Consider the following 115,343-nt stretch of genomic DNA (forward strand, 5'->3'; position numbering starts at 1 on the left):
GATGCCCTTCGGCCGGCCGGTGGTCCCGGAGCTGAACAGCACCCACAGCGGATGGTCGAAGGGCACCGCGTCCACCACGGGATCCACCGGCGCGGCGACGAGGTCGTGATGCGCGAGCAGCGTGGGCCCGGCGTTGGTGTCGCGGTCGAATCCGGGGCCGTCGGCGGATTCGACGACGACCACCGCCGTGAGGTCGGTGAGCGCGGCGATCAGCTCGACGCCGTGCGAGCGTTTGTCGATCCACTTGCCGTTGTACTGGTACCCGTTGCCCAGGTACAGGACTCGCGGCGTGAGCTGACCGACGCGGGCGGCGGCACCGTCGGGCGCGTAGTCGGCACCACACCCGGACCAGACGGCTCCGATGGAGGCGGTGGCGAGGAACGCGACCATGGCCTCGGCGACGTCGGGGAGGTAGGCCGCGACCACGTCACCGCGTCCGACCCCGGCACCGCGTAACGCCTGCGCGACGGCGCCGATCTGTCCGGGCAGGTCCGCCCAGGTGATCTCGGTCCGCCCACCGCGTTCGTCGATACCCACGATCGCAGCCCGCGCGGGGTCGGCGTGCGTCCGCGCGTGCCGCAGGATCTGGTCGACGTAGTTCAGCTCGACACCCGGGAACCACTGTGCGCCCGGCATCGTCGCGTCGGGCAGGACGGCGTCGTCCCCCTCGGCGAGCGCGGTGACGGCAACACCGTCGAGGTCGAAGAAGTCCCACAGTGCCCGCCAGAAACGAGCGGGATGGGTCACCGACCACCGCCACAGGACGTCGTAGTCGGCGGTGGGGTCGGCGGACTGTCCGGCGCCGACCTCGATCGGCAACCCGGCGACGAAGCGGTCCATCGCACTGCCGGTGATCGAACTGGTCATCTACAGCCCGAGTATCTCGGTCGCATCCGCACGCATCTGCACCTTGCGGACCTTACCGGTGACGGTCATCGGGAACTCGTCGGTGACGTGGACGTACCGCGGGATCTTGTGTTTGGCGATGACCCCGGCGGCGAACGCGCGCACCGACTCCGGATCGAAGTCGACGACGCCCTCGCGCAATCGGACCCACGCCATCAGTTCCTCGCCGTACTTCTCGTCCGGCACACCGATCACCTGGGCGTCGAGGATGTCGGGGTGGGTGTAGAGGAACTCCTCGATCTCGCGGGGATAGATGTTCTCCCCGCCTCGGATCACCATGTCCTTGATGCGGCCGGTGATCTGCACGTACCCGTCGGCGTCCATCGTCGCCAGGTCGCCGGTGTGCATCCAGCCGTCGTCGCCGAGCACCTCGGCGGTCTTCTCGGGCTCGTCCCAGTAGCCGGTCATCACGCTGTACCCGCGCGTGCACAACTCGCCGGTCACCCCACGCTCGACGGTCGCGTCGTCACCGTCGACGACCTTGATCTCCAGGTGCGGTCCGACCCGACCGACCGTCCCGACACGGCGTTCGAGGGTGTCGTCGACGCGGGTCTGCGTCGACACCGGCGAGGTCTCGGTCATGCCGTAACAGATGGACACCTCGGTCATGTGCATGCGATCGACGACCTGGCGCATCACCTCGGCCGGGCACGGCGAACCCGCCATGATACCGGTCCGCAGGCTCGAGAGGTCGAACTCGTCGCTGCTTGCATGGTCCAGCTCCGCAGGCTCCGTGTCCGACAGCAAGGCCAGTTCGGCGATGAACATCGTCGGAACGCCGTACAGGCTGGTGCATCGGTGTTCGGCGACCGCACGCAGCGTGGCGACCGGGTCGAACGCGGGCGCCGGGATGACGATGGTCGCGCCGTGGCAGGTGGCCGCGAGGTTGCCCATCACCATGCCGAAGCAGTGATAGAACGGCACCGGGATGCAGATCCGGTCGGCGTCGGTGTAGGAGCACAGCACGCCGACGAAGTAGCCGTTGTTGCAGATGTTGCGGTGCGACAGGGTCGCCCCCTTGGGGAAACCGGTTGTGCCCGAGGTGTACTGGATGTTGATCGGGTCATCCGGGGAGAGCCCCGCGGCCACCTGCGCGACGGCCGCCAGGTCGTCGTCGGTCGGGTCGCCGGTCAGCTCCGCCCACTCCTCGTCACCGAAGACGACGACGTCGCGCAGGGTCGAGCAGTTCGGCCGCGCCGCGGCCAGCATCGACGGGTAGTCGGAGTCACGGAATTCCGGCGACGCCAACACCATCGACACCCGACCGTGGTCGAGAGCGAACTCGAGTTCCCGTTGACGATACGACGGATTCAGGTTGACCAGGATCGCCCCGATCTCCGCGGCCGCGTACTGGGTGACGACCCACTCCCAGCGGTTCGGCGACCAGAGCCCGACGCGGTCACCGGGCCGCAGGCCGCGGCGCAGCAGACCTGCGGCGACCGCGAGAACCTCGGCCCGGAGTTCTCGGTAGGTCCACTGCCGACCCGACGCGCAGTCGATCAGGGCGTCGTTGTCGGGTACCCGCGCCGCGGTCTGCGCCAGCGACCGACCGATCGTGGTCTCGAGCAGCGGTGGGGTGCTCTCGCCGCGGTCGTAGGAGAGCAGTCGTGCAGTGGTGTCGTCCATCGGTCCGTCACATCCCGTCCGGCTATGTCGCCGCGTCGTTTGGTTAAGGGCCATTAACCGACGCCAGGGTAGGCCCAGAAATCGGACGTTGTCCACACCACACTTGCAGGGTCGAGTGATCGCCGTCACGTGGTTGGTACGGTTGGGTCACCGACACAACCCTCCGGTCCTCCCACCACCCCCGGGAACCGACCGGATCCATATCGAAGGCCCAGGTGACCCCCTATGACCCTCACTTCTGACCGTCGCAACGACGACGTCAGCCACTCCGGCTCCACCGAAGCGTCCGACCCGCAGACGTTCTCCCTCGAGAACCGCTACACCCGCGACGACGGCACGATCTACCTCAGCGGCATCCAGGCGCTGGTCCGCATGGTCCGTGACCGCGCCCGACTCGACCGCCGCAGCGGACTCCGCACCGCCTCGTTCATCTCCGGCTACGAGGGTTCACCGCTGGCCGGCTACGACCTCGAGATCGCCCGGCGCACGAAACACCTCGCACCGTTCGACATCACCCATCGGCCCGCGCTCAACGAGGAACTCGCCGCGACCTCGGTGATGGGCTCGCAGGTGGCCGCGCGCGTCGGACACCTCGCGGCCGACGCCGACGGGCAGATGCGCGACGGCGTCGTCGGCTACTGGTACGGCAAGGCCCCGGGTCTGGATCGCGCGTCGGATGCCCTGCGCCACGCCAACCTCATCGGCACCCACCACCGCGGCGGCGCCGTCGCGCTCGTCGGCGACGATCCCGGCGCGAAGAGCTCCACCGTCCCGTGCGCGTCGGAAATGGCACTGGCCGATCTCTACATGCCGATCCTGTATCCGGCCGACTCCCAGGACATCCTCGACATGGGCATCCACGCGGCCATGATGTCGCGCGTGTCGGGCCTGTGGACGTCGATGAAGATCTCTGCGCACGTCGCCGACGGCGCGTCGACCGCGATCGTGTCCCCCGACCGGATCGTCCCGGTCTACGGCGACCTCGGGGACAGCCCGCACATCCCCAGCGGGAAACTGTTGGGCGCCAACCTGATGGAGCTGGAGCAGAACCAGCTCACCATCCGCAAACCACGGGCCGAGGAATATGCACGACTCAACCGGTTGAACCGGATCGTCGCCCGGACCGGCGACGACCGCATCGGCATCGTCGCCGCGGGCAAAACCTACCTCGACGTCCGCGAGGCCCTGCGTCTGATCGGAATCGGCGACGACGAACTGGGTGCGCTCGGCATCCGGATCCTCAAGCTGGGCATGGTCTATCCGTTCGAGCGTCAGATCCTCGACGAGTTCGTGAGCGGACTCGACGAGGTCATCGTCGTCGAGGAGAAGCGCGACTTCATCGAGACCATGATGCGCGACATGCTGTTCCGCCGACCCGATGCACCGGCGATCGTCGGCAAGACGAACGAGGACTCCTCGACGCTGTTCTCCCGGTTCGGTGAACTCGACATCGACGCGGTCACCCGTGGTCTCGCCGGGCGCCTCGCCCGCCACCACGCCGTGCCCGCCGCCACCGACTGGCTGGACCGGATGAGCCGCCGTCGCACCCGCATCGAACTCCCCCTGGCGGTGCGCAGCCCGTACTTCTGCTCCGGCTGTCCGCACAACAGTTCCACCAAGGTCGCCGACGACACCCTCGTCGGCGCCGGGATCGGTTGTCACGCCATGGTGTTGCTGATGGATCCCGCGCAGGTCGGCGACGTGACCGGTGTGACGCAGATGGGCGGCGAGGGCGCGCAGTGGCTCGGGATGGCGCCGTTTCTCACCGAGAAGCACTTCGTGCAGAACGTCGGCGACGGCACCTTCATGCACTCGGCCTCTCTCGCACTGCGGTACGCGGTCGCCTCCGGCGAGAACATCACCTACAAGCTGCTGTTCAACGGCACGGTCGCGATGACGGGCGGCCAGGACGCCGTCGGTGGTCGTGGGTTGGTCGACCTGACATCGTTGTTGTTGGCCGAGGGCGTGTCCCGGGTGGTCGTGACCACCGACGATCCCGTGCGCACCCGGTCGCTGGGCCTGCCCGGCGGGGTGTCGGTGCGCCACCGGGACGACACCCTCGACGTACAGACCGAACTCGCGGCCGTCCCCGGCGTCACCGTCCTGGTCCACGACCAGTTCTGTGCGGCCGAGAAGCGGCGCAAACGCAAGCGCGGCGCGTATCCCGTTCCCACGCAGCGGGTGATGATCAACGAACGCATCTGCGAGGGATGCGGTGACTGCGGCGAGAAGTCCAACTGCCTGTCGGTGCACCCGGTGTCCACCGAGTTCGGCCGCAAGACGCGGATCGACCAGAGTTCGTGCAACCTCGATTTCTCCTGCCTCAAGGGCGATTGTCCGTCGTTCGTGACGGTCACCCCGGGGACCGGCACGAAGGTCCGCCGCGTGGTCGCCGACATCGGCGCCGACTCCATCGCCGAACCGGCGCACCGTCGGGGCACGGCGAACGGGTTCAGCCTGCGCGTCACCGGGATCGGGGGCACCGGCGTCGTGACGGTCTCGCAGGTGATCGCCACCGCGGCGGTCCTCGACGGGAACGACGCGCGCACGGTCGACATGACCGGTCTGGCCCAGAAGGGCGGGGCCGTGGTCAGCGACGTCAAGGTGGCGCCGGCTCGGACGGGCGCCGGTGGGGTCGAGCAGGCGGCGAAGATCGCGGCCGGTCAATGCGACCTCTATCTCTCGTGTGACCCGCTGGTGGGCGCCGATCCGGTGAACCTCAAGGTGGCCGGTCCGGACAAGACCACCGCGGTCGTGTCGACCAGCGCCATCCCCACCGGGGCCATGGTGGTCGACACCTCGGTCGGTTTCCCGTCGCAGGAGCAGATCCACGACGCCGTCGACCATGCGACCCAGCGGACGGTCTACCTGGATCCGGCGGCGTTGTCGACCAACCTGTTCGGCGACGAGCAGTACGCGAACATGCTCATGGTCGGTGCGGCGTATCAGACCGGCGCACTGGCGATCTCGGCCGACGCGCTCGAGCGCGCCATCGACCTCAACGGCGTCGCCGTGGCAGCGAACCTACAGGCGTTCCGCCGTGGTCGTCAGGTGATCGCCGACGCCGGTGCGGTCGAAGACGCGATCGCGGCCGTCCATCCGACGGTCGCGGCCGCCGAGCCGTCGGCGATCGCGAAGTCGATGATCGCACCCCTCGGCACGCTCGACGGCGAGGTGCGGGCGGTGCTGCTGCGTCGCGTCGACGAGCTCATCGCCTATCAGGATCAGCGGTACGCGTCGCGCTACGTCGACGATGTCGCCGCGGTGCACGTGGCCGAGAAGCGGCTCGGCTCGACGGGTCTGACCATGGCGACCGCGCAGTACCTGTTCAAGCTCATGGCCTACAAGGACGAATACGAGGTGGCCCGCCTCACCGCCGACAACCGGTTCGCCGCCGAGGTCGCCGACCAGTTCGGTGACGACGCGTCGGTCGCGATCCGCCTGCACCCGCCGGCGCTGCGGGCGATGGGGATGAAGAACAAGATCTCCCTGGGCGAGTGGGTCACCCCCGGGATGGCGGGGTTGGCGCGAATGAAGCGTCTGCGCGGAACGCGTCTCGACCCGTTCGGCCGGGCGGAGGTCCGTCGGACCGAACGGGCGCTGATCGTCGAGTACCGCGCGCTGCTCGCCGCGTTGGTCACGGCTCTGCGCTCGGGAGCGCTGGGCGCCGATCGGCTCGACGCCGCGGTCGCGGTCGCCGAACTCCCCGACATGGTGCGCGGCTACGAGGGCATCAAGATGGCCAACGTCGAGAAGTACCGGGAGGAGCTGCGACGGCAGCGATCAGAATTGGGGATCTGACGGGCGCCCTGCGCAGATCGGTCCGGGTAGCGTCACGCTCATGTCGAACACGCGTGAGAACAGTCCATCCCCGGAGGTCGCCGACGGGGTGAGCGACGAGGCACTGAGTGGATTGCGGCGCTGGAACATCGGGCTCACGGTGCTGCATGCGGCGCAGGCCGTGGTGGTCCTCGTGCTCGGCGGCGGATTCGCGATCACGGTGACGTCGTCGTTCCCGACGGGTCCGCCGGGCGCTGCCACCCCCGGGCCCTCGGATCTGTTCGATGTCTCCATCTCGCTCGCGATAGCGGTGTTCCTGTTCCTCGCCGCTGCTGATCACCTGCTGACGGCATCGGTGTTCCGCGGGGTGTACGAGGCGGATCTACGTCGCGGCATCAACCGCTTCCGGTGGATCGAGTACTCCGTGAGCGCCTCGATCATGATCGTGCTCATCGGCTTCTACTTCGGGGTCACCAGCATCTCCTCGGTGGTGGCCGTGATCGGCGCCAATGTCGCGATGATCCTCTTCGGATGGCTGCAGGAACGGGCGAATCCGCCCGGCCGGACCGAGACCACCATGCTGCCCTTCTGGTTCGGAACCGTCGCCGGGTCCGCGCCGTGGATCGTCATCGTGATCAATTTCGTCGGCGCGGGCAGCCGGGTTCCGTCTTTCGTCATCGGGATCTTCGTGTCGCTGCTGATCTTCTTCTCCACGTTCGCGGTGAACCAGTGGCTGCAATACCGCGAGATCGGCCCGTGGAAGAGCTACGCCTTCGGCGAGAAGACCTATCTGGTTCTCAGTCTCGTCGCCAAATCACTGCTGGCGTGGCAGATTTTCGGCGGCTCGCTCGCGTCCTGACGGGGCCCGGTTCCGCCAGATGACCGTCTGACACACCTGCTATATTTCTGACACTGATGCTAAATTAGCTGCCATGCCGACGTCAGCGGCGTCCGACCAGGGCGACACCTTCATCCGGGAAAAGCGCCGACAACAGCTGATCGACGCGACCATCGCGGTGATCGCCGAGGACGGGGTGGCGCGCGCCACGTTCGTCGCGATCGCGGCGCGCGCCGGGGTGAGTCGCGGCGTCATCAACTACCACTTCGCCGATCGGCGGGCGTTGCTCGACGCCGTGGTCGCGCACATCTACTCGCTGGGCCGAGACATGGTCGAGCAGCCGGTCGAGGCATCGACCACCGCGGCCGAGGCGATCAGCGCGATGATCGTCGGCAGCATCGGTTTCTACGACGCCCACATCCGCGAGATGACGGCGTTGTCGTCGATCTTCCGCTCCGGCGACGCCGACGCCTCGACCCGTGATGCCCGCGCCGAACACACCACCGAACTGGCGAAACTGACCGCGGTCTTCCTGCGCGGCCAGGAATCCGGCGAGTTCCGAGCTTTCGACACCGAAATCATGGCGACCGCGCTGCGCGCCACCCTCGACGCCACCATCGGCCGGATCGCCGCCGGCTCCGACGCCGGCATCCTCGCCCGTGAGATCGACGACTTGTTCGGCGCCGCAACCCGATCGGAGCAACAATGAAGAGAACTCTCTGCGCCTTCGCCGTCCTCGCGTTGCTCGCAACCGCGGGCTGTACCGCCACGCGGGACGACTCCGCACCGGTGGACGCGCCGCTGACCGTCTCGACCACCAGCGGCGTGCTGCACGGCAAGGCCGGACCGAACACCCGACAGTTCCTGGGGATCCGTTATGCCGCGGCCCCCACAGGCGACAAACGGTGGACGTTGCCGCAGGCGGTCGACGACCCGAACAGCGACGTCGACGCGTCAGCCCCCGGCGCACAGTGCGAACAGACGCCCACACCCGGCGCGTCGGCCCCCGCACCGAGCGAGGACTGCCTGTTCGTCAACGTGACAACTCCTCGCACAGCAGCCCCGGAGGCGCGGCTTCCGGTGATGGTCTGGTGGCACGGGGGTGGATACACCACCGACTCCGGCGCCGAATACGACCCGCAGCGTCTCGCCGACGCCGGCAACGTGATGGTCGTGACGGTGAACTACCGTCTCGGCATCTTCGGTTACCTCGCCCTGCCGGGTCTCGACGGCGGAGGAAATTTCGGCTTCGCCGATCAACTCGAGTCGTTGCGCTGGGTGCAGCGAAACGCAGCCGCGTTCGGCGGAGATCCCGACAACGTCACGGTGTTCGGCCAGTCCGCGGGGGCGATGTCCACGTGTGCCGCGCTCACCTCGCCCGCCGCACGCGGGTTGATCGACAAGGCGATCGTGTCGTCGGGATCGTGTGCCCTGGTGTTCCCCACCAATGCGCTCTATCCGGGCGTACCCGCGCAGCGCCCCTACGCGTCTGTCGCACAGGCGACGTCGACCGGCTCCGACGCGGCACGCGCACTCCGATGTGACGGCGACGCCGCGGCAGAGTGCCTGCGTCGACTGCCGCCGTCGGCCCTTCTCACGCAGAACGAGAACTTCAGCAACACTCTCGCCTACGGGACTCCCCTGCTCCCACGGGATCCGCGCGAGGCGGTCGCCACCGGTGCGACCCTTCGCATCCCGATGATCTCCGGCGGGAACCGGGATGAGAACTCCGCCTTTGTGGCGGGCGCGTTGGCGGTGAACCCGAGCGCGTTCACCGCGCAGGGGTACGACGGCGACCTCCGGGCCGCCTACGGCGAGCGCGCAGGCGACGTGGCGCAACGGTATCCCCTGTCGCGATACGCGTCGGCCGGTGCTGCGCTGGCCAGAACGTTCACCGATGCCGGATGGGCATGTCCGACGGTGCGATCGGCTCGCCAGTACGCCGAACACACCAAGGTCTACAGCTACGAGTTCTCCGACGACACGGGGCCGAATGTGAGCGGCGGGTCGTCACCTCAGGTCCCGAAGGCGGCGTTTCACGCGAACGACCTCCCCTACGTCTTCGACCTGCAGGGACGGGACCTCGTGCCGAGCGGGCCACAGGCGGAGCTGTCGAAGCAGATGATCGGGTACTGGTCGTCATTCGCCCACACCGGGACACCGTCGGCCGCCGGCGCCCCGGTGTGGCCGGCAACGACACCCGACCGTGCTCCCGTGCTCGGGTTCACGTCGTCGGGGATGCGCCTCGTCGATCAGGCCGCCGACCATCAATGCGCATTCTGGGACACCGTCACACTGCCTTGACCAGCAGATCATCACCAATTTCGACCTGACGGGAATCGACACCGCCTGATGATAGTTGTGCTATACATCTAATCGGTCGACAACGATTTCTCGAGGGGACGTGTGATGAAGACATTCACAGGATGGTGGCGCAAGAAATACAGCTCGATGCCACCCGCGTTGCAGATGATCGGCCTGCAGCTCTGGCTGCCGGTGTTCTTCATGATCGCCTTCTGCTTCTGCTACCTGGGCGCTTTCCACTCCCCGCAGATCCACGACGCCCCGGTCGCGGTGGTCAACTCCCCGGCGGCCTCGACGTTCACCGATCAGTTCTCGAAGGCGTCACCGGGGATGTTCGACTTCCGGCTCTACCAGACCGCCGACGAGGCCACCGAGGCCGTGCGCGACGGTAGCGCCGCCGCATCGCTCTCCCTCCCCTCTCAGGCGGGCGGCAAGCCGGTGGTCACCATCGCGAGCGCGCACCAGTTCCAGGCGGCGTCGTTGATGAAGAGCGCCTTCACCCAGACCTTTGCGCAGAGCGGTACGGCGGTGCAGATCAACGACATCGCGCCGCTACCGAAGAACGATTCCTACGGGATGGGCGCGATGTACCTCATGCTGTCGTGGTGCATCGGCGGATACATGGTGGCCATGTTCATCGGCATGATGGGCGCTCCGCTCAGCCACAAGACCCGCGTCGCCATCCTGGCAGGCGGCGCTCTCGTCGCCGCGGTGCTCACCAACGTGTTGGCGAGCCCGGTCATCGGCGTCTATCCCGCCGAGCACCTGCCGGCGATGATCGGACTCTCGTTCCTGTGGGTCCTCGCGATCGGACTCGCCGTGAACGGCCTCTCGTACTTCTTCGGACGGTTCGTGACCGCGATCGCCTTGTTGATGTTCGTGTTCCTGTCGATCCCGTCCTCGGGCGCGGCGTACCCGACATGGATGGTCCCGCGCATCTTCGGTGACCTGAATCCCCTTGTGGTCGGCCACGGCATCACCGAGATGATCAAGCGAGTCCTCTACGGCGTCGGCGAACCGTACTGGCAGCCGTTCCTGCTGATGGGTGGGTACGCCCTGCTGGGCATCGTCACGATGATCGTGGGCAAGCGGTGGCGCGAGAGCAAGGAGTTCGACCGCATCCTCGCGGGCAAGACCACGATGATGGCCGCCGCCCAGGGCGCGATGATGCGCAAGGGGATGGCCGATCGCGAGCGCATCCTCACCGCGCATGGTCTCGACTCCGACGCCAATCCCATCGAAGAGGCCGACGACGCCGATTCCGACCGCGGAACCGACGCCGCCGACGGAACGCCCTCGGAGAGAGGCGATCAACGACAGCTGGTCGGAACCGGGGCGTCCGCGTCGGGCAACCGTCCCGACTACCACTACACGGTCGAGGACATGGAGACGTCGTTCTCCGGCGACCCACTGTTCAACGGCAACGGTCTCGGTGGAGGGTTCGCCGAGGAGGAGCGCGAGTACGAGATGCGCGAGTCGATGCATCTGCCGAAGCACCAGGCGCCGCGCTAGGCCGTTCGCGACGGACATCGTCCGACTGGAGAGGGTTCGAGGGCATATTGCCCTCGGCGACGCTCCAGTCGGACGATTTCCGTTGGCTCTGATAGGTTCGCCGGTCCCTGGTGCCGTCGGCGACCACGCTGCTCGGGCTCGTCCGCCACATCACCTTTGCCGAGCGGGTGTGGTTCGACCAGGACATCAGCGGACGCTCCCGGGAGGAGATCGGGTTGCCGGAGTCGGTCGAGGACTCCTGGGTGCTCGCGCCCGAGGACACCATCGCCTCGATCCAGGCCGCGCACCGGCAGGCCTGCGACGAATCACGCCGGGTGGCAGCCACATTGGACCTCGACACCAAGGTGCGCGTGCGGACACCGCATCCGCTGTGGACGACTTATCTGCATCTGCTGCGGGAGCTGGCCCAGCACTGCGGGCACGCCGAGATCCTGCGCGAGCAGATACTCGCCGCGCGCTGAGGGATACCGACGACAACGGCCCCGCCAGAAGGCGGGGCCGTTGCGGGAGAACTGTGGGCTTACAGGCCCTTGTAGATCTCGCGAGCGAGGTCGGCGGTCTCGGACGGCGTCTTGCCGACCTTGACGCCTGCGGCCTCGAGCGCGTCCTTCTTGGCCTGGGCGGTACCCGAGCTGCCGGACACGATCGCGCCGGCGTGGCCCATGGTCTTGCCCTCCGGCGCGGTGAAGCCCGCGACGTAGCCGACGACGGGCTTGGTGACGTTGGCCTTGATGTAGTCTGCGGCACGCTCCTCGGCGTCGCCACCGATCTCGCCGATCATCACGATGACCTTGGTGTCGGGATCCTTCTCGAACGCCTCGATGGCGTCGATGTGGGTGGTCCCGATGACCGGGTCACCGCCGATGCCGATGGCGGTCGAGAAGCCGATGTCGCGCAGCTCGTACATCATCTGGTAGGTCAGGGTGCCCGACTTCGAGACCAGACCGATCTCACCCTTGCCCGCGATGTTGGCGGGCGTGATGCCCACCAGCGACTCGCCGGGGGTGATGATGCCGGGGCAGTTGGGCCCGATGATCCGGGTCTTCTCGCCCTTGGACTTGTTGTAGGCCCAGGCGTACGCGCTGTCCTGCACCGGGATGCCCTCGGTGATGACGACCAGCAGCGGGATCTCCGCGTCGATCGCCTCGATGATGGCGTCCTTGGCGAACTTCGGCGGCACGAACGCGATGGAGACATCCGCGCCGGTCTTCTCGATGGCCTCGGAGACGGTCTCGAAGACCGGCAGCTCGACGCCGCCGTCATGGCTGACCGTGGTGCCTGCCTTACGGGCGTTGACGCCACCGACGACCTGGGTACCGGCCTTGAGCATCAGCGCGGTGTGCTTGGTGCCCTCGCCGCCGGTGATGCCCTGGACGATGACCTTGGAGTCCTTGTTCAGAAAAATCGACATGCGTTCAGCTCCTACTTGCTCGCCAGTTCGGCGGCCTTGTCGGCGCCGGAGTCCATGGTCTCGGCGAGCGTCACCAGCGGGTGGTTGGCGTCGGCGAGGATCGCGCGGCCTTCGTCGACCTTGTTGCCGTCGAGTCGCACCACGAGGGGCTTGTTCGCATCGTCGCCGAGCTTCTTCAGCGCGCCGACGATGCCGTTGGCGACCGCGTCACACGAGGTGATGCCACCGAAGACGTTGACGAAGACACTCTTGACCTGCTCGTCGCCCAGGATGACGTCGAGACCGGCGGCCATGACCTCGGCCGACGCGCCGCCACCGATGTCGAGGAAGTTGGCGGGCTTGACGCCGCCGTGCTTCTCGCCGGCGTACGCGACGACGTCGAGGGTCGACATGACCAGCCCGGCGCCGTTGCCGATGATGCCGACCTGTCCGTCGAGCTTGACGTAGTTGAGGTCGTTCTCCTTGGCCTTCTGCTCCAGGGGATCGGTCGCGTCCTTGTCCTCGAACTCGGCGTGACCCTCCTGGCGGAAGTCGGCGTTCGCGTCGAGGGTGACCTTGCCGTCGAGCGCGAGGATCTGGTCGTCGGGGGTACGAACCAGCGGGTTCACCTCGACGAGGAGGGCGTCTTCGTTGATGAAGACCTCCCACAGCTTCTGGATGGTGTTGGCCGCGGCGTCGAGGACCTCGGCGGGCAGCTTGCCTGCCTCGGCGATCTCGCGCGCGAAGGCGAGGTCGACACCCTTGACGGCGTCGACGGGGATGCGGGCGAGCGCGTCCGGGTTCTCCTCGGCGGTCACCTCGATCTCGACGCCACCCTCGACCGAGCACATGGCGAGGTAGGTGCGGTTGGTGCGGTCGAGCAGGAAGGAGATGTAGTACTCCTCCGCGATGTCGCTGGCCTCGGCGACGAGAAGCTTCTTGACGACGTGGCCCTTGATGTCGAGTCCGAGGATCGACTCGGCGTTGGCGGTGGCCTCCGCGACGTCCTTGGAGTACTTGACGCCGCCGGCCTTGCCGCGGCCGCCGACCTTGACCTGAGCCTTGACCATCACCGGCTTGCCGATTTCCTCGGCGATCTGTGTTGCCCCGGCAACCGTGTCGGTAACACGGCCGGCCGATGTGGGAACTTCGTGCTTGGCGAAGAGTTCCTTCGCCTGGTATTCGAAGAGATCCATTCAGCTCACCATCTCGTAGGTTTGCCCGCGGTGTCGTATGTTTCTCGCACGGGCCACATCGGACTTTAACGCTGGTCACAACGGCCACCGAAAGCACACCCGGTGCATGTGCCCCAGATCACTGACGGCCTGCACGCGGAGACCGCCCGAGTGTTCGTTCTGGGATGGGAACCACTGACCGTTTTGTCTGTGATCCAGCTCACAATGCCACATTGATGTTCGCGCGCGGTTGCACACGCTGCAATCATTTCGTTACCGTCGCCAGGGCAGTCGGTCACGGCTACATCACACGCAGCGGATCGTTGATCGACGGGCTCTGCATGTAGCCGGTGGCGATTTCCACCACCAGCCCACGTCAGGCGCATGAACACGGCCGTGACGTGAGTCGAATCGGAAGGTGCATCTCTTGGCAGTACGCGGGAATTCGAGCGCGGCCCCGGCCGCGTTCGACGCAGCGGAGATCACCTCGATCATTCCCATCGACTGGGATTTCGCCGAGTGGAACGACGCGCCCGTCGATGCACCGCACGATCCGACCCCCACGCGCAGCACCCCTCGCCGCGCCCCGTTGCCTGCCGAGGTCACGCAGGACATCCTCATCGCCGAGCACGAGTTCGACGAGACCGCGCACGAACACCCCTTCGCAGTTCGCGGCGCCGAGTTCGACGACTTCGACCTGGTCCCCGGACCGTCACGCGCACCTCGCAAGTCCGGCGGTCGTCACCGCATCGCCGCTCCGCCGCACGCCCTCAAGGGACGCGCCGCACTTCTGGCCGTCGCCGCAGGCGCCGCTGTGGTCGCCGCCACGGGCCAGTTGCAGTCCGGGTCGGCCACCGACACCAATCAGGCCGCCGAGCCCGCCACCGACGCCGTCAGCCCCGCTGCCGCGGTCGGTCCGGTCGCGCCCTCGGCCGGCGACGCCGGAGTCGTCGAGTCCGCTCCCCCGGCAGACATGCGCAACTTCACCGACCAGCTGCAGGCCGGAGACAAGCTGGCCCGCGACGCCGCGGCCGCCGACGCCGCGTCACGCAAGCCGCTGTTCGCCTCCCCGGTGAACATGGGCGCTTATCAGTTCACCTCCTGCTTCTGCAGCCGTTGGGGCACGTTCCACGGCGGCATCGACTTTGCCGCTCCCCTGGGCACCCCGATCCACGCTGCGACCGACGGCGAGGTCGTCGAGGCGGGCCCCGCGTCCGGCTTCGGCAACTGGATCCAGATCCGCGCCGCCGACGGCACCATCACGATGTACGGCCACATGGCCTCGAGCGGCGTGCTCGTCAGCAAGGGCCAGAAGGTCACCGCAGGCGATCCGATCGGCCTGGTGGGGAACGAGGGGTTCTCCACCGGACCGCACGTGCACGTCGAGGTCTGGAAGAACGGGACGACCAAGATCGACCCGATGCCGTGGTTCGCCGAGCACGGCGTGCGGCTCTCCGCCTACACCGGCTGACCGCCTTCCCGCGCTAGAGCTTCTCGATCGGCAGGCCGCCCAGCGACATCAGGGTGATCCGTCCGCCACTGCCGAAGTCGAACGTCACGCGCTCGGTCGCGCCGGACCCCTCCTTCGCCACCACCTTGCCCATCCCGTACTTGGCGTGGTTGACCCGATCCCCCACCGCCACCGACACCTGATTGTTGCGTCCGCGGGTGGGGCTGGCCGAGTACGAGCTGCGCCCGCGCTGCGACTCGCCACCACCGTCGTCCGACCGGTACGAACCGGCGCCGAAGAATCCACCCGAACTGCCGAACGACCGCTCGCGGCGACGCGGCTCGGTGCGCCGCCAGTCGATGAGGTGCTGTGGGATCTCCTGCAGGAAACGCGATTCCGGGTTCGACACCGGCTGTCCCCACGCCGAGCGGACCATCGACCGAGTGAGGTACAGCCGCTTGCGTGCGCGCGTGATGCCCACGTAGGCGAGTCGTCGTTCCTCGCTGAGCTCCTGTGGATCCCCCAGAGACCGCAGATGCGGGAACTGGCCGTCCTCCCAGCCGGTGACGAACACGACCGGGAACTCGAGTCCCTTCGCGGTGTGCAGCGTCATCATGGTCACCAGACCGGCGGTGCTGTCGGGGACCTGATCGGCGTCGGCGACGAGCGACACCCGCTCGAGGAACGCCGCGAGCGACCCCGGTTCGGGCAGGCCGTCCTCGGGATCGGGTCGGTCCTCGTCCGGAATTCCTGCAGCGTCGGCGCTGAATTCCCGTGCCACCGAGATCAACTCGTTGACGTTGTCCAGCCGCGCGCCGTCCTGCGGGTCGCTCGATCCCTCGAGTTCGTCGCGGTAACCCGACCGATGCGCGATGGCCTCGACCAGCTCGCCGATGTCGGCCGCCTCGTTTCCGGCGTCGACGGAGGCGACGTCGGAATCGGGGCCGTCCGAGGCGCCGAAGACGGTGAGGAAGTCCGCGCGCAGGTTCTCGATGAGGTCGATGAACCCGGCGATCTGCTTGTTGGCCCGCGTCTGCAGCAGCGGCACCTTGCCCGCCGCGGCGTCGAGGAGCGACTCGTAGAAGCTGAGGCCGGAATTCTCCGAATGCACTGCGACACAGGCCTGTGCGCGGTCTCCGATACCTCGCCGCGGCGTGTTCAGGATGCGTCTTAGGCTCACCGTGTCGTCCGGGTTGGCGACCACGCGCAGGTACGCGACGATGTCGCGGACCTCCTTGCGCTCGTAGAAGCGCACACCGCCGACCACCTTGTAGGCGATGCCGAGCCGGATGAAGATCTCCTCGAGGGATCGTGATCCGGTGTTGGTCCGATAGAACACGGCGACGTCGGAATAGTTGAACTCGCCGGTGTCGCTGAGGGAATCGATCTCCCCGGCGATGAACGACGCCTCCTCGTGCTCGTTGTCGGCGACGTATCCGACGATGAGCTCACCGTCGCCGGCGTCGGTCCACAGCTTCTTCTCGCGTCGGTTTGTGTTGCGGGAGATGACCGCGTTCGCCGCCGACAGGATCGTCTGGGTGGACCGGTAGTTCTGTTCCAGCAGTACGGTTTCGGTGTTCGGGAAGTCGCGCTCGAACTCCTCGATGTTGCGGATGGTTGCGCCACGGAACGCGTAGATCGACTGGTCGGCGTCACCGACGACGCACAGCTCCGACGGGCTGACGCCGCCCTCGCCGGTGCCCACCAGCTCGCGCACGAGGACGTACTGGGCGTGGTTCGTGTCCTGGTACTCGTCGACCAGGACGTGGCGGAACCGGCGACGGTAGTACTCCGCGATCTCGGGATGGGCCTGCAACAGCGCCACGGTCTCGCCGATGAGGTCGTCGAAGTCGAAGGCGTTGGCCGCACCGAGACGACGCTGGTACTGGGTGTAGATGTCGGCGAGCGTGGTCGAGGTGTCGTCGTCGGCCTCGGACGCCTGGGCCATCGCCACCTCGGGGGTGATCAGCTCGTTCTTCAGGTTCGAGATGTGGATACCCGCGCCGCGGGGGCTGAACTTCTTCGGGTCGAGGTCGAGATCCCGGACGATCATGGCCAGCAGGCGTTTCGAGTCGTCGGCGTCGTAGATGGAGAAGTTCGAGTTGCGACTGGCGATGAGGCCGGCCTGAGCGCGCAGGATGCGCACACAGGTCGAGTGGAACGTCGACACCCACATCCGGTTCGCGCGTGGCCCCACCAGGTCGATGACGCGTTCGCGCATCTCGGCGGCGGCCTTGTTGGTGAACGTGATGGCGAGCACCTCGCCGGGCGAGACATCGCGCTGCGCCAGCAAGTAGGCGATCCGACGGGTCAGCACGGCGGTCTTGCCGGAACCGGCGCCCGCGACGATCAGCAACGGACCGCCGGTGTGCATGACCGCTCGGCGCTGCGGTGGGTTCAGCCCGTCGAGCAGTTCCTGGGCGCGGGCGCTGATCTGCTCGCTCCCGGCATCACCGGACGAGCCGGGACGGTGGGCGATCGGCAGCGCGGTCTGGTCCGCGGAGGTGGGGGTTTTCATCGGTGTTCGACGTTACTCCGGTCCTCGGACACCGACCTGCGCGCTCCGCGCGTCGTTCTCCCCGGGTACGATTTGCCGCGATCCGCCGGTCGGGGTTCCGGTGGACCCGTCGCGGGGGCAGGAGCACATGAGGACCATCGACCACAGGTACGTCAGGCCGGTCGCGTTCACCGCCGCCGCTGTCGTCGCGCTGGTCGTGGTCGTCGTCGTCATCGTGCTGCCGAATCGCACCTCGGGATCGGCCGAGGCCGGCGAGGCATTCGTCGCCACCCGAGCGCTGGATCGGGCGACGGGGCCGTTCGCGGTGGCGAACGCGGTCTCCTACAGCGGGACCGTGACCGCCGGAGAACTGCGGATCGGTCTCGACGGGTTGGCCGTCTCGGCCGCCGGAGACGCCGCGGGCACGATCCGCGTCGACGACACGACAGCCGATTACCGCCAGGTGGGGTCGTCGGCCATCGCCCGCGGCGGCGAGAAGTTCTGGCGCGGGGTGCTCGGCGACACTGTCACGTCGGTCCCGAGATCGACGGACTGGGCGCATCTGGACCTCACCCGCTTCCCCGATCTCGCCACCCTGCTGACCCCCGCACGACTCGCCGCCGCGGTGAGCGGTGACCAGCGCGGCGCACCGGTCGGCACCGAGGCCACCCCGGACGCCCGATCGACCGCGCTCACCGACCCGGCGGTGCGTCGGACGTCGGCCACCACCCTGGTCAGCGGCGAGGCCACCGTCACCACCGACGACGCGGGAACCGCACTGGTCGCGGTCCGCGGTCGGATCGGTGTCGTGGCCGACGGGACGACGCAGACGCCGGTCGTCGCCGATGTCCGCGTCACCGCCCGCGACGCGACGGCCGCGGATGCGCTCTACCGCGACCTCTCGGCGCAATCGGGTGAGCTCGCCCGGTCGATCGCGCCGGGGACCACGTTGTCTTTGTCTCGCAGCACCGCACGTCCGGCCCCCGGCGCCTGCACACCACCCACCTGCGACGCCGACGTCTCGATCGTGGCGACCACCAGCGACCCGATCGGGTCACTGACCATCGTCGCGACCGCGACAGTCGGTTTCGAGTCGCGCGGGCGGGCGGTCGGGCGACCATGCGTCCGGACCGTCACCCTCGGGCGCACCGGCACCGCGCGGTTCCGCTGTTCGGTGACCGCGCTGCCACGTCCGAACGGCCCGTTCGCAGTCCGCGGGAAGTTCGCCGCGACAGTGTTCGCCGAGACCCCGCCCGCGACGATCACCGGCCGGGTGAGCGCCGGGCGCGCGATGTCGACCGCGCCGGCCACCGGGACATTCCGCCGGGCCGGGGTCAAGACCGACGCCGCGGCGGCCCGGTACGGGACCCAGATCACCGGCCTATCCTCGACCGTCGTGTACGAGGTCGGTGATCAGGCGTTCGACGGCCGCGCCGACGACGGGGTGCTGCTGGTGACACGGGGACCGGGCTACTCCGAGCACCTGGACTCCGGTGGAGCGCTCGAATCGACGTGGCCCGGCTACCGACAGCTGCTGACCCAGGCGCGAGCGCAGAAGGCCGCGGCCGGATCGACTCCCGTGCGCTGGGTGTTCGCCGAGAAGGACGCGGCGGCGGCGACCACCGCCGCGCTGAGCGCGAACGAGATCACCGGCATCGAGGTCGTGACCGTCCCCGCCGAGGCCTGACGCCCGGCCGCCGGGGGTCCGAACAAGACGGGCTCAGAACAACAACGCGGGCTCAGAACAAGGCGGGGTCGAACACCTGGCCCACCTGGCCGGCCGCGACGTGCAGCGCGAGCCCGGCGGTCAGCGGTCGGACGACGATGTCGGTGCCCGTGCCCGACGCCTGGACCCAGAGCGGGTGCAGGCCGGCGCGCACGGGGGCGGTGACCGGCGCCCCGGTGCCGACGCTGATCTCGACGGTGCCGTCGGACGTCGCGCAGTACGGGATCTGCACCGTCCACCGCCAACCGATGAGCGGGCCGTCGAGCGGCAGGGCGGTGCGCGCGGTGATCTCCGGGCGGTCGCACGCACCCGAGCCACCCGCGAATGACCGGGTGCGGGTCACCGCGCCGGGCGTCATGGTGCCCGTGGGGCTGAGCACCTGCAGACGGTCGGTCCAGTCGCCGAACTGCGGACGGTCCGGCAGCCGCGCGAAGACCCGGCTGATCAGGTTGTTCGGGTAGGCCACCGGGAGCAACACCTCCAGTGGCACCGCCTGGTCGAACATCGGGGTGTCGGCGTTCGCGGCCAGCGCAGAGCGCGCATTGGCCAGGTACGACGCCGTCGGCCCCTCGTGCCAGCGATCGGTGAACGCGACCGTGGAGACCACCGCGCTCACGGTCACCGCGACCATGGCGGTCGCGACCCCGACCCGCACCGGGCGCCGGTCGAACAGGGCTCGAGTGCGCTCCCGGTCGCGCACGGGCGCCGAGATGACGAGCGCGGCCGCGAGCGCGAGGACCACCGCGGCGTCGGGGAGGTAGCGGAGGGTCTGTGAGAGCTCGAGGGCGGTGTCGGCGCTGCTGCGGTTCCAGCTGACCAGGGCCTGCGCGAGCACCACGTATCCGACCGCCACCACGACGACGGCGCCCGCGCCGCGCCGCGCCCACAGCGCCGCACCGATGAGTCCGACGGCGACGATCCAGCCGAGGATCATCCATCCGGCCGCGGCAACCGCGAACGGCGGACTGGGGATCCACCGATCCCAGTTCCACGGCCCACCCACGATCCCGGGCACGACGCCGCTGTCGATGGCGCGCCACGTCAGTCGGGCCGCCTGCCCGAGGGAGTGTTCGCCCGCTCCCGGTCGGGCCACGACCCCGAAGACGACGGCCCACACCGCCGTCACCCCGAGCAACGCACACCACAGCGCTCTACCGCGGCGGAGCACCACGGGCAGAGCGCACGTGGGCTCGTCGGGCCGGCGGGCGAGCTGGGTGAGTCGGACGCAGAGGATCGCCGCGGCGAACGCGATCGGCAGGATCAGCGCCGACTTCTCGAAGAAGGCCAACGCGACGGCGCAGATGATCGCGGAGCGGATGACGATGGTGCGCGGGCGGGTCACCGGGTGGGCATCGTCGAGCGGACCGCGACACAGGAGGACCGCGTCGGCCACGACCCACGCCATGGCCGCCTGCAGCGGCAGTGTGTTCAGCCCCGACGCCCACCATGCGAAGGACGGCACGGTCAGCGGGGTGAACAGGTAGAACGCCAACGCCGCCACCGTCGCGACTCTCGCTCCCGCGACCACGAGCAGCATCCGCGCAACAGCCAGCGAGGCGATGAGTTGGCCGACGAGCAGTGTCGCTGCGGCCACCGGCCAGCTCAGCGGTGCGAGGACGGTGGCGATGCCGGCGACCGCGAACGCCGCCGGCATGAAATGGCCGTCGTGATTGTGCCCGAGGAACGCCCATGACCCGATGGGGTCGGAACCCGCCCGACCGATGAGGACGAGGTCGTCCCAGTAGAAGTCGCCGCGGGCGGCCACCCAGGTCCGGAGTGCGAGCTGGGCGACGATCAGGACCGCCACCGCGACGCCGATCCTGCGACGTCGTGACCACTCCGCGGGGCCGGCGGCGTCAGTGTCGGAGACGTCGGTGCCGGGAGCCGACCGCAGGAGTGCGGTGGAAAGCGCCATGGCCCAGTAGTACCAGTTCGCGCGCACGAATCGACACTCTGATCGGCGTGTAACGCAGGTCATGGCAAGATCGGCCGGGTGGAGCACCCCGACGCCGATCAGCCGATCGACCTGAGCCAGTACAACCTGTCGTCCGAGGTCGACGACCTGCCGGAGGAGATCGACGATCTCCGCAGCGAGATCGATCGGCTCGACGCGATCATCCTGGGGGCCATCAAACGGCGCACCGCGGTGTCGAAGAAGGTCGGTCGCACGCGGATGGCCTCGGGCGGACCTCGCCTGGTCCACAGCCGCGAGATGAAGGTGTTGCAGCGGTTCTCCGAACTCGGCCAGGAGGGGCACACCCTCGCGATGCTCCTGCTGCGACTGGGCCGCGGACCGCTCGGACGATGACCCCGGCGGACGACGCGCGCACACCGCGCCGCGAGAACGTCGTGTTCATCCACTGGCACGACCTCGGCAGGCACCTGGCCTGTTACGGGGCGCAGGGCGTCACGAGTCCGCACCTCGATGCGCTCGCCGCGCACGGCATCCGACTCACCGACGCCCACGCAGCGGCACCACTGTGCTCGCCGGCGCGCGGCGCATTGTTCAGCGGCCGATACCCGCACTCGAATGGTCTGGTCGGTCTGGCCCACCACGGTTTCGAGTACCACGACGACGTGCGCACACTGCCGCAGATCCTGACCGAGTCCGGCTGGCAGACGTCGCTGTTCGGGATGCAGCACGAGAGCAGCGACCCGTATCGGCTCGGGTATGAAGAGTTCGACGTCTCGGACTCGCTGTGCGACTACGTCGTCGAGCAATCGCAACGGTGGTTGCGTGATCGCACCGACGACCGCCCGTTCCTGCTGACCGCGGGCTTCTTCGAGACCCACCGGCCCTACCCGGCGTCGGACTACCCACCGGACGACCCGGAATCGGTGACCGTCCCCGGTTTCCTGCCCGACGCCTGGCCGGTGCGCGAGGACATCGCCGGACTCCAGGGATCCATCACCAAGGCCGACGCCGCGGTCGGACGTCTGCTCGCCACGGTGAACGAACTCGGACTCGACGACTCGACCTGGATCGTGTTCATCACCGACCACGGGGTCGCCTTCCCGCGAGCCAAATCCACGCTCTACCAAGAAGGTACTGGCGTCGCCTGCATCATCCGGCCGCCCTCGGGACGTGGTGTCGCGGCGCGGGAGTACGACGATCTGTTCAGCGGCGTCGACGTCACCCCGACGATCCTCGACCTGCTGGGGCTCGATGTACCCGAGGCGATGGAGGGGTTCTCGCACGCCGACGAACTCGTCGCCGCCGACGCCGCGCCGGTGCGCGCGGAGTTGTTCACCGAGAAGACCTATCACGACAGTTTCGACCCGATCCGGGCCGTCCGGACCACCCGCTACAGCTACATCGAGAACTACGCCCGCCGACCCGCGTTGAGCCTGCCGCTCGACATCCTGGACAGTCCCTCGGCGCGCGCGCTGGACGGTTCGCAGGACTTCCCGCGGGCCGAGCGGGAACTGTACGACCTGGACACCGATCCGTACGAGCGGACGAACCTCGCCGAGGACGCCGCGTACGCCGATGTGGTCGCCGATCTGTCGGATCGGTTGCACCGGTGGCGCAGCGACACCGGCGATGAACTACCCGCCGAGGAGGTCGGCAACCAGATCGCCCACGACTTCATGGCGCGCCATCACCAGCAGTTGCGAACCGAGGCCGCGCGCCAGGACCAGAGGTCGCTGCCCTCACGCCGCCCCCGAGGCGAACAACGAGAACTGCGCGAGCACAGCACCGACAACTGACCCTGCCGACTGTGTGGAAACGGGACATCGAGTGTGCTCGACACCCGACGCGACATCACCCCGACAACAACGCACACTCGATGACACGGTTCCGCACCGTCGGCGTCGTCAAGTCCACCACCACCTGAGCCGAAAGCCGCCGACGGTGCCGAAAGCACACATCGAGTGTGCGCCGCTTGCACCGCATCTCACGCCAAGCGGTCAGCACACTCGATGGGCGCTTTCGACACAGTCAGCACGCGGGGTTCCGCCCGCGATCCCACGGCGCTATCGACACAGTCAGCCCGTCAGGTGCCGACTGTGTGGAAACGGGACATCGAGTGTGCTCACCACCCGACGCGACCTCACCCCGAAACAACGCACACTCGATGACACGGTTCCGCACCGTCGGCGTCATCAAGCCGACCACCACCTGAGCCGAAAGCCGCCGACCGTGCCGAAAGCACGCATCGAGTGTGCGCCGCTTGCACCGCATCTCACGCCACGCTCCGAGCACACTCGATGGCGCTTTCGTCACAGTCAGCACGCGGGGTTCCGCCCGCGATCCCACGGCGCTTTCCACACAGTCAGCCCGTGGGTTGAGCCGCTTGGGTCAGCTCGATCGGGCCACCGTGCGGAAACCTGTGTTCCCTGACGATGATTCGATTGTGTTGTGGGAACGTGCTGACACCCGGTAGCGCGAGCAGTACGAGTCGTCGCACAGGTACGACCCGCCCCGCAGCACGCGGGACGCCCCGCGGTCGGGGCCGGTCGGGTCGAGGCGCGGCGAGTGCCGGTAGTACCGCGGGTCGTAGCGGTCGGCACACCATTCCCACACGTTGCCGACCGTCTGCCACAGTCCGAACCCGTTGGGCGCGAACGATCGGACCGACGTCGTCGGGACCACCCCGACACCGGTCCCCTGCTCCGCCGGAAAAGCCGCACCCCACACCTCGGGCGCGTAGATGGCACACCGTCGGGCGCCGGAGACATCGACGAGCTCGTCGCCCCACGGGAACCGAGCCCCGTGCAGACCTCCGCGTGCGGCGTACTCCCACTGCGCCTCACTCGGCAACGACCGCCCCGCCCATTCGCAGTACGCCTGCGCGTCGACGAACGACACGTGGACCACCGGATGGTCGACGCGTGTCGCGGTGTCGGAGGCGGGTCCCTCCGGATGCGCCCAGTCCGCACCGCGCATTTCCACCCACCACGGCGCGGTGGGGGCCCGTCCGACCACGGTCGAGTCGTCGGCCACGAGGGCACCGAACACCGCTGAGGTCCCCGCTCGTTCGGCGGACGTGCGATATCCGGTGGCGTCGACAAAGACAGCGAAATCATTTGTGGTCACCGTGGTTTCGTCGATGACGAAACCGCTCACCTCGACGGTATGCAGCGGCAACTCACCATCGGCGCGCAGACCGTCGCCGTGTGCGTCGCCCATGACGAACGTGCCGCCGGCGATGGGTCGCTGGTCGATCGCGTGGCAATGCCGCCTGTCCACCGTGTGGCCGGTCCGCGCACCGACATCGTCGGGCGGAGACGCACCACGTCCGGGCATGCAACACTCGTCGCTCATCGCGGGGTCAGTTCCGGGTCAGCGGATAGCCGTTGGTCTCGGCGTCGGCCCGATACCGCGCCACCCACTCCGCCGATCGCCCGTCGCCCTGGCGGGTGAGCGGTGGAGGCGGCGCCAGATCGGGATCGAGGCCCAGCGCGGTGAGCACCGATGCGGTCGTCGATCGCGGCTCTCGCACCAGCTCGTCGAACTCCACGCGGATCGGGTCTATCGCCTCCTCGCGGAACCAGCGATCCCAGGCCTGTTGCTGCGCAGCGAGTTCGGCGGCGAGATGGGCGATCGCGCCGGCGTGATACTGCGCGGCCTCGTCGCGGCCGGCACCCGCGGTCACCGTCGGTCCGCCACCGGAGGGGTCGTCGACCCACGTCTGGGTCTGGACCGCCCGCCACATCGACACCGCCTGCGCGGCCACATCATCGCGATTGACCAGGATGTAGGTGGGCTCCACGCCGAGCAGCGCCCGGATAGCAGTGCGCAGGCCCCCGGTCGCGCCGAGCCCGCTCGCGTGATCGATCAACAGCGGCGTCTGATTCCACATCAGCTTGCCGCCCCACACACCGTTGCGTGTCGTACCGGCGTCCAGGATGTCGTCGCGCCACCGCTGCGCCGACCTCTCGTCCGGGCGTCCCGCGACCGCCGGGTGCAGCAGCGCGTGCACACCGTCGGGATCGGGGCCGACGTAGTCGGCGAACCAGTCCTGCGACTGGGGCGGCAGGCCGGTGTCGGGCAGGTCCTCGAAGAACTCGGCCGGACGACCGGCGACCTCGGTCGCGGCCAGCGACGCCACGAGCAGAGTGCTCCCGCTGCGTTGGCTCGCGCACACCAGATACGCCTGGTTCACAGCGGTCATGCGCCCAATATATGGACTCGGCCACCGTGCGTTCATCTCGACGAGCGGTAGTGCGCAGCGTGGTTCGAAGTCGCCGCTCTCGCGCCGGGACAGGCCCACTAGGGTTGGAGCAACAGCCACGAGCCGCACGCGCTTCACGAAGGGTCCATCCATGACCAGCGACACCGAGCACGGCCACGACAACCACGCCGCGACCGACATCACCGGCACCCATGCCTGGCAGGAACTGTCAGCCCACCAGGGCCACGTCTACGCGATGCACCTGCGCGAGGTCTTCGCCGTCGACCCCAAGCGCGGTCGCGAACTCGTCCTCGACGTCGGCGACCTGCACATCGACTACTCCAAGCACCGTGTGCTGCGCGAGACCATCGACCTGCTGCTGTCACTGGCTCGTGAGGTCGATCTCGAGGGCAAGCGCGACGCGATGTTCTGGGGCGAGCACATCAACACCTCCGAGGACCGCGCCGTCCTGCACACCGCGCTGCGGCTGCCCGCCGAGGCCACGCTGAAGGTCGACGGTCAGGACGTCGCCGCGGACGTGCACGGCGTTCTCGAGGCCATGGGTACGTTCACCGACTCACTGCGCAGCGGCGAGTGGAAGGGTCACACCGGCAAGGCGATCCGCACCGTCGTCAACATCGGCATCGGCGGCTCCGACCTCGGGCCGGCGATGGTCTACCAGGCACTGCGCCACTACGTCGACACCGACATCTCGTGCCGTTTCGTGTCCAACGTCGACCCGGCCGACCTCGTCGCCACCCTCGCCGACCTCGACGCCGAGACCACGTTGTTCATCATCGCGTCGAAGACGTTCTCCACCCTGGAGACCCTGACCAACGCGACCGCCGCGCGCAGCTGGCTGCTGCGTGAACTCGGTGTTGACGCCACCGACTCGAACAACCCGGCGGTGGCCAAGCACTTCGTCGCCGTGAGCACCAACGCCGAGAAGGTGGCTGCGTTCGGCATCGACACCGACAACATGTTCGGCTTCTGGGACTGGGTCGGCGGACGCTACTCGGTCGACTCGGCGATCGGCCTGTCGGTGATGGCAGCGATCGGCAAGGAGGCGTTCGGCGAGTTCCTGCACGGGTTCAACATCATGGACAAGCACTTCCGCTCGGCACCGCTGCACCAGAACGCGCCGGTCATCCTGGGTCTGATCGGGCTCTGGTACAACAACTTCTGGGGCGCCCAGTCGCGTGTCGTGCTGCCGTACTCCAACGACATGGCCCGCTTCGCCGCCTACCTGCAGCAGCTGACGATGGAGTCCAACGGCAAGTCCGTCGACGCCCACGGACAGCACGTCACCACCGACACCGGCGCCATCTACTGGGGTGAGCCGGGCACCAACGGCCAGCACGCGTTCTACCAGCTGCTGCACCAGGGCACCCGCCTCGTCCCCGCCGACTTCATCGGGTTCGGCTCACCCACCGACGACCTGCCCGTCGACGCCGACGGGTCGGGATCGATGCACGACCTGCTGATGAGCAACTTCTTCGCGCAGACCAAGGTGCTGGCGTTCGGCAAGACCGCCGACGAGATCGCCGACGAGGGCGTCGACCCGCATGTGGTGGCGCACAAGGTGATGCCCGGCAACCGCCCGTCGACGTCGATCCTGGCGCCGGAGCTGACGCCGTCGGTGCTCGGCCAGCTGATCGCGCTCTACGAACACCAGGTGTTCGTCGAGGGCGCCATCTGGGGCATCAACTCCTTCGACCAGTGGGGCGTCGAACTGGGCAAGACCCAGGCCAAGGAACTACTCGCCGTCATCGTCGACGCCGCATCACCGGCCCCACAGGACGACTCGTCGACCGACGCGCTGGTCCGCTGGTACCGGGAGCAGCGCGGGCGCGACGCGTAACACCGGCCCATGACGCCCGCCCGGTTGTCGGTGGTCGACGACATGTTCTACCGCGGCCATCACGGCCGCGGCGTCGAGGTGGTCATGCAGGGCATGTGGCGGTTCGACGACCGCCTCGAGCCCGCCGAACTCGGCGATTTCCACACACTGCTGGCCGCGAGTCCCCTCACCCGTCGGGTCGTCTCCCCCCGGATTCCGTGGGCGCGGCGCTACTTCGTCGACGGCGCCGTGGTCGCCCCGCTGCGGTTCGACCCGACACCGATCGATGCGGACGGGGTCCTCGCATGGTCCGACGAGCACGCCGAGGCGCGTCTGGATGTCGACACCGGCCCGGCGTGGGACCTCGCGCTGGCGCACGTCGACGGCGGCGGGTCGGTGGTGAGTCTGATCTGCTCGCACCTCGTCTCCGACGGGTTGGGGCTTGTCTCGGAGGCCGACACCGCCTCCGGCGGACCGGCCCGCCCGGCACCGCGGCGGCAACGCCCGGTCACCTCGCGACCGCCGCGCCGATCCGACGACGTCGCCGACGCCGTGTGGCTGTGGGTCCACGTGATCACCGGGATCCTGCGTTCGCTCCTGCGCGGGTGCGTCGATCCGCAGGTCCGTGCCGAACTGTTCGGCGCGCTGCGCCCCGCCCCGTCGCGTCCCGCCACCCCGACCACGACCACCGGACGCCAGTCGACCGCGGTGGTCGACGTCGACGCGGCCGAATGGGATCGGTACGTCGCCGAGACCGGGGCGACCTCGACGGCCGTGGTCGCGGCCCTCGCCGCCGACATCGTCGGCGAATTGCGCGGGCCCGGACCGGTCGACACCGTCGTGCCGATGGCCGACGGGTCCGGTCAGGCCCTGACCGTGGCCGAGGTCGCCGTCGACACCGGCGCCGACCCGGGAGTGTGCGCCGCCGACCTGCGGGCCGCCTACGCGCGCGCCGGGTCGGGTCGCGGACTCGGCCCACCCGGTGGCATGCCCGCCGAGCTCCTCCAGTTGCTCGGCGACCGTCTCGCGCACGCCGTGGTGCCCGATCCAGGTGGTCGTGACGCGCTGGTGTCGCCGCTCGGAGACCTCGGCACCGGCTTCGACGAACTCGCCGGTCACCGGTCGCGCGGGCTGGCCGTCCGCTCGGCCTACCCGCGATCCGCGGCCCCGGGCGCGGCCCGGTCGTCGACGCTGCTCGGGGTCTGGTCGGCGCGCAACTGTGGGCGTGTCGTGCTGTCGTTGGTGGCCCGCACCGACCCCGGCGGCCGGTCCCCCGCTGACCTGGCGCGCAGCGCTCTGGCCCACCGAGGACTGACCGCCACCGTCTGGTGAGACACGCCACGAATCGCGGCCGGGGACCCCGCGACCCGGGTCGACATGACAGACGAAGTCCGTATCGTCGGGCAGATGACCTCGACCGCACTCGCCTTCGAATGGACCGAAACCAACCGAATGTGGCTGATAGAGAACCCGATCCGCATCGCCGCCTACGTGGTCGCGGGTCTGCTCGTCCGCTTCTTCGCGCACCGCGTGATCGACCGGGCGACGCGCCGACCAGGTGACGCCGGAGCCGGCGACCCGAGCGCGTCGCCGGCGCTGATCCGCCATCTCCGCGACCGCACGCCCAAGGCGCTGCGCGACCCGAAGGTCGTCGAGCGACGCCAGCAACGCGCCGAGACCATCGGATCGGTGCTGAAGTCCTGCGTGTCGATCGTCCTGTTGCTGTGGGTCGTGCTGTCGATCCTGTCGGTGGTGGGCGTGAACATCGCACCGTTCATCGCGTCGGCCGGGGTGGTCGGCCTGGCGATCGGTTTCGGCGCCCAGAACCTGGTCAAGGACTTCGTGTCCGGGGTGTTCATGTTGCTCGAGGACCAGTACGGGGTCGGCGACGTCGTCGACCTCGGCGAGGCGTCGGGAGAGGTCGAGAGCGTCGGCCTGCGGGTCACGACGATCCGCGACGTCGACGGGACCGTCTGGTACGTCCGCAACGGCGAGATCGTCCGCGTCGGCAACATGAGTCAGGACTACGCCGTCGCCCGCGTCGAGATCCCGGTGGCCCCGAACACCGACATCGACCTGGCCCAGCGCGTCGCGCTCACCGCGGCCCAGGATGCGGTGTCGGCCGCGCCGACCTCGACCTCGGTGCTCGGGGAGCCCGAGATGCTCGGCGTGCAGGAGGTGTCGGCCTCGATGATCACCCTTCGGATGCTGATCAAGACCCAGCCGAACGCCCAGTGGGCCGTGGCGCGGGTGGTCCGCAAGAAGGTCCTCGAGGCCTACGACGGCAACGGGATCGTGATGCCCGCGTTGGCCGGGGCGGTCGGCGCGGGCGGACCCGGCGGGACCGAATAACCCGACACCGGGTGGCGACCGCTTACGCTGCTCCCATGACGATGACGGTGAGAGCGGCCACCTCCCGGACCGCGCTGGTCGCGACCGTGCTCGCGGTGACCGCGCTGGCGGCGGCGTGTACCTCCGGTTCGGGTTCCTCGGACCCGACGGCCTCGGCCCGTCCGAGCACTTCGGTGCCGGTGTCGGCGTCGGTGGTCGCACCCACCGGGCCGGCCCAACGCACGCCTGCCGCCACGCAGCTGAAGTACGGGGAGAGCGCATTCCTGCCCGCCAACGCCTTCCGACCCAACGGTCAGCTCGCGATGTTCACCGTCACCGGGATCGAGCCGGGCGTGTCCGGCGAGCTGCCTGAGTCGGTGACCCACGGCGGCGTCCCGTTCTATGTCCACGTGACGGTCACCCAGCTGGGGACCCGACAACTCGACGTCCCGTCGACGGTCGGGCTGGCGGGCAGCGCCGACGGTCGCACCGCCACCCTGACCGAGACACCGCCCGACGGGTTCGACAAGTGTGTGGCCGCGACGGCACCGAAGGAACTCGGCCGCGGCAACTCCTTCGCGACCTGCTTCGTCGCGGTCGCCGACCCGGACACCGATGTCTCCCGGGTCGTCTACTGGGCGCAGACCACCACCGATCCGGAGTTCGACTACAAGGCCGCCCCGGTGGTGTGGTCGGACGGTTCGGCGGTCCCGGCCGCCTCCCCCTCGGCACCGGCACCCACCAGCTGACCTAGCCGTAGTGGTGTGAGCGCGTCCGGACGGTGTTCCCGCCCGAACGTTTCGCCTCGTACATCGCGGCGTCGGCGAGGTCGGTGAACAACACCGTCGACATCACCGACTGACGGCCCGGGATCCGACCGGAGAAATGCACCACGCCGACGCTGGCGGTCACCGGCGGGTCGCTGACCGCGGAGATGGTGTGCAAGACGTGGTTGGCCAGGCGGTTCGGTTCGGTCCAGCGCAGGCTGTCGGCGACCACGAACTCGTCACCGCCGATGCGTGCGACGACCCCGCTCGAACCGACCGCGACCCGGAGTCGGGCGGCGATCTCGGCCAGTACCCGGTCGCCGTAACGGTGCCCGTACTGGTCGTTGATCTCCTTGAAGTTGTCGAGGTCGGCCACCAGTACCGCCAACCCGTGGGAGTTCTGTCGGTCCATCGTGGCGATGCGCTCGAGCGCCCGCTCCAGGCCGCGGCGGTTGAGCACACCGGTCAGGGTGTCGACCTCCGACGCGGCCGCGTCGGAGGCGAGCACCTCGAGGACGAACTGCGTCGCGATCGGGATGGCGATGCCGACCAGCACGGCCTGGATCACCGCGACGGCCACGGTCGAGACGGCGCCCTGATCGCCGCCGCCGAGCATCAGGCCCGCCAGCGTCCCGGCGACGAGGAGCGTGAACCCGATGTGCGCGGTGAGCATCCGGGCGCCGTGGAAGAAGGCGATGTACCCGCCGACGAGACCGAACAGTGCGCAGCCGTTGAGTCCACCGATCCGTTCGTCCTGGGCGAGGCACGCGAGTGCGATCGCGACATCGGAGCCGACGACCCACCAGCGGGAACGGACCACCGACGGCCAGGGCAGGAGCAGCCACATCATCGACAACGCGATGCCCAGGATCGAGGCGATGATCGCGGCCGCGACGTATCCGGGTTCAGGCCGGGTGGCGGCGTCGATGAGCGTGACGACAGGGACGAGCGTGACCGTCCCCGCGGAGATGGCCAGCAGCACCCGGGTCGGCTCGACCAGTTGCCGGTCGGCGAGGTAGCTGCCGAACCACTCGAACTGGTCCCGGCGGTTCCACCAGTGCGAGAGAGCCCACCCCAGTTGGGCCAGTCCCACCCCGAAACGGATCACGCCCGGCTCCGAACGGCTGATCGCGAGTCACTCCCCCTCTGTCCCGGTGGAGGCCCCACCCCCCACAGGCTGCATGAACTGCAGTGATGTGCCACAAAAATACACTGTCACCGCGCTGACCGGGCTCAGACCAGGCGACGCGCCAGCGAGGCGGGCAGGTGACGCAGCGCGGCGTCGATGCCGATCCACGGCCAGGTCGGGACCACAGCACGGGCGGGTTCCCGGTCGATCGCCGACACCAGCGCCCTGACACCCTTCGCCTGACTCGTCATCAGCGCGGTCTTCACCCCGGCGTTGATGTCGGTCTGGATGTAGCCCGGCAGGATCACGCTCACGGTGATCGGCGACGACGCCAGCTCCGCCTGCAGACCCTCGCCGAGCGCCGAGAGCCCCGCCTTGGACGCCGAGTAGGCGGCCTGTGCCTTCGGGAGGCCACGGACTGCGCTCATCGAGCTGATCAGCACGAGGTGGCCGTGTTCCTGGGCTCGGAAGATCTCCATCGCCGCCTCGATCTGGGCCAGCGCCCCGATGAGGTTGGTGGTGATGGTCTCGATGTTCGCGTCGGCGCGACCGGTGCCCAACGGGGCACCCTTGCCGAGGCCGGCGTTGACGACGACCCGGTCGAGCCCGCCGAGTTCGTCGCGCAGCGCACGGAAGACGGTGGGCACCGCGGCGGTGTCGGTCACGTCGAGGGCGGCGGTCGCGACCCGGGCCGCGCTCGGGCGCAACTCGTCGGCAAGCGCGTCGAGCCGATCGACCCGTCGGGCGCAGAGCGCGAGGGAGCGCCCCTGCGCCGCGAAGGCCCGGGCCATCCCCTCGCCCAGTCCGGAGCTCGCACCGCTGATCAGGATTCTCGATCTCGTCACGTCGGTGAATCTACCGGGGTCCGACGACACGGCATCATCGCGCGCTGATCGGGTTCGATCGCACGACGCCGGTACCGGGGAGCTGCGCGACGAAGGTGCCGTCGCCCCACCGCGACGCCATGCCGGGGACCGGGAAGTCGGTGGTGACGTCCTGCGCACCCGAGGCCAGCGCGACCGCCACCCGAGTGTGTTCGTCGTTCTTCACCGTCGACATCGGCTCATCGGCACGTGTCCGCACCAGGTACCCCGCCGACACGAGCCGACGTATCTCGTCGAGGTGTGGCCCGCGGGGATCGTTGACCATCGTGACGGCGGCGTCGGACTGACCGACCGCCCCACGGGTGAACACCGGGGCCGTCCGCAGTCCCGGGTGCATGCGCAGGTACTCCGCGCGCAACCGTGACGGGGCGCCCGGTTCGCTCGAGGCGTTGTCGAAGAAGAACATGACCCGTCCGCGCGCCTGGGACAGCGTCGGCCACCCGCCTGCGCGCACCGACTGCTCGACCGTTCGTCCCGGCCGCCGGATCGAGTCCGGGGTGATCAGATCCTGCGGCCCGAACGTCTCGGCGATCTCCCGGTCGAGTTCGGCGAACTGGGTGCGATCCCATGCGGGGACGTCCACGCCGCCGAGCGCCCGGGCGGTCGCATCGGTCGACTTGAGTTCGAGCTGGATCAGGATCGGGGTGTGGAGGGGGTGCGAATCGGAGAACGCGCGGATCTCGCCCAGGCAGCTCCGGAGACTGATGCAGCTGGTCCGGTAGTCGATGTCGGCACTGTGCAGCACCTTGATCCCCGGTCGGCGGTACTCGGGATCGGTCAGTGGACCGTGCCCGGCGAGTCTGCGCACCGACGGGTATCGGTAGCGACCGCCGGTCGGGTCCGGGTTCAGGTCGAGTTCGACGGCGCGGATCCGCTGGTCGGTGAGCTGGTCGGTGAGGCTCGCGTGCTGGTAGCGGAACCCGTCGGCGGCCGAGCCGGCCACCGACGACGGGAGCTCGTCGGCGGCGGGCATCTGGTGGTAGCTGTTGTGCGTACCGATGAACTGGATCTGGTTGAGCCGCAAGGCATCGGTGACCGGCGGGAGGTCACGTGCGGCGGCCGGACCGGTGGTCGCGGCGAGGCCGCTCCCGAGCAGAGCGGAGACCAGGAGCAGGACGGCACGACGTCTGATGGCAGGCACCCGTCCATCCCGACGCCCGCAGATGAGGTGTCGGGATCATCGACGCGGCGCCCGCCTGACAAGTTAGTGACCTTTGCGAACCTTGTTGGTTCGTCGGTGTTCCCCGGGTCGGCGGATGTTCACTTCAGCAGCTTCGACATCCGCCGGTCGGCGAGGACCTTGCCGCCGGTCTGGCACGTCGGGCAGTACTGGAACGAGCGGTCGGTGAACGAGACCTCGCGGACGGTGTCGCCGCACACCGGACACGGCATGCCGGTGCGCGCATGGACCCGCAGGCCCGACCGCTTCTCCCCCTTCATCGTCGCCACCTCCTGCCCCTCGAGGCGGACGGTCGCGTCGGTCAGGACTCCGTGCATCGACACGAACAGCAGGTCGACCTGCTCGTCGGACAACGCCTTCGCCGAGGCGAACGGGGACAACTTGGCGGTGTGCAGGATCTCGTCGCTGTAGGCGTTGCCGATCCCGCTGATGGTCCGCTGATCGGTGAGGACGGTCTTGATGCGCGCCGAGGTCCCCCGCAGCACCTCCGCGAACTCGTCACGCGTCAACGCCATCACGTCGGGGCCCAGGGTCGCGATGCGTTCGACCTCCAAGGTGTCGCGCACGATCCAGACGGCCAGCCGTTTCTGGGTGCCCGCCTCGGTGACGTCGAAGCCCTCGCCGGGCAGACCGCAGTGCACCCGCAGCGCGATCGGCCCCTTGCCGCCGGGCCGCGGCGGCGTCGGCGAGAGGTTCGACGACCAGCGCAACCACCCCGCCCGCGACAGGTGGATGACGAGGTGGATGACGTCGACCGAGCCATCTGTGGGCGGTCCGTCGGCCGGATCGGTACTGATCACCAGGTACTTGCCGATGCGGGTGACCCCGACGACGACCCGTCCGGCCAGCGCCGAGTACGGCGGGTCGGCGGTCTTGAGCACCGCCAGCGACGCGACGTCCACGCGACGGATCGGCAACCCCGCCGCACGCCCGTCGACGAAGTCGGCGATGGCCTGTACCTCGGGCAACTCCGGCATGGGCTCTAGTCTGCTCTAGTACCTCGCACGCGGAAAGGGATTGATCAATGGGTCCTGCGCGTCGCGAGCCGATCGGGGGTGCCTCGTCGCCGGGCGGACTCTCCGATGCCGAACTCGCCGCCCTCATCGCTGACGGGGCCGGTCGCATACTGGTGGCCGCGCGCCACGAGTCGTTGCTGCGCGGTCGCCTCCTCGGAGACGTCGGCGACGGGATCGCCCAGGCCTGGATCGCGTCGGTGTTGCGGACGCATCGGCCCGCCGATGCGGTGCTGTCGGAGGAGGCCCCCGACTCCCGTGACCGGCTGGGGTCGTCCCGGGTCTGGATCATCGACCCGCTCGACGGGACGCGTGAATACGCCGCAGGCCGTGACGACTGGGCGGTCCACGTGGCCCTGACCATCGACGGCGAGCCGGCCGACTGCGCGGTGTCGTTGCCCGCCACCGGCGAGGTGTTCCGCACCGACACCGTCGTCGCGCCGGCGACGCCGTCGGGCCGGCTGGTGACCTCGCGCTACGGCGGCTCGTACGAGGCGGCGTTGGTGGCGAACCGGCTCTCGCTCAGCGCGTACTCGGTCGGTTCGGCGGGCGCGAAGGCGATGGCGGTGGTCCGGGGCGACGCCGACGTCTACGTGCACGCGACCGGCCAGTACGAGTGGGACAACTGTGCGCCGGTCGGTGTCGCGCTGGCTGCCGGTCTGCACTGCAGCCGCATCGACGGCTCACCTCTGGTCTACAACCAGCGCAGCTCGTACATGTCGGACTTCCTGATCTGCCGTACCGAACTCGCCGCCGACATCATCGAGATGCTCGCCTTCGTGTTCTGAGGTGGCGACTCACACTGTGGAGTTGTCAAAGAGCTGATGCGGTCCCGCGGGGCGGGTGCATGTTTTCGGGTGGTCTGTTTCGCGGCTGAGCTGGTCAGGCGGCGATGGGGTCGTCGATTCGCATGGTTCGTCGGTTGTAGGCGGGTAGCGGTCGTCGTCGGGGATCGACACTGGCGGGCGGCATGAGCCAGGGGTGTCGGTCGGCGCCCATGATCACTTGCCAGCCGTCGTGATGGACCGCGGTGTGGCAGGACCGGCACAGGAGGCAGCCGTTGTCGACGGTGGTGGGACCCCCGTCGGCATGGTGGACGATGTGGTGGACATCGCACCACGATGCGGGCGCCCCGCATTTGATGCAGCACCGATCGCGCAGCAGGACGACCTTGCGGGCGGCTCCGGTGAACAGTCGCGGTTCGGGCGCCGCAACGGAGACCGGCGCCCCGTTGAGGTCGACGCCGACGCCGGCCAACCGGGCGTCGCACGCGAGGAGTTTCGCGGACAGTTCGGTGATCGGCCCCATCCACGTCAGCGACGCGGTGCTTGCGTTGACTGCGGTGGTGGCGATGTCGATGTCGAGCGGGATGGTCACGAGAATCTCGGTGTGCGGCGGCCCCGACAGCGCGTCCGGGGACAGTCCTCGAGTGCCGCACTCGAGAAGCTGACCGAAGGCATCCGCGCGTCGTCGCGCAGCAGGTCGCGCATCCTCGGACCCGTCCGGTTCGGGTCGTGGCCGGGATGCTGTGTCGAGTGCAGTGATCAGCCGCTCTCCGGTCAGCGCGTCGAACTCGAAGGTGCCGTGCAACCGACCGTCATCGGTTGTGTGCCAGCCGAGTTCGTTGAGCGCGGCATCCTCAGCCGGCGGCACCCGATCTGGCTCGTCCCCACCGGGTTCGCACTCGGTCAGCTCGATCGCCGCCGTGCGTGCACGCTCCACGATCGCCGCAGGGGTTGTGCCGGCGACCGCCTGCCCGACCAGATCGACCTCCAGCGCTGCGATCGTCTCGGAGTCGACGGGTTCCCCGGTCCGCCGCACGACATGTTCGACACCGCGAGCGACAGCATCGAGATGCTCGGCCGACAGCGTCGCGTCGCGACTGTGTCGAGCCACCCGCGGCAGGACGTGAATCGCGCGGCCCAGGCGGATCAGACGTGATGCGAGCGCAGGGGCTACACCATTGGCACTCAACAACTCCCGCAGCGACATTCCCGCATGTTTGGCGACACCCACGCGTTCGGCCTGCGACGTCAACCGCGCCAGCAGATCATCAGCAACCGCCCGTAGCGCGACCGCACCCCGGATCGCTTCCACGATCCGATCATCGCTGTCATCGACAACAGTGTCCCTGCAACCGTATTGATCGACCAACTCGTTGGCGATCTCGATCAGTGTCCCCCGACTCATGACTCCATCGTACACATGTTCGAACGGTGCGCAAGCATTGATTTCAGTGAATGTTGTTGAACACCAGTGAATTCAAGCTATCCACAGATAGCAGAACGTTCACAGACGCGTTGTTCACCCGCCGCCATCGGAGCGGCCGAACTTGATACTCCGACATGCTGCGACACGTTCGCGGCGCATCGCCGAGGCAGTGTGGTGGTCGTACCCAATCCGTCGGCGCAGACGACCGCGTTCATATCCGGAGCACCGCGTTCGACGGATTCGCATGCACCACGGTGTTGCCGTACGTCCGTATTCGCACGGGTGGAAGCCACCTGTTCAGGGAGTTGGCGATCGCCGCGCCACGACCACGACCACGACCACGACCACCGACGCACCGCAAGCAGACCGCGATCGGTCCCGCGTAAGACTCCAGGTCGCGGAAAAGGTGGGCGACGTGGCCGTTCGACTGGTGAACTGCGACGCTCGAGCACAAACCATCATCGGCGATGTGTGCGTCCGCCCTCCTCCCCGAACCCATGGCGACGGTCACCATCGGCAAGCCGAGAGAGATAATACCGATCGAATTGCGTTGCAAAGCAAGCGATTACGCGAGTACCCACGACCATGTCCATGGGCACGCGCCCGTGGACATGGACTCTCTAGTCACGCGCCGCTGCCCTTCGACCGAGGGTCAGCCGGCCAACTGCTGTTCACCGTTGGCTGCGATGTTCGCGCGCACGTCGTCCATGACGATCTCGAGGTGGCCGCGCGTCTCGAGCAGGTCGTCGATCTGCTGCGAGAGCCGTCGGTGCGCGTCGGACAGTCGATCCATGGTCGTGGGCGTCGTGACACCGGTGTGCACGCACGGCAGCATCTCCTCGATGTCGCGCGTCGGGACACCGGCATCGATCAGGCAGCGGATGGTCTCCACCCGCTGTTGGGCGACGGTGTCGAACTCACGGTGCCCGCCACCGGTCCGGCGTGCGGCGATCAGTCCGCGCTCCTCGTAGTACCGCAGGGACCGCACCGACGATCCGGTCCGCGTGGACAATTCACCGATACGCATGGCGACTCCCTGTTACGTAGATCACAGCTCGAGGACTTGAACCTCACATCGATGTCAGATCCTACGCTCGAGCCATGAACCTACAGAACTCGACAATCCTGATCACCGGAGCCAACCGCGGAATCGGCGCCGCACTCGTCCATGCCGCGCTCGACGCCGGAGCCCGACGGGTCTACGCCACCTCCCGATCCGGCCTCACACCGTTGGACGACGACCGCGTCGTGGGCCTCGCCCTCGACGTAACCGACCCCGCGTCCGTCGCCGCTGCGGCCGAGAAGGCCACCGACGTGTCCGTGCTCGTGAACAACGCGGGTGTCGCGGCGCGGCAGGGCCTGCTGACCGGCGACCTCGATCAGATGCGACTGGAGATGGAGACCAACTTCTGGGGGCCGCTGCTCGTCACCCGCGCCTTCGCGCCGGCACTTGCCCGTGCCGGCGGCGGCGCCGTCGTCACCGTCGCCTCCGTGTTGGCCATGACCGCGTTCGAGGGAGCCGGCTCGTACGCCGCGTCCAAGGCCGCCGCGTGGTCGGCCAACGACGGCATGCGGCTGGAACTGGCGGGCCAGGACACCCAGGTGCTCACCGCGTTCCTCGCCTCCACCGACACCGACATGATGTCGGGATGGGACGTGTTCAAGAACGATCCCGCCGACGTGGCCACGGCGATCCTTACCGCCGTCCGCGAGGGCGCCGACGAGGTGTTCGTCGACGACGACTCCCGGACGACCAAGGAGAACCTGGCGTCCCCGGTCGCGATCCGCTACCCCGACCTGGCGGCCGCGCGAGCTCGATGAGGCCCGGACCCGGCGCGGTCGACGGCGACGATCAGGGCTGGACGGTCAGGGTTTGCGGACCAGATAGATGTCCATGATCCAGCCGTGCCGCGCACGGGCCTGTGCCCGCGTCGACGCGATCTGCTCCCCCACCTCGCCGACCGTGCCGCTGAGCAGGATCTCGTCGGGTGTGCCGAGGTAGGCGCCCCACCAGATGTGATCGCCTGCGTCGGCGGTGTGGCGGAAGGTGCAGTCGGCGTCGAGCATGACGATCTGGTTGCTGTCCACACCCGACGGTGTCTCGCCGAGACGGCGACCGGTGGTGATCAGGATGGGTTCGCCGATGCGGTTCATCAGGATCCGGTGCGCGGCGGTCAGCGCCGACGCACTCGTGACCCCGGCGACCACCTCGACGGCCAGCGGTAGACGGCCGCGGTCGACGATCGCGTCGGCGATGCGCAGGGTGCTGTCGTAAAGGCCCGGGTCGCCCCAGACCAGGATCCCCCCGACACCGTCGTCGGACAGCTCCGCGGTCAGCGCCGTCTCGATCCGGGTCGCGCGGGCGTCGTGCCAGCGCCGCACCTCGGCGTCGTAGTCGGAGGGGTTCCGGTCGCGCGGCGGGTCCTCGATCTCGACGAAGCGGTAGTTGCCCGCACCGAGGTGTCGGTCGCAGATCTGTTCGCGGACCGCGACCAACGACTCCTTGGTCGCTCCCTTGTCGAGGACGAAGAAGGTGTCGACGCCGCGCATCGCGTCGATGGCCTCGATGGTGACCTGGCGTGGATCGCCCGGCCCGATACCGATGATCCGCAGGGTGCGGCCGGCCGCACGGTCCGGCGAGGTGGTCGTCACGGGCGCGCGCGGCGCAGACCGTGGAATCGGGCCGTGACGTCGAGCATCACCGCGCGCGGCAGAATGCGTCGCAGCGCGAACACCACCGGCGCGCGATTGCCCATCGCGTACAACGGTTTCGGGTTCGCCGACAGCGCCGCGGTGACGATCAGCTCGGCGATCGGTCCGACGTCGAGTCCCCGCTGCTCGTTGCGGCGCGTGGCCGCAGCAACCTTGGCGTAGTCCTCGCGGTAGGGGGAGTCGTCGGCGAGGTGATAGCTCCGCCGGTCCCCGATACCGGTGGCGATCGTCCCCGGTTCGACCGTCAGCATCGCGATGCCGAACGGCGCGAGCTCGCGACGTGACGCATCGGCGAAACCCTTCATCGCGCTCTTCGCGGCTGAGTAGGTCGAGCGGAACGCGATCGGGAAGCTCGACAGCATCGACCCCACCATCACCACCACCCCGAACTGCCGTGACCGCATCCCGGGCAGCAGGGCCTTGGTCAGCGCGATCGGCCCGAAGACGTTCGTGGTGAACAACTCCTCGATCGCCGACATCGGCGTGTCCTCGAGCGAGCCCATCAGGCTCGCGCCCGCGTTGTTGATCAGGATGTCGACGTCGCCGGCCTCGCGAGCGCACCGCTCGACGCTCGCGGCGTCGGTCTGATCGAGCGCGATGTAGCGAACACCGGTGATGCGGTCCTCCGTGGCGATGCGATCGGGGTGACGGCTCGTACCGATCACCGCGTGCCCCCGGGCCACGAATTTCTCCGCGACCGCGGCGCCGATGCCGCTGGAGGCGCCGGTCACCAGGACCGTCCTCGATCGTTCCGTCCGACGGCTGGGCGATGATCCGGATGCACTCACGCCGATCACTGTAGGGGCCGTTCGAACGCCATCCGAAAAGAAGTGGCGATCACAGGAATTATCAGGAGATCCTCAGGGTTGGACATGCTCGGTGCGGTTGTTCGTTTCGGTGGGGAAGAAGGTGCGCGATGCTGATCGGTATCGGTCTCGCCGTCCTCGCCGCGCTCGGATACGGGCTCTCCTCGGTGATGCAGGCCCTCGGCGCACGACAGGCCGCCGCCCAGTCCTCCGGCGACGGTTGGACCACCGAGTCCGGCGGTCCCACACTCAAATCCACGATGGCCGCGGCCCTGACCGGGGTCTTCATCGTCGGCGCGGTCATGGACGTCCTGGGCTTCATCGCCGGCGCGGGCGCGGCCCGGATGCTGCCGCTGTTCCTCTCGCAGACGATCGTCGCGGGCAACCTGGTGATCACCGCGATCCTGGGGATGTTTGCGCTCGGTATCCGACTGCACCCGCGGGATTGGGCGGCCATGGCGCTCGTCATCGTCTCGCTGTGTCTGTTGGGGACGGCCTCGCACAGTCACGGTGCGACGCAGGCGAGTCTCACGTTCCGGTTCGGACTGCTCGCCGCGACGATCGCCATCATCGTCATCTCGCTTCTCGCCGTGCGCCGGATGGGTCGGGCCGGTTCGATCGCGGCCGGTATGGCCGCGGGGCTGCTGTTCGGCGCCATCGCCATGGCGGTCCGGGTGCTCGGCGGCATCCACCCGTTCTCGATCACCACCATCGCGACCGATCCGGCCGCATGGACGATCGCCATCGCCGGCGCCTTCGGTTTCTACCTGCACACCGTCGCGTTGCAGCTGGGCGCGGTCAACGGTTCGACCGCGGCGATGGTCGTCGGCGAGACCGCGGTGCCCGGCATCCTCGGCGTGTGGCTGCTCGGCGACACCACCGTGTCCGGCCTGGAGTGGCTGGCCGTGGCCGGTTTCGTGCTCGCGATCGTCGGTGCCGTCCTGGTGGCGCTGTTCGGATCGGGTGAGGCCCAGCGTTCGGCGGAACAGAACGAGGTCCATGCCGTCGGCGAGGTCATCGCGGCACCGCTCGCGCACCGTCACTACAGTTCGTCCGGACGTGGAGCCGACGGTTGACGCCGACGCCGGGCACGATCGCCATCCATCCGTCACCCCGCTACGAAGGACACCCATGACCACCGCGTACGACTTCACCGCCACGAACATCGATGGCGAAGAGATCGATCTCAGCCAGTACCGAGGCAAGCCGCTGCTGATCGTCAACACCGCGTCGCAGTGCGGTTTCACGCCGCAGTACACCGGCCTCGAGGAGCTCAGCAAGACCTACGGCGACAAGGGACTCGTCGTCCTCGGCTTCCCGTGCAACCAGTTCGGTCACCAGGAGCCCGGTGACGCCGAGGAGATCAAGAACTTCTGCAACCTGACCTACGACGTCAGCTTCCCGATGTTCAGCAAGGTCGACGTCAACGGCAAGGACGCGCACCCGCTGTTCGCGTGGTTGCGGTCGGAGAAGGGCACCGTCCTGGGCAGCCGCATCAAGTGGAACTTCACCAAGTTCCTGGTGAACAAGGAGGGGCAGGTCGTCGACCGGTTCCCGCCGACCGCCAAGCCCGCGTCGCTGTCGGGAAAAATCGAAAAGCTCCTCTGACGTTCGTCGTAGCCGAGATCGTCCGACATGGGCGTCGTCGAGGGCACTATGCCCTCGACGGCCGATATCGGGCGATTTCTGCTGTCTGACACGGTCGCTAGCGTGGTGGTATGAGCGACCGCTTCCCCGACGACTGCCCGACCCTCACCCGCGACGGTCAGACCGTAGGGTTCAGTCCCTCACCGGACGGGATGTCGCTGTTCGCATGGTGGCGCGACACCACCGCTGATCACACCGACAGCGAGATGATCGGCGTCTACCCGAGCTACGAGGCCGGGGTCATCGGAGTGCTGCGCGCCATCGCGGCCGACGGGATGGACCCCGACCCCGACGAGGTCACCGTCGAGGCGACGGCCCTCGAGCGCGATTTCATCGCCACCGACTGGATGGGTCTGGGCTTCTGAGCAGGGGGCGGAGGCCCCGGATGTGCCCTCGGCAGGATTCGAACCTGCGACCTACCCTTTAGGAGAGGGTTGCTCTATCCCCTGAGCTACGAAGGCAACTGCGCCGATCACCTGATCGCGACGCGTGGCGAGTCTAACCGACCCCGTCAGACGCCAACCAGTTCGCGCCGTCGCGGCATGGTCCGCGCGACACCGAACGCGGCGAGTGCCGCCAGCAGCAGGACGACCGTCGCGATGACGAAGGCCAGTGTGTACGACGACCCCAGTACCGGCGTGACGACGACCGGGCCGAGCACCTGACCGACCCCGTAGACCGCGGTCAGGATGGCCGCGGTCCGCGCGACCGGCAGCGCCGCTCCGACCGACATCGCGACGGAGACGATCCCGATGAACGTCCCGCCGAACAACGCTGCCGCGACGAGAGCGGCGGCGGTCGACGACGACACCGCCGGCAGCAGCGCGGCGACAGCCTGCACCACCAGCGCCACTCCCAGGGCGCGATGGGCGCCGATCCGTGACGACACCCGAGTCCATATGACGCCGGCCGGGACAGCGGTCAGGCCAACCACGATCCACACGACCGGGCCTGCACTCGATGTCGCCGACCCCGAGTTGCCACTCACCGCCGCGACCAGGAACGTGCCGATCACGATGTAGCCGAGGCCCTCCAGAAAGTATGCGGCGAGCAGCAACCGCCACGCGCTGTGGTGCGTGCGGTCGAGGATCGCGGCGTCGCCCGCCGACACCGAGTCCGGCTCGGGATGGATACGCATCGTCGAGATCGGGGCCAGCGCGAGCGCGGTGATGATCGCGGCACCGATCCACAGCTGCTGCCAACTCAGGTGTGGGCCGGCGACGAGCGTGAGGACGCCGCTGATCGCGATGCCCGCCCCCACACCTGCGAAGGTGACCGCCGACGAGGCGCCGTGTCGGCGGGCGTGCGCGACCGTGCTGACGCAGCCGACGAAGATCACCGCACTGGCGACGCCGGCGACGAAGCGGAGCACCGAGAGGACGACCACGCCGTCGGCCACCGCCATCAATGCCTCGCTGGCCACCAGGGCCACCGCCCACATCCGCAGGTGCCCGCGGGTGTTGATCGTCGGCCGGATCGACAGCGCCACCGCGCCGGCCAGGTAACCGGCGTAGTTGGCCGTCGCGACGGCGGCACCGCCCGACGCGGTGATCGCGTTGTCGGCCTCCATCAGCGGAAGGAACGGGGTGAATGCAAAACGCCCCACCCCCATCGAGGCCACCAATCCGGCCGCGCCGGCCAGCGCCACACCCGGCCCGGCTGCCCACCCATCACGCTCCACCTCTGTCATGGTCGCCACGCTAGGACCCGTGGTGTCCGATCGGAAATGCCGAGTGAACATCACCGATAACCTGGACGCATGGATCTAGAGATGCGCCACCTGCGCGCATTCGTCGCGCTCGCCGACGAGATGAACTACACCCGGGCCGCAGTCGAGCTCCACGTCAGCCAGCCCGCACTCACGCGCACGATCCAGCAACTCGAACGCATCCTCGAGCGCGAGCTGCTGACGCGGACCTCGCGCTCGCTGAGCATCACCGACGCCGGACGGACATTCGCCGACCATGCTCGCCGCATCGTGGCCGACGTCGACGCGGTCAAGGACGAGATGCTGATGTCGGCAACGGTTCGAGTCGGCTTCGCGTGGCTCCTGCCGGAGTGGTTCGCCGACACCACCAGAGAGGTCGAGGCGCGCGGCGGGCGGATCAGCCTGCACCGCACCGACGACCCGATCCGGGCGCTGACGCGCGGCGAGGTGGACGTCGCGATCACCCGGCGCCCACCGGCCGATCGGTCCGACGCGGACACATCCATCCGCTACCGGGCCGCCGGATCCGAACACCGCCTGCTGGCCGTCGCGACCGCGTCCGAGCTCGCCACCCGAGAAGATCTGCACTGGGACGACCTGGCGTCGGAACCACTCATCATCAACGTGCTGTCCGGCACCACGACCGAGGACTCGTGGACCCGCTCCGACCCGGATCGCGTGATCGTCCGGTGCAACAATTTCGACGAGTGGATCGAGCTGACGGCGGCGGGTCGAGGTATCAGCGCGGTGCCCGACGTGGTGCGCGCCCGCGCCCAGCACCCGGCCGTCACCTACCGCGACATCCCCGGCATCCCGTCCTCGACGGTCCACGTCGCGTGGCGCGAGCGGACTCCCCCGCTGCGCTCGGTCAAGCTGTTCCTCGACGTCGCCGTCGGCTGACACACCGGCCGTTCGTCCGCTAGGCTCACGAACTACTTCCGACCGCGAACCGAGCGAACCGGGTGCGGATCACCCTCCCGAGGCCGTCGCACACCCCTCGTACTGCTGTGTTTCATGGGCGTCACATACCGGAAACGCACTGGCGATGTGTCGCCCCTACCGTCACCAGAGATTTCACTTGACGAGAATCTCGCCCATCCGGGGGGATCGGAATCCAGGAGTTACGCATGAGTGGCAGCATTTCCCGCCGTGAGGCGATCAAGGCCGTGACGGCCCACAGCACGCCGGAGTGCGCCACGGCGCAGGCGCCGCTCGCCGAACTCTTCGGGGTCAACGTGTTCGACAAGTCGGCCATGAAGGATCGCCTGCCCAAGAGCGTGTTCAAGAAGATCTCGGCCACGATCGACGAGGGCATCGCCCTCGACCCGACCATCGCCGACGTCGTCGCCAACGCCATGAAGGACTGGGCCATCGAGAAGGGCGCGTCGCACTACGCGCACGTCTTCTACCCCCTGACCGGTTTCACCGCCGAGAAGCACGACTCGTTCCTCGAACCCGACGCGTCCGGCGCATCGCTCGCCGAGTTCCAGGGAAAGACCCTGCTGCAGGGCGAGCCCGACGCGTCGAGCTTCCCCAACGGTGGTCTGCGCGGCACGTTCGAGGCCCGTGGATACACCGGCTGGGATGTCACCAGCCCCGCGTACATCCTGGAGAACCCCGCGGGCAACACGCTGTGCATCCCGACGGTGTTCATCTCGTGGACCGGTGAGGCCCTCGACAAGAAGACCCCGCTGCTGCGCAGCCAGCAGGCGATGAGCAAGCAGGCCATGCGTCTGCTGAAGCTGTTCGGCCACAACGACGTCGACACCGTGGTGTCCTACGCCGGCGCCGAGCAGGAGTACTTCCTGATCGACGAGCACTTCTACTACGCACGCCCCGACATCATGACCACCTCGCGAACCCTGTTCGGCGCCAAGCCGTCCAAGGGTCAGGAGTTCGACGACCACTACTTCGGCGCGATCCCCGACCGCGTGCTGGGCTTCATGATCGATCTGGATCGCGAGCTGTTCAAGCACGGCATCCCGTCGAAGACCCGCCACAACGAGGTCGCCCCCGGCCAGTTCGAGCTGGCCCCGGTGTTCGAGCGTTCGGTGCTCGCCCACGACCACCAGCAGCTGATGATGACCATCATGAAGAAGGTCGCCGAGAACCACGGTATGACCTGTCTGCTGCACGAGAAGCCGTTCGCCGGTGTCAACGGCTCGGGCAAGCACGTCAACTTCTCGCTGGGCAACAGCAACCAGGGCAACCTGCTCAACCCCGGCGACACCCCGCACGAGAACGTGCAGTTCCTGGTGTTCTGCGCGGCCATCATCCGCGGCGTGCACAAGTACGGCGGTCTGCTGCGCGCCTCGGTCGCCTCGGCGAGCAACGATCACCGCCTGGGCGCGAACGAGGCTCCCCCGGCGATCATCTCGATCTTCCTCGGCGAGCAGCTGATGGACGTGTTCGATCAGATCGCCAAGGGCGGCGCCACCGAGTCCAAGGAGTCGGGTGTGCTCGAACTCGGCGTCGACAGCCTGCCCCCGATGAAGGCCGACCCGGGCGACCGCAACCGCACCAGCCCGTTCGCGTTCACCGGCAACCGGTTCGAGTTCCGCGCGCCCGGCTCGAACCAGTCGATCTCGGATCCGATGGTCGCGATCAACACGATCCTGGCCGACTCGATCGACTTCCTGGCCACCGAGCTGGAGACCCTGACCGCCGACGGCACCGAGTTCAACGCCGCCGTGCAGACCGTCCTGCAGAAGGTCATCACCGATCACGGCGCGGTCATCTTCAACGGCGACGGCTACGCCGACGCGTGGCAGGAGGAGGCGGCCGCCCGCGGTCTGAAGAACCTGCGCACCACCGTCGACGCCGTCCCGTTCATGGCCGAGAAGGAGAACGAGGACCTGTTCGAGAAGTACGGGGTCCTCTCCGCACGCGAGCTCGAGGCGCGCAAGGACGTCATACTCGAGCAGTACGCGCTGACGATCCTCGTGGAGGCCAAGGAGACCGCCGAGATCGCCAAGACCATGATCCTGCCGGCCGCCCTGCGCTACCAGGGTGAGCTGGCCGGCATCGCGGTGAGCGTCAAGGCGGCCGGACTCGACGCCACCAACCCGCTGCTGACCGACCTGAGCACCGCGGTCACCGCGCTGGGCACTTCGTTGGCGAGCCTGGAGAAGGGCATCGAGGCGTTCCACGGGGAGTCCGAGCTCGAGGAGTCGACGTACGCATTGGAGACGTTGATCCCGGCGATGGCCGAGGTCCGCGTGGCCGCCGACACCCTGGAGTCGCTGGTCGCCGACGACCTGTGGCCGCTGCCGACCTACAACGAGATGCTGACCATCCTCTGATCGACGCGACATCGCCGACGGCGGTGGTCGTCACGCAGCACACGCTGCGTGCGGCCGCCGCCGTTTGTCGTCGTGGGAGACAGGGTCGTTGCGGGAGAGTGCGGTTCAGGCGAAGCTGTCGCTGCGACCGAGGTAGGTCAGGCGACCGTCGGCTGACATCGTGACGATGTCTCCGGTCCGGTAGAGAATCGAGCCGGCGCGGTCATTCCCGAGATGCGCGGGGGTGGCGACGAACCGTGTGGCGGTCAGCGCAGCACTGCCCAGGAACCCCCGCGCGAGAGCCGGCCCGGTGACGTAGAGCTCGCCGGGCGTGCCCGCGGGGACCGGACGCAGGTCGTGGTCGAGGACGACGAGTCCGGTCGCGGCGTCGGGATCGCCCAGGGCGGTGAGCACCCGACGATCCGGGGCGGTCCACCGGCCGATCAACTCGGGGGTGCTGCGCCCCTGCCCGGCCACCATGACACGCAGATCCGGTAAGCCGTTCGGCGACAGTGATTCCGCCGTGGCGACGTCGAGGAACGCATGGGTGATCGCGTCGCCGCGCAGAACGCGGACGAGGTCGTCGGCGCGGTCGCGGGCGGCGTCGGTGGCGATGATCATCCGCGCGCCGGTCGAGATGGCCAGCAGCACCTCGAGAACCGGTATCGGCCCGTCGCCCGACGTCGCGTGCAGCGTGCGCGAGAACCGGTCGACGCCGCACCGCCTGCGCTGTTCGTCGGCGATCATCGACAACACCCGGTGCGACACCGCGACACCCCGCACGGGCGCCCCGTCGGCGGCGCTGTAGGCGACGTACGCGAGGTGGTCGACGTCGAGTCGCGCGTGTCGGGCGGTGTCGCGGATGGGCCGGACGCTGAGGCACGCGACCACCGTGCGATAGCTCGCACCGTCCATCGACATCCATCGGACGGTGCCCGCAGCGGGCGACATGTCCTGCGCGGTCGCGGCATCGACGAATCCGAACCGGACCCGAGAGTCGGCGATCACCTGGCGCACGACCGGATCGACACCGCGACCGGTCACCGCACGCGGTTCGATCGTGACGAAGGCCGCCCCGCTCTTGACCGCCGCCCAGATGGCGATCAGGGCGTCGAGACCACGTGGCAGCGCCACGGCGACAACATCTTCGGGCCCGACGTCACAGGCGATGAGCAACCGGGCCCACTGGTTCGACCGCCGGTCGAGCTCCCGGAAGGTGATCGACGTCCGGTCGGCACCGTCGTCGACGACCGCGGCCACGGCGTCGGGATCGGTGCCCGCCACGACGGCGACCATCTCGGCCAGGGTGCGCGGCGGCGTGGCGACCGACTCCGCATCCGGTGCGATCGGCGCGAGACGGTCGGTGTCGACGTAGGAGATGCTGCCGTCCGGTCGCCGCAGAGCCGCGGCACCGGTGCGGACCATGCGCGCACCGGGACGGAACGGGTTGGCGACGAAACGATCCGCGCTCGCGCCGGGGTCGGAGACGTATCCGCGCGCGATCTGATCGCCGGCGACGTACACCTCGCCGATCGCACCGACCGGCAGCGGGCGCAGGAACGCGTCGAGCACGTAGACGGCGGTGTTCCACACCGGCCGTCCGGCGGTGCCGTCCGACGTCTCGGCCGTGCCCCGACGGGGTAGCACCCCGAACGCGGTCTCGGCCGGTCCGGACAGGACGGACTCCACCGCCGGTGCGCAGGTGAGGTCGATGGTCGCACCGACGGCCAACGGCAGCAACGCGTTCCACAGCCATTCGGTGGTGGGGACGGCGCCGAGACACATCTGCTCGGCGGCCGTCGGCGAACGGTGCGCCTGGAGCCACTGCAGCCGGTTGGCGACCGCGCGATGGGTGAGCACAACACCGGCACCGTCGTCGCCGAACGCGATCCAGACGGGGTTGCCGAGGTGGCCGGGCGCGTTGAGTTCGCTCGCCGAGATCGGGTCGTCGGGAACCTCGTCGAGTTCGGCGGCGTCGAGCGGGATCGCCTCGACCCACGGGGGGATCGCGTCGTAGCCGGTGGCCGAGGTGGGTTCGCCGGGCCACACAGCGTCGTCGGCGTCCCCGACGACGTCGTCGAGGACACGATCGGTGACCACGCACATGGGTCGGGCGCCGGCTATCCGGTGCGCGATGGTGGTCGCGGGGTGCGTGGGGTCCAGGGGCAGTACCGCACCGCCGGCACGCAGGACCGCGAGCATCGCGGTGATCCCGGCGACGCGGTCGGCGGTCATCACACCGACCACGCTCTCCGGACCCACCCCGGCGGCCAGCAGCACCCGGGTCAGTTGGTTGGCGCGGCAGTCGAGTTCACCGTGCGTGAGCACGTCGACGGGTGCGCCGTCGCCGGTCACGGCGGCCCGGTCGTGGTCGCGCGCCATTCCCATCTCGATGAGCTCGGTGACCGTCGCCGGGGGCATCAGGACGTCGGTCGCGTTGGGTTCGTCGACGACCTCGATGTGCTCGGCCATGCTGATCACATCGAGCGTGGCGAGCCGGGTCGTCGCCGACGCAGCGATGAACCGGGACAGGTAGTCGAGGAAACGGGCGTGGTGCGCGCGCAGTTCCGCGCGAAGGTAACGGTCGGGATGAGCTTCGAGGTCCACCCGGATCCGCTCGTCGCGCGATTCGTAGACGTTGACGCGCAGGTCGTCGATCGGTCCGCCGCACAGGACGAACACGTCGCCGTCGACATCGGCGAAACGCACCGGACCGAGGGACGGGATCACGTTGACGACCGGCCCCTGGCCCGCCGGTGCCGCGGCGAGCAGTTCGCGCAGCGGGTGGTTGCGCCAACCGGCGCTGTGCGCGCGGGCCTCGTCGATACGTGAGCCGGTCGCGGCGACGGCATCGGCGACGGTGGTGTGCGGGGTCGCGGCCAGGCGCAGCGGGAGGGTCACGGCGGTGGGGGCGCGATCGGCGGTGGGGGCGCGATCGGCGGTGGGCGCGACGATCGCCGGGAGACCGATCAGGACCTCATCCGAGCGGCACAGTCCGGTCACGTATCCGGCGACCGCGGCGACGACGATCGTCTCGACTCGGGCACCCGCGGCGGCGGCGGCCGATCGCAGCTCGCCGGAGGCCGACACCGACATGGTGCGCGTCTCGGTCAGCACCGACGACGATCCGGCGGTCGACGGAGCGGGGTGCGGCCGGTGCGACAGGCTCGTCGGCGCCGGGATCGGGTCGAGGTCGGTGGTCCAGAAGTCCAGGGCGGCGGCGGGGATGTCGCGGTGTGTCGGACGCCTGCGTGCGCTCTCCCGACGCGGGGCGTCGCCGTTCACCCGGGCGCTGTAGGCGACGGCGAGGTGGTGGAGCAGCCGCACGCCCGGGGACCCGTCGGCGGTGGTTGGCCGCCCGCTCAGGTGCAGGATCTGGGCGCCGGGGCCGATGTCGATGAGGTGGGCGGCGATGTCCGGGGCGGCGCCCGCGACGACGTGGTCGAACGACTCCATCCACCGCACCGCGGCCGCACGGGGTCGGTCCTGTGCACTCAGATCGAGGGTGTCGAGGGTGATGATCGGGGCCGCGGCGCTCGGGGTCGCGCCGACCCGCGTGACCACATCGCGCAGGGCCGCGGTGAGCGCGTCCCGGTCGAGGGTGCCGTCGAGCTCGACGTAGACCGCGACGTGAGCGGTGTCTGCTGCCAGGGTGGGCACGCGTTTCCCTCCTCGTCGGCACTCGATCGATATCCGGTGTTCGCTCGGTGGCGAGAACCTGTTACCGGGAGTACTTCGTAGTGGGGCGGCGCGTGGATTGGTCCCGCTCAGCGAGGCGGGGCGGTCACCGTCCGGCCGCGGCGACGCGGGCCTGGACGGCGTCGATCAGAACGGTCGGGATGTCACGCGGATCCTGTGCCACGTAGCTGGTCCCGCCGGGTGTCGCCTCGGCGATCTGCTTGAGGGCGTCGGTGTCGGCGTCGTCGGAGATGCCGATGGTCAGGACCAACACCGGACGTGCCGGGTCCTGCAGTTTCTTCAGACGATCGAGCAGGGTCTGCAGGCTGACGCTTCCGGGATCCTCGTTGCGACCGTCGGTGAGGATGATGACGCTGTTCGAGTAGTTCGGGTCGTAGCTGTCCTGCACCTTCTGGAAGGCGGCCAGGGTGGTGTCGTACAACCCGGTACCACCGCCGACGTACTGGCGGTAGTCGTCGGCGCGCTTGTTCAGGAACTGCCGCTGGGTCTGCCCGTCGGGCCGGACGGAGTCCTCGCGGGCGATCGGGGCGATCTCCACCCAGTCCTGGCCGGGACCGCCCTTGTCGATGGAGAAATACCACATGCCGATCTCGGTGTTGTTCGGGAACAGCTTGTTGCCGGTGAGCGCGGCCTGCACCAGCAGGTCGGCGCGCGTGGTGTCACCGACCGCCTCGTCCATCGACCCCGACACGTCCATGGCGACCAGCGTGCGGATCGGCACGGCGAGCACCGACCACTGACGAAGCGTCTTCTCCTCCTGCGACGGATCCTTCAACACGATCCTGTTCACCTGGCCCACCCCGACGCCGGTCAGCGGTGTGGCCGCGGGGTCGCGGTAACCGGCGGCGTTGAGGGCGGTGGTCCCGGCCTGCGAGCGGAGCGCCTGCGCGAACTCCTCCCCCGCGGTGCGGGCGACGTCGCGCTTGGCTGCGGCCGCGGTGACGAGCATCGGGTAGTCGAGCAGCGTCGTGCCCGCCGTCGGGATCGTCGCGGTGAGCTTCGTCGTCGGATTCGCGCGCGCGAACGACACGAACTCCTGCTCGGTGGTGACGACCGGGGTGGCCGAGGCGTTGGCCAGCGCCAGCCGGTTGGCCTCGCTGTCGTCGTCGGCGCGCAGGTTGCCCTGCTGGATGGCGAGGATCGTCATCGCGTCGCTCATTTCCTTGGCGGTGAGCGTCCCCTTCTCGACCGCGGCGAGCGCACCGACGATCGGGGCGTCACCGGTGGACGAGTCCAGCGGGCTGCCGATGCGCAGGTTGGGCAGCTTCATCACCTCGACCCAGTTCGTCAGCGCGGGCACCGCGGTCCCCGCGACCACGGCCGGCGACGTCGCGACCGATGGGACGACGATGTCGGTGGGGACGCCGACCTGTGTGGTGACGGTGGTCGCGCGGCCGGTCGAGTCGGCCACCCACAGATCGGGCGCCTGGTCGCCACGGGTCAGTTCCCCGGGGATCCGGGCACCCGAGGCGGCCGCGATGGCGAAGTCGTAGCAGGAGTCCGCCGACGCTTGTGGCGCAACGGCTTTGAGCGCCGAGGTCATGGACGGATCGGCGGCGATGGAGATGTCGGTGCGCGTGGCGCAGTCGGGTCCGCTGTCACGCAGGACCGTCGCCCACACGACACCACCGGCGACGAGCGCCGCGACGACCACGAGGGCGAGGACCACCCATCCGCGGCGGCGGCGGCGTCGGGTGTCCCCCCGGGCGGTGTCGTGGCGAGTGCCCGACGGGGCCCCGTCGGCGGACGATCCGTCGGCGGTGTGCCGTCCCATGTCTCCCCTGTCGTCGTCGCACCGGAAAACTGTGCGGTATCGACCGGATCCTAGTGCACGGGGCTATCCGGCGAGGACCTGCTGAAACTCCGCCGTGGATGCGCAGAAGTCGTAGTGCAGGGACGTCACTCGGCGAAGACCTGCGTGAACTTGGCCAGCGACGCGTGCAGGTCCGAATGGACCAGTTTCGCGGCGGCCTTGCCCGCGGGGCCGATCATCGGCAGACCACCGAGGTCGAGGTCGAACTTCACCGTCGATCCGGAGCCCGACTCGGTCACCGCGAGGGTGAGGTCGACCTTCACCCCGCCCTTGCCCTTGCCCTTCAGGCTCACCTGCTTCGGGGGATCGAACTTGTCGACGGTCCACTCGAACCGCACGCGGGTGCCCTTGACCGCCACGACCGACGAGATCTTGAGGCCCTTCTTCAGGTCCTCGGACTTCGGGACGTCGCTGCGCCATCCGTCGTGGATGGTCAGCCACTCGTCGAAGCGGGAGAGGTCGGACACGTACTTCCACGCGACGTCGGGGGTAAGGGGGACGTCGACACTGTCGCTCACTGAGGCCATGCGCTCACCATATTCGGTCGAGCGCCATCGGCCGGTGGCGGTATCTCAGCGCGTCGTGGATTCCCCGTCGGTGTCGGCGAGTGCGGCGAGAACGGCCCGGGTGCGTCGGTCGCGGCGAGCAGCGAGTTCGGCGTAGACCTCCTCGCCGGTCCCGTAGGTCGCCTCGACCGCGTCGACGAGTCGTTCCATGGCGTCGGGGTCGGTCGCCGGGACACCGGGTTCGATGCCGCCGGTCTGCGCACCGACACCCGCGAGCAGGTGTCGGATACCGCCCGGCCCGCCGCCGAGGACGTTGCCCTCGAACAGGCCGATGGTGGCCCACCGCAGGCCGAGCGAGTTTCGCAGGATGGTGTCGAGGTCGGCGGGCGAGACGACCCCCGTCTGCACCAGATAGCGCGCCTCACGGGAGATGGCCGCCTGCAGCCGGTTCGCGACGAACCCGGGTAGCTCCGTGCCGATGACGACGGGCTCCCGGTCCAGTGCGCGATAGAGCGCGACGGCGCCGTCGGTGGTCGTCGACGCCGTGCGCGTCCCGGGCAGGACCTCCACCAGCGGCATCAGCTCGGGCGGGTTGAAGGGGTGCCCGACGAGCACCCGCGCCGCGACGTCGGCGTCGAGGTCCACGGCGATCTCCGAGGCGGTGATCGACGAGCTCGAGGTCGCCAGCACGGCGTCGCCGCGGGCGGCCGCACCGATGTCTGCGAACAGTTGCTGTTTCATCGGCAGGCGTTCGGGGCCGTTCTCCTGCACCAGATCTGCGTCGGAGACGGCGTCGGCGAGGTCGGCAGCGGCGCGCACGGTTGCCGAATCCGGGAAGGCGGCGGCCACGATCTCGGCGAGGTCGGGTCGGGGGTCGGTGATCGCCACGGTCCAGCCGTGGGCGTCGGCCAGACGGGCCCAGGACAGTCCGATGACGCCGGCGCCGACGATCGCGATGGTCGGTGTGGTGTTCTCCGCGTTCATGATCCGATCCCCACGATCCCGGTGAAGGCACTGCCCGGAACCGACGCGACGACACGTTCGGCGGGCGCATCGGAGCGGGTGGGCACCGCGCGAACGGTGCCGTCGAGCGCGGTCACGTAGGCGATTCCGGCGTCGGTGTCGACGGCGAGGCCGATGGCCTCGGCGAAATCGTCGGCCAGGATGGTCGGTGTGGGCGCGGTGGTCCCGGCTTCCGGGACCTGTGCGCAGTTGAGGGTGTTGCCGCGCGGGGCAGCCCCTCGATCGGTCCAGAACAGGGTGTCCGATGCTGCGTCGATCCACAGGTCGATGGGCTCGGGCAGACCCGACCACAGGGTCTCGATGTCGGTGCGGGACTCCGCGGTCTCGCCGTCGGGGATGTCGATGCCGGCGCGGAAGATCCGCCCGGCGTCGCCCTTCGACGGCCCCTTCTGCGTCCAGTAGAGCAGGCCGGCGGTCGCGTCGACGGCGATCCCGACGCACTGGTCCTCGATCGCCACGAGCCCGGTCGCCGGATCACGCTTCGTGACAATCAGATCGATGAGATCGGTCCCGTCGAGCCGCGATCGGCTGACGCGGCCGCCCTCACGGTCACACCAGTAGAGGAATCCGCCGGCGATCGCGAGTTGCTTGCCGGTCGTGATGTCTCCGTCGGCGACGACGGTGGTGACGTCGGTGCCGTCGACCCGCGCCGATCGGAGGCCACCGTTGCGCTCGGTGAAATCCGCTTCCGACGCGCCACGACGGGGACGACCCATCAGGGTCCACCAGATGCGGTCACCCGCAGGGTCCGAGACGATGCCGTCGGGGGCCGAACCGGTCTCGGCGACCACGGTGCTCACCGTGCCGTCGAGATCGATCCGGCGCACAGCGGCGCCCACGATGTCGAGAACCAACAGATGGTTGAACATGATCGACCTCTCAGGCGTGGACGGCATCGGCGTTGTTGAGCAGCGCGCTCGGTGCTCGCAGGACGGTGTCGGAGGCGACGGCGCGTCGGCGTGCGGCCGACACCCCACCGAAGCCGGCGGTGAGGCCGATGAGACGCGCCGCGTGGTGGCCGACCTCGGACTCGTAGGTCATGCCGATGCCGCCGTGCAGCTGGATGATCTCCTCGGCGACCGTGGTGGCTGCGTCGCAGACGTAGACGAACGCGTCGTCGGCGGTCTCGCGGAGGTCGACACCCTCCGTGTTCTCGGCGGTGACCGCCTCGGCGACGGCGGTGGCCCGCAGCGCCATCGACCGGGCGAGCTCGACCTGCGCGTAGAGGTCGGCGGCGCGGTGCACGAGCGCCTGGAACGACGACAGCGGGACGCCGAACTGCTTGCGGCTCTTGAGGTAGTCGACCGTCTGGGTCAGACCGGCCTCCATCAGTCCGATCGCCTCACCGGTGACGGCGATCCGGGCCTGGGCGAACGCGGAGTGCAGGGCGCCCACCACATCGGACTGCTCCGGGGTGTCGCCGAGCAGGACCGCCGGGGTCTGCTCGAAGGCGACCTGCGAGGCGTGTGTCCAGTCGCTGGTGCGGCCGTCGGTGCGGGTGATGCCCGCGGAGTCGGAGTCGACGATCACCACATGGGTCCTACCGTCGGTGTCGGTGACGGTCACCAGCAGCTTCTGGGCCTGGTCAGCGTGCAGCACCGGCGATTTCACACCGCTCACGGTCGCGGTTCCGTCGTCGTGCACCGTCACGGTGACCGCGGGGGCGGCGTCCCACGCGCGGGTGGGTTCGGCGTGTGCGACAGCCACGGTGAACTCGCCCGCGGCGAGCGCACCGAGGAGTTCCTTGGCCTGCGTGGGGGTTCCGAGCGCGGCGATCAGCCAGGCGGGCAGCACCACGCCGTCGAGCAGCGGCTCGGTGGCGGCGTGGCGACCGATGGCCTCGAGGGTGGCGTAGAGCTCCACCGGTCCGGCGCCGGAGCCGCCGTGCTCGTCGGCGATGGTCAGCCCGATCAGGCCCATCTCGGCGAGGGTGTCCCAGACACGTTGATTCCAGCCGAGTTCGGTGGACGTGGCGGCTGCGCGGCCGCCGGTGCCGTAGTCACGTCCGACTGCGGCGTGCACGGTGTCGAAGAGTAGTTGTTGGTCGTCGTTCAGATCGAGGTTCATGGTGGTGACCCCTTCCATGGAGTGGGTGGAGTGGTCGTCGGGCCGGGGTGGTCTACAGACCCACATTGGTCAGAGATTCAGGATGGTTTTGGCGATGACGCCGCGCTGGATCTCGTTAGAGCCACCGAAGATCGACAGCTTGCGCAGGTTCAGGTACTGGGTGGCCGAGGCGGTCGCGGCCTCGTCGGCCTGCAGCGGACCGTCGGTGTGCACCAGGGCCGCGTCGGTTCCGGCGGCGGTCATCCGCAGACGGGTCAGTTCCTGCAGCGTGCGCGTGCCCTCGAGCTTGAGCAACGACGACACCGGGCTGGCGGCACCGTTCTCCGAGGCGCCGGTCACGCGCAGCTGGGTGGCCTCCAGGGCGAGCAGCTTGGTCTTGATCGCGTGCATGGAACCGCGGAACGCCGCGTCCTGCGCGAGTGCCCCGGTTCCGGTCGGCGTCGTCTGCGCGCTCGCCGCGAGATCGGCGAAGACGCGCTGGGCGGTACCGACATGCGCGATGCTGTTCCGCTCGTTGCCGAGCAGGAACTTGGCGTAGGTCCAGCCCATGTTCTCCTCCCCGACGAGGTTCTCGGCGGGGATGACGACGTTGTCGAAGAAGAATTCGTTGACCTCCGCGCTGCCGTCGACCAGGGTGATCGGTCGGCGCTCGATTCCGGGTGTGGTCAGGTCGAGGAGCAGGAACGAGATGCCCTGCTGTTTGCGGGCGGCCTCGGGGTTCGTCCGGGCGAGGACGAACATCCAGTCCCCATACTGCCCGAGAGTGGTCCAGGTCTTCTGCCCGTTGAGGACGTAGACGTCGCCGTCACGCCGTGCGGTGGTCTTGAGCGAGGCGAGGTCGGAGCCGGCCTCGGGCTCGGAAAAGCCCTGTGACCACCAGATGTCCAGGTTCGCGGTCGCAGGCAGGAACTTCTGCTTCTGCTCCTCACTGCCGAACTCGGCGATGATCGGGCCGACCATCGACACGTTGAACGCGAGCGGTTGCGGCACGGCCGCGCGCTGCAGTTCCGATCCGTAGATGTGCGACTGCGTCGCGGTCCAGCCCTTACCGCCCCACTGCGCGGGCCAGTGCGGCACGGCGAGACCGTGGCGGTTGAGGATGCGCTGGCTGGTGACGATGTCGTCGTGGGTGGTCTGGTTCAGTGCGCTGCGGCGGCGGATGTCGGCGGGCACCTCGTCGAGGAACACCTCGCGCAGGTGATCGCGGAATTCGATGTCGGCACTCGAGAGTTCGAGGTCCATGGCGGTTCTCCTTCGTGAATTACGGCGAACGGGTCGGCGGCGGGGTTCAGGCGGTCGCGGGGGTACGGACCGCGTCGAGCACCTCGTCGGTGCTGGCTCCCGCGCGCTCCGCGTGCCGGTAGAAGCCGGTCGGGGTCTGCGAGAGGTGCAGGGGGTTGGCCACCACGCGGATGGTGCCCTCGGTGGGGTGTTCCATCTCGGTGATGAGTCCGACCTCCCGGACGTACGGGTCCTGCGGCAGGTCGGCGATGTCGACCACCAGGCCGTAGGGCATGTCGTTGGCGGTGAGGTACTCCTCCCACTCCGCGGTCGTCTTGGCGGTCGAGTGGGCGAGGACCTTCTCGATGCCCGCGGTGAACGTCGGGCGGTCGATGGTCGGCGACAGCCACGCGGGATCGGCGGCGTCCTCGGTCAGCCCGGCGCCGATGAGCAGCTTGCGCACGGCCTCGTTGGTGTAGGGCACCGCGGCGATGGCGCCACCGTCGGCGGTGCGCATGGCGGCGTGGGCGCCGGTGAGACTCAACGGGTTCCCGACATCGCCGGCGGCGGGGACGAAGACGTCGCCGGCCATGTGCTCGACCATGTTCACCGCGATCATCGCGTCGGCCATGGCGAGCTGCACGTGCTGGCCCTGCCCGGTCCGTAGCTGGTGGTACAGCGCGGCGAGGACACCGTTGAGCAGGTACAGGCCCGCGGTCTTGTCGGCGATGAAGGTCGGCATGAACTGCAGCGAGCCGCCTGCGCGGTCCTGCAGGCTGACCAACCCGGACACGGCCTGGATGACCTCGTCGTAGGCGGGGCGGTTGCCCTGCGACGAGGTGGGTGCGAAGCCCTGCGCGTGTGCGTAGACGAGGTGCGGGAAGCGCTCGTGCAATGCGTCGTAACCGAGCCCGAGGCGGTCGAGCGCGGCGGCGCGCATGTTGGTCACGAGCACGTCGGCGTCGGCGAGCAGCGCGAACAGGTCCTCGAGCCCCTTCGGGTCCTTGAGGTTGATCGCGACGCTGCGCTTGTTGCGGTTGACCTGCATGTAGAGCGGGGCCATGCCGGGGTTGCGACCGGTGTTGGCCGGTGACTGCCGGGCGGTGTCGAAGGGCGGCTCGATGCGGATCACGTCGGCGCCGAAATCGCCGAGGATCTGGGTCGCGTACGGGCCCATCACGACGGTGGAGATGTCGATGACGGTGACTCCGGCGAGGGGACCGGCGTTCTGCGCGGTGGTGCCGGCCGTGGTGGCGGTGTCTGCTGTGTTGCTCGTGGCTTCCGTGTTGCTCATGTCTTCGACGGTAGGTCGTTACCGGGAGTAAGGGAATTACCGACTGACTCAGATCGGTGTGTCCACAGCGATAACACCAGGGCTACGCTGCTCAGCTGTGGAGATGCATCACCTGCGGTACTTCCTGGCCGTCGCCCGTGAACTGAACTTCACGCGCGCGGCCCGGTCGCTGAACATGTCGGTGCCACCGCTCAGTCAGCGCATCCGGACGCTCGAACACGAACTCGGCACTCCCCTGTTCGAACGGTCGACGCATCACACCAAGCTGACCCCGGCGGGCGAGGCGCTGCTTCCGCTGGCGTCGTCCGTGGTCGCCGACTTCGACGCCATCCCCACCCTCATCGGACCCGAGATCGGTCGCACCGACGTCCGACTTGCCGTCCCCGATGTCCTCAACCCCCGGCACCGTCGCGCACTGACCGACGCGATCCGCGGCCTCGACGCGTCGTTCTCGTTCACCATCCGACAGATGCCGTCGCTGCAGATGGAGTCGGCGTTGCTGAGCAGTTCCATCGACATCGCCATCGCGCACGTGGGCACCACCGACGAACGGCTGTCGACGCGGGTGCTCTACAGCGAGCCGCTCGGGGCCGTGGTCGACGCGACCCGGTTCCCCGGCCGGACGTCGCTGTCGATGGCCGACCTGCGGGGACTGCGCTACATCCAGGGGCCTCGTCACTGGGATCTCGGCGCCGGTCGTACCGATCGGCTGGCCGCCGCGGGCGCGGTGGTCGATGCCGGGGCGAGCTTCACCGACACCAGCGGGTTGCTGTTGTTCCTGCGCAGCACCGCGGCGTTCACGATCGTGCCATTGGAGTCGGAGGCGGTGCTGTCGGTGGACCGCGCCGAGTACGCGGTGCTGCCCGTCGACGACATGGACGAGTCGTTGACCACCTACCTGGTGCGCCGTGTCGCCGACACCTGGCTCGATCCGGTGGTCGCCGTTCTCGGCCGCACCCACCACGACCCCGACCCCGCCTGACCCCGCCAGTTGGGCACGTAAACACCCCAGTTGGGCACATAAGTACGCCAGTTGGGCACGTAAGTCCGTTGGTTGGGCAGTCGATGCCCAATCAGCGCACGTACGTGCCCAACTGATGGGTTTACGTGCCCAACTGGCGTATCAGCGCGAGCAGGTGGAGGGCGCGGGATCGCCCGCGAAGCGGTTGCCGATCCAGGCGATCGCGCTCGGCGTCAGTCCGGTGTTGGTGTGGCCCTTGCCCTGCGCCACCGACAGCGACAGCGTGTCGCCCATCGCGCAGGCTCGGCGGACGGCGGCCGCGGTCCACGCCGGGGTGATGATCTGATCGGCGTCGCCGTACCCGACGAACAGCGGTCCGGCCGAACGTCGTTGGGGCAGCGAGTCGACGAGGAGCATGTCATGGAGTCGTCGTAACGCATCGGCCGAGGCGATGGTCGCATCACCCGGCTGGACCTTGGTGATGGCGGAGAACTTCCGGAACGAGCTGCCCGGGCCGCAGGACGTCAGGTCGGATGCGCCCGCCGCCAACGCCCCACGCATGTAGTCGCTCACCGGGAAATCGGGGTACACCGCACGCAGACCGTCGACGATGAGTGGGATGAACGCCATCTGGATCTGCGTGAACCGCGGTGCGACATAGGGTTGCGCATCGGCGCCGTCGGCGATGGGCGCGACATCGGCGGCCGGGGCGAGGGCTGCGGCGCCGACGAACTCGAGGCCGGTTCCGTAGTCGGTCGCGTGTTCGGCTGATGCCCACGCGGCCTGGCCGCCCTGGGAGCTACCGATCGCGGCCCATCGGGTTCCCGCCTGCGGCACCATCTCTCGGGCGGCGCGCACCATGTCGATCATGTTGTAGGCGATGGTCCGCGAGTTCAGGTACGGATGCGGGACGTCGGACTCACCGAGGCCCTGATAATCCGACGCGGCGACGACGTAACCGTCGTCGAGCAGCGTTGCGACGGTGGAGGTCTCACCGAGCAGGTCCGGATACCCGGATGGCCCGCAGTTCGATGCGGTGCCGGTGGTGCCGTGACCGAACGCGACGATCGGCCATCCACCCGGCGGAGGGGTTCCCGACGGCACCGCCACGTATCCCGACACGCGGGTACCGAAGCTGCCGGTCGGGTCACCCGGCGCGTATCCGGCTGTCGAGCGGTAGACCACACGCGAGATGTTCTCGCCGGCCAGACGGCCGTCGGGATCGACCGTCAGAGGCGATCGTTCGAGGATCTCACCGCGCGCGTCACCCACCGGGGCCGGCGGCAACGACGACGACGCGGAGGACGAGGGCCCAGAGGACGACTGCCCCGGCGACGATCGGCCGCCCGACGAGTCCGACGAACCGGTCGGCGCGGATGTCGAACATCCGAGCGCCAGGGCCGCGATCATCGCGACGATGACCGCCGACGCCGGACGCGCCGACCGGTTGCCGATGATGGGTGTGCCTACTTCGGCTGGTCGCCCAGCTTGCGGGCTGCGTCCTTGGCGGCGTCGCGACCCTTGTTCACCTGGCTGGTGTACTTGCCCTTGGTCGCCTTGTCGACGGCCTGAGCACCCTTGTCGATGTACTGCGAGTTCTTGCTGATGGCCGTCTTGGCCTTGTTGGCGAGCTGCTTGAAATCCATGTCGACCCCTGTTCGTCGTGGTGGTGTTCGGTTGGTCGCCAGTCTAGCCGCGCGGGCGACATGTCCGATTTCGCGACGACCACCGGAACTCAGCCGACGTCCTCCCACCAGGTCTGATCGGCGATCCCCGGCCCGGTTCGGGCGACGACGTCGATCCGCGCCCCCGGCGCCGGCGTCGCGACCTCAGCGGATGCGGCGTCGGCGGCGGTGAGCATGCGGGTCACCGGCTCGTCCCACGGATGTATCGCGAGATTGAACGTCGCCCAGTGGATGGGCACCATCAGCGAGTCCGACAGCGACGACCCGGCGAGAAAACGGTGCAGCTGCACACCCTCCTCGGGGTTGACATGGATGTCGGGCCACAACTCCCCGTACGCCCCGATGGGGACCAGCGTGAGCTCGTAGGGTCCGGTCCTCTGGGCCGAGTCGGCATAGGCCTCGGTGAAGCCGGTGTCGCCGGTGAAGAACGCGTCGTGCGACGGTCCGTGGATGCCCCAGCTGGCCCACTGGGTGAGGTTGCGGACCAGTCCGCGACCCGAGAAGTGCCGCGCCGGAAGGCAGTCGAAGGTCAGGTCGAGGTGGGTGACCTGACCACCCCAGTCGCTCTCGGAGATGCGGCCCGCCTTGATACCCCAGTACTCCAGGTGTGCGCCGACACCGACCGGGGCGACGAAGTGCGCGTCGGGCTGACGCCGCGCGATCTCGACAACCGTCGCCATGTCGAGGTGGTCGTAGTGGTCGTGACTGAGCAGCACGACGTCGATCGGGGGCAGGTCGGCCGCCGTGCACGGCGCGCGATGCAGTCGCGCCGGGCCGACCACCTGCGACGGCGAACACCGTTTGGAGAGCACGGGATCGGTGAGCACCCGCCTGCCGTCGATCTCGATGAGCGAAGTCGCGTGGCCCAGCCACGTCACCGCGAGCGCGCCGACGGTGGTCTCGAAGTGCGGGGTGCGCACCGGAACGATGCCCCGGGGCTGACCCCGACGGCGCTCACGCAGCATGTCGCGGGTGTTGCCCGCACTCGGGGTGATCGGTGACGCCGGTTCTCGGTTCGCGAAGGATCCGTCGGTCTGGTTCGGCGAGGACGCGATGTGCGGCGCGATCGCCTCCGGCGAGGCCCCGAACGCCCGGCCCGCCGGTACCCCCGTCGCGGCCAGACCCGAGGTGAAGGCTCCGACGGTGCTGGTTGCTGCATTGGCAGCGAGTTTTCGGATCACTCTCGTCACAGTACTGACGATGGGTCGCCGATCCGACCACGGTTTCGGTCCGCCGACGCGGGAATCATCGCGTCGCGAACCTGGTTGACTATGTATGGCAATAGTCAGACTCTGGAGGTCTCATGACACGCTCATCGATCACCGACGCCGTCATCGTCGGCGCCGTCCGCACCCCCATCGGCAAGGGCAAGGCGAACGGGGCGCTGCACGGCGTACACCCGGTCGACATGCTGGCGCACAGCCTGCGCACCCTCGTCGAACGCACCGGCATCGACCCCGCCCTCATCGACGACGTCATCACCGGCACCGTCACACAGGCCGACGAACAGGGCCAGAACATCGCGCGCAACGCCGTGTTGGCCGCCGGGTTCGACGAGTCGGTACCCGCGACGACCGTCAACCGACAGTGCGGATCGAGTCAGCAGGCCATCTCGTTCGCCGCCCAGGGCGTGATGTCCGGTGCGTACGACGTGGTCGTCGCAGCGGGCGTCGAGTCCATGGGCCGCGTGCCGATGATGTCCGACGTCCGCCCGGGCGCCGAACCGTTCGGCGTCGACCTCGCGGCGCGCTACCCCGACGGCTTCATCCCACAGGGGTACAGCGCGGAACTGATCGCCTCGCGGTGGGGCCTGAGCCGGACCCAGCTCGACGAGTTCGCGCTGTCCAGCCATGAGAAGGCGGTCGCGGCCACCAAGGACGGTCGGTTCGCCGCCGAACTCGCCCCGCTCGCCGGTCTCGACCACGACGAGATGATCCGCCCCGGTGGATCGTTGGAGTCGTTGGCGGGGCTGCGGTCGGCGTTCTACGACGAGACGATCGCACGGCGTTTCCCCGAGATCGGCTGGGACATCACCGCCGCCAACTCGAGTCCACTCTCCGACGGCAGCGCCGCGGTCCTGATCACCTCGTCGGAGACCGCGCGGCGACTCGGCCTGACCCCGCTGGCGCGCATCCACACGACCACCGTCGTCGGATCCGACCCGATCCTGATGCTCACCGGGGTCATCCCGGCCACCGAGAAGGTGCTGGCCAAGGCCGGTCTCACCATCGCCGACATCGACCTGTTCGAGGTCAACGAGGCGTTCAGTCCCGTGGTACTGGCCTGGGCGCACGACACCGGCGCCGACCTGGCGCGCACGAACGTCAACGGCGGGGCCATCGCGCTCGGGCATCCACTCGGCGCGAGCGGCGCACGCATCATGACCACGCTCGTCAACGCCCTGCACCAGACCGGCGGTAAGTACGGCCTGCAGACGATGTGCGAGGCGGGCGGTCAGGCCAACGCCACGATCATCGAACGGCTCTAGCTGCTGAGTGCCTGCGCGATGGGGGTGTCGCCGTCGGTGAACTCGATCATCTGACCGATGGTCGCGGGCGTCGCGAGTGCCGCGACGATCACGGCGGCGACATTCGCGCGGCTGGTCTTCGTCTCGCGGTCGGCGCCCTGCGCCTTGGTGACGATGGACCCGGATCCGGCCTCGTCGGACAGGGAGCTGGGGCCCACGATGGTCCAGTCCAGATCGCTGGCGCGCAGGTACTGGTCGGCGTCGCCCTTGGCTTCGGCGTAGGCGTAGAACGAATCTTCCGGCGACACACCGTGATCGACCGAGGCGCCGTAGTAGGACACCAGGATGAAGCGCTTGATCGAGTTGGCCGACGCGGCATCGATGCAGCGGATCGCGGCGTCGCGGTCGACGGCGAAGGTGCGATCGGCGTCTCCGCCACCGGCACCGGCGGCGAAGATGACGGCGTCGTGTCCGGCGATGGTCTCGATGATCTCCTCGGTCGACTGGTGCTCGACGTCGGCGACCACGGGAACCGCACCCGTGCCGGTGATGTCATCGGACTGGTCGGGATTGCGGATCAACGAGCTCACCTGGTGACCGTCGTCGACCAGCAGACGCGCGGCCTGCAGTGCGATCTTTCCGTGGCCTCCGACGATGGCGATGCTTGACATGTCCACTCCTCACTCCGCGGCGTACCGGCGGTGTGGTCTGCGTTCCGGCCGTTCATTCACCGGGTGTGTTCCAACGCTAGCAAGCAGCCACTTCGTGCCGATCGAGCAGCCACTGGCGCTTTGGCCAACGATGGTTCATTATCAGCCGGTGCTCGACTGTCGATCACAAATTCGTGAGTTGAGGCACCGATGCGTGTGTGGACCCTGGTCGGCGCGTGCGCCGGTCGTCTCCTCGTCCTGATCGTCACCACCGTTGCTGCGATGGGACTCGCCGTCGCCGCACCCGCGCACGCCGCCGACGGGGCCGGAGTCCGTTATGTCGCACTGGGTGATTCGCGTGCGGCCGGTCCCACGATCACGTCGTCGTTCAACGCCGACGGGTGCGGCCGCTCCGGCGGCGGCTACCCGGAACGGGTCGCCCGCGCACTGAGGCCGGCATCCTTCACCGACGTCGCCTGCGTAGGTGCGAAGACCGCGGATGTCGTCGACAGTCCGCAGCGCACCTCGCTTCCCGTCGCACGTACGGTCTCCGTCCAGGCCGACGCGTTGCGTCGCGACACCGACCTCGTGACCCTGTCCATCGGCGGCAACGACATCGGCTGGGGCGGTCTGATCAGCCCCTGCTTCGGCCTGTCCCCGCAGACCGATGTGCACTGCCGCTCCGACTCGGCTCTCCGCGCGCAGATGACGGCCCGCTTCGCCGCGCTGAGCGTCTCGGTCGACCACGTGCTGCGTGTCATCTCCGAACGCTCCCCCAACGCGCGGGTGTTCGTCGTCGGGCACGGCGGCTACTACGGTCTGCGCGGGTGCTTCCCGGATGCGAACCTGAGCGCCGCCGACGCCCCGTTCGTCCGTGACTTCTTCCGTCGCTTCGACGCGGTGCTCTCCGGTTCCGCGCGGCGCCACGGCGCCACCTTCGTCGACATCGCCGGCCCCGCTGCCGGCCACGACGCCTGCGCCCCGGACTCGCAGCGCTGGTTCACCGGGCAGCTGCCCCGAGGCAACGGACTGCCCAATCACCCGACCCAGCTCGGCAACGCCGCGATGGCACGTCTCGTCCTCGCCGCCATCGCGCGCTGACCCGATGTGTCCTGGCGCACAGGGCGACGGTCCGCTACATTCGTTTGTGGTGCTAAGCAACCCCTGAACATCGGTCAATGAAGCCGCGTGCAAAGCAGCAGCCGAAAGAATGCGAGGAACGCGATGACACCGTCCCTGGATCCGACACCCGAAGTTGTCGACTACCCGTTCAACCGGCCCGACAACCTCGAGCTCGCCGGCGAGTACGCCGCGATCCGACAGGGTCCCGGCCTGGCCCGCGTCCGACTCCCCTTCGGCGAGATCGGTTGGCTGGCAACGCGGTACGCCGACGCCCGAACGGTACTGGCCGACCCCCGGTTCAGCCGTGCGGAATCGGTGACCCATGACGAGCCGCGGATGCGCGAGGGCAGGCAGACCGGCGGGATCCTCTCGGTCGACCCACCCGATCACACCCGTCTGCGGGTGCTGGTGGCCAAGGCGTTCACGGTCAAGCGCATCGAGGCGCTGCGGCCCACGGTGAAGCAGCTGTGCCAGAAGCTCATCGACGATGCGGTGGCCGACGGCGCCCCCACCGACATCGTCGATCGATTCGCGCTCCCCCTGCCGGTGCAGGTCATCTGCGAGCTGCTCGGGGTCCCCACCTCCGACCGCCCGCGGTTCCGGGCGTGGAGCGACGCCGCCCTGTCGACCACGTCGATGACCGCCGACGAATACCAGGCCAGCCGCGAGGAGTTCCGCGACTACATGCGCGGGCTGCTGGCGATCAAGCGCGAGACGCCCACCGACGACCTGATGACCGCGCTGGTCGCCGCCCGTGACGAGGGCGACAAGCTGACCGAACTCGAGCTCATCGACCTGTGCAACGGGATCCTGGTGGCCGGCCACGAGACCACCGCATCGCAGATCCCCAACTTCGTTCTGTATCTGCTCGGCCGGGAGGGCAGTTGGCGACGACTGCACGACGAGCCGGACCTGATCCCGGCGGCCGTCGAGGAGCTGATGCGTCTCGTTCCACTCGGCCTCGGAGGCGGTCAGGCGCGGTACGCGACCGAAGACGTCGTCCTCGGTGACGTCACGGTGCGCGCGGGTGAGCCGGTGCTGGTCGCGATCGCCGCCGCGAACCGCGATCCCGAGGTGTTCGACGACCCGGAGACGTTCGACCTCGAGCGTGGACGCACCCCGCACATCGGGTTCGGGCACGGCGCCCACCACTGCCTCGGGGCCGCGCTCGCCCGACTCGAGTTACAGGAGGCCCTGCTGGCGTTGACCCGGAATTTCCCGGATCTCGCGGTCACCGAGGTGGACTGGAAGACCGAGATGGTCGTCCGGGGACCCAAGAAGATGATGATCACGTGGTGAGCGCGCAGTCGACCGGTTCGGCCGACGCCACTGGTGACGGGCGGTGGTCGGTGCAGGTCGGTGAACACTGCATCGGATCGGGCATGTGCGTCGCACTCGACCCCGAGCACTTCTCACTGGAGAACGGTCGGGCCCGCGCCGAGGGGGCTCAGGTCGCGCCCGATCAGCGCTACCTCGACGCCGCCGACACCTGCCCGGCCGCGGCGATCACCGTGACCGACGCCGACGGGACCGAGTTGGCCCCGACCTGACCGGCGGCGATGCCCCGTCCCGGCGCGCCGGGGGCCCCTCGTGCGCCGGGATGGGTCATCATGGGCACGAATCCTTCTGCCGAGAACCGAGCGAAACGAGGACGTCCGATGCGTTGGTGGCGCCCCCGCGCACACGCACCCTTCCACCGCGTCGGAGCGTTCGTCGTCATCGCCGCGAGCGCGATTGCGATGGGCGCGACCGGCCCGGCGTCGGCCGCGCAGGGCGATCCCCCGATCCACTACGTCGCGCTCGGTGATTCGCGCGCCGCCGGGCCAACCGTCGGTTCACAATTCGCCGACGAGGGATGTGGCCGGACCTCGAACGGGTATCCCAGCCTCATCGCCGCCGCTCTGGCACCCGCGTCGTTCACCGACGTCGCGTGCGGTGGTGCGACCACGGCCGATGTCGTCGACCGCGATCAGATCACCAATCCGCCGGTGCGCAAACGCGTTCCGGTGCAGTCGTCGGCCCTGCGCCCCGACACCACCCTCGTCACGCTCTCGATCGGCGGTAACGACCTGCGGTGGCGGGGACTGCTGACCCCGTGCTTCGGTACGCCCACCTCCGGGGACCGGTTCTGCCGCGACGACCCGACCATCCGCTCGACGATGGAGTCGAGGTTCGTCACGCTGGCGTCGGCGACAGACCGTGTGCTGCAGGTCATCCGGCAGCGCTCGCCGATCGCACGGATCGTCGTGGTCGGTCACGGCGGGTACTTCGGCCTGCAGGGCTGCTCCCCGGACGCCCGGCTCAGCGCCGGTGACGCGACGTTCGTCCGCTCGTTCTTCGACCGCTTCGACAACGTGCTGGCCGGTTCGGCACTACGGAACAACGCCACCTACGTCGATGTGGCCGCGGCCGCCGAAGGCCATGACGCATGTGCGACCGCGGGCGAGCGGTGGTTCACCGGGTCGGTGCGACGCGCGCAGACTCCTCCCAACCATCCGACCCCGGCCGGCAGTGCCGCGATGGCCCGGTTGGTGCTGGCCGCACTCGGCGCCTGACGACGCCACCGGAGGAGAGCTCAGACGGGGACTCGGGTGAGCGCGGCCGCGTGGTCGAGTCGGTCGAGTGCCCGCACCGCGACCCGCGTGGCCGTCGAGAGTTCTTCCGGGTCACGGTTCATCAGCTCCACCACGGGTGAATCGTCGGCGAGCACGCCGTCGTAGACGTCGGTGTCGCCGCGCACCACCGACCGCAGCGAGTCCACCGCGGCCCGCACCTCCTGGGCCCCGCGACGCAACCCCTCGGCCAGGTCTCCGGTGGGACCGCCGTCGTGTTCGGCGTTGGCCGCCAACATCCCCGCCCGCGCGAGCGCGTGGGCGGCACGGTCGCAGGCCTCGAGGACACGGACCAGTCGTGCCGTGCCCCGCCGCGCCCGACTCGTCGGACCCATCCCCAGCGGCTTGGCCGAGGTCTGCAGTTCCTGCAGGGCGGTGTCGAGCCGCCGCGACAACGGCACCAGGTCCACGCCGGAGCCCGGTTCGAGCACCGAGTCGATCGACTCGGCGATGACCTCGTCGAGGGTGTCGAGATAGGTGTCGACCTTCTCGCGCACGGTTTCCCGGGTGCGGATGGGGAGGATGAAGTACGCCGCACCGATACCCACGGCGGCGCCCACGCAGGTCTCGGCGATCCGCAGTTCGAGCACCGCCACGCTGAACGTGCCGAGCAGTCCGTAGAGCATGGCCAGCAGCACGGTGACGAAGAAGACGAGCAGTCCGTTGGCGATGGTCACCAGGTAGAAGGCACAGAAGACGCAGACCACGATCAGCGCGAGCTGAAGCGGCGGTCGGTGTCCGACGAGCGCCGCGAGCACCACCCCGGCGAACACCCCGGCGACGGTGCCGACGATCCGGTGTCCGGCCCGGGTGAGGATCTCACCGCGCGTGGAGGTTCCGGTGAACACCACGAACGCCGAGAGCACCGCCCAGTACCACCGGTTCGGTGACACCAACTCCCCCAGGACCGTCGCCACCGATGTCGCGATGGCCACCTGGATCGCCGCCCGGGTGCTGGGCCGTAGCCGCGCGACCGCGTCGGTGAGCCACCACCACCGTCCGCACCGGCCGGTGTCGGGGGGCGGGGCGTCGGGGTCGTCTGCAGTCTCGGTTGCGGCGTCATCCGGCGGCTCGGGGGTGGGCTCCCGGGTCCAGCCCAGTGCGGGCAGCGTGCCGATCCGATGGTGTGTCGGCTCGGGTGGGGTGAGTGCGTGCGCGGTCACGCGGTGTACGGCGATGTGCGCCCGCACCACCCGGGCGGCCGAGCGGATCGCGATGGTCGTCTGGTCGCTGCCGGTCGTCGAGGCGTCGGCGGCCATCGCGGTGCGTCGCAGCGACCGCAGATCGTCCTCGGTGGGGTGGTTGCGCAACGCGCCCCGGACCGCGGCCATGACCTCGTCCACCGTGGGGTTCCAGTTGACGGGGTCGAAGGCACGCAGAGCGAACGCGAGTTGTTCGGTGGCCTGCTGGGCGTCGAAGACGCGTCGGGAGAGGTCGTTGCCGGTCACCGAGAGGTGCGCCGAGGCCACGTTGCGGTCGAGCCAGTCCTCGATCATCAGCGCGGTGTTGGCGAGTCGTTCCAGGACGTGGCGCATCCCCTCCGGGTCGGGGACGGCGCCGGTCGCGTCCGGCGTCACCGCGTCGACCACCGCCAGCGACGACGCCCTCAGCGACTTGGTGAGCCGACTCAGTTCGGCGCCCGCCCACTCGTGTTGGAAGGCGAAACGCACCACCAGCGACGAGGCGACCCCGAGCGCGATCGCCAGCGCCAACACCGGGATCTGCGACGGGGTGGCGCGCAGGAACAACGAGAAGAAGTAGGCGATGAACGACGCCATCCCGAGCGCGAACCCGCGCGGACCGAAGCGGCGCACGTAGACCGCGGTGAACAACACCGCCACGAAGCCGACGTCGGCGATCACCCCGTACTGCGTCAGCACGGCGGCCAGGGTCACCGCGGCGATCGCGGGCAGCGTGATCATCGCCGTGGTCAGCAGGCGTGCGTGCGCGGTGCGGTCCTTGACGACGAACGAGGAGAACATCGCCACCACCGACCCCAACATCGCGACGGTGATCGGTTGGCCCAGAGCGCGTGTGGTGACCACCAGCACGAGCAGGGCCAGCACGAGGGTCAGCGTGGTCTGGCTCGCGCTGCGCAGTCGGAGGGCACCCGGGTCGGACACGACGAGAAATCGTGCAGCGCGATCGGCCGACGCGCGCAGGGACACCTCCATGAGAACCCAGCTTACGGCGGTGGCGCCGTCCGGATCACCGTGTCAGGACCCGAACGGGATGCCACCGATCTCGATCGCGCGGGTGAAGGTGAGCTTGTCGAATTCGCGTCCGTATTCGTCGATGGCGGAGATGTCCATCCGGCTGCGGGTCAGGCCCGGGATGCCCGGTGTGACGTCGATGCTGATGAACGAGTAGTTGCGGAAACGCACCCGCGACCACTCGACGCTCTCGGCCTTCTTCTGACCGTCCGGGGTCCACACGTAGCTGTTGGGCACCGTGTTGTCCTTGACGACGTTGCCGCGGTAGCTCTCCGATTCGCCGGGCTGGAAGCCGTAGCGCGGACGCCCGCCACCGCCGACGGTGTAGTAGACGGTGCCGTCGGTCTTGGCCGACACCGTCGAGCGGTCGGGAGCGGCCTTGCGCGGCTGGTTGTTCCGGATCGGGTCGGTGCGCTCGAAGATGTGGTTGTGCGCCTGGAAGACGGCGTCGACCTGGTACTGGTCGAACAGCTTGCTCCACGCCGCGCGGACTCCGCCGTCGCTGGCGTGCGAGTCGGTCGTCGAGTACGCGCAGTGGTGGAAGAAGCAGACGATGAAGTCGATGTTCGGGTCGGCGCGGAACTTCGCCAGCGAGCTCGCGACCCAGCTGTTCTGACGTCCGCCGCTGTAGCCGGTGTTCGCGGTGATCTCGTAGGAGACGTCGTTGGCGTCGAGGGAGAGGACGGCGACGTTGCCGTAGACGACCGAGTACACCGACGGGCATCCCGCGGGGCCGTTGGACGGCTGGTCGAGGCGCTTGGCGTGTCCGCCGTAACCGTTGGGCGAGTACAGCGCCTCCATGTCGTGGTTGCCGGTGGCGAACATCCACGGGGTGCGCGACGCCGACTTCTCGATCGCGGCGAAGTAGCCGTCCCACACGTAGGGGTTGAACTTGTCGAACCCGGACGGCGCGCTGCCGCTGGGGACGAAGTTCGGCGGCTTGCCCGCACCCGAGGGATCCGCGTAGGCGATGTCGCCGGCGAGGATGTGGAACGCGCCGTTGCGGGCCGCGATCTGGTTGACGATGTTGGCGGCGTGCTTGACCGACGGCTGGTTGTCGGCCTTGTAGTACAGGTCGTCGTAGTCGCCGGCCTTGAGTCCGGCGGGCTTCGAGGGGGTCTCGTCGACGCCCTGGTCGCCCATCATCGTGAACCGGAACGGTGCGCTGCGTCCGCGACCGAGGGCCGGTGCGGCGCTGCGGACGTCGGTGACGTGACCGTCGGAGGTACGCCAGCGGTAGAAGTGCGGCAACCGTGACGGCAGACCGTCGACCGGGGCGTGCACGTAGAACTGCTCGGCGCCGAGGATGCCCCCGGAGCTGATGGGCACCTGGCTGATCAGGTTGCGCACCTCGGCGACGGTGGTGGCACCGAGCGCCGGTGTCGGGCCGTGGTCGAGGAACACCTTGGCGCTGCCCGGGTTACGCGAGAGCTGCGCGGAGAACCGGAGCTGGCTCGCGGCGTCGGAGCCGAACGAGACGTGTCGACCGCCGACGGCAAGCGGGGCGTCGGCGGCGTAGGCGATGCCGGAGAACGCGAGGTTCCCGACGCCGGCGGCGGCCGCCGCGGCTGCACTGCCCGCGAGGAAGTTACGGCGCGACACCGCGTGCCGCTTGAGGTTCCCGACGTGCCAGTCGTGCTGCTCGGCGGTGGTCATCTGCGCGGCCACCGAACGGGGAATTCCGGTGTCGACGGTCTCGCCTAAAGGATTCACGGGCATGCATCAAAGATCACGGCATCAGCCCGGCAGCCGGGTGATCGGCACGTGTCCGTTCGGTGAACGGCGCCTGAATGCTGCTGCTGATCCGGGCATCCCGCCCATCCATCCGCGTCGAGTGGGCGGCTGCGGACGCCCAGTCGACGCGGGTCAGCTCTTCTTGGGCGGCAGCGGGATGAAGTAGCTGGTGCGCTGTTGGTATTCCTTGTATCCCGGGCGCTGCTCCATATGCCGTTCGAGCAGCCGGGCGCCGGTCGCGAACACGAGGAAGTAGGTCATCGCGATCGGGGACAGGAACGTCACGACGGTGGGCCAGAACGTCATGCACACGAGAAACGTGCCCCACCAGACGCAGGCATCGCCGAAGTAGTTGGGGTGCCGGGTGTATCGCCACAGCCCCTTGTCCATGACGGTGCCCTTGTTCGACGAATCGGCCTTGAACCGATCCATCTGCAGGTCGCCCACGGTCTCGAACGTGACGCCGACGATCCAGACGATCACACCGATCACCGCGAGGTACCAGAGCGTGCCGTGCGCGACCGCCGACACCTGCAGCGGAAGCGAGACGAACCACAGGGCGGGTCCCTGCGTCGCGTAGATCCGGGTGATCGCGGTCAGCGTGCGGTTGCCGCCCGCGTCGTCGAGGAGCTTCTCGTAGCGCGGGTCCTCGCCCTTGCCGCGCGAGCGTCGGAACATCGACGACGCCAGGCGCAGTCCCCACGCGCCGATGAGCACGAGCACGAGGAGTCGGCGCCACAGGTCGCCGTTGCCGAGCACCGCGGTGATCGCCGCGATCACGACGAAACCCAGGCCCCAGGTCACGTCGACGACGTTGTGTCTACCGATCGAGAAGCCGATGGCGGCGGTGATCGACAGCAGGATGATGATGCCCGCGAGACTCGCCGCGGACACCAGGACGAACTGGCTCCAGTCGAAGGTCATCAGAAGTTCCGCACCGGCGGCATCGACGACCGGCCGCGCAAGTTGGTGCGGACGGAGAGGATCTGGTCGACGCCCATCCGGCCGTCACGGAAGGCCATGCCGCCACCGACGAGATAGAGCCGCCAGACCCGGGCCGTCTCCTCGCCGACCATGGCGACGACGTCGTCCCATCGCTTCTCGAAGGTGTCGTACCAGACGTCGACGGTGCGGACGTAGTGCTCGCGCATCGCGTGGACGTCGCGGACCTCGAGTCCGGACTCCTCGATCATCGCGACGGTCTCGCCGACCGGACGCATGAACATGTCGGGGGCGATGAACTGCTCGATGAACGGTCCGCCTCCCGGGTTGTCGCCGTGCTTTCGCGACATCTGCTGGATGAGCACGCGTCCACCCTCGATGACGTTGTCGTGCAATGCCTTCGTGTAGGTCGGGTAGTTCTCCTGGCCGACGTGCTCGCCCATCTCGATCGAGGCGACGGCGTCGAACGGGCCGTCCGGGATCTCGCGGTAGTCCTGGATGCGGATCTCGACGCGGTCACCCAACCCGCGCTCGGCGATCCGCGCGTCGATGAACGCCTTCTGCTCCTTGGAGATGGTGACACCGGTGACCTGAGCGCCGTACTCACTGGCCGCGAACAGGCTCAGCGAGCCCCAGCCGCAGCCGACGTCGAGGAATCGCATGCCCGGGCGGGCGTCGAGTCCGATCTTGCGGCAGACCATGTCGAGCTTGTCGCGCTGCGCCTGCTCGAGGGTGTAATCCGGTGCGTCGGAGGTGAAGTAGGCACTCGAGTACGCCATGTTCGGGTCGAGCACCATCGAGTAGAAGTCGTTCGACAGGTCGTAGTGGTGGCTGATGGCGGCGCGGTCGCGGGCGAGGGTGTGCAGCTTGCCCTTGACCACGGCCTGCGATGCGGGGGCGGGCAGCGGCCGACCGAGGACGCCGAGCTTGGCGACCGCGCGGACCAGTTGTGCGACGCGGGCAGGGGTGATCTTGATGCGCGACAGGTTCCGCTCGGCGATCACCGTCCAGATGTGGGTCAGCGCCTCGTTGAGGTCACCCTCCACGTCGATCTCGCCGGTGACGTAGGCCTGCGCGGCACCGAGTTCGCCCGGGCTCCACAGCAGACGCCGCAGCGCGTCGGGGCTGCGCAGGGTGACGTGCGGCGCGTCGACCGGACCGGCGGTGCTGCCGTCCCAGGCGGTGAGGTGCACGGGGATCTCGCCGCCGACGTACGGCGCCAGCAGGTTCGCGACGGTGCCGGCGGCACCGGTCGTGGCCGGTGCGGGGGTGGTGTCGGTGATGCTCATCGTCGGTTCTCCTGTCGGGCCCGGTGCTCGGGGTGATCGTCTCGGCAGCGTTGCGCCATGGCGGTGATCGTCTTCACGACCTTGCGGGTCCACACCCACGGCCGCATCAGCATGAAGTGTCCGGCGAAGCTCATCGACGTCCAGGTGGCGTCGACACCGCGGTCGGCGGCGCGCTCGGTCGCCGCGCGCGAGATCCGCGGGCTGGTCCAGCGGTCCATCGTCCCGTGCAGCACCACGAGCTGCCGGCCGGGCCGGAAGGTGTCGGTCGCGCCCGGGTCCATCCACCACGGCGCGAGCGCCATGACCGCGCACACCGACGCGTCGTCGGCGACCGCAGCCGCGGTCCGTCCGCCCATCGAGTGCCCGAGCAGGATCACCGGGGTGTCGCCGAACCGCGTCCGGATCTCGTCGAGCGCCCAGCGTGCGTCGGCGACCGGACTCTCATCGGCACCGTTCCAGCCGCGCATCCGGTACTGCAGCATGACCACCGCGGTGTTCGGGACCTTTGTGGCGACGGCCCGCGCGAACGGTCGCATCCGGGCGGCGGAGAGGTGGTTGGTCTGCGCGGGCGCGGTGCTGCGGACCTTGCCGCCGTGCAGCACCAGGACCACCGCCGACGGGTCGGCCGGTGTCGCCACCCAGTGCAGGACAGGCGTGAGCGGCCCCGTGGTGTCAGAACTCATGAAGGTCATTCGACGCCGCGAGGGCCGCGGATCTCTTCGCCGGGCGTGTGGGTGGTCACCGGAGGTCGCATGTGTTCACGCTACCGACGACGACGGCGGGTGCCCTGGCTGCGTGCGCTGGTCCGGTTTCGAGCATCGCGAACCGCGGATTCGCACCCTTCGATGCTGTTCGCACCGCGCACGCAGGGTGCGAACGACGCGAGACGATGCGAACGGCTACCCGGGGTGCGAACGAACACCGTCTCCGACTCCCCCGTCCAGGCGTCTTTTGCTTGTCGACGTCAGCCGACTTACTGCTGCGGCCGCACGAACGGGAACGTGAGCGTGGGACGGATCGCGACACCGGAGAGCATCATGACCAGCCGGTCGACGCCGAGTCCGAGCCCGCCGGTCGGCGGCATGGCGTAGCCGAGGGCGTGCAGGAAGTCCTCGTCCAACGACATCGCCTCGGGGTCACCACCGGCGGCCTGCATCGACTGTCGGGTGAGCCGGTCGCGCTGGTCCACCGGGTCGGTGAGCTCGGAGTAGGCGGTTCCGAGCTCGGCGCCGAACCCGACGAGGTCCCACTGCTCGGTGAGTCGCGGATCCGAGCGATGCTTGCGAGCCAGGGGCGAGACCTCGATCGGGAAGTCGTAGTAGAACGTCGGGAACCGGGTCTGCTTCTCGACGAGGGCCTCGTAGAGCTCCATGACCATCTTTCCCGCGGACATCTCGGCGGTGGTGTCGATGCCGTGGCGGGCGCAGATCTCGGCGACGTCGGCGGCATTCGACGACGAGCTGACCGCCGACCCGCACGCCCGCGACACCGCCTCGTGGACGGTGATGATCGGCCAGGTGCCGTCGAGTTGCACGGTCTCGATCTCGCCGGACTCCCCCGGCTGCAACGCGATCGGTTCACCGTTGACGGCGACGGCCATCGCCAGGATAAGTTCGCGGGTCAGTTCCCGCATCGAGTTGTAGTCGCCGTAGGCCTGGTACGCCTCCAGCGAGGTGAACTCCGGGTTGTGGGTGGCGTCGGCGCCCTCGTTGCGGAAGTTGCGGTTCAGCTCGAAGATCGCGCCCATCCCGCTGACGCACAACCGTTTGAGGTAGAGCTCCGGCGCGATGCGCAGGTAGAGCTGCTGGTCGTAGGCGTTGATGTGGGTCTTGAACGGTCGCGCCGAGGCGCCGCCGTGCACGGTCTGCAGCATCGGCGTCTCGACCTCGAGGAACTGGTGCGCGTGCAGGGTGTCGCGCAGCGCGCGGACTCCACGGGAGCGTTTCTGCAGCAGGTCGACCGCCGATCGACTGGTGATGAGGTCGAGCGGCCGGTCGCGGACGCGGACGTCGTCGCTGAGTTCGGCGGTCAGCTGAGGCAGCGGGTTGAGGCACTTGCCCGCCATCTCCCAGGTCGCCACCGACACCGACAACTCGCCGCTGCGCGACCCGACCACCTCTCCGGTGACGCTGATCAGGTCACCGACATCGACGATCCGACGGAACCGATCGTGCTCACCGGGCCGCGCGGTGTCGGCGTCGGAAAGGATCTGGATGCGCGCGCCGTCGTCCTCTAGGAGGGCGAAGACCACGCCGCCGAGGTCGCGCACCGCACGGACCCGCCCCGCGATCGACACCGTGGTCGACGTCCTGGCCTCGGCCGCGAGGCCGCTGTGGGCGGCGACGATGTCGGCCACGCGATCGGTTCGCGGCACCGCGACCGGGTACGGCTCGTGCCCGGCGGCGCGAATGCCGTCGAGCTTCGTCCGCCGCGTGCGTTGCTGGTCGTTGAGCCGCGGTGGCGGGACCCGAGTGACCAGCAGGTCGCGCTCGAGCGCGTTGACGGCGTCGACGAAGCCAGTGTCGGTACGACGCGGCTGGGTGTCCGGGGTCTTGGAACCGACCAGGAACGTCGGCCCCATGTGCGGCAGGAATCCCTCCGCGACACCGACCGCGACCGCGGCCCGCATGACGGTGAGCGAGGGGTGGTAGCAGAGCATCCGCGGCAGCCACTCCGGGTGGTACTTCTGGTTCGACTTGTACAGCGTCTCCAGCTGGTAGAACTTCGACGCGAACCCGAGAACCGAGTCCACCGTTCGGGTGACCGGACCCGCCCCCTCCCGCTCCGCGTCGGAGAACACCGAGCGGAACACCGCGAAGTTCAGCGAGATCCGTCGGATGCCGAGATCACCCGCCGACTCGATGAGCCGGGAAACCAGGTACTCGTTGACGCCGTTCTCCGCGGCGCGGTCGCGGCGCATCAGGTCGAGCGACACCCCGCGCAACCCCCACGGGACGAACGACAGGAACGCCCGGATCTCACCGTCCTGGTCGTGTGCGGTGATGATCAGGCACCGACCGTCGGCCGGGTCGCCGACACGGTTGAGCGCCATCGAGAACCCGCGCTCGGTGTCCTCGCCGCGCCACTTGTCGGCGAGGTGCTCGATGTTCGCCAGCTCGTCCGGGCTCAGCTCGCCGTGCCGCTTGATCGTGGTGGTGTAGCCCGCCGCGGTGACGCGGTTGACGGCCTGGCGCACCGGCTTCATCGAGGCGCCGCGCAGGCTGAAGTCGTCGACGTCGATGATGGCCTCGTCGCCGATCGCGAGGACCTTGAGTCCGGCCGCGCGGTAGACCTTCGCGCCGGCCTCACTCGCCGCCAACACCGCCGCGTGCAGGCTGTGGGTGCGGCAGTTCGCGAGCCACGCCTGGACTGCGGGCAGCCATGACTCGGGCGCACCGATGGGGTCGGCGCTGGCGACGCTCACGCTGCCCACGGCCCGGAAGGTCACCGCGGCCCGGCCGTCCGGGGAGAAGACCACCGACTTGTCGCGGCGGGTGGCGAAGTAGCCCAGCGAGTCGTCCTCGCCGTTGCACAGCAGCAGTTCGCGGATGCGCAGTTCCTGCTCGGCGTCGGCGAACTCGTTGTCGCGGTTGGCCCGGTAGAGCACCATCAGCGCGAGGACCAGCGCCAGCGCCGACATCCACCCGGCCAGCACGTAGATCGGGTGGTGACCCTGGTGCCCTTGCAGCAGGGCGTCGCTCATCCCGGCGCGGTCACCGAAGGTCGACCGCAGCGCCCACTGCGCCTTCTCGTCCCAGCCCCGCAACGTGTGCGGGAAGGTGACGGTCAGCACGAACGTGATGACGAAGGACGCCGCCAGACCGCCGACGAGGACACCGAGTGCCGCGCGGACCGAGCGGTGGGCCAGCTCGGCGGTGAACGCCCGACGGGAGTAGACGAACGCGCCGAGGACGACGACGCCGACCACGAGCACCACCGACGCGGTCACCGGTGAGGTCGCGAACGCGTCGTAGTCGTTGTCGGTGTCGATGTCCTCGATGAAGGTGCTCAGCAGCACGAGGACGTCGTCGATGACGGCGAGCACCATCACCGCCAGCAACGCGGTGTGCGCGGCCTTGAACCGTCGGCGCACGGCACCGGCCAGCGCGAGCACGAGCAGGATCACGAAGATGCTGGGGTCGGCGGGCACGTTGAACGCGCCGACGAGGTCGGTGAGGGCGTCGACGAACCGGAAGTGGCGGAACGGGATCGCGATCAGCGACACCACCGCGGCAATGCCCAGGAGGCGACCGGACCAGAGGGCGATCCGCTCGGCTGCGACCTGTCCGCGTTGCCCGTTCACGATCCTTCGCGACGGCGGGCGACCATCGTCAGTCGAGTTGGCACGCTTGGGTTTTGCAACCACCGGGGCAGCGGACATAAACGTCGAGCCTAGCAGCACGAACTGGCCCCCGTGCCGACATCGATCTCGACACCCGAGGGGGCCGGAGGGCCCGGCGCACAGCGCGGCCGGCCGGGGGCCACGCGTCGTCGACGCCATCGGATCGACCGACAACACGCGCAGCCGTACGGGTCACCGCCACCGGCCCTGCCCCTGTCCGATTTGCCCTGTTGGCCAACGCCTTTGACGCGACTCCCGCTCCACCCGGCCGGATGCGTCCGTATGCTCGGATCCGGTCGACGACGACCGCCCACGCCGACCGGCGTGCGCCGACGAAGAGAGGGCGGCTGCGGTGTCCGAGGAATCGCTGGGCCGTTCACCGGGGCAGACGTCGCAACGCGCGGTCGCCGACGTCGAGTTGTCGCGCAATGTGCCGGAGTCGATCGGTTACGCGGCCAAGCGCCTCGTCCTCGGCAGGCCGATGATCACCGAGCAGCTCAAGAACGAGCGCCTGTCGAACCCGGTTGCCCTCGGGGTCCTCGCCCCCGACGCCATCTCGTCGACGGCGTACGGCAGCGAGCTCATCCTCGTCGAACTGCTCCCCTACGCCGGGCTCGCCGCGTTCTCCCTGCTGTTGCCGTTGACCGGGGTGATCCTGTGCATCCTGATCCTGGTCGCCGCGTCCTATCGCCAGGTGGTGATGGCCTACACCCGTGCCGGCGGGTCCTATGTCGTCGCGCGGGAGAACTTCGGGCCCCGGGTGGCGCAGATCGCGGCCGCGGCGTTGCTCATCGACTACGTGGTCACCGTGGCCGTGCAGGCGTCGGCGGGGACCGTGGCCGTGGTGTCGGCGGTCAAGGTGCTCGGTCCCTACAGCCTCGAGATCACCATCGGCGTCGTTGTCGTCATGTGCTGGGTGAACCTCCGCGGGTTGAAGGAGGCCGGGCGCCCGTTCGCGATGCCGACCTACTTCTTCACCGGGATGCTGCTGCTCATGATCGTGGTCGGCATCGTGCGCGAGGCGACCACGGGTCTGGCGAAGTACGTGCCGTCGGAGTTGCCGGGGACCGTCGCGGTGCACCAGGGCAACGGTCTGATCGCCGGGGCTACCCTGCTGATCCTGCTCCGCGCGTTCGCCAACGGCGGGTCGTCGCTCACCGGTGTCGAGGCCATCTCGAACACGGTCGGCTCGTTCCGCAAGCCGGAGGGCGCCAACGCCCGCACGGTACTGACGGTGATGGCGTGCATCCTCGGAATCCTGCTCACCGGTGTCGCCTGGTTGGCCTACGAGACCCATGCGACCCCATACGTCGACGGATATCCGTCGGTGCTCTCGGAGATCGCGCGACGCGTCTTCGGCGGCGGAGCGTTGGGCACCACCCTCTACGTGATGCTCCAGATCGCGACCGCGGCCATCCTCTTCACCGGGGCCAACACCAGCTTCAACGGCTTCCCGGCACTGGCCAACTTCGTTGCCGCCGATCGGTTCCTGCCCCGGCAACTCACCAAGCGTGGACACCGTCTCGTGTTCTCCAACGGCATTCTCGTGCTGGCCGTCCTCGCCATCGTGCTGCTGATCACGACCGGCGGCTCGGTCAACGCACTGATCCCGTTCTACGCGATCGGGGTGTTCACCGGATTCGCGATGGCCGGGTACGGGATGACCAAACACCACCTGACACACAAGGAATCAGGGTGGCGCCACAAGCTGTCGATCAACCTCGCCGCCGGTGTCGTCTCGACCGTGGTCGTCGCGATATTCGCCATCGCGAAGTTCACCGAGGGCGCCTGGTTGGTGGTCGTCGTGTTCCCGCTGTTGGTCTTCGGTCTGATCCGCCTGAACCGTGAGTACCGCGCCGAAGCAGCCATTCTCGAGGAGTTCCGGACCAACCGGCCCGAGCAGGTGAACTACGCCCGACACACCGCGTTCGTGCTCGTCAGTTCGGTCGATCTCGCGGTCCTCGAGGCGTTGCGGTACGGCCACGGTCTACGCGCCGACGAACTGACCGCCGTGCACCTGATGGTCGACGCGGCCCAGGCCGAGAAGCTGCGGGCGCGATGGGAGCACTACGACCTACGGACCCCGTTGAGGATCGTCGACTGCCCCGATCGGCGACTGACGCGCGGCGTGCAGCGCCTCGTCGTCGACGCGTTGGCCCGGGCACCGCGATCCCACGTGACGGTGCTGTTGCCGCGGCGCACCTACGCGCCGGTCCTCGGCCGGCTGCTGCACGATCGCAGCGCCGACAAGATCTCCCGTGCCGTCAGCGAGATCCCGCATGCCGCCGCGACGATCATCCCGTTCGATGTCCAGGCCGAGATCCGCAAGGCCTTCCCGGATGTCGTCGAGGAGAGGTTGACCCGAAAGATAGAGCAACTGCAGGCGCGGATCGCCCGCGACGACGACGCCGAGTTGCGCGACCACGCCGAACCGGAGAGCCCGGCATCGACGTTGGCGATCGGCGGGCTCATGGTGGGCCATCGCGGCACCGTCGAGGGCCGCGTGCGCAACACCTTCGACAAGGTGATCGACGACACGTCGGTACACATCGTGGAGGTCGAGGACGACAGCGGTCTCCTCCGATTGCGTTTCGCCGACGACGCCGGTTCCGACATCGTCGCCGGACAGCTGGTGCGGGCCAGCGGCAAGGCGCGCCAGGGTCGCAAGGGGGTCGTGATGGTCGACCCGTCCTACGAGATCGTCACCGACACCGACGGCACCGACCCGGCACCGGACCCCGCATCCGACCCCGACTGACCGAACGCCCCTCGTCCCCGGGCCATCCGCCGAGCGTGCCGAAACGACGTTCCCATCGTGCCGAAACGGCCCACCGGGTGCGCGGTCACGGCACGGTCGGCGGGTTGTTTCGGCACGTTCGGGGCGATCAGGGGTAGGGGCGACGCGCGGTGGCCGGGTCACCGAAGGTGATGGCCCGCTCGCCACGGCTCCCGGTACCCAGGGTCGACGCCCAGCCCGCGAGCGTCCACACCCGGTTGCGCCCACCGGCCAGGAAGGCGATGTGGATGAACCCCCATCCGACCCAGCCGAGGTACCCCGACAGGCGGATCGGGCCGGACTGCAGTAGCGCGTGGTGTCGCGAGATGTAGGCGGCGGTACCGAGATCGCGGTACTTGAAGGGTGCGTTCGCATCGCCCTTCTTCGCGACGTCCCGCTTGATCAGCGTGGCCGCGTGGTGCCCCGACTGCATCGCCACCTCGGCGACACCGGGCAGCTTGTCCAGACTCATCACGTCACCGACGGCGAAGATCTCGGGGTGGCCCGCGACGCGCAGATCGGGCCCGACGGGAATGGTTCCTCCGCGGGCGGGTTCGACGCCGGCGGCCGAGTTCACCGCCCCGGCGAACGGCACCGCCTCGACACCCGCGGTCCACAGCACGGTGTGCGTGTCGATCTGGACCGTCGCCTTGGTCTTCTTGTCGGTGGTGACCGCGTAGTCGGTCCCGACGTCGGTGACGTGCAGGCCCAGCCGGGTCTCGACACCGATCTTGTCCAGTGTCCGTTGCGCTTTCGCCGACAGGCTCGGGTGGAACGACTCCAGCACCCGCTCGCCACCGTGGACGAGGACGACGGTCGCCTCGGTGGGGTCGATGGTGTCGAACTCGCGGGCCAGCGACCGGATCGCCATCTCACGGATCTGACCGGCCAGTTCCACACCGGTGGGCCCGCCGCCGCTGATCACGAACGTCAGCCACGGCCGACGCAGGTCCGCGGTGGGCAGGGTCTCGGCGATCTCGAACGAGGAGATGATCTTGCGACGGATGGCCAGCGCGTCGTCGACCGACTTCATCCCCGGCGCGAACTCCTCGAACGCCTCGTTGCCGTGGTACGACTGCCGCGCCCCGCCGGCCATGATCAGGTAGTCGTAGCTCAGGTCGAACGACGATCCGTCGAACCGGCGGGCGCGGACCGTCTTCGCCTCGGCGTCGATGTCGGTGGCCTCGCCGAGCAGGACGGAGATGTTGCGCTGTTTGCGCAGCAGATGCCGCAGCGGACTGCAGATGTCGCCTTCGGAGAGCAGTCCGGTCGCGCACTGGTAGAGCAGCGGCTGGAAGACGTGACTCGTGCCGCGGTCGATGAGCGTCACCGACACCGCCGCCCTGCGCAGCTTGCGCGCGGCGAACAAACCGGCGAACCCGCCGCCGATGATCAGTACGTGGGGGCGTTGGTCAGGCATGAGCCAATACTGCCTCACCCGATCCCGACCCCATCAACACCTCAGCCCACCGCGGCCCGCGTGAGCCGCGCGATGTCGGCCGAGTAGGCCACCAGGGTGACCAGGTCGACCGAGACCTCGGCGTCCTTGATCGCGCGGACCTGTTGCGCGACAGCGTCGTCGACCGGCCACCCGTAGGCGCCGCCGGAGACCAGCGGGAAGGCGATGGAGTCCGCGCCCAACGACCGCGCCAGCAGCAGACACCGCGAATAGGCCAGTCGCAGGATCTGCGAGCGGTCCTCGTGCCGGGACCACCGCGGTCCGACGGTGTGGATGACCCACCGCGCAGGGAGCCGCCCGGCCGTCGTGGCGACCGCGGCCCCCACGTCGAGCCCGTCGGGCAGGGTGACGGCGCGGATCAGTTCGCATTCGCGAAGGATGTCCGGTCCGCCGGCCCGGTGGATGGCGCCGTCCACCCCGCCCCCGCCGAGCAGCGTGCGGTTGGCGGCGTTGACGATGACGTCGCTGCGCACGGCGGTGATGTCGCCCTGCGTCACATCGATGATGGTCATGGTGGTCCCCTCTCGTGGGATCAGTTGCCGGTGATGCGGGCGGCGAGTGCCGCGAGGTCGGATGCGGTGCGCCCGGGATAGCCGTGCAGCATGTCCCGCCACCGGTCGGGCACGGCGGACGCGCCCGCGCACGCGCCGAGCAACCCGCCGGCGATGGCCGCGGTGGTGTCGGTGTCGTTGCCGGCGCGTACGCACAGTTCCAGCCCGCGCGGCAGGTCGCCGTCGGCCGCGCAGATCGCCCACCAGGCGGTCTGCAGGGCGTGTACCACCCAGCCGTTGTTCGGGAAGTCGGCGGGCGAGCCGTACTGCGCCATGTCCAGCAGGGGTTCCCAGTACGTCCGCGTGTGCGCGGGCGCATCCGTGACCCACTGTCGGAGTCCGTCACGAGAGCCGGTGCGGATGCCGTGCGCGATCGCCGCCGACCACATCTGGCAGGCCTCGCGGGCACGGTCGTCGGAGTGGGTGAGGTCGCTGATCGCGGCGGCCGCATCCGCGCAGGCGATGTCGTCGTCGAGGAACGCGAGCGCGACGGGCGCGGTCCGCATCAGCGACCCGTTGCCGCCGGTCCGCCCGGCGATCGACGCGGCGCGCGCCGCCATCGGCACCGCCGTGCGGTCCCGTCCCGACAGCACGCTGCGCGTCTGGTTGCCGATGTCGGGTGGGCTCGTTCCGTACCAGTCGGCGAAGGCCGCGGCGATGGCGTCGAGATCGACCCGCCCTGGCGACAATCCGGCCGCCACCCCCATGGCCATCGACGTGTCGTCGGTCCACTCCCCCGGCGCCCAGTCGAACGGGCCACCGCCGATCATGTCGATGACGACGTCGTCGGCGGGATAGGTGAACTCGTACCCGGCACCGAGGGCGTCGCCCGCAGCCGATCCGAGCAGTGCTCCGGCAGCGCGGTCGCGCTGTGCGGCGTTCAGGATCATGTGATCTCCCCTCGTCCGGCCGACTGGCGACCATTAGCTCACTTCCGCGCTAAAGGTTAGCGCATGTTTGCGCTAAAGTGCAACCGTGGTGTGGACCGACGCACAGGGGCGAGCCCTGACCGATCATCCGCGGCCCTCGGTCGCGGTCGACGTGGCCGTGCTGACGGTCCTCGACGGCGGTCTGCGAGTGCTCGTCGTGGACGGCCCGTTCGGTCGCGCGTTGCCCGGGACCTTCCTGCATCCCGGGGAGCGGCTCGCCGACGCGGCCGCCCGGGCGTTGCTCGACAAGGCGGGGGTCGGCGACCTCGCGTTCCATCAACTCGGGCTCTACGACGACCCCGCTCGCGACGACCGCGGGTGGGTGCTGTCGATGGCCCACGGATCGGCCTCACCGGCGCACGGGCTGCCCCCGACCGCCGACCTGGTCGAGGTCGTCGACGGCCGGGCCGCGCAGCCACTCGCCTTCGACCACGACGACATGGTCGCCGCGGCTGTGCTCGACCTGCGTGCGCGCTACGCCGAGGACGCCGACCCCGACGGTCTCCTCGACGACCGGTTCACGCTGCTCGAACTGCGCCGCGTCCACGAGGCCGTCGCCGGGCAGCAACTGCCCAAGGACACCTTCCGACGGCGGATGCTCGCCCACGTCGAGGGCACCGGAGAACTCGTGACCGCAGACGCGGGCCGACCCGCCGAGCTGTTCCGACACATCGGGCGGTCCGCGACCCCCTGACCGGCCGGTCTCGAACACGACATATCCGGCGACGCGTGGCGAAACGCCGAGCAGCACGGGCATACGCTCTCGCCTCCGCCGACACGAGCAGTAGCGTCAGTGACATGAGTGTGTTGCGTACCAAAACAGTCGAGGCGATCCAGTCCGACGCCGCCGGTGGCGAGGGCGACGGGGAGGGCAGCGGGCTCCGCAAGACCCTGCGCACCCGCGACCTCGTGGGATTCGGCGTCGGAATCGTCATCGGCACCGGCATTTTCACCCTGACCGGCATCCAGGCGAAGGAGAACGCCGGCCCGGCCGTGGTCGTGTCGTTCCTCATCGCCGGGCTCGTCAGCATGCTCGCCGCGCTCTGTTACGCCGAGTTGGCCTCCGCCGTCCCGACCGCAGGCAGCGCCTACACCTACGCCTACGCGACACTGGGCGAGGTCTTCGCCTGGATCATCGGGTGGGACCTCGTCCTCGAGTTCGCACTCGGTGCCGCGGTGGTCGCCCGCAGTTGGTCGGGATACCTCGCCGACCTCTTCGGCCTGCCGCCGTCGCTGTTCACCGAGGAGTCGACGGTCAACATCGGCGCCGTCGCCATCGTCCTGGTGCTCGGCGCCGTAGCCGCCGTCGGGGTCAAGGAGTCGGCGCGCGTCACCAACACCCTCGTGCTCGTCAAGGTCGCGATCTCGGTCTTCATCATCATCGTGGGCGCCTTCTTCATGAAGAAGGCGAACCTGCTGCCGTTCATCCCGACGGCGGAGGCCACCACGACCAAGGTCAACACCATCGACCAGCCGCTGCTGCAGTGGCTCGGCGGCTTCGAACCCGCCACGTTCGGCGTCTCGGGTCTGTTCACCGCCGCCGCGGTGGTGTTCTTCGCCTACACCGGCTTCGAGGCGGTGGCCAACCTCAGCGAGGAGACCCGTAACCCCGCGCGCGACATCCCACGGGCGCTGCTGATCGTGCTCGGTCTGTGCACCGCGCTCTACGTCATGGTCGCGTTCGTCGTCACCGGCATGCAGAAGTACACCGACCTCGACTCCAGCGCGCCGATCGCCAAGGCCTTCGACGCCAACAACGCCAGCTGGGCGGGCACCTTCGTCGCGATAGCCGCGGTCGCCGGGCTCACCTCGGTGATCCTGGTCGACATCATCGCCATGAGCCGCATCGGTTTCGCCCTCGGACGCGACGGACTGCTGCCGCAGTCGGTGGCCAAGTCGTCACCGCGGTTCGGGACGCCGTTCCGGTTCACCGTCGGCACCACCATCTTCGTGGCGATCCTCGCCGGCCTGATCCCGCTGACCGATCTGTCCGAGATGGTCAGCATCGGAACGCTGTTCGCGTTCCTGATCGTCTCGATCGCGGTCCCGATCCTGCGCCGCACCAAGCCCGGCCTCAAGCGGCCGTTCCGGGTGCCGCTGTCGCCGATCGTCCCGATCATCTCGGCACTCGCCTGCATCTACCTGATGCTCAACCTCGTCGTGGGTACCTGGCTGCGGTTCCTGGTGTGGCTGGCCCTGGGCATGATCATCTACCTCGCCTACGGGCGTCGACACGCCCGGTTGGCCGCGAAGCTGGTCGATCTGCCGCCGGAGGCGACGGCCACGAAAACCGCTGAGTGACAGCCGGGATCAGTTCGTCCGGATGTGCATGAGGTCGACGTTGTAACTCGTGTACGTCGTGGTGGTGATGTACAGATCCTTGTCGGTCGACCACGGGTGCATGAACCCGCCGTAGAGCTGCGGGTACCTGATGCTCGACACCAGGTTCGACGGTTCCGACCACAGCCCTTGCGGAGACCGCGACTGCCGCAACACGATCGCGCTGCGCAGCACGTCGAGATAGGTGGCCTGCCAGAGCTTCGACTTCTCGTCGTAGCGCACCGACAGCTCGCCGTTGGGACCACCGAAGATCGGGGTCGCCTGGTCGCCGTTGCGGGTCGGGATCCAGTTGCCGCGCACCCAGTACTGGTACGCGGTCTTGTTGAGGATCTGCGTCTTCGGGACCCGCGCCAACGCGGTGGCACCGAGTCGGCCGTTGGGGGTGCCGAACAGGTAGACCCAGTCACCCTGCGGCACCATCGCGGAGACCTGGAAGTTGGCGTTGCCACCGAAGATGTTGTCCCAGCGCGCGTACTGGTCCTTGACCCAGGTCGACCCGCCGTCGTCGGAGTAGGCGAGCCCGCCGTAGTTGGTGATCCACTGCCCGGGCAGCGTGAACGTGTTGATCGACATGTAGCTCATGTACTGACGGTTGCCGAGTGCGAAGCCGGAGGTCGGGATGACGGTCTGCTCGGCGTTGTTGATCTTGCGGCTGGCCAACAGCTCGGCCGCGTGGCAGCGACTGTCCTGCACCATGGTCCGGATCTTCAGCCCGTCGGAGAGCTTGGTGTCGTCACTGAACCCTAGGACGTTGGACCGCCAGTCGCCACCGTTGGCGCCGGGCGGGCGGAATCCCTTGCCGAAGCTGTCGCCGAACGCGATGGCGACCTGCCCGGGCTTGGACTGCCACATGATGCCCAGGTCGGTCCCGTTGAGCTGAAAACGCTTGTCGGTGCGGCCCGTCGATCCCCTGCCGGTCACCTGCGCCACATAGTTGGAGGCCCCGACCCGCGGGTTACCCAACTTCGGGGTGAGCGAACCGGGGGTCGACCCCGGTGCTGCCCGCGGGGGTCGGGCCTGGAACGGCGGCGGGGTGCCACCGGGCACCGGCACCGGGACGGTGAGGAACGGGCGCGGGACGAACGACAGCTTCGGGATCGGGATGTTCCCCGAACCGGTGCCGACCGCGTTGGGCGGTGGCGGCGGGTCGGTGATGTCCGGGCACGGGTCCTTGCAGAAGTCCTTGAGGGGCTGCTCGGACGGGATCCGCTTGTTGTTCTGCAACGGTCCGTACCGCGGGACGGGCTGCAGCTTCAGGTACGGGATGGGGATCCGGATGTCGGGGGCCGACGGCGCGGAGGGCCGGGCCGGCTGCGGGAGATCGTTGGCACACCCCGAGCTCGGCAGTGCCACCGACCGGGCGGGCGCCGCCACCGCGGGCGCACCGCCGAGAGCGGGCAGCAGTGCGCACCCCGCGATCGTGATCGCCACCAACCGTCGAAGCATGCGTGATCCCCGTTTCACCTCGTGTGCTTGAGCGAGGCTGAACCTAGCATGTGACATGTCACACCCGGGTGATCCGAACGATGGACAGCAACCTGAGACAGACCTGAGACCGTCTCGATACGCGGCCACCGCGGGGCACGCCTCGCGATCTCCCCTATCGCCCACGTGTCGGGCGACATACTGGAGCGATGCCAACCTGGATCGTCGTCGTGCTCGTCATCGCCGTGATCATCGCGATCGGCGTGATCTTCGCGCTTGTCCGTTACTACCGGTCCAAGCCGCCGCCCATCCCGGCCGGCTGGTACCCCGACCTGCACGATCCATCGATCGAGCGTCGACACGACGGCTCGGGGTGGACCGAGGAGACCCGTCCGAACGAGGACGAGCGGGAGCGCTGAGAGAACGCCTCAGCAGCGTCCGAGATCCGATGTCGGCGGCCGGACGGCGTCGGGCTCGGATGCGCCGGGCGGGGTCGAGAGCCGGGCCAGCAGCCAGTCGTAGACCTCGTCATGGTTGAGCAGGGTGAAGTGATTTGCCGAGGCGATGGCGAATCCGTCCTCGTCGCGGAACCCGATGTGCCGGGTCTTGTTCCGACCCGATGCGCTCGGGACCAGCACCAGACCGTCGCCGATGATCCGCCCCAACGGGTGTCGCGCGTTGCGGGTGACCGTCGCGGAGACGAAACAGTGCGTCGCGTTCTCCAGCAGCGGGACCTCCTGCACCGCCGCCACTCTCAGGGCGTCGATGTCGCGACCGGTCCAGTCCTCGTCGACGAGCGAACCGTGGAACAGGTCGCGCACACCAGAGCTGCGTCGGCGGAGCAGCCGCGCGAACGGCCGCGACTCGGGCAGTTTGTCCAGGGCCGCGCTGAGGTAGTGCACCGATCGTTCCAGCGGCGCGCCCAGGTGCGGCGTCCCGAGACAGACCACGTGTCGGACGCGCTTGACCCACAACCGCTCCGCGGTGGCCGCCTGGAAGCAGGCGCTGCGCACCACCAGCCCGCCCATCGAATGTCCGACGAACGCGATCTCGTGGATGGGGACCGGCCAGGACACGACCAGTTCGGCCATGAGCTTCTCCAGCTCGCGGCCGTTCTCCGAGACGTGTTTGCCGGTGTTGTAGCGGACCTGGATCTCGGTCGCGGCAAGGTCGTCGCCGAGTCGAGTTCCATAGGTGGGCGCGCCGGTCAGAGTCCAGGCCGCCTCGGTCTCCATCAGCCCGTGCAGGAAGACCACGACCCGGCCGGTGGCCGCGGGAAAGGCCGCGGCGAGTGCACCGACGGTGGGCGCGACCGGCACACCGTCGACACGAATCGCCATGGGCTGGGCCAGCGGACTCCTCTGACTGTCGAGGTGGTCGCCGATCAGTCCGTTGACGGCGGCGATGACCATCGCACCCTTGGTGGTCTCCGACGGCGGTCGTCCCCACCCGTTGGCGGTCTCGCCGGCGATCTCAGAGGCGGTGTCGCACACGGCGGTGATCACCGAGTACGTGCCGCCGGCGATCGCGTCGTGCACCGTCTTCGCGGGCGTCACGAAGTCGCCGAGTCCGAGACGCAGTCCGGTGAAGACGTGGTCGGAGATGGCGGAGTGGACCTTGGCGATCCCGGTCGTCGCGTCACCGAGCTCGGCCAACGCGAGACGGGTCAACTCGCGGACCTCGGTGCGGCGTTGTTCGACCACAGAGTTCATGAGTTTGAGAGTACAGTTGTTCACTCATCGAGTCACGTCCGTGTTCCGCCCTGAGGCAGGATGTGACCCATGTCCTGGATCCGCAATGCCGCCCGTGGGGTCCTGGGCGGGTTCCTCATCTTCGCCGGAACGGCGCACCTGACCTTCGCCCGCGACACCTTTCAGGCGCAGGTCCCCGACTGGGTTCCGCTGAACGCGGACTTCGTGGTCATCGCATCCGGGGTCGTCGAGATCGTCCTCGGCGTCTGCCTGCTCCTGCTCTACCGACACCAGGTGGCGATGGGGTGGATCGTGGCCGCGTTCTTCGTGGCGGTGTTCCCGGGCAACATCTCGCAGTACGTCACCCACACCGACGCGTTCGGCCTCGACACCGACAGCGCGAGACTCATCCGACTGTTCTTCCAACCCCTGCTGATCGCCTGGGCGCTGTGGTGCACCGGAGCCCTCGCAGCCCTACGCAGTGGGACCACCACGCGCTGACGCCTTCACCCCAGATAGGTACCGAACCACTCCATAACCTGCCCGTACACGGTGTTCGCGGCAGCTTCGTTGTACCGGGCGCCGGTGTCGTTGAAGAAGGCGTGGTCGACGCCGGGCACACTCTGCACGCGATACCGCATACCGGCCGCTTTCAACGCGGTCTCGGCCTCGGGCATCGACGCGTTGACTCGTTTGTCGAGTCCGGCGTAGACCGCGAGCACGGCGGCGTTCTTGGACCCGTCGAAGTTCGCGTCGTCGGGCAGCGGGCCGTAGAACGGCACGGCCGCCGACAACTGCGGCTCACCCGAGGCCAACAGCGACCACACCAGTCCCCCGCCGAAGCAGAACCCGATGGCACCGACCTTCGCGCCGGGCGCACGTTTCTGTAGTTCGACGACGCCGGCCTTCATGTCGGCGACGAAATTCTCGGCGGGGATGTCGGCGAGTGCGGCGGTGGCCTGCGCCGGATCGGAGAAGGTGGCGGTGCCGCCTTTCCCCGAGAGCAGGTCGACGGCCAGCGACGAGTAACCGGCGCCCGCGAGGCGTCCGGCGATGGTGCGGATGTGGTCGGTCAACCCCTTGTTCTCATGGAGCACGAGAACCGCGCCCTTGGGCGACGGCGCCGCGGCCCACGCCCCCTGCAGGGTCCCGTTCGGGCCGGCGAAGGTGATCGCCTCCGTGGGCAGCGCCGTGGACATCCCCGGCGCGGTCGCCGATCCCGATGTCGCCGCCGATGCGGGCGCGCCCGATCCCGACGACGTCGCGGCGCTGCTCTGGGTGGCGGTGGTGTCGGAATCGCTGCCGCAGGCGGCGAGCAGAGCCGACGCGGAGGCCGCGGTGAGTCCCAACAAACCCAGTCGGCGCAATGCCTCGCGACGTCCGAACAGTCCGTCGGCGTGGTCGATGGCGATCTCTTCGGCGATGTACTGCTTGAACTGGGTCATGGGTCCTCGCGGATCGAAGTGGTGGGCCGTGGCTCCCACTATGCCTGAGCACGCCGTCCCCTGGCGGGCAGCAATCAACCAGTTGCGGTAGACAATGCGGATCGCAAACAGCCACACATGATTTCAGTTCGGTGGCGTTTGTTGTGTGCAACTGATTTGTAGGACACAGTCATAGGTGCACCAACCCACCGGGGATTCAAAAGCGAGACCCGAGAATTTGCCGCGACCGACGCTCGGCGTGGCGAACGAAGGAGATCCTCGTGATCGGAACCATCATCAGTGCCATCGTCGTCGGCCTCATCATCGGAGCCCTGGCACGACTCGTTCTGCCGGGTAAGCAGAACATCGGCATCATCGTGACCATCATCCTGGGCATCCTCGGATCGCTCATCGGATCGTTCATCACCTACAAGGTCGGGTACAACAACGCCAACGGCGGCTGGGAGATCATCCCGTTCGTCGTCGGCATCGTCGTCGCCGCGATCCTGATCGCCGGCTACGTCGCCGTCACCGGGCGTCGCAGCAGGGTCGCACGCTGACCTGAGCGGAATCTCGTCGCAGAAGCCGACCATCCGCGCATCGTGCGGTGGTCGGCTTCTGCCGTTGCGACGCAGGCTATTTCGCCAATTCGATGAACTCCAGGGTCAGTCCGTCGCTGTCGTGCAGGTACAGGAACTTCGTTCCGGCGCGCGGCCCCTCGGTCATGGTCTGCACGGATCCACGGGTGAACCATCCGCCGTCGGCGAGACGCGTATGCACGGCTTCGATGTCGTCGACGGTGAACGCCAGATGCTTCGTTCCCGGCGCCGCGGGGCTGCGCAGCTCATCCGGCGACATGCCGGGCGAGGTGTACTGCAGAAGTTCGATGGTGTGTCCCGGGGCGCCGATTATCGCGGTGGAGATGTCGGCGTCGTCGACACCGGTGACCTGCTCGGCGAACTCGCCGGCGAGGTGACCACGGCGCCGTAGCTCGAAACCCATCACCTCGGTCCAGAAACGGATCGAACGGTCGATGTCGCTGACGGTGAGGCCGGTGTGATCGACGGCGGTGACGGTGAACGACGGTGTCGGAGAGGTCATGAATCCACCGTAGGCAGCGGCTCGCGGCGACGCAGCACTCGGGCAGTCACGCCGAGTTGCAGCAGAAGCGCGGCGGTCATCATCGCGGCGTAGGTCTGCAACAGGCCGTTGCCACGCCCGGACTCGTAGTGCTCGGACTTCCCGAACCCACGTGGTTTGAAGCCGCCACCTCCTGGACGATCACCGAGGCGTATCCCGCGGTGATGGGTCAGGAAGTCGGTGACCTCGCGGACCATCGGACCGTCGAGGGTCTCCCGGTAGACCCCGATGCCCGCCAGCTGGACCAGTATCGGCACCACCAGATACACAAGGGGGAGGAAGAACGCCGCGGCCACGGTCAGGACCTCGGCGGGATAGAAGTACCTGTCGTGCATGGCCGGGAGCAGGTACGGGACGAGCAGCACCGACGCGGTCGCGATCGCCATGATCGCGCGGGGCGTGACGTCCGGGCGGGCGCGCAGGGTCCAGCCGAGAAAGGCCATCCCGATGACCGCGGTGATCGCGATGCCGGCGTAGGCCAGCCAGTCGAGATCCCCTGCGAACGGCAGGAACTGGTAGATGTTCGCCGCCCCCAACGTCGTACTCTTGTACGACCCGACCTGGTTCGTGTACACCGACACCGCCGCGCCGGTCGGCGCGCCCACCAGGAGTGCGGGGACGTCCAGGATCACCATCGCCGCGGGGATCGCGAGCAACGACCGCCACGGAATCCATCGCCGTAGGACCAGCCACGCGACGAGCGGCAGGATGAAGACGGTCTGCAGTTTGAACGCGAACGCGATACCGATGAACGCACACGCCCACCACGGCCGACGCCGGAGCAGGAAGTACACGCCACCGACCACGAACGCCGAGTAGATGCTGTCGGCCTGCCCCCACCAGCCGGAGTTCGCCACCACCGTCGGCAGGAACAGCACGATCGCGAACGCGAGCGTGGGGACACCGAACCCGGGATGTCGCTGGGCGACGACGCGGTGCACGAACGCGGCGAGGACGACATCGAAGACAACCGAGATCGCCTTGATGCCGATCAGCGACGGGATGTGCAGGTAGGTCAGCGCGGCCAGCAGGTAGAGGTACGGGTAGTTGTAGTCGGCGAACCGGTCCTTGAGCGCGAAGATGCCGTCGTGGCTGTCGATGTGGTCGTACCAGGGGCGCAGGAACGCCAGGTAGTCCAGCGACTCGCGGTCGGCGAAGATCGCCCGTACCCCGATCGCGACGAGCACGATCGCCACCAGCGCAGCCCCGCGCATCAGTGAACTGCGGTTGATGGTCATGGCGCCGATTCTCCTCGGGTACGAACCTGTGAAGTTGCTGAAAGCCACTGCGATATCAGACATTTCAGTCCAACGGCCGTGGCGTTGGTCACGATGACGGCTTCGAGCGGCACTACACTCGACCCCGGGGCATCGTCGCCGTAGAGTCAGGCTGTTAGCTCGGCTTACTATTCCGGAGCGTACTCGACCGGCGCCCGGCCCTCCCACAGCGAGGCTGCAACGATGACCACACGCGACCCGGCGACCCTGCCGGACATGGCCGTGACCGTTGATCGGACGGCGCCCTCCCCCACGCTCGACGTGGTGATCCCGGTCTACAACGAGGAGACCGACCTCGAGCGCTGTGTTCAGCGCCTCCACGAGCATCTCGCCGGCTCGACGCCGTACAGCTTCCGCATCACCATCGCCGACAACGCCAGCACCGACACGACCTTGGCCGTGGCTCGGCGACTCGCCGAGACCATCGACACCGTGCGGGCGGTGCACCTCGATCAGAAGGGTCGGGGTCGAGCGCTCAACGCCGTCTGGCGGAAGAGCGACGCCGAGGTCGTCTGCTACATGGACGTCGATCTGTCGACCGACCTCAACGCCCTCATGCCCCTGGTGGCGCCCCTGCTGTCCGGGCACTCCGACATCGCCATCGGTTCGCGGCTGTCCCGGTCGGCGCGGGTGGTCCGCGGCACCAAGCGCGAGTTCATCTCCCGCAGTTACAACCTCATCCTGCGCACCGCGATGCACGCGAGGTTCAGCGACGCCCAGTGCGGCTTCAAGGCCATCCGCACCGACGTCGCCCGCCGGTTGCTACCGCTCGTGGAGGACACCGGCTGGTTCTTCGACACCGAGATGCTGGTGCTGGCGGAGCGCGTCGGCCTGCGGATCGCCGAGATCCCCGTCGACTGGGTCGACGACCCCAACAGCAAGGTCGACATCGTCAAGACCGCGACCGCCGACCTCAAGGGTTGCTGGCGGGTGGCACGGGCCCTGGGCAGTGGCGATCTGCCGATCACCGAACTGCGGCAGTCCATCGGCCGCGATCCCCTCGAGGGACCCGAGGTCACCGGCGTCCCCCGCGGGATGGTCGGGCATCTGGTGCGGTTCGCGATCATCGGGGTCGCGTCCACCGTGGCGTTCGCGTTGCTCTTCCTCGCCCTGCACCCGCTGGTGGGCGCGCAGGTCGCGAATTTCCTGGCGCTGCTGATCACCGCCGTACTCAACACGTGGGCCAACCGCGCGTTCACCTTTGGTGTCCGGGGTAGCGAGGGAGCCGCGAAGCATCAGATCCAGGGCGTCGCGATCTTCCTGTTCGGATGGGCCATCTCGGCGGTGGCGCTCTACGTCCTGCACACCGGATATCCCCACGCCGACAAGCACATAGACGTCGTCGTGCTCGTGACGGCCAACCTCGTGGCCACCGTCGTGCGATTCGTGTCGTTGCGCTGGGTGTTCCGCCGACACCTCGCCGCCGAGACCGTCACCACCAAGATTACTGCACCCGAAACCGAGACGAGCCGATGACCGCCGTGGCCCCCGCCCCGCCCGCGAACAACGAGCCCCCCGCCGAGTCCGCGCCGGTCGCAGACGGAGTGGTGCACCGCATCGCGTTCGTCGCCCTCCTGGTCGGCACGGCGGTGCTGTACCTGTGGAACCTCGGGATGAACCGCTACGCCAACGACTTCTACGCCGCCGCCGAGCAGGCCGGGTCACAGTCGTGGAAGGCCTGGTTCTTCGGCGCGTCCGACGCCGGCAACTCGATCACCGTGGACAAACCACCGGTGTCACTGTGGATCTCGGGTATCGCCGTGCGCGTCTTCGGACTGAACTCCTGGTCGATCCTGGTGCCCCAGGCCCTGATGGGCGTCGCGTCGGTCGCGCTGGTCTACCTCATCGCGCGCCGCATCGCGGGACCGAACGCCGGTCTGCTCGCCGGGGTCGTGCTCGCGCTCACCCCGGTCGCCGCGTTGATGTTCCGGTTCAACAACCCCGACGCGCTGCTGGTGTTGCTGCTGCTCGGTGCCGCGTGGGCCACGATCGCCATCCTCGACGACGGCCGGGTGCGCTGGGCGGTACTCGCCGGCGGGCTCATCGGGATCGCGTTCCTCACCAAGCAACTGCAGGCGTTGCTGATCGTCCCGGCAATCGGCGTCGTCTACCTGGCGTTCGGTCCGCCCGCGTGGAAGACGCGGATCGTGCACCTGCTCGCCGCTGCCGCCGCGATGATCGTCGGCGCCGGCTGGTGGGTACTGGCCGTCAGCCTGTGGCCCAAGGACTCCCGGCCCTACATAGGCGGCACCGAACACAACTCCATCATCGAGCTCACCATCGGCTACAACGGCCTCGGCCGCCTGACCGGCAACGAGTCCAGTGGTCTCGGCGGCGGTGCGGACGGCCCCCGCCCGAGCGGCGACGGGCCCATGGGTGCGCTCTTCGGAGGTCAGACCGGCATCCTGCGCATGTTCTCGAACCTCGTCGGCGGACAGGTCGGCTGGTTGATCCCGGCCGCGTTGATCCTGGGCGTCGTCGCGATCGCGCTGCGCGGCCGCTCCCCGCGCATCGACCTCGAGCGATCGACGGTGGTCTTCGCGTGGTTGTGGCTGCTCTCCAACGGTGTCCTGATGAGCTACATGGCCGGGATCTTCCACCCGTACTACACGCTGGCCCTGGTGCCGCCGATCGCGCTGTTGGTCGGCATCGGCGGCGTGCGGAGCTGGCAGGCACGCGAAACCCTCTGGGTGCGCGGCGCTCTCATCGTCACAGCCGCGATCACCGGCTACCTGGCCTGGGTGATCCTCGATCGCACCAGCGACTTCCAGGGCTGGCTGCGCTGGGTCGTGGTGGCCCTGACCGTGCTGCTCGTTCTCGCCCTGGTCGCGGAGAAGTTCACCGCCGGGACCTTCACCAACGGACGCATCACGAGCCGCGCCATGGTCGCGATCGCCGTGATCGTCGGGCTGGCCGGTCCGACGGCGTACACGATCAACACGGTTGCCACCTCGCGTACCGGCGGCCTGGCTGCGGCCGGTCCACAGCGCTCACCGCTCGACGCGTTCGGGGGCGGTCGCGGTGGTCGGGGAGGTATGCCCGGTAGTTCCGTGCCCGGCGGTTCCATGCCTGCTGGTGCGACCGGGTCACCGATGACCCCGGCCGAGATGAAGGCGGCCGCAACCGCGTTGCGACGATCGTTCACCGGGGAACCTCCCCCGCGGGCGGTCACCGAACTCCTCGCACGGGGCGCGCAGAACCGCCGGTGGGCCGCGGCCGCGGTCAGCGCGCTGGCCGCCTCGGGCTATCAGCTCGCGCTCGAGCGGCCCGTGATGCCGGTCGGCGGCTTCTCCGGCGGCGACCCCTCACCCACTCTGGCGCAGTTCCAGCGCTACGTCGCCCAGGGCGACATCGGATGGTTCATCGGCGGTGGAGGGTTCATGATGCGCGGCAACGGAACCGCGGCGCAGATCGCCGCGTGGGTGGCAAAGAACTACCGCGCGCAGACGATCGACGGCGTGACGATCTACAACCTGCAGGACTCGTCGACCCGGTAGGCAGCCGACCGCGGTCCATCACGTCTCGCGTTGCTGCGCCTTCAGGTCCCGGAGTCGGCGCATGGCCGGAACAGCCGCGGCGAGAGCATCACGCTCGGACCGGCTGAGGTCGTCGAGCACGGAGGCGACACTGTCGGCGCCGGTCGCACGCCGATGCAGGACGTATTCCCGACCCCGATCGGTCAGCGTCACCAGTGACGCACGCCGGTCGTTGGGGTCGCTGCCGCGACGCACGTGTCCGGATCGTTCGAGGGTGCTGACCAATGCGGTCATCGAGGGCTGGGCCACGCCCTCCGACAGGGCGAGGTCGGTGATGCGGCGAGGGCCGGTCCGATTCAACGTCGCCAGCGTCGCCACCGACGTCAGGCTCATGTCCCGCGGCATCTGACGCACCAGCTCGGTCATCAACGCATAGACGGCCTCGGCGACGTCACTGTCCTCGTGCGTGGTCGCCGGGTCGTCGACGGCCGCTGCTAACTCACTCATATCCGACAGCATAGAGCGTCCGAAGGGATTGCATAGGAGTTTTATATAGAGTACCTATGGATAAGTAAGGGATGCCCGCCTTGGGGTGTTCGACCAGATCCACCAGGAGGAACAGTGGCGCACTCCGACAGTTCCACATCGTTGATGGACTCGTTCCGCCAGCCCAAAGCGGTCTGGGCCGTGGCGTTTGCGTGCGTGATCTCGTTCATGGGCATCGGCCTGGTCGATCCCATCCTCCCGTCGCTGCAGACCCAGCTCGACGCCACGCCGTCGCAGGTCACACTGTTGTTCACCAGCTACCTCGTCGTCACGGCGATCGCGATGCTGGTCACCGGCTGGGTCTCGAGCCGCGTCGGCGCCAAACGCACCCTGATCATCGGACTCGTCCTGATCGTCGCGTTCGCCGCGCTCGCGGGCGCCAGCGGCAGCATCAACGAGATCGTCGGGTTCCGCGCCGGCTGGGGTCTGGGCAACGCACTGTTCATCGCGACCTCGTTGGCCGTCATCGTCGGATCGGCCAGCGGCGGGTTCAGCGGCGCCATCATCCTGTACGAGGCCGCCCTCGGTGTCGGCATTGCGACCGGCCCCCTGCTCGGCGGCGTCCTCGGCAACATCAGTTGGCGCGGACCGTTCTTCGGCGTCGCGGTGTTGATGCTCATCGCGCTGGTGGCGACGATCGTGCTCGTCCCCGCCACCCCGACACCGACCGAGAAATCGTCGATCATCGAGCCCATCACCGCCCTGCGTCACCGCAGCCTCGCGACGACCAGCGTCACCGGCCTGCTCTACAACTGGGGCTTCTTCTCGATCCTCGGCTACGCACCGTTCCTGATGGGGTTGTCGGCACTCAAGCTCGGCGCGGTGTTTTTCTGCTGGGGCATCCTGGTCGCGATCTTCGCGGTCTTCGGCGCCCCGATGCTCAAGTCCCGCTTCGGCACTCCACGCACCCTGTACGCGGCGCTGTTCGGGATGGCCGTCGTCTGTCTGGTGATCGGGATCTTCTCAGGTGATCGCTGGGCGGTCATCGGCGCGACCATCGTCTCCGGCATCTTCGTCGGGTTGAACAACACGCTGGTGACCACGGCCGTCATGAGCATCGCACCGGTCCAGCGCTCGGTCGCCTCGGCCACCTACGGTTTCGTGCGGTTCATCGGCGGCGGCCTGGCACCGTTCGCGGCAGGCAAGCTCGTCGAGCACTACAACGCGCACGTCCCGTTCGTCATCGCGGCGGTTGCGGTCGCGCTCGCCGCGGTGGTGTTGTCCACCGTTCACGGCGCATTGGTCGCCGCCGACGCCGATGAGGAATCCGCACACTCGCACGAACGTGTCGACGCCGAGGACGCCGTGCGCGAGATTCCCGCCATCGAGGACGAGGCCGTGCTCGCCGAAACCGCATTGCGAGACGACGAGAAGTTCGGTCGCCCGGTCGAGACCCGTCGCTGAGCGGGCCCGACGATGACCGACGCGAGTGCTGGTGGTGACGGACCCCACCGACTGCTGGTGGGTGTGGATGGTTCCGACACCTCCTGGCGCGCGGTCTATTACGCGCTCGGTCGGGCGCGCCGGGAGAACAGCACGGTCATCGCGGTCAACGTGATGCCGGTAGCCGTCGCCGGTGTCGGGGCCGGATGCGCCGCCCTGGTCGACGCGGGCAGCGAGATGGGTACGCAGATCGAGTCATTGGCCCGCGAGTACGACGTCGACGCTCGCTTCGAGTCCGTGATCGGTGATCCCGCAGGAGCCCTGCTCCGGCTCGCTTCGGAGTATCAGGCCGACGGGATCGTCGTCGGCGCGAGCAAGGCCCTGGTGCACAAGATCTTCGGCTCGATCGCCAGTCGAGCGGTCCGCCGCAGTCCGTGCCCGGTGACCGTCGTCCCGTAGCCGCCGGCCCTGGGGACCGGCGGTCGCTCAGACCTCGCCCAGCCGCGTCTGCATCGTCGCGTGCAGCTCACCCATGAACTTCTCGAACTCCTCCAGCATCTCGGGAGAATAGTTCGACATCACCGCGTCGATGCTCACACCGAGCGGGTCGAAGAACTCGTCGGCCCGGTCGTGCACGCTCTGCTCACTGCGCAGGGTCACGACCCGTCGATCCGACTGCTCCCGGGTGCGTGAGACGAACCCGGCCGACTCGAGCCGGTTGAGCAGCGAGGTGGTCGCGCCGGAGGTGAGGTGGATGCGCTCGGCGAGCCGGGCCGGCGACAGCGGAGCACCACCCTGTTCGGCATAGATGATCTGCAACAACGCTTCTGCGTCGGTGGAGTACAGGCCCAGCCAGCCGGCGAAGCGACGTCCGAACTCGGAGAAGTCGGTGCCGTAGGTTTGCAGACCCTCCATCAGTCGCTCTCGTTGCGCGGCACGATCCGCTGACACGTCCGCCATCGTCGCGCTCACCTCCTCGGGCATCGGGCTTTGACAACCCCGAGCTCCGTAGATACCTTGATGGTCAAGCTACTTGATCGAGAAGCATCATTCTCGCATACACCCCGATGTCGGGGCGGACAGGACACCTCATGACCACGGTATTGATCTCCGGCGCCAGCATCGCCGGGCCGGCCCTCGCCTACTGGTTGAACCGGCAGGGCGTCACCACAACCATCGTCGAACGCGCCCCGGAGCTGCGCACCGGCGGACAGGCCATCGACCTGCGCGGAGCCGGCCGAGAGGTGGCCCGCCGCATGGGGATCGAGGACGCGGTGCGCGCCGCCGGGACCGGCGAGAAGGGGATCGAGTTCGTCGACGCGACCGGGAAGGTCAAGGGCGCGTTCGCAGCCGACGACTTTGCCGACGGCAACGGACCGACCGCCGAACTCGAGATCCTGCGCGGCGATCTGGCCCGCATCCTGGTCGACACCGTCGCCGACGACACCGAGTTCCTCTTCGGTGACAGCATCGCCGAGATCGACGACGACGGCGATCAGGTGCACGTGGTCTTCGCGAGCGGGATACGCAGGTCGTTCGACTTCGTCGTGATCTCCGAGGGGATGCGCTCGCGCACCAGGCGACTCGTGTTCGACGACGCCGACGCGATCCGCTCGCTCGGGATGTACACGTCGTACTTCACCATCCCGCGTACCGAGACCGACACTGACTGGGCCGCGTGGTGCTCACTCCCCGGGAGCCGGTCGCTGTTCCTGCGGCCCGACAGTCACGGGACCAGGCGTGCGGCGTTCTCGTTCATGACCGACGAGCAGGGCTTCGACGACCTCGACACCTCGGGACAGAAGAAGCTGCTGCGCCAACGCTTCTCCGACGTCGGCTGGGAGTTCCCGCGTGTCCTCGACGGCATGGACGACGCCGACGACTTCTACTTCGAGGGCCTCGGCCAGGTGAAACTGCCGAACTGGTCGAAGGGACGGGTCGTGTTGGTCGGCGATTCCGCCTACTGCGCCTCCCCCATCAGCGGCATGGGGACGAGCCTGTCGTTGGTGGGCGCGTATGTGTTGGCCGGTGAATTGACCGGCGGCGACGGGCGATTCGCGCGGTACGAGGCGACGATGCGGCCCTACGTGGACGAGGCGCAGAAGCTCCCGCCGGGTGCCCCGCGGATCGCCAACCCGAAGTCGCGGTTGGGCGTTCGACTGTTCAACGGCGTGATCGCTATCGCCTCGAGCGGTCTGGTGCGCACACTGGCGTCGCGGTTCACGTCCCCGCCCGCCGAGAAGTTCACCCTGCCCGACCACCCGCACAACGTGCCCGCCAGACCCCAGTTGGGCACGTAAGCCCACCAGTTGGGCACGTAAGCCCGCCAGTTGGGCACGTAAGCCCTTCAGTTGGGCACCCGCACCCGTGTTGGGCCCTAGTTTTCGCGCGTTGGGCCGTCGCTGCCATGCGTTGGGCCGTCGTCGCCCCGCGTTGGGCCGTCATTCGCCGCTGCCGGCTTCGCATCGACCGGCGTCGCGACATCCGGCACGACGGTCCCGCGGATGCCTCCGACGATCTTCATCACGTGATAGATCACCAGGGCGGCAACCGCACCCAGCGCGATGCCGGCGAAGCTCAGATCGCCGATCTTCCAGGTGAAGTCGGCGATGCCGATGACCAACGGGATGGCGGCGGTGAACTGGTTGATGGGCTTGGAGAAGTCGACGCGGTTGGTGACCCAGATGTTGACACCCAGGATTCCGACGAGTCCGTAGAGCGCCGTGGTGACGCCGCCGAGCACGCCGGGCGGGATGGATGCGATGACGGCGCCGACCTTGGGCGACAGCCCCAGCAGGACCGCCGCGATGCCCGCGACCCAGTAGGCGGCCGTCGAGTAGATCTTGGTTGCCGCCATGACGCCGATGTTCTCGGCGTAGGTGGTCGTCGCCGAACCACCACCGCTGCCGGCGAGGATGGTCGCGAGACCGTCGGCGCCGAGCGCACGCCCGATCTGCTTGTCGTAGTTGATGCCGGTCATCGTGTTGATCGACTTCACGTGGCCGATGTTCTCGACCACCAGCACCAGCACGACCGGGATGAACAGCGGTAGCACCGAGAAATGCAGTGTGGGCGTCTGGAAGTCGGGGAACCCGACCCAGCTCGCGGCACCGATCGCGTCGGTCTCCACCTTGCCCCGCGCCAGCGCCAGCAGATAGCCCAGGATGACGCAGACGAAGATGGCAAGACGGCCGAGAAGTCCCTTGAACAGGATCAGGACGGCGATCAGCAGCACGAGGACGACGGTCGCGGTGATCGCGTCTTTCTCGTAGTTGGTCTTGGCGGTCGGGGCGAGGTTGAGCCCGATGACTGCGACGATGGTGCCGGTGATGATCGGCGGCATCAGCGCCTCGATCCACCGGATGCCCGCGAAATGCACGACCGCACCGATGATCACCAGCAGGATGCCGACCATCACCAGACCGCCGAGCGCGGAGCCCTGGCCGTCCGACGCCGTCGCCGCCGTCACCGGGGCGATGATCGCGAAGCTCGACCCGAGGTAGCTGGGCAGCCGGTTACGGGTGATCAGCAGGAACAGGATCGTGCCGATTCCGGAGAACAGAAGCGTCGTCGCGGGCGGGAAGCCCGTCAGCACCGGCACGAGGAATGTGGCTCCGAACATGGCCACGACGTGCTGCAGGCCGATGCTCACGGTGCGCGGCCACGTCAGTCGTTCGTGCGGGGCGACGACGTCTCCGCTGTCGACCTGCTTCCAACTGAACAACGACGTCTTCGTGTCTGGCTGTGACACGTCTGGCTTGGACATGCCGATCAGTCTGCGGCATCGGGTCACGCTTCGCGCGGAATGCGCGACGAGACGCGGTCGCTGTCGGATTCATCCGAATCGATGGAACCGGATACGTTACCCTTGCGTCCAACTTTCGGGAGCGCGACCAGCGTTGTCACCATCTCGTCGTCGGGGGTTCGTATGGAGCTTGATCCGTCTGTCGTGCAGGCATTCTCGGGGCAGGTACACGATGCTTCGACGACTATTGGCGATACTCACTTGGGCGCCGGGGTGACCACCTCGTGCGATTCGCTGTCGGGATCGACGTCGCAGTACGCCGCCCGCCTGGTCGGTCAGTTCATGTCCTCCCTCGTCAGTGATCACGCCGCGAACGTCGACCGCATGGGCACGTCGGTGACGTCTGCGGCCGAGACACTGGTCGTGCAGGACGGTGCGGTGAAAGCCGACCTCGACAAGGCCTGGCCAGGGCGCTGATGCTGCCGAGCCGAGCACGGTTGCAAGGGTGGGACCCGGGTGGCCTGGCGGCCAAGTCCGGGCCGATCACCTCCGGTGGTGCCGCGGTCGAGTCGGCGGTGGCCACGATCGCCGCCAACTGCCGCACCCTCCCGGCACTGCACGGCTGGAGCGGTGAGTCACACGACGCCGCGACGGCGGCTTTCGACCGTTCCAAACGCCCCGCCGCCGCGATCGCAGACGCGGCTGAGGCAATCGCCCAGGCACTCGTCGTCGGGTCACACGCGGTCGGCACCGCTCGAACTCAACTGTTGGACAAAGCCACCGCGATCGAGGCGGGCCGTCTGCTGGTCACCGACGGCTGGGTCGTCCTGCTGAAGCCGTTGGCGATGACGCGCGCCGAAGCGGTCGAACTCCAGAAACTCCAAGCGGCCGAACAGGCTGAGATCAACCGACTCCTCGCCGCCGTGGACGACGCCGACAACGCAACCGCACGTGACCTCTCCGCCGCGGCGCAGCGTTTCGGGTTCACGCCTCCCGGCAGCGGCGACTGGTTATCGACTCTTGTCACGGTGGGTTCAACCCGCCCGGGTGACGACGTCGCCGATCCACGTCTACCGATGACGATGCTGGCCCAGAAACAGGCACAGGCCGCCGACGCCGCGACCACCGTCGCCGCGAGAACCGACGACACCGAGCGCAACGGAACCAAACTCGCCGTCATCACCATGCAGGACGGCAGCAGACGCGAAATTCGCGAGTGGAAAGACCAGGTGCCCGAGAAGGGCCAGATGCCACTCTTCTTCAGCGGCCGTTCACCCACCACCGGGTCGTCGGAGACCACCTATGACCCCGACGGAAACCGGGTGCTGACGATCGGCTCGAGTACGAGCGTCGAGGGCACCAGCCGCACGATCAGGAAGGCGGACGGAAGCGGCGTCGTTGCCTACATCGGCGCGCAGGGCCAAAAGTCTGGCTGGACCTTCGGGACCGACGGAAGCTACGAGAAAGACCTCCCCACCGACGCGCCCTTCTTCACGCATCCGGAACTGACGGTGACCGGCGGCGGGATCTCGGCGCTCCAGAATTTCGCCGAATCGCCAAAGGGTGTGGCAGCGTTGGGAGAAGCGACGGCGTCGAAAGTTGCTGTCGGTGCCAAATATGGCGGCCCGGCGCTGGGAATCGCGACCACCGTCTACGACATGGCCGTCGCAGACAATCAGTACGAAGCATGCCGCGCCATGTATTCAGGCGTGGGAGGGACCGTTGGCGGAACCGTGAGCGGCATGGCGGGTGGCGCAGCCGGCGCCATTGCCGGTGGGGTCGGCGCCCCGATCGGCGCGGGCCTGGGGACGATCGCCGGAACCTGGATATTCGGCAAGCTCGGTGACGAGATCGGCCAGATGGTGTGCGCCAAATGAACTTCCGCGTTAACCGTTTCGGCCTGGGTTGGCACACGTGACAGGCAAGGTCTTCCCTCTCCCGAACAAATGGTCGACGCGCCCGCTCGTCGCCCTGACCATTGCGGCAGTGCTGTTCGCCGGAGTGGGGGTGTGGTTCTTGGTAGCGGCGTTGCTGAGTGCTCTCGACGTCGATTGGTTGAGGTCGATATTCCTTGTGTTCACCGGAGGCGCATTCGTGGCCTTGGGCGCGATACCAGCCACGGCCAATCGCGTCTACCAGAGCGACGATCCTTCGACCGCACGCATTCTTTTTACCGACAACAGATTGCGCATACTTCCTGATCGCGCCCAGCAGATCGTCAGCCTCAGTCTCGGCGTGATGTTCGTCGTCGCCGCTTTCATCTTCGCGATCGGCACGTGGACGTCGACGCTGGACCTCCCCATCAGCCCTGGTTTCGCCGTCTTCTACCCACCCTTCGCACTAGGCACGGCGGTATTGGTGATGACGATGCTCTTTCGCGTGTGGCGCAGGGGCGGGAGCTATGGCCAACTCGCGCTCGATCCCGTCAGCGTCTCTCATGAGAGCGGCGAGCTGAGAACCGAGTTGCACTGGGCGGACATCGCGGCTTTCTCGATCAACCGTCCCCGAATGGGCCGAACGGGGTCGGCAGCGTGCATGATCTATCTCCAGCCTGCCGACGGCACGCCTCCGCTGGCCGTCACCACCAACATGCTGTCCACCGGATGCGCCCCGACGTATTGGCTTCTCAAGTACTACTTCGAGCATCCCGAGCACCGTGACGAGCTCGGCGATCAGCGGGCCGTCGACCGTCTTATGAGCGGACGGGTGGTCACCAGACGGTGAATTACCTGCGAACTTCTCAGAAGTCTTGACTCATTCCAGAAAAGTGCGGGATAGTGCATGGGTGCCCTCGACGACCGATCTCACGGAGATGCTGCGCGGTGCAGATCTGCGTGTGACGCGTCCCCGGGTGGCCGTACTGGATGCGGTGTTCGCCCATCCGCACGCCGACACCGACTCGATCTTCACCACCGTGCGTGGCGAACTCCCCGACGTCTCCAAGCAGGCCGTCTACGACGTGCTCGGCGCGCTCACCGTCGCCGGACTCCTCCGCCGGATCCAGCCATCCGGTTCGGTCGCCCGATACGAGTCACGCGTCGGCGACAACCACCACCACGTCGTGTGCCGATCCTGCGGGATCATCGCCGACGTCGACTGCGCCGTCGGCGAAGCGCCGTGCCTCACGGCGTCGAGTCCCGCCGGATTCTCGATCGACGAGGCCGAGGTCATCTATTGGGGCCTCTGCGACGCCTGTACCCCAGCCCACAATTCGCGATCACTCCCGTGATCGCCAGCCCGAGTTGTCCACCATTGGAAGGAATGTCGTGACTGAAGCCCACGAAACCCGCGAAAAAGAGATGAACGAGAACCAGCCCGAGGACAACGCGGCCGGTTGTCCCGTCGTCGGCGGGCACCGCAAGTTCCCGGTGGAGGGTTCGAGCAGCCGTGACTGGTGGCCCGAGGCCCTGAACCTGCGCATCCTGCAGAAGAACCCCGCCGTCGCCAACCCGATGGGCGAGGACTTCGACTACGCGGCCGCGTTCACCTCACTCGACCTGGCCGAGGTCAAGTCGGACATCACCGGAGTCCTCACCGACTCCAAGGACTGGTGGCCCGCCGACTGGGGCAACTACGGCCCCTTCTTCATCCGCATGGCGTGGCACTCCGCGGGCACCTACCGCGTGCACGACGGTCGTGGCGGCGCGGGCGCAGGCATGCAGCGCTTCGCTCCCCTGAACAGCTGGCCCGACAACGCCAGCCTCGACAAGGCGCGTCGCCTGCTGTGGCCCGTGAAGCAGAAGTACGGCAAGAGCCTGTCGTGGGCCGACCTGATCGTGCTCACCGGCAACGTGGCCCTGGAGTCGATGGGCTTGCAGACCTTCGGTTTCGCCGGTGGTCGCGAGGATCGCTGGGAGCCCGAGGAGGACGTCTACTGGGGTCCCGAGCACACCTGGCTGGGCGATGAGCGCTACACCGGTGATCGCGAGCTCGAGGCACCGCTGGGCGCCGTCCAGATGGGTCTCATCTACGTCAACCCCGAAGGCCCCAACGGCAACCCGGATCCGCAGCTGTCGGCCAACGACATCCGCGAGACCTTCGGCCGCATGGCCATGAACGACCGCGAGACCGCAGCCCTGATCGTCGGTGGCCACACGTTTGGCAAGGTGCACGGCGCGGGCGACCCCGAGAAGTACATCGGACCCGAGCCCGAGGGCGCGCCCCTCGAGCAGATGGGCCTGGGCTGGAAGAACAGCTTCGGCACCGGAAACGCCGAGTACACGATCACCAGCGGCATCGAGGGTGCCTGGACCGCGACCCCGACCACGTGGGACAACACCTACCTCGAGACCCTCTACGGGTACGAGTGGGAGGTCCACAAGGGACCCGGTGGCGCCAACCAGTGGCGTCCGAAGGACGGTGCCGCAACCGATCTCGTCCCCGACGCACACGTCGAGGGCAAGAAGAACCCGCCCATGATGCTCACCAGCGACGTTGCACTGCGCGTCGACCCGATCTACGAAGAGATCACCCGTGGGTGGCTCGCCGATCCGTCGTCGCTGGCCGACGAGTTCGGTCGCGCCTGGTTCAAGCTGCTCCATCGCGACATGGGACCCGTCGTCCGCTACCTCGGACCCGAGGTCCCCAGCGAGGAACTGCTGTGGCAGGACCCGGTTCCCGCGGTCTCCGGTGAGCTCATCGACGGCGAGGACATCGCGAACCTCAAGGCCAAGATCCTCGAGTCGGGTCTGACCGTGTCGCAGCTGGTCAAGACCGCGTGGGCGGCGTCGTCGTCGTTCCGTGGCAGCGACAAGCGTGGTGGCGCCAACGGTGGCCGCATCCGACTGCAGCCGCAGGCATCGTGGGAGGTCAACGAGCCCGACGAGCTGGCCCAGGTCATCAAGGGGCTCGAGTCGATCCAGGAGTCGTTCAACTCCGCTGGGGGCAAGCAGGTCTCGTTCGCCGACCTCGTCGTCCTCGGTGGCGCCGCAGCGGTCGAGAAGGCCGCGTCAAACGCCGGCGTCGACATCACCGTGCCGTTCGCGCCGGGTCGTACCGACGCGACGCAGGAGCAGACCGACGTCGAGTCGTTCTCCTACCTCGAGCCCAAGCGCGACGGGTTCCGCAACTTCCTCGGCAAGGGCGACCGCCTGCCGTCGGAGTACCAGCTGGTGGACCGGGCGAACCTGCTCACCCTCAGCGCACCGGAGCTCACCGTGCTCATCGGTGGTCTGCGTGTGCTCGGAGCGAACTACAAGAACTCCGACCTGGGCGTGTTCACCGACAAGACGGAGACGCTGAGCAACGACTTCTTCGTCAACCTCCTCGACATGGAGACCGAGTGGGAGCCCGTCGGTGACGAGCAGGGCACCTACATCGGCAAGGACCGCAGCACCGGCGAGCAGAAGTACACCGGTAGCCGCAACGACCTGGTGTTCGGCTCGAACTCGCAACTGCGCGCCATCGCCGAGGTCTACGCCGAGAGCGACTCCAAGGAGAAGTTCGTCCGTGACTTCGTCGCCGCATGGGACAAGGTCGCGACCGCCGACCGGTTCGATCTGAGCTGATCAGCACCTGATCGAAGCGAACACCCCGTCGACCATCGGTCGGCGGGGTGTTCTGCTGTGGTGTGTCGGTGTCGGCGATCCGCTCCGGTTGTGGTGATCCGCTCCGGTTGCAACCGGAGCGGATCAGCGAAAGTGGAGCGAATCGCCGCGCGGTACGACGCTCAGCCGGCGATCCGCTTGGCCGCAGCCGCGACCGCCGCGGTGAACACGTCGCGATCGGGCGCCTTGGTGCCCAGGATGTTCTTCTGCGTCACCGACACCGTCGCGCCATCGGTGGGCAACAGCGCAAGGTACGAACTCTGCTTCAACGGAGCGGCGCCCGGCAGATTGGTTGTCACGTCCTGCTGGATCACCAACGCACCCTCGACTCCTGGGGTGGCGATGTCGACCTCCTTGGTACTCACCGAGCCGGTGAACGACTGTCCGTTGACCGAACTCGTCACCTTGTGTTCCGTGCACGAACCGAGGTTGTACTTGCGGTACTTGGCGACGTAGTCGGTGTCGGTGACGACCGTGCTGCCGATCAGTCCCCCGGAGGTGCCATTGGTGAAGAAGCTCGCCGTGGCGTTCTTCACGGTGTCAGCTGACACGCCCGACAGATCGGGTTGGCAACTGGCGGGTGAGACCTTCGACCCCTTGGTGCTCGCGAGGAGCGAGTCGGCGGTCTGACTGGCCTGATCGGCCGGGATGTTCATCTGCGTGTAGCCCGCGGGCACGTCCGACGCCTGCAAGAGGTAATCGGTCAGGGGCCGGTCCGCCTTCTGCGCGGCGGACTGCCGGCTCGCCGAGGAGCCCGAGTCGCTTGACGACTCCGACGAACAGCCGGCGACGAGACCGAGCGCCACCACGGCCACGGCAACCACTGAACAACTGACGCGCATGTCTGATCTCCTCACTCCGACATCAACTGCCGAGACACTATCCGGTCGATTGTGCGACAGCGCGTGCGAGTGAGGTGAGCGAGTCGGCCTCGATGTCCGGCGGCGCGAACAGGCTCGGCCACCGCGCGCCGGAGCGGTTGATCCACGCCGTCCGGAGGCCGACACGTCGGGCGCCCTCGAGATCCCACGGGTGCACCGCGACCATCAAGGCGTCAGCGGCTGCGACACCCGCTTCGGCGAGACCGTGCCGGTACGACGCCGGCGCGGGTTTCCACGCCCCCGCATCGATGACCGACAGGTACTTCTCGACGGCAGCGTCCGCCGGCGTCGACCCGAGCAGCTTCTTGGCCACGTTGGCCGACCCGTTGCTCAGCGTCATCACCCGTACGCCGGTGTCGGCGAGCGCGACCAACCCGGGTACCACATCCGAGTGTGGCTGTGCGGCAACCATCGCCGTCATGATGGCCGCCGCGCCGTCGTCCACTGCGGCGTCGGCGCGTGCCGGATCGACCTCGCGGATCAGGAACTCGGCGATCTCTTTCCCGATCACGGCGTAGCCCGGGTTGTCGCCCAGGACGGTGGCCGCGAAGCCGTCACGCAGCACCGACAGATACCAGGTGCGCACGTGTTCGGCGCTCAGTCCCTGCTCTTCGAACGCGCCGACCACGGACCGCAGATCGGACAGGGTCTCGTTGACGTCGAGGAACGCGACCTTCGGTCGGCGCGTCACTTGAACGCCTGAATGTTGTTCAGGGCGGTGACCATTCCCGATCCGATCGGTCCACTGCGGTCGTAGATGGTGGTCGTTCCGACGGCGATCCCGGCGGAATCGAGATGGGAGGCCTCCTGCACGCCGACCCACTCCCCCTCTGGCAGTCGGGACAGCGCGACGGTCAGGTCACCGTTGATGTAGCCGACCCACTCGGTGCCGAGGTTCGTGACGAGGCTGGTCCACTCCGTCGTCGTCACCGCGCGGACGTAGGGGCTCGGCGACCGGTCGGCGGTCATCGGCAGGACGTTCCACCAGGCGGTGGACCGGTCGGCGTTCAGGTGTGGCTCGAGTTCGTGGGTCCACCCCGCGGTGTCGGAGTGGTACCAGGTCGTGGCGTCTGGATCGGAGTCGACATCAGGCGGGAACGGCACCGAGTCGTCGGCATGCCAGCGATCGCCGGGCGCGTTCTCCGAGATGCGGTACTGCACGAACACCGCACTGGCCACCAGCTTCTCGTCCTGGATGGCCTCGGCGCGGGCGACCTTGATTCGTCGTCCGGCACGTACGAGTTCGGTGCGGACGATCGTCGGCTTCTGCACGAACGGACGCAGCAGTTCGAAGGTGGTGCGGGCGGGCAGGAAGTCGGGTTCGCCCTGCTCCTCTTCGAGCACCTGCGCGAGCAGCCCGACGATGGCGGGGCCGGCCACCTGACCCGGTCCCCACGCGCCGACGGCGTGCTCGTTCGCCAGGTAGGCGACGGAGCCCTGATGATCGATGACCTCGAAAAACGGTTTCACGATCTCAGGTTCTCATGAGGCCCGTCGACGTCCGTTCGCGCAGTCTCGGTCATGCTCCGATGCGTCTACACACACAGAGGCAGCCGCTAGCGTGGACTCGTGGGATTTCACGACGGGTACTTCAGTCGAGCGGGCGCGTTCACCCTGAAACACGACCGTGCCGCGTCGCTGCACAGTATCGGCATCCCGGTCAGCACCGCCCACGTCGACTACACCGAGCACTACCGCATCTCTGCCGAGCAATACGACATCTTCGTGCGCAACCCACGGACGGCCAAGCAATTCGCCGACGGTTGTCGCCGACACGAACACGACGATCTGCTGGTTCTCGGGCCAGGGTGCAATCGCGGCGAACCTCGGATGCCGGACGAGTCCGACGAGGTCCAGGCCGCCATCACCTACCTCGACACGTTCACGTCGTTTCCGCGTGGAGTCGCACTCGGGATCGATGTCGAGGCCGGACAGCCGTACCTCTCAATACCTGCGGGCGCAGGCCACAGCTCTGAGGAATGGCGCTACTTCCTTGTCTTAACGGCCGAGCGTGAGGAGTTCGAGGCCGACATCGAATCCGCAGTCAGCTTTGCCGACGCCTGCCGGCGAGGTGAGCACGATGACCGGCTGGTGGCACCGCACACCACTGATCAGCGAACGGATCCCGCCACGCGCGTCAGTGACGCGAACACAGCCGAGTAGTCCGCCACAGCCTTGGCGATGAAGTCGTCGAGGTCCGGCAGGTTGTCGATGACGAAATACAGTCCGCGACCGGGGATCGCGGCGCCGAGTTCCAACAGCAGCGGCGCGAGCGTGGTCTGTGGTGCGAGTGAGTGGGTGAGGTCGCCGCCGGTGAACTGCGGAATCGCGACGACTCCCTTGAGTCCGTCGGAGCCGAACTGGTCGAGAAACGCCTTGAGCAGTCCGGTGTAGGACGCCTTGTAGGTGGGCGTCGCGAAGACGACCAGGTCGCTGGCCGCCACCGACTCCTTTGCGGCGGTAACCTTCTCCGATCCCCACTGGAACAACTCGCCGGCGATGTCCGCCAGTTCGAGGACCTCGACGTCGTAGGACCCTTCCGCCAGCAACGCCGGCGGGAGCGCCTCGGCCACCGTGCGGGTCCGCGACTGCGGCTTCGGGTTACCTACGACAACGGTCACCTTCAGAGGGTTGCGGTCAGACACAGGGTTCAGCTCCAGACGTCGTCGTGGCGGGCGTGGGTGGGCAGATATGCAGCGGGGCCGAACTTCTGGTCGTAGAAACCGCGATCAAGGTCCTGCGCCTGCAGATACATGAGCACGTGAACGGTCGGCACAGTGCCCGGCAGCTTGCCGAAGCGGGAGTAGATGTACTCGGCCTGCAGGGTCACGAGCTCCTGCAGCCCCTCGGCGGGGAGGTAGTCGGCGCGCACCTTGGGCGTGTCCGACCACGGCCCCGGCGTATCGGAATTGCCCGGTCCCCCCGGCCCGAACTTGCGCTCGTAGTACCGATCCACCCCTGCGGCAACGGAATCGACGAACGGCGGCACCAGCGTCTCGAAGACGCCCTCGAGTCCGGTCGCGTTCGGGAACGGCCACCGGTCGTCGGTGTCGTAGGAGAAGCCGAGTCCCGGTGCACGCGGGTCGCCACTGGCGCCGAGCACGCTGAGTCGGTCGAGGCCGTCGAAAGTCCAGCCGCCCAGACCCAATGCCTGCAGCAGCAGGACCCCGGTGTTGGTGGCGGTCGCGAGCTCGGCGCTGGCCTCGGCGAGGGTGTACTGCTCGACGAACGACAGGGGTATCGGATCGTCGAAGTTGCGCAGACCGCTGAACTTCTCGATCCCGGGCACCGCCGTGTTGTGCACGTCGTCGTAGATGACGTAACCGTTGGCGGCGAAGAAGTTCAGGTTCGCGACGAGGTGTTCGGAGAGGTCGGCCACCGGGAACGCCAGCAGGCTGCCGGGCCAGTTCGCGATCCAGGTGTTGTGGCCCTCCATGTAGGGCTCTTCGCGCGGGAGGACGAGGCGGGTGTCGGACAGCTGCCGGTATCCGTCGGCGGTGGAGGTGATCCATGATGCGAGGTCGGCGGGCTCGTCCTGGCGTTCGATCTGCGGGGCGGCATCGCGCGAGCCGAAGAAGTAGGTGCCCGAGTGTCGGTGAAGAACAGCTGACTCGTGTGGAAGGCCGCCGCCGACGGGAACGTCCGACCACCGGCCGAGCCCGGGTAGTTGGGGACGTTCGGCGCGTAGCCGGGGTGTCGGGTGATGCCGTAGTTCCATCCGGTGACGCCGGCCAGCACGCTGATGATGAGCGCCCGTTCGACCTCGGTGATCGAGCGCGGCGCCTCGGTCGACTCGTAGGCCAAAGGTCCGTCGGGGATGCTCCCGCCCACCGGGAAGCGCCGCGAACGTCGGCCGACGATGGCATCGAGCAGCGGGTATTGGCCGAGTTCGGCCAACGCCTTCCGGTGCTTGTCAGAGATCTCCAGGCGGGTCATCGCGTTCTCTTCGACACGAATTCGACGATATCGGCTGAGGTCGGCACGCGGTCGACATCGCCGAGCTCGGCTCTCGTCGCGTCGAACGGAACCGGTTTGCCCGACCCGAGAGTGACGTGCGTCGCATACGGGACTGCACCCGACCCCCACCGTGTTGGCCACGTACATGGCCTTCACATTGAATTCCGATTCGCCGCTGCTCCAGTCGTTCGACTCCGGCGTCATCCACACCTCGCACCGCGTCTTCATGGCGCCGTTGACCCGCCTGCGTGCGGAGTCCGACGGCACGCCCACCGATCTGCAGACTGAGTACTACCGCCAGCGCGCGGGCGCAGGCCTGGTGATCGCCGAGGCGACCCAGTCCAGCGCCACCTCGGGCGGCGCGTACGCCAACACCCCCGGTATCCACAACGACGCCCAGCAGGCCAAGTGGGCCGAGATCGCCGACGCCGTGCACGGTGAGGGCGGCCAGATCTTCGTCCAGACGTGGCATGTCGGCCGCGTCGCGCACCCCGACCTGCCCGGTGGCGACCCCGTCGCCCCGTCGGCCATCGCCGCCGAGGGCAAGGCCCACACCCCCAAGGGCAGCCAGCCGCTGGTCACCCCGCGTGCGCTGGAGACCAGCGAGATCGCGGGCATCGTCGACGGCTTCCGCAAATCGGCTCGGCACGCGATCGACGCCGGACTCGACGGTGTCGAGATCCATGGCGCGAACGGCTACCTGCTGCACCAGTTCCTCGGTGACGACAGCAACCAGCGCACCGACGAGTACGGCGGCTCGCCGGCGAACCGTGCGCGCATCGTGATCGAGGTCGTCAGGGCCGTGGTCGACGAGATCGGCGCCGACCGCGTCGGAATCCGCCTGAGCCCCGGCCACAAGGCCAACGGCATGAACGAGGCCGACACCGTGCCCGTGCACCAGGAGCTGTTGCGCGCCATCGCCGACATCCCGCTGGCGTACATCCACTTCCTGATCGAGCCGACCGACCCCGTGCTGACGCAGCTGCGTCCCGAGATCACGGTGCCGTTCCTGCTCAACACCGGCTTCGCCATCGAGTCCGACTTCGCGCAGCTCGAGAAGATCGTCGCCGACGGAACCGCCGACGCGGTCGTGGTCGGTCGCTGGTACATCTCCAACCCCGACCTGGTCGAGCGCCTCAAGCAGGGTGCCGACCTCACCGAGCCCAACCAGGCCACCTTCTACGCCAACGGCGCCGAGGGCTACATCGACTACCCGTCGCTGCAGACCCAAAACGCCTGACGCCGAACAGTATGTCCGACAGCGCCCGCCGACCTGCTCAGGGTCGGTGGGCGCTGCGCTGTCTACCTGAACATTCGGCGGGTCCGAACGCATCTGACGTGTGACCGGTGATCGACACCGTCACTGTCGGACAGGATTCCTATGGACAAAGCCGATGCCAGTTACCACTACGAAAGCATTAAAGACCTCGGGCTGGACGAATCAGCCGGAGCCATCTACATCGGAGTGTTCCTCGCCTGGTCCGCAACTCGTGGATTGATGGCCACACACCATCAGGACGCGATCGCGGCCGCTCATCGACGCAGCGAAAAACCCTCGGAGTACGCCTATGCCTATTCCTGCGGGGAGTTCCACAACGGCGACTTCACCGCGGCAGGAGTTTCATTCGCCAATTCCTATTACAGGGCGTACCTGAAATTTCTCGATAACGTTCCCGCATTCGCCGACTACGAGGTGACGTACACGAACCCGGACACCTGGGAAACCTATGACGAAATTGTCGTTCTGCTCGACGATCTTCTCGCCTACTGGAGAGACGGCCGCGAGTCCTGTCCGCAAGAACTCGCCTGTTCTAGGCGGTATTGCCCCTGACGCTCGCCGACCAATGGCGCTCCACGGCGCGTAGGCCCAGCCGACGAGGGTCCACCTATCAAGGTTGGGCGACGGCAGGATCTGGTAATTGGTGCCATCGCAGTAGCCGGGCGCGAAGCCCTGCACGCCACCGCTCTCGTACAGACCGTTGCCGATCGAGATGTCGACGTGGTCGCCGTCCTCTCCGCGCGAGAACACCAGGGCCTCGGGTGACGTTGGCAGGCTGCTGCGGCCTTGACCGCGTGCCGCGAGTGCGCGGTAGAAGGCGAGGGCACCGTTGTGCGGGATCCCGGTGGCCGTGGTCTTGCCGTAGGCGGCGTCGACGAAGTCTTCACAGCCATAGTCACCGAACTTGTCCCGGGTGCAGTAGGGTGGCGCCGCGAAGGAGGGCCGTCCCCTTCGCGATCGTCGGGATGTTGCGGATCGCGGTGTCGGCCTGCGCAGCGAGTGCGGCGACGCGGGTGATGGCCGATCCAAGGAAAGCCAACAAGGCG

General features: G+C 68.3%; 98 protein-coding genes, 1 tRNA gene and 1 pseudogene (1 of these 100 running past the window's edge). 46 read left to right on the top strand and 54 right to left on the bottom strand.

From position 1 onward, the window contains the following. Together IEV93_RS16325 and IEV93_RS16330 are read right to left on the bottom strand one after the other, a co-directional pair. Positions 1-867: the start of an acetoacetate--CoA ligase gene (locus tag IEV93_RS16325; RefSeq protein ID WP_371873853.1), read on the bottom strand. The gene continues 1,140 nt to the left of window position 1, outside the view; the window shows 867 of its 2,007 coding nt (coding positions 1-867); its start codon is at positions 865-867; its stop codon lies off the left edge, out of view. Continuing rightward, entirely contained in the window at positions 868-2,532 is a 1,665-nt protein-coding gene (locus IEV93_RS16330; protein WP_188491016.1) for an AMP-binding protein, read from the bottom strand. Positions 2,533-2,757: 225 nt separating this feature from the next. Here IEV93_RS16330 and IEV93_RS16335 point away from each other — a divergent pair, with 225 nt between their 5' ends. From IEV93_RS16335 to IEV93_RS16360, 6 genes are all read left to right on the top strand, one after another. Continuing rightward, positions 2,758-6,333, top strand: coding sequence for an indolepyruvate ferredoxin oxidoreductase family protein (locus IEV93_RS16335; protein WP_188491017.1), 3,576 nt, complete (start codon positions 2,758-2,760; stop codon positions 6,331-6,333). 40 nt (positions 6,334-6,373) lie between these two features. After that, complete coding sequence (gene heR / locus IEV93_RS16340) at positions 6,374-7,171, top strand: heliorhodopsin HeR (protein ID WP_188491018.1); 798 nt, start codon at positions 6,374-6,376, stop codon at positions 7,169-7,171. Between the two features lie 73 nt (positions 7,172-7,244). Then, positions 7,245-7,859 carry a TetR/AcrR family transcriptional regulator gene (locus IEV93_RS16345; protein WP_188491019.1) on the top strand — a complete coding sequence of 205 codons (615 nt, stop codon included), beginning with the start codon at positions 7,245-7,247 and terminating at the stop codon, positions 7,857-7,859. Then, complete coding sequence (locus IEV93_RS16350; protein WP_188491020.1) at positions 7,856-9,454, top strand: carboxylesterase/lipase family protein; 1,599 nt, start codon at positions 7,856-7,858, stop codon at positions 9,452-9,454. The genes IEV93_RS16345 and IEV93_RS16350 overlap by 4 nt, the downstream gene beginning before the upstream one ends. 105 nt (positions 9,455-9,559) lie before the next feature. After that, positions 9,560-10,966 carry an ABC transporter permease gene (locus tag IEV93_RS16355; protein WP_188491021.1) on the top strand — a complete coding sequence of 469 codons (1,407 nt, stop codon included), beginning with the start codon at positions 9,560-9,562 and terminating at the stop codon, positions 10,964-10,966. 107 nt (positions 10,967-11,073) lie between these two features. Beyond that, positions 11,074-11,427, top strand: a complete 354-nt coding sequence (locus IEV93_RS16360) for a mycothiol transferase (protein ID WP_188491685.1) — start codon at positions 11,074-11,076, stop codon at positions 11,425-11,427. A 59-nt stretch (positions 11,428-11,486) separates the two neighbouring features. Here IEV93_RS16360 and sucD read toward each other — a convergent pair whose 3' ends face one another. Further along, positions 11,487-12,377, bottom strand: coding sequence for a succinate--CoA ligase subunit alpha (sucD, locus tag IEV93_RS16365; RefSeq protein WP_188491022.1), 891 nt, complete (start codon positions 12,375-12,377; stop codon positions 11,487-11,489). Positions 12,378-12,388: 11 nt separating this feature from the next. Continuing rightward, on the bottom strand, positions 12,389-13,552 hold the full coding sequence (gene sucC, locus IEV93_RS16370; RefSeq protein ID WP_188491023.1) for an ADP-forming succinate--CoA ligase subunit beta: 1,164 nt from the start codon (positions 13,550-13,552) through the stop codon (positions 12,389-12,391). A gap of 406 nt (positions 13,553-13,958) precedes the next feature. Here sucC and IEV93_RS16375 point away from each other — a divergent pair, with 406 nt between their 5' ends. Then, positions 13,959-15,002 carry a M23 family metallopeptidase gene (locus IEV93_RS16375; protein WP_229705242.1) on the top strand — a complete coding sequence of 348 codons (1,044 nt, stop codon included), beginning with the start codon at positions 13,959-13,961 and terminating at the stop codon, positions 15,000-15,002. Between the two features lie 13 nt (positions 15,003-15,015). Here the strand turns inward: IEV93_RS16375 and IEV93_RS16380 are convergent, their stop codons facing one another. Next, positions 15,016-17,499 (bottom strand): UvrD-helicase domain-containing protein, encoded by a 2,484-nt coding sequence (locus IEV93_RS16380; protein ID WP_188491024.1) that lies wholly within the window; start codon positions 17,497-17,499, stop codon positions 15,016-15,018. Positions 17,500-17,626: 127 nt separating this feature from the next. Here IEV93_RS16380 and IEV93_RS16385 point away from each other — a divergent pair, with 127 nt between their 5' ends. Further along, the gene (locus tag IEV93_RS16385) at positions 17,627-19,165 is read left to right on the top strand and encodes a hypothetical protein (protein WP_188491025.1); all 1,539 of its coding nucleotides are present in this window, start codon (positions 17,627-17,629) and stop codon (positions 19,163-19,165) included. Positions 19,166-19,217: 52 nt separating this feature from the next. Here the strand turns inward: IEV93_RS16385 and IEV93_RS16390 are convergent, their stop codons facing one another. After that, on the bottom strand, positions 19,218-21,146 hold the full coding sequence (locus IEV93_RS16390) for a hypothetical protein (RefSeq protein ID WP_229705243.1): 1,929 nt from the start codon (positions 21,144-21,146) through the stop codon (positions 19,218-19,220). Between the two features lie 51 nt (positions 21,147-21,197). On the opposite strand from IEV93_RS16390, the gene IEV93_RS16395 reads away from it, so the two are divergent. Beyond that, complete coding sequence (locus IEV93_RS16395) at positions 21,198-21,512, top strand: chorismate mutase (RefSeq protein WP_229705244.1); 315 nt, start codon at positions 21,198-21,200, stop codon at positions 21,510-21,512. After that, entirely contained in the window at positions 21,509-22,915 is a 1,407-nt protein-coding gene (locus IEV93_RS16400) for a sulfatase family protein (protein WP_188491026.1), read from the top strand. The genes IEV93_RS16395 and IEV93_RS16400 overlap by 4 nt, the downstream gene beginning before the upstream one ends. 592 nt (positions 22,916-23,507) lie before the next feature. Here IEV93_RS16400 and IEV93_RS16405 read toward each other — a convergent pair. Both IEV93_RS16405 and IEV93_RS16410 read right to left on the bottom strand, forming a co-directional pair. After that, positions 23,508-24,473 (bottom strand): formylglycine-generating enzyme family protein, encoded by a 966-nt coding sequence (locus IEV93_RS16405; protein WP_188491027.1) that lies wholly within the window; start codon positions 24,471-24,473, stop codon positions 23,508-23,510. Between the two features lie 7 nt (positions 24,474-24,480). Then, positions 24,481-25,323 carry a Stf0 family sulfotransferase gene (locus tag IEV93_RS16410; protein WP_188491028.1) on the bottom strand — a complete coding sequence of 281 codons (843 nt, stop codon included), beginning with the start codon at positions 25,321-25,323 and terminating at the stop codon, positions 24,481-24,483. Positions 25,324-25,474: 151 nt separating this feature from the next. Here IEV93_RS16410 and pgi point away from each other — a divergent pair, with 151 nt between their 5' ends. From pgi to IEV93_RS16430, 4 genes are all read left to right on the top strand, one after another. After that, entirely contained in the window at positions 25,475-27,184 is a 1,710-nt protein-coding gene (gene pgi / locus IEV93_RS16415) for a glucose-6-phosphate isomerase (protein ID WP_188491029.1), read from the top strand. Positions 27,185-27,193: 9 nt separating this feature from the next. Beyond that, complete coding sequence (locus IEV93_RS16420; RefSeq protein ID WP_188491030.1) at positions 27,194-28,495, top strand: hypothetical protein; 1,302 nt, start codon at positions 27,194-27,196, stop codon at positions 28,493-28,495. 75 nt (positions 28,496-28,570) lie between these two features. Then, on the top strand, positions 28,571-29,515 hold the full coding sequence (locus tag IEV93_RS16425) for a mechanosensitive ion channel family protein (protein WP_188491031.1): 945 nt from the start codon (positions 28,571-28,573) through the stop codon (positions 29,513-29,515). 35 nt (positions 29,516-29,550) lie between these two features. Beyond that, positions 29,551-30,243, top strand: a complete 693-nt coding sequence (locus IEV93_RS16430; RefSeq protein WP_229705245.1) for a hypothetical protein — start codon at positions 29,551-29,553, stop codon at positions 30,241-30,243. Between the two features lies 1 nt (position 30,244). Here the strand turns inward: IEV93_RS16430 and IEV93_RS16435 are convergent, their stop codons facing one another. The 4 genes from IEV93_RS16435 to IEV93_RS16450 form a co-directional block, all read right to left on the bottom strand. Next, a complete protein-coding gene (locus IEV93_RS16435; RefSeq protein WP_188491032.1) occupies positions 30,245-31,369 on the bottom strand; it encodes a GGDEF domain-containing protein in 1,125 nt (374 codons plus the stop codon). A gap of 125 nt (positions 31,370-31,494) precedes the next feature. After that, complete coding sequence (locus IEV93_RS16440; protein WP_188491033.1) at positions 31,495-32,235, bottom strand: SDR family oxidoreductase; 741 nt, start codon at positions 32,233-32,235, stop codon at positions 31,495-31,497. A 34-nt stretch (positions 32,236-32,269) separates the two neighbouring features. Then, positions 32,270-33,415 (bottom strand): Ca2+-dependent phosphoinositide-specific phospholipase C, encoded by a 1,146-nt coding sequence (locus tag IEV93_RS16445; RefSeq protein WP_188491034.1) that lies wholly within the window; start codon positions 33,413-33,415, stop codon positions 32,270-32,272. A gap of 119 nt (positions 33,416-33,534) precedes the next feature. Continuing rightward, a complete protein-coding gene (locus tag IEV93_RS16450) occupies positions 33,535-34,431 on the bottom strand; it encodes a DNA-formamidopyrimidine glycosylase family protein (protein ID WP_188491035.1) in 897 nt (298 codons plus the stop codon). 47 nt (positions 34,432-34,478) lie between these two features. Between IEV93_RS16450 and IEV93_RS16455 the strand changes: the two genes are divergently transcribed. After that, entirely contained in the window at positions 34,479-35,255 is a 777-nt protein-coding gene (locus tag IEV93_RS16455) for a 3'(2'),5'-bisphosphate nucleotidase CysQ (RefSeq protein WP_188491036.1), read from the top strand. Between the two features lie 94 nt (positions 35,256-35,349). Here IEV93_RS16455 and IEV93_RS16460 read toward each other — a convergent pair whose 3' ends face one another. Both IEV93_RS16460 and IEV93_RS16465 read right to left on the bottom strand, forming a co-directional pair. Next, positions 35,350-36,657: an HNH endonuclease signature motif containing protein gene (locus IEV93_RS16460; RefSeq protein ID WP_188491037.1), complete on the bottom strand. Its 1,308-nt coding sequence runs from the start codon at positions 36,655-36,657 to the stop codon at positions 35,350-35,352. Positions 36,658-37,330: 673 nt separating this feature from the next. Then, on the bottom strand, positions 37,331-37,705 hold the full coding sequence (locus IEV93_RS16465; protein WP_188491038.1) for a MerR family transcriptional regulator: 375 nt from the start codon (positions 37,703-37,705) through the stop codon (positions 37,331-37,333). A gap of 74 nt (positions 37,706-37,779) precedes the next feature. Here IEV93_RS16465 and IEV93_RS16470 point away from each other — a divergent pair, with 74 nt between their 5' ends. Next, positions 37,780-38,499 (top strand): SDR family oxidoreductase, encoded by a 720-nt coding sequence (locus tag IEV93_RS16470; protein ID WP_188491039.1) that lies wholly within the window; start codon positions 37,780-37,782, stop codon positions 38,497-38,499. A gap of 45 nt (positions 38,500-38,544) precedes the next feature. On the opposite strand, the gene cobF is transcribed toward IEV93_RS16470, so the two are convergent. Together cobF and IEV93_RS16480 are read right to left on the bottom strand one after the other, a co-directional pair. Beyond that, entirely contained in the window at positions 38,545-39,330 is a 786-nt protein-coding gene (gene cobF, locus IEV93_RS16475) for a precorrin-6A synthase (deacetylating) (protein WP_229705246.1), read from the bottom strand. Continuing rightward, positions 39,327-40,178, bottom strand: a complete 852-nt coding sequence (locus IEV93_RS16480) for an SDR family oxidoreductase (RefSeq protein WP_188491040.1) — start codon at positions 40,176-40,178, stop codon at positions 39,327-39,329. The genes cobF and IEV93_RS16480 overlap by 4 nt, the downstream gene beginning before the upstream one ends. Positions 40,179-40,306: 128 nt before the next feature. Between IEV93_RS16480 and IEV93_RS16485 the strand changes: the two genes are divergently transcribed. The 3 genes from IEV93_RS16485 (at position 40,307) to IEV93_RS16495 (ending at position 42,208) form a co-directional block, all read left to right on the top strand. Then, complete coding sequence (locus IEV93_RS16485; protein ID WP_188491041.1) at positions 40,307-41,272, top strand: DMT family transporter; 966 nt, start codon at positions 40,307-40,309, stop codon at positions 41,270-41,272. Positions 41,273-41,327: 55 nt separating this feature from the next. After that, positions 41,328-41,804 carry a glutathione peroxidase gene (locus tag IEV93_RS16490; RefSeq protein WP_188491042.1) on the top strand — a complete coding sequence of 159 codons (477 nt, stop codon included), beginning with the start codon at positions 41,328-41,330 and terminating at the stop codon, positions 41,802-41,804. Positions 41,805-41,914: 110 nt separating this feature from the next. Further along, on the top strand, positions 41,915-42,208 hold the full coding sequence (locus tag IEV93_RS16495; protein WP_188491043.1) for a hypothetical protein: 294 nt from the start codon (positions 41,915-41,917) through the stop codon (positions 42,206-42,208). A 23-nt stretch (positions 42,209-42,231) separates the two neighbouring features. Here the strand turns inward: IEV93_RS16495 and IEV93_RS16500 are convergent. Next, positions 42,232-42,304, bottom strand: a tRNA-Arg gene (locus IEV93_RS16500). A gap of 50 nt (positions 42,305-42,354) precedes the next feature. Beyond that, entirely contained in the window at positions 42,355-43,533 is a 1,179-nt protein-coding gene (locus IEV93_RS16505) for a YbfB/YjiJ family MFS transporter (RefSeq protein ID WP_188491044.1), read from the bottom strand. Between the two features lie 69 nt (positions 43,534-43,602). Here IEV93_RS16505 and IEV93_RS16510 point away from each other — a divergent pair, with 69 nt between their 5' ends. Together IEV93_RS16510 and IEV93_RS16515 are read left to right on the top strand one after the other, a co-directional pair. Next, positions 43,603-44,451 carry a LysR family transcriptional regulator gene (locus tag IEV93_RS16510; RefSeq protein WP_188491045.1) on the top strand — a complete coding sequence of 283 codons (849 nt, stop codon included), beginning with the start codon at positions 43,603-43,605 and terminating at the stop codon, positions 44,449-44,451. A 227-nt stretch (positions 44,452-44,678) separates the two neighbouring features. Next, positions 44,679-46,853: a glutamine synthetase III family protein gene (locus IEV93_RS16515; RefSeq protein ID WP_188491046.1), complete on the top strand. Its 2,175-nt coding sequence runs from the start codon at positions 44,679-44,681 to the stop codon at positions 46,851-46,853. 105 nt (positions 46,854-46,958) lie between these two features. Here the strand turns inward: IEV93_RS16515 and IEV93_RS16520 are convergent, their stop codons facing one another. From IEV93_RS16520 to IEV93_RS16555, 8 genes are all read right to left on the bottom strand, one after another. Beyond that, positions 46,959-50,492, bottom strand: coding sequence for an AMP-binding protein (locus IEV93_RS16520; RefSeq protein ID WP_188491047.1), 3,534 nt, complete (start codon positions 50,490-50,492; stop codon positions 46,959-46,961). A 124-nt stretch (positions 50,493-50,616) separates the two neighbouring features. Next, the gene (locus tag IEV93_RS16525; protein WP_188491048.1) at positions 50,617-52,305 is read right to left on the bottom strand and encodes a substrate-binding domain-containing protein; all 1,689 of its coding nucleotides are present in this window, start codon (positions 52,303-52,305) and stop codon (positions 50,617-50,619) included. A 125-nt stretch (positions 52,306-52,430) separates the two neighbouring features. Then, positions 52,431-52,871: a type II toxin-antitoxin system Rv0910 family toxin gene (locus tag IEV93_RS16530; protein WP_188491049.1), complete on the bottom strand. Its 441-nt coding sequence runs from the start codon at positions 52,869-52,871 to the stop codon at positions 52,431-52,433. Between the two features lie 45 nt (positions 52,872-52,916). Then, positions 52,917-53,834: a 3-hydroxyacyl-CoA dehydrogenase NAD-binding domain-containing protein gene (locus IEV93_RS16535; protein WP_188491050.1), complete on the bottom strand. Its 918-nt coding sequence runs from the start codon at positions 53,832-53,834 to the stop codon at positions 52,917-52,919. Next, positions 53,831-54,742, bottom strand: a complete 912-nt coding sequence (locus IEV93_RS16540; RefSeq protein WP_188491051.1) for a hypothetical protein — start codon at positions 54,740-54,742, stop codon at positions 53,831-53,833. The genes IEV93_RS16535 and IEV93_RS16540 overlap by 4 nt, the downstream gene beginning before the upstream one ends. A 10-nt stretch (positions 54,743-54,752) precedes the next feature. Then, positions 54,753-55,940, bottom strand: a complete 1,188-nt coding sequence (locus IEV93_RS16545) for an acyl-CoA dehydrogenase family protein (RefSeq protein ID WP_188491052.1) — start codon at positions 55,938-55,940, stop codon at positions 54,753-54,755. A 69-nt stretch (positions 55,941-56,009) separates the two neighbouring features. Beyond that, on the bottom strand, positions 56,010-57,182 hold the full coding sequence (locus IEV93_RS16550; protein ID WP_188491053.1) for an acyl-CoA dehydrogenase family protein: 1,173 nt from the start codon (positions 57,180-57,182) through the stop codon (positions 56,010-56,012). Positions 57,183-57,228: 46 nt separating this feature from the next. Then, on the bottom strand, positions 57,229-58,455 hold the full coding sequence (locus tag IEV93_RS16555; protein WP_188491054.1) for a CaiB/BaiF CoA transferase family protein: 1,227 nt from the start codon (positions 58,453-58,455) through the stop codon (positions 57,229-57,231). A gap of 103 nt (positions 58,456-58,558) precedes the next feature. Here IEV93_RS16555 and IEV93_RS16560 point away from each other — a divergent pair, with 103 nt between their 5' ends. After that, a complete protein-coding gene (locus IEV93_RS16560) occupies positions 58,559-59,437 on the top strand; it encodes a LysR family transcriptional regulator (protein WP_229705318.1) in 879 nt (292 codons plus the stop codon). Between the two features lie 141 nt (positions 59,438-59,578). Here the strand turns inward: IEV93_RS16560 and IEV93_RS16565 are convergent, their stop codons facing one another. The 4 genes from IEV93_RS16565 to IEV93_RS16575 form a co-directional block, all read right to left on the bottom strand. Next, complete coding sequence (locus IEV93_RS16565; RefSeq protein WP_188491056.1) at positions 59,579-60,688, bottom strand: lipase family protein; 1,110 nt, start codon at positions 60,686-60,688, stop codon at positions 59,579-59,581. Beyond that, positions 60,681-60,803, bottom strand: a complete 123-nt coding sequence (locus IEV93_RS22610; protein ID WP_268237504.1) for a hypothetical protein — start codon at positions 60,801-60,803, stop codon at positions 60,681-60,683. The genes IEV93_RS16565 and IEV93_RS22610 overlap by 8 nt, the downstream gene beginning before the upstream one ends. Before the next feature lie 79 nt (positions 60,804-60,882). After that, positions 60,883-61,062 carry an antitoxin gene (locus IEV93_RS16570; protein WP_188491057.1) on the bottom strand — a complete coding sequence of 60 codons (180 nt, stop codon included), beginning with the start codon at positions 61,060-61,062 and terminating at the stop codon, positions 60,883-60,885. 89 nt (positions 61,063-61,151) lie between these two features. Further along, complete coding sequence (locus IEV93_RS16575) at positions 61,152-62,282, bottom strand: MBL fold metallo-hydrolase (RefSeq protein WP_229705247.1); 1,131 nt, start codon at positions 62,280-62,282, stop codon at positions 61,152-61,154. A gap of 122 nt (positions 62,283-62,404) precedes the next feature. On the opposite strand from IEV93_RS16575, the gene IEV93_RS16580 reads away from it, so the two are divergent. Then, positions 62,405-63,589, top strand: a complete 1,185-nt coding sequence (locus IEV93_RS16580; RefSeq protein ID WP_188491059.1) for a thiolase family protein — start codon at positions 62,405-62,407, stop codon at positions 63,587-63,589. Here the strand turns inward: IEV93_RS16580 and IEV93_RS16585 are convergent. Next, positions 63,586-64,239: an SDR family oxidoreductase gene (locus IEV93_RS16585; RefSeq protein ID WP_188491060.1), complete on the bottom strand. Its 654-nt coding sequence runs from the start codon at positions 64,237-64,239 to the stop codon at positions 63,586-63,588. The genes IEV93_RS16580 and IEV93_RS16585 overlap by 4 nt on opposite strands. Positions 64,240-64,428: 189 nt before the next feature. On the opposite strand from IEV93_RS16585, the gene IEV93_RS16590 reads away from it, so the two are divergent. The 4 genes from IEV93_RS16590 (at position 64,429) to IEV93_RS16605 (ending at position 67,895) form a co-directional block, all read left to right on the top strand. Beyond that, complete coding sequence (locus IEV93_RS16590; protein ID WP_188491061.1) at positions 64,429-65,319, top strand: SGNH/GDSL hydrolase family protein; 891 nt, start codon at positions 64,429-64,431, stop codon at positions 65,317-65,319. A 123-nt stretch (positions 65,320-65,442) separates the two neighbouring features. Then, on the top strand, positions 65,443-66,639 hold the full coding sequence (locus IEV93_RS16595; protein WP_188491062.1) for a cytochrome P450: 1,197 nt from the start codon (positions 65,443-65,445) through the stop codon (positions 66,637-66,639). Further along, positions 66,636-66,890, top strand: coding sequence for a ferredoxin (locus IEV93_RS16600; protein WP_229705248.1), 255 nt, complete (start codon positions 66,636-66,638; stop codon positions 66,888-66,890). The genes IEV93_RS16595 and IEV93_RS16600 overlap by 4 nt, the downstream gene beginning before the upstream one ends. Positions 66,891-66,998: 108 nt before the next feature. Then, positions 66,999-67,895, top strand: a complete 897-nt coding sequence (locus IEV93_RS16605) for an SGNH/GDSL hydrolase family protein (RefSeq protein ID WP_188491063.1) — start codon at positions 66,999-67,001, stop codon at positions 67,893-67,895. A gap of 20 nt (positions 67,896-67,915) precedes the next feature. Here IEV93_RS16605 and IEV93_RS16610 read toward each other — a convergent pair whose 3' ends face one another. The 6 genes from IEV93_RS16610 to lysX all read right to left on the bottom strand — a co-directional run bounded on the left by IEV93_RS16610 (position 67,916) and on the right by lysX (position 78,433). Further along, positions 67,916-70,126, bottom strand: coding sequence for an FUSC family protein (locus IEV93_RS16610; RefSeq protein ID WP_188491064.1), 2,211 nt, complete (start codon positions 70,124-70,126; stop codon positions 67,916-67,918). Between the two features lie 42 nt (positions 70,127-70,168). Beyond that, the gene (locus tag IEV93_RS16615) at positions 70,169-71,884 is read right to left on the bottom strand and encodes a metallophosphoesterase (RefSeq protein ID WP_188491065.1); all 1,716 of its coding nucleotides are present in this window, start codon (positions 71,882-71,884) and stop codon (positions 70,169-70,171) included. A 147-nt stretch (positions 71,885-72,031) separates the two neighbouring features. Continuing rightward, entirely contained in the window at positions 72,032-72,826 is a 795-nt protein-coding gene (locus IEV93_RS16620) for a DUF1295 domain-containing protein (RefSeq protein ID WP_188491699.1), read from the bottom strand. Continuing rightward, entirely contained in the window at positions 72,823-74,130 is a 1,308-nt protein-coding gene (locus IEV93_RS16625) for an SAM-dependent methyltransferase (RefSeq protein WP_188491066.1), read from the bottom strand. The genes IEV93_RS16620 and IEV93_RS16625 overlap by 4 nt, the downstream gene beginning before the upstream one ends. Further along, a complete protein-coding gene (locus IEV93_RS16630) occupies positions 74,127-74,813 on the bottom strand; it encodes an alpha/beta hydrolase (RefSeq protein WP_188491067.1) in 687 nt (228 codons plus the stop codon). Before IEV93_RS16630 ends, IEV93_RS16625 begins: the two co-directional genes overlap by 4 nt. A 290-nt stretch (positions 74,814-75,103) precedes the next feature. Continuing rightward, positions 75,104-78,433: a bifunctional lysylphosphatidylglycerol synthetase/lysine--tRNA ligase LysX gene (lysX, locus tag IEV93_RS16635; protein WP_229705249.1), complete on the bottom strand. Its 3,330-nt coding sequence runs from the start codon at positions 78,431-78,433 to the stop codon at positions 75,104-75,106. 457 nt (positions 78,434-78,890) lie between these two features. Between lysX and IEV93_RS16640 the strand changes: the two genes are divergently transcribed. Beyond that, positions 78,891-81,230 (top strand): APC family permease, encoded by a 2,340-nt coding sequence (locus IEV93_RS16640; RefSeq protein ID WP_229705319.1) that lies wholly within the window; start codon positions 78,891-78,893, stop codon positions 81,228-81,230. 127 nt (positions 81,231-81,357) lie between these two features. Here the strand turns inward: IEV93_RS16640 and IEV93_RS16645 are convergent, their stop codons facing one another. The 3 genes from IEV93_RS16645 to IEV93_RS16655 are packed head-to-tail and all read right to left on the bottom strand — an operon-like array spanning position 81,358 to position 84,148. Further along, on the bottom strand, positions 81,358-82,668 hold the full coding sequence (locus IEV93_RS16645; RefSeq protein ID WP_188491069.1) for an NAD(P)/FAD-dependent oxidoreductase: 1,311 nt from the start codon (positions 82,666-82,668) through the stop codon (positions 81,358-81,360). Between the two features lie 41 nt (positions 82,669-82,709). Further along, entirely contained in the window at positions 82,710-83,219 is a 510-nt protein-coding gene (locus IEV93_RS16650; RefSeq protein ID WP_188491070.1) for an O-acetyl-ADP-ribose deacetylase, read from the bottom strand. A 20-nt stretch (positions 83,220-83,239) separates the two neighbouring features. Beyond that, positions 83,240-84,148: an ADP-ribosylglycohydrolase family protein gene (locus IEV93_RS16655; protein WP_188491071.1), complete on the bottom strand. Its 909-nt coding sequence runs from the start codon at positions 84,146-84,148 to the stop codon at positions 83,240-83,242. 85 nt (positions 84,149-84,233) lie between these two features. Between IEV93_RS16655 and IEV93_RS16660 the strand changes: the two genes are divergently transcribed. Both IEV93_RS16660 and IEV93_RS16665 read left to right on the top strand, forming a co-directional pair. After that, complete coding sequence (locus IEV93_RS16660; RefSeq protein WP_188491072.1) at positions 84,234-84,881, top strand: NUDIX hydrolase; 648 nt, start codon at positions 84,234-84,236, stop codon at positions 84,879-84,881. A gap of 104 nt (positions 84,882-84,985) precedes the next feature. Next, a complete protein-coding gene (locus tag IEV93_RS16665; protein WP_188491073.1) occupies positions 84,986-86,488 on the top strand; it encodes an amino acid permease in 1,503 nt (500 codons plus the stop codon). A 9-nt stretch (positions 86,489-86,497) separates the two neighbouring features. On the opposite strand, the gene IEV93_RS16670 is transcribed toward IEV93_RS16665, so the two are convergent. Then, positions 86,498-87,973: a glycoside hydrolase family 183 protein gene (locus tag IEV93_RS16670; protein WP_188491074.1), complete on the bottom strand. Its 1,476-nt coding sequence runs from the start codon at positions 87,971-87,973 to the stop codon at positions 86,498-86,500. 188 nt (positions 87,974-88,161) lie between these two features. Between IEV93_RS16670 and IEV93_RS16675 the strand changes: the two genes are divergently transcribed. Beyond that, positions 88,162-88,371, top strand: a complete 210-nt coding sequence (locus IEV93_RS16675) for a DUF2510 domain-containing protein (protein ID WP_188491075.1) — start codon at positions 88,162-88,164, stop codon at positions 88,369-88,371. A gap of 9 nt (positions 88,372-88,380) precedes the next feature. On the opposite strand, the gene IEV93_RS16680 is transcribed toward IEV93_RS16675, so the two are convergent. Next, the gene (locus tag IEV93_RS16680) at positions 88,381-89,664 is read right to left on the bottom strand and encodes a lipase family alpha/beta hydrolase (protein ID WP_188491076.1); all 1,284 of its coding nucleotides are present in this window, start codon (positions 89,662-89,664) and stop codon (positions 88,381-88,383) included. Between the two features lie 69 nt (positions 89,665-89,733). On the opposite strand from IEV93_RS16680, the gene IEV93_RS16685 reads away from it, so the two are divergent. Continuing rightward, positions 89,734-90,144, top strand: a complete 411-nt coding sequence (locus tag IEV93_RS16685; protein WP_188491077.1) for a DoxX family protein — start codon at positions 89,734-89,736, stop codon at positions 90,142-90,144. Between the two features lie 5 nt (positions 90,145-90,149). Here the strand turns inward: IEV93_RS16685 and IEV93_RS16690 are convergent, their stop codons facing one another. Next, on the bottom strand, positions 90,150-91,088 hold the full coding sequence (locus tag IEV93_RS16690) for a dienelactone hydrolase family protein (protein ID WP_188491078.1): 939 nt from the start codon (positions 91,086-91,088) through the stop codon (positions 90,150-90,152). Positions 91,089-91,348: 260 nt separating this feature from the next. On the opposite strand from IEV93_RS16690, the gene IEV93_RS16695 reads away from it, so the two are divergent. Beyond that, entirely contained in the window at positions 91,349-91,627 is a 279-nt protein-coding gene (locus IEV93_RS16695) for a GlsB/YeaQ/YmgE family stress response membrane protein (RefSeq protein ID WP_188491079.1), read from the top strand. 76 nt (positions 91,628-91,703) lie between these two features. On the opposite strand, the gene IEV93_RS16700 is transcribed toward IEV93_RS16695, so the two are convergent. Then, entirely contained in the window at positions 91,704-92,168 is a 465-nt protein-coding gene (locus IEV93_RS16700; RefSeq protein WP_188491080.1) for a VOC family protein, read from the bottom strand. Beyond that, complete coding sequence (locus IEV93_RS16705) at positions 92,165-93,445, bottom strand: glycosyltransferase 87 family protein (protein ID WP_229705250.1); 1,281 nt, start codon at positions 93,443-93,445, stop codon at positions 92,165-92,167. The genes IEV93_RS16700 and IEV93_RS16705 overlap by 4 nt, the downstream gene beginning before the upstream one ends. Positions 93,446-93,700: 255 nt before the next feature. Between IEV93_RS16705 and IEV93_RS16710 the strand changes: the two genes are divergently transcribed. Together IEV93_RS16710 and IEV93_RS16715 are read left to right on the top strand one after the other, a co-directional pair. After that, positions 93,701-94,960, top strand: coding sequence for a bifunctional glycosyltransferase family 2/GtrA family protein (locus IEV93_RS16710; RefSeq protein WP_229705320.1), 1,260 nt, complete (start codon positions 93,701-93,703; stop codon positions 94,958-94,960). Then, complete coding sequence (locus IEV93_RS16715) at positions 94,957-96,981, top strand: glycosyltransferase family 39 protein (protein WP_188491082.1); 2,025 nt, start codon at positions 94,957-94,959, stop codon at positions 96,979-96,981. The genes IEV93_RS16710 and IEV93_RS16715 overlap by 4 nt, the downstream gene beginning before the upstream one ends. 18 nt (positions 96,982-96,999) lie before the next feature. On the opposite strand, the gene IEV93_RS16720 is transcribed toward IEV93_RS16715, so the two are convergent. Beyond that, entirely contained in the window at positions 97,000-97,467 is a 468-nt protein-coding gene (locus IEV93_RS16720) for a MarR family winged helix-turn-helix transcriptional regulator (RefSeq protein ID WP_229705251.1), read from the bottom strand. A 144-nt stretch (positions 97,468-97,611) separates the two neighbouring features. Between IEV93_RS16720 and IEV93_RS16725 the strand changes: the two genes are divergently transcribed. Both IEV93_RS16725 and IEV93_RS16730 read left to right on the top strand, forming a co-directional pair. Further along, the gene (locus IEV93_RS16725) at positions 97,612-98,910 is read left to right on the top strand and encodes an MFS transporter (protein WP_188491708.1); all 1,299 of its coding nucleotides are present in this window, start codon (positions 97,612-97,614) and stop codon (positions 98,908-98,910) included. Positions 98,911-98,922: 12 nt separating this feature from the next. Next, a complete protein-coding gene (locus IEV93_RS16730; RefSeq protein ID WP_188491083.1) occupies positions 98,923-99,348 on the top strand; it encodes a universal stress protein in 426 nt (141 codons plus the stop codon). Positions 99,349-99,375: 27 nt separating this feature from the next. Here the strand turns inward: IEV93_RS16730 and IEV93_RS16735 are convergent, their stop codons facing one another. Next, entirely contained in the window at positions 99,376-99,804 is a 429-nt protein-coding gene (locus tag IEV93_RS16735; protein ID WP_229705252.1) for a MarR family winged helix-turn-helix transcriptional regulator, read from the bottom strand. 176 nt (positions 99,805-99,980) lie between these two features. Between IEV93_RS16735 and IEV93_RS16740 the strand changes: the two genes are divergently transcribed. Continuing rightward, positions 99,981-101,189 (top strand): FAD-dependent monooxygenase, encoded by a 1,209-nt coding sequence (locus tag IEV93_RS16740; RefSeq protein WP_188491085.1) that lies wholly within the window; start codon positions 99,981-99,983, stop codon positions 101,187-101,189. A 77-nt stretch (positions 101,190-101,266) separates the two neighbouring features. On the opposite strand, the gene IEV93_RS16745 is transcribed toward IEV93_RS16740, so the two are convergent. Next, positions 101,267-102,655 carry a uracil-xanthine permease family protein gene (locus IEV93_RS16745; protein ID WP_188491086.1) on the bottom strand — a complete coding sequence of 463 codons (1,389 nt, stop codon included), beginning with the start codon at positions 102,653-102,655 and terminating at the stop codon, positions 101,267-101,269. 39 nt (positions 102,656-102,694) lie between these two features. Here IEV93_RS16745 and IEV93_RS16750 point away from each other — a divergent pair, with 39 nt between their 5' ends. The 5 genes from IEV93_RS16750 to katG all read left to right on the top strand — a co-directional run bounded on the left by IEV93_RS16750 (position 102,695) and on the right by katG (position 108,141). Continuing rightward, complete coding sequence (locus tag IEV93_RS16750) at positions 102,695-103,111, top strand: hypothetical protein (RefSeq protein ID WP_188491087.1); 417 nt, start codon at positions 102,695-102,697, stop codon at positions 103,109-103,111. Between the two features lie 98 nt (positions 103,112-103,209). Beyond that, complete coding sequence (locus IEV93_RS16755; protein ID WP_188491088.1) at positions 103,210-104,511, top strand: hypothetical protein; 1,302 nt, start codon at positions 103,210-103,212, stop codon at positions 104,509-104,511. A gap of 37 nt (positions 104,512-104,548) precedes the next feature. Further along, the gene (locus IEV93_RS16760; protein ID WP_188491089.1) at positions 104,549-105,358 is read left to right on the top strand and encodes a hypothetical protein; all 810 of its coding nucleotides are present in this window, start codon (positions 104,549-104,551) and stop codon (positions 105,356-105,358) included. Between the two features lie 61 nt (positions 105,359-105,419). Next, positions 105,420-105,863, top strand: a complete 444-nt coding sequence (locus IEV93_RS16765; protein WP_371873855.1) for a Fur family transcriptional regulator — start codon at positions 105,420-105,422, stop codon at positions 105,861-105,863. Between the two features lie 70 nt (positions 105,864-105,933). Further along, the gene (gene katG, locus IEV93_RS16770; protein WP_188491712.1) at positions 105,934-108,141 is read left to right on the top strand and encodes a catalase/peroxidase HPI; all 2,208 of its coding nucleotides are present in this window, start codon (positions 105,934-105,936) and stop codon (positions 108,139-108,141) included. 161 nt (positions 108,142-108,302) lie between these two features. On the opposite strand, the gene IEV93_RS16775 is transcribed toward katG, so the two are convergent. From IEV93_RS16775 to IEV93_RS16785, 3 genes are read right to left on the bottom strand one after another with little or no spacing between them, the layout of a single operon-like run. Beyond that, entirely contained in the window at positions 108,303-109,022 is a 720-nt protein-coding gene (locus IEV93_RS16775; RefSeq protein ID WP_188491090.1) for a hypothetical protein, read from the bottom strand. A 37-nt stretch (positions 109,023-109,059) separates the two neighbouring features. Continuing rightward, positions 109,060-109,752, bottom strand: a complete 693-nt coding sequence (locus tag IEV93_RS16780) for an HAD family hydrolase (protein ID WP_188491091.1) — start codon at positions 109,750-109,752, stop codon at positions 109,060-109,062. After that, the gene (locus IEV93_RS16785) at positions 109,749-110,531 is read right to left on the bottom strand and encodes an acyl-CoA thioesterase domain-containing protein (RefSeq protein ID WP_188491092.1); all 783 of its coding nucleotides are present in this window, start codon (positions 110,529-110,531) and stop codon (positions 109,749-109,751) included. The genes IEV93_RS16780 and IEV93_RS16785 overlap by 4 nt, the downstream gene beginning before the upstream one ends. Before the next feature lie 99 nt (positions 110,532-110,630). Between IEV93_RS16785 and IEV93_RS16790 the strand changes: the two genes are divergently transcribed. Next, positions 110,631-111,224 (top strand): hypothetical protein, encoded by a 594-nt coding sequence (locus tag IEV93_RS16790; RefSeq protein ID WP_188491093.1) that lies wholly within the window; start codon positions 110,631-110,633, stop codon positions 111,222-111,224. On the opposite strand, the gene IEV93_RS16795 is transcribed toward IEV93_RS16790, so the two are convergent. Then, on the bottom strand, positions 111,173-111,682 hold the full coding sequence (locus IEV93_RS16795) for an NADPH-dependent FMN reductase (protein ID WP_229705253.1): 510 nt from the start codon (positions 111,680-111,682) through the stop codon (positions 111,173-111,175). The genes IEV93_RS16790 and IEV93_RS16795 overlap by 52 nt on opposite strands. A gap of 29 nt (positions 111,683-111,711) precedes the next feature. Beyond that, positions 111,712-112,997, bottom strand: a pseudogene (locus IEV93_RS16800) (hypothetical protein). 166 nt (positions 112,998-113,163) lie between these two features. On the opposite strand from IEV93_RS16800, the gene IEV93_RS16805 reads away from it, so the two are divergent. Together IEV93_RS16805 and IEV93_RS16810 are read left to right on the top strand one after the other, a co-directional pair. Further along, positions 113,164-114,258: an alkene reductase gene (locus tag IEV93_RS16805; RefSeq protein WP_188491094.1), complete on the top strand. Its 1,095-nt coding sequence runs from the start codon at positions 113,164-113,166 to the stop codon at positions 114,256-114,258. A gap of 141 nt (positions 114,259-114,399) precedes the next feature. Further along, a complete protein-coding gene (locus tag IEV93_RS16810; protein ID WP_188491793.1) occupies positions 114,400-114,849 on the top strand; it encodes a DUF7832 domain-containing protein in 450 nt (149 codons plus the stop codon). 343 nt (positions 114,850-115,192) lie between these two features. Here the strand turns inward: IEV93_RS16810 and IEV93_RS22545 are convergent, their stop codons facing one another. Continuing rightward, on the bottom strand, positions 115,193-115,339 hold the full coding sequence (locus tag IEV93_RS22545; RefSeq protein ID WP_229705254.1) for a hypothetical protein: 147 nt from the start codon (positions 115,337-115,339) through the stop codon (positions 115,193-115,195). Between the last annotated feature and the right edge of the window lie 4 nt (positions 115,340-115,343).

Source organism: Williamsia phyllosphaerae (assembly GCF_014635305.1).
GTDB classification, from domain to species: domain Bacteria; phylum Actinomycetota; class Actinomycetes; order Mycobacteriales; family Mycobacteriaceae; genus Williamsia_A; species Williamsia_A phyllosphaerae.

What these genes read in the sequence shown, in the direction of transcription:
- sucC (WP_188491023.1), bottom strand. Translation starts at nt 13,552, where the DNA reads ATGGATCTCTTCGAATACCAGGCGAAGGAACTCTTCGCCAAGCACGAA.
- IEV93_RS16625 (WP_188491066.1), bottom strand. Translation starts at nt 74,130, where the DNA reads ATGAGCATCACCGACACCACCCCCGCACCGGCCACGACCGGTGCCGCC.
- IEV93_RS16735 (WP_229705252.1), bottom strand. Translation starts at nt 99,804, where the DNA reads ATGGAGGGTCTGCAAACCTACGGCACCGACTTCTCCGAGTTCGGACGT.
- IEV93_RS16720 (WP_229705251.1), bottom strand. Translation starts at nt 97,467, where the DNA reads ATGAGTGAGTTAGCAGCGGCCGTCGACGACCCGGCGACCACGCACGAG.
- IEV93_RS16580 (WP_188491059.1), top strand. Translation starts at nt 62,405, where the DNA reads ATGACACGCTCATCGATCACCGACGCCGTCATCGTCGGCGCCGTCCGC.
- IEV93_RS16510 (WP_188491045.1), top strand. Translation starts at nt 43,603, where the DNA reads ATGGATCTAGAGATGCGCCACCTGCGCGCATTCGTCGCGCTCGCCGAC.
- IEV93_RS16555 (WP_188491054.1), bottom strand. Translation starts at nt 58,455, where the DNA reads ATGAGCAACACGGAAGCCACGAGCAACACAGCAGACACCGCCACCACG.
- IEV93_RS16505 (WP_188491044.1), bottom strand. Translation starts at nt 43,533, where the DNA reads ATGACAGAGGTGGAGCGTGATGGGTGGGCAGCCGGGCCGGGTGTGGCG.
- IEV93_RS16585 (WP_188491060.1), bottom strand. Translation starts at nt 64,239, where the DNA reads ATGTCAAGCATCGCCATCGTCGGAGGCCACGGAAAGATCGCACTGCAG.
- IEV93_RS16550 (WP_188491053.1), bottom strand. Translation starts at nt 57,182, where the DNA reads ATGGACCTCGAACTCTCGAGTGCCGACATCGAATTCCGCGATCACCTG.
- IEV93_RS16725 (WP_188491708.1), top strand. Translation starts at nt 97,612, where the DNA reads ATGGACTCGTTCCGCCAGCCCAAAGCGGTCTGGGCCGTGGCGTTTGCG.
- IEV93_RS16740 (WP_188491085.1), top strand. Translation starts at nt 99,981, where the DNA reads ATGACCACGGTATTGATCTCCGGCGCCAGCATCGCCGGGCCGGCCCTC.
- IEV93_RS16775 (WP_188491090.1), bottom strand. Translation starts at nt 109,022, where the DNA reads ATGCGCGTCAGTTGTTCAGTGGTTGCCGTGGCCGTGGTGGCGCTCGGT.
- IEV93_RS16730 (WP_188491083.1), top strand. Translation starts at nt 98,923, where the DNA reads ATGACCGACGCGAGTGCTGGTGGTGACGGACCCCACCGACTGCTGGTG.
- IEV93_RS16645 (WP_188491069.1), bottom strand. Translation starts at nt 82,668, where the DNA reads ATGCCTGACCAACGCCCCCACGTACTGATCATCGGCGGCGGGTTCGCC.
- IEV93_RS22610 (WP_268237504.1), bottom strand. Translation starts at nt 60,803, where the DNA reads ATGTTCGACATCCGCGCCGACCGGTTCGTCGGACTCGTCGGGCGGCCG.
- IEV93_RS16715 (WP_188491082.1), top strand. Translation starts at nt 94,957, where the DNA reads ATGACCGCCGTGGCCCCCGCCCCGCCCGCGAACAACGAGCCCCCCGCC.
- IEV93_RS16670 (WP_188491074.1), bottom strand. Translation starts at nt 87,973, where the DNA reads ATGCTTCGACGGTTGGTGGCGATCACGATCGCGGGGTGCGCACTGCTG.
- sucD (WP_188491022.1), bottom strand. Translation starts at nt 12,377, where the DNA reads ATGTCGATTTTTCTGAACAAGGACTCCAAGGTCATCGTCCAGGGCATC.
- IEV93_RS16355 (WP_188491021.1), top strand. Translation starts at nt 9,560, where the DNA reads ATGAAGACATTCACAGGATGGTGGCGCAAGAAATACAGCTCGATGCCA.
- IEV93_RS16515 (WP_188491046.1), top strand. Translation starts at nt 44,679, where the DNA reads ATGAGTGGCAGCATTTCCCGCCGTGAGGCGATCAAGGCCGTGACGGCC.
- IEV93_RS16650 (WP_188491070.1), bottom strand. Translation starts at nt 83,219, where the DNA reads ATGACCATCATCGATGTGACGCAGGGCGACATCACCGCCGTGCGCAGC.
- IEV93_RS16590 (WP_188491061.1), top strand. Translation starts at nt 64,429, where the DNA reads ATGCGTGTGTGGACCCTGGTCGGCGCGTGCGCCGGTCGTCTCCTCGTC.
- IEV93_RS16400 (WP_188491026.1), top strand. Translation starts at nt 21,509, where the DNA reads ATGACCCCGGCGGACGACGCGCGCACACCGCGCCGCGAGAACGTCGTG.
- IEV93_RS16485 (WP_188491041.1), top strand. Translation starts at nt 40,307, where the DNA reads ATGCTGATCGGTATCGGTCTCGCCGTCCTCGCCGCGCTCGGATACGGG.
- IEV93_RS16570 (WP_188491057.1), bottom strand. Translation starts at nt 61,062, where the DNA reads ATGGATTTCAAGCAGCTCGCCAACAAGGCCAAGACGGCCATCAGCAAG.
- IEV93_RS16410 (WP_188491028.1), bottom strand. Translation starts at nt 25,323, where the DNA reads ATGACCGCTGTGAACCAGGCGTATCTGGTGTGCGCGAGCCAACGCAGC.
- IEV93_RS16330 (WP_188491016.1), bottom strand. Translation starts at nt 2,532, where the DNA reads ATGGACGACACCACTGCACGACTGCTCTCCTACGACCGCGGCGAGAGC.
- IEV93_RS16430 (WP_229705245.1), top strand. Translation starts at nt 29,551, where the DNA reads ATGACGATGACGGTGAGAGCGGCCACCTCCCGGACCGCGCTGGTCGCG.
- IEV93_RS16495 (WP_188491043.1), top strand. Translation starts at nt 41,915, where the DNA reads ATGAGCGACCGCTTCCCCGACGACTGCCCGACCCTCACCCGCGACGGT.
- IEV93_RS16605 (WP_188491063.1), top strand. Translation starts at nt 66,999, where the DNA reads ATGCGTTGGTGGCGCCCCCGCGCACACGCACCCTTCCACCGCGTCGGA.
- IEV93_RS16535 (WP_188491050.1), bottom strand. Translation starts at nt 53,834, where the DNA reads ATGAACGCGGAGAACACCACACCGACCATCGCGATCGTCGGCGCCGGC.
- pgi (WP_188491029.1), top strand. Translation starts at nt 25,475, where the DNA reads ATGACCAGCGACACCGAGCACGGCCACGACAACCACGCCGCGACCGAC.
- IEV93_RS16460 (WP_188491037.1), bottom strand. Translation starts at nt 36,657, where the DNA reads ATGAGTCGGGGGACACTGATCGAGATCGCCAACGAGTTGGTCGATCAA.
- IEV93_RS16350 (WP_188491020.1), top strand. Translation starts at nt 7,856, where the DNA reads ATGAAGAGAACTCTCTGCGCCTTCGCCGTCCTCGCGTTGCTCGCAACC.
- IEV93_RS16615 (WP_188491065.1), bottom strand. Translation starts at nt 71,884, where the DNA reads ATGCCCGTGAATCCTTTAGGCGAGACCGTCGACACCGGAATTCCCCGT.
- IEV93_RS16685 (WP_188491077.1), top strand. Translation starts at nt 89,734, where the DNA reads ATGTCCTGGATCCGCAATGCCGCCCGTGGGGTCCTGGGCGGGTTCCTC.
- IEV93_RS16710 (WP_229705320.1), top strand. Translation starts at nt 93,701, where the DNA reads ATGGCCGTGACCGTTGATCGGACGGCGCCCTCCCCCACGCTCGACGTG.
- IEV93_RS16560 (WP_229705318.1), top strand. Translation starts at nt 58,559, where the DNA reads ATGCATCACCTGCGGTACTTCCTGGCCGTCGCCCGTGAACTGAACTTC.
- IEV93_RS16545 (WP_188491052.1), bottom strand. Translation starts at nt 55,940, where the DNA reads ATGAACCTCGATCTGAACGACGACCAACAACTACTCTTCGACACCGTG.
- IEV93_RS16425 (WP_188491031.1), top strand. Translation starts at nt 28,571, where the DNA reads ATGACCTCGACCGCACTCGCCTTCGAATGGACCGAAACCAACCGAATG.
- IEV93_RS16680 (WP_188491076.1), bottom strand. Translation starts at nt 89,664, where the DNA reads ATGAACTCTGTGGTCGAACAACGCCGCACCGAGGTCCGCGAGTTGACC.
- IEV93_RS16530 (WP_188491049.1), bottom strand. Translation starts at nt 52,871, where the DNA reads ATGGCCTCAGTGAGCGACAGTGTCGACGTCCCCCTTACCCCCGACGTC.
- IEV93_RS16675 (WP_188491075.1), top strand. Translation starts at nt 88,162, where the DNA reads ATGCCAACCTGGATCGTCGTCGTGCTCGTCATCGCCGTGATCATCGCG.
- IEV93_RS16610 (WP_188491064.1), bottom strand. Translation starts at nt 70,126, where the DNA reads ATGGAGGTGTCCCTGCGCGCGTCGGCCGATCGCGCTGCACGATTTCTC.
- IEV93_RS16465 (WP_188491038.1), bottom strand. Translation starts at nt 37,705, where the DNA reads ATGCGTATCGGTGAATTGTCCACGCGGACCGGATCGTCGGTGCGGTCC.
- IEV93_RS16665 (WP_188491073.1), top strand. Translation starts at nt 84,986, where the DNA reads ATGAGTGTGTTGCGTACCAAAACAGTCGAGGCGATCCAGTCCGACGCC.
- IEV93_RS16705 (WP_229705250.1), bottom strand. Translation starts at nt 93,445, where the DNA reads ATGACCATCAACCGCAGTTCACTGATGCGCGGGGCTGCGCTGGTGGCG.
- IEV93_RS16380 (WP_188491024.1), bottom strand. Translation starts at nt 17,499, where the DNA reads ATGAAAACCCCCACCTCCGCGGACCAGACCGCGCTGCCGATCGCCCAC.
- IEV93_RS16345 (WP_188491019.1), top strand. Translation starts at nt 7,245, where the DNA reads ATGCCGACGTCAGCGGCGTCCGACCAGGGCGACACCTTCATCCGGGAA.
- IEV93_RS16700 (WP_188491080.1), bottom strand. Translation starts at nt 92,168, where the DNA reads ATGACCTCTCCGACACCGTCGTTCACCGTCACCGCCGTCGATCACACC.
- IEV93_RS16810 (WP_188491793.1), top strand. Translation starts at nt 114,400, where the DNA reads ATGGACAAAGCCGATGCCAGTTACCACTACGAAAGCATTAAAGACCTC.
- IEV93_RS16450 (WP_188491035.1), bottom strand. Translation starts at nt 34,431, where the DNA reads ATGCCGGAGTTGCCCGAGGTACAGGCCATCGCCGACTTCGTCGACGGG.
- IEV93_RS16540 (WP_188491051.1), bottom strand. Translation starts at nt 54,742, where the DNA reads ATGTTCAACCATCTGTTGGTTCTCGACATCGTGGGCGCCGCTGTGCGC.
- heR (WP_188491018.1), top strand. Translation starts at nt 6,374, where the DNA reads ATGTCGAACACGCGTGAGAACAGTCCATCCCCGGAGGTCGCCGACGGG.
- IEV93_RS16595 (WP_188491062.1), top strand. Translation starts at nt 65,443, where the DNA reads ATGACACCGTCCCTGGATCCGACACCCGAAGTTGTCGACTACCCGTTC.
- IEV93_RS16420 (WP_188491030.1), top strand. Translation starts at nt 27,194, where the DNA reads ATGACGCCCGCCCGGTTGTCGGTGGTCGACGACATGTTCTACCGCGGC.
- IEV93_RS16405 (WP_188491027.1), bottom strand. Translation starts at nt 24,473, where the DNA reads ATGAGCGACGAGTGTTGCATGCCCGGACGTGGTGCGTCTCCGCCCGAC.
- IEV93_RS16655 (WP_188491071.1), bottom strand. Translation starts at nt 84,148, where the DNA reads ATGATCCTGAACGCCGCACAGCGCGACCGCGCTGCCGGAGCACTGCTC.
- IEV93_RS16455 (WP_188491036.1), top strand. Translation starts at nt 34,479, where the DNA reads ATGGGTCCTGCGCGTCGCGAGCCGATCGGGGGTGCCTCGTCGCCGGGC.
- IEV93_RS16490 (WP_188491042.1), top strand. Translation starts at nt 41,328, where the DNA reads ATGACCACCGCGTACGACTTCACCGCCACGAACATCGATGGCGAAGAG.
- IEV93_RS16745 (WP_188491086.1), bottom strand. Translation starts at nt 102,655, where the DNA reads ATGTCCAAGCCAGACGTGTCACAGCCAGACACGAAGACGTCGTTGTTC.
- IEV93_RS16525 (WP_188491048.1), bottom strand. Translation starts at nt 52,305, where the DNA reads ATGGGACGGCACACCGCCGACGGATCGTCCGCCGACGGGGCCCCGTCG.
- IEV93_RS16805 (WP_188491094.1), top strand. Translation starts at nt 113,164, where the DNA reads ATGGCCTTCACATTGAATTCCGATTCGCCGCTGCTCCAGTCGTTCGAC.
- IEV93_RS16385 (WP_188491025.1), top strand. Translation starts at nt 17,627, where the DNA reads ATGAGGACCATCGACCACAGGTACGTCAGGCCGGTCGCGTTCACCGCC.
- IEV93_RS16750 (WP_188491087.1), top strand. Translation starts at nt 102,695, where the DNA reads ATGCGCGACGAGACGCGGTCGCTGTCGGATTCATCCGAATCGATGGAA.
- IEV93_RS16335 (WP_188491017.1), top strand. Translation starts at nt 2,758, where the DNA reads ATGACCCTCACTTCTGACCGTCGCAACGACGACGTCAGCCACTCCGGC.
- katG (WP_188491712.1), top strand. Translation starts at nt 105,934, where the DNA reads ATGAACGAGAACCAGCCCGAGGACAACGCGGCCGGTTGTCCCGTCGTC.
- IEV93_RS16470 (WP_188491039.1), top strand. Translation starts at nt 37,780, where the DNA reads ATGAACCTACAGAACTCGACAATCCTGATCACCGGAGCCAACCGCGGA.
- IEV93_RS16630 (WP_188491067.1), bottom strand. Translation starts at nt 74,813, where the DNA reads ATGAGTTCTGACACCACGGGGCCGCTCACGCCTGTCCTGCACTGGGTG.
- IEV93_RS16690 (WP_188491078.1), bottom strand. Translation starts at nt 91,088, where the DNA reads ATGACCCAGTTCAAGCAGTACATCGCCGAAGAGATCGCCATCGACCAC.